Here is a 109,198-nt window from a genome sequence, read left to right on the forward strand (position 1 = left end):
CGGCACCAAACACAACCAAACCGTCATGTCATCGCTCCGAAGCAACTTTTCAAGCTTACCCGCACTGTCTCCGTATTTCCAAATCCGCCGGTTCCCACCGCCCCCGGGTCACGACCCATCCAGATGGATGGAGGGTGAACCCCGTTTGTGTGGTTGTCGGCCGACCAGATTCCTTCATCAGCGCGGATATAGACAGTAGCACCGGATCGCCCTGGATGTAAAACAGCTGTGGACCCCCCTCGGTGAGGAAGGTCCACAGCTGCTACGCCCGGCCGGACTCAGGAGCCGGCGGGCTTGAGGTACAGCACTCCCAGCGGCGGCACGCGGACGTCACCATAGGCGGGCTGCCCGTTGTGGGCGCCCTCCCGCGCGGTCACGTGCCCGTCGTTGCCCACACCCGAGCCGCCGAACTGCGCGGAGTCCGTGTTGAGGACCTCCGTCCACTCCCCCGCCCACGGCAGACCGACGCGGAACCCTTCGTGCGGGCCGCCTGCGAAGTTGGCGATGCAGACGAGCGGGTTGCCCTGGTGGTCCCACCGGATGAAGGAGAGGGTGTTGTGCTCGCCGTCGTTCTCGTCGATCCACTGGAAGCCGGCGGGCTCGTTGTCCCGTGCGTAGAGTGCAGGCGTCTCCCGGTAGATGGCGTTGAGCGATCGGACGAGTTCCTGCACACCCTTGTGGGACGGGGTGTCCGTCAGGTACCAGTCCAGGCTGTGCTGCTCGGCCCACTCCGCTTCCTGGGCGAACTCCGACCCCATGAAGATGAGCTGCTTGCCGGGGTGCGCCCACTGGAAGGCGAGGTAGGCCCGGACGTTGGCGAGCTGCTGCCACCGGTCACCCGGCATCTTACGCAGGAGCGATCCCTTGCCGTGGACCACCTCGTCGTGACTGATGGGCAGCATGAAGTTCTCGGTGTAGGCGTACACCATGGAGAACGTCGCCTTGCCGTGGTGGTGCACCCGGTTGATCGGGTCCTCGGAGATGTACTCGAGGGTGTCGTGCATCCAGCCCATGTTCCACTTGATGCCGAACCCGAGGCCGCCGCTGCTCGTGGGCCGGGTGACGCCGTCGAACGCCGTGGACTCCTCCGCGACCATGACGATGCCCGGCGCCCGCTTGTACGCCGTGGCGTTGACCTCCTGCAGGAACGAGATGGCCTCCAGGTTCTCCTGCCCGCCGAACTTGTTCGGCCGCCACTGGCCCTCTTCGCGGGAGTAGTTCAGGTAGAGCATCGAGGCGACGGCGTCGACGCGCAGTCCGTCGATGTGGAACTCCTCGAGCCAGTACAGGGCGTTCGCGACCAGGAAGTTGCGCACCTCCCGACGGCCGAAGTCGAAGATGAGGGTCCCCCAGTCCCGGTGCTCCCCGAGGAACGGGTCACCGTGCTCGTACAGCGTGCCGCCGTCGAAGTTGGCAAGGGCCCAGGCGTCCTTGGGGAAGTGGGCCGGGACCCAGTCCATGATGACGCCGATGCCGGCCTGGTGGAGGCGGTCCACCAGGTACTTGAAATCGTCGGGCGAACCGAAACGTGAGGTCGGCGCGAAGTACGACGTCACCTGGTACCCCCACGAGCCACCGAAGGGGTGCTCGGCGACGGGCATCAGCTCGACGTGCGTGAACCCCTGCCAGGACACGTACTCCGTGAGCTGCTCGGCGAGCTCCCGGTAGCTGAGGCCCTGGCGCCAGGAGCCGAGGTGCACCTCGTAGACGCTCATCGGGCCGTTGTGCGGGTCCCCGGCGGCGCGCGCGGCCATCCACTCGTCGTCGCCGAACGTGTAGCTCGACTCGACGACCTTCGACCCGGTCAGCGGCGGCACCTCGGTGCCGCGTGCCATGGGGTCCGCCTTCTCGCGCCACTGGCCGTCGCTGCCGAGGATCTTGAACTTGTAGCAGGTGTCCGCGCCGGCTCCCGGGATGAAGATCTCCCAGATTCCCGAGCTGCCGAGCGCACGCATCGCATTGACGCTGCCGTCCCAGCCGTTGAAGTCCCCCATGACCTGGACGGCGCGGGCGTTCGGTGCCCACACGGCGAAGGACACGCCCTCGATGTCGCCCAGGACCGACGAGTAGTGCCGGACGTGCGCGCCGAGGGCGGTCCACAGCGTCTCGTGCCGGCCCTCCCCGATCAGGTGCATGTCGATCTCGCCGAGCGTGGGCAGGAACCGGTACGGATCGTCCACGAGGACGGGATCCGCTTCGTAGGTCACCTCGAGCCGGTAATCGGGCACGTGGCCCGGGTTCTCCGCGGGCATGGCACCCACCCAGATGCCGTTGTGCTCGTGCGTCAGCTCCGTGCGTCCGGATGCCGTCACGACGACGACGGAGCGCGCGAGGCGGCGCAGCGTGCGGATGGTGACGGTGTCGTCGTCGGCCAGGTGCGCACCGAGGACGGCGTGCGGCTGGCGGTGGACGCCCTCCGAGACCTGCTGGAGCACGGACTGCTCGACGACCACCGGAACAGCGGCCGCCGTCGGGGCTTTCACGGGGGCGGCTGCTGGTGCATCGACCGCGGGCCTGCCCGGGGCGTTCGCACCCGAACCGTCGTTCTCGGCCGCGGCCGACACCTTCGCGGACGCCGTCGCGGCTGTGTCCGCGACCGCCTTGGCGGCCTTCTTCGCAACCTTCGCTGCCTTGCCCGCGATGGACTGCTCGCCGTTCTCGCCGGCGGATTTCTTCGGGGGGTTCATGTCTGCTGCTTTCGTTGCGTCGGCGGCGGGCTCAGCACCCAGTACACGGCGGACGTCCCGGACGGGCATCTCGACCCAGTCCGGCCTGTTGCGGATTTCGTAGACGACCTCGTAGAGGGCCTTGTCGAGCCAAAGAGCGCGGTAGAGGGCTCCCGAGGTGTCGACGGCGGAGCCGGACTCGTCGGAGTAGCCGGCGAGGAACGCGGCACGCGCTGCTGCGGACCACTGCTCGGTGACGTCGGCCTCGGGTGAGCCGGCAGGAGCCGGCCCGCGTGACGCCGCCGCGTACTCGAGGGAACGCACCATGCCCACGACGTCGCGGAGAGGGACGTCCGGGACGCTCCGCTCCTCGGTGGGCCGCAGGGGCTCGCCCTCGAAATCGATGATGAGCCAGGTGCCGTCCGGCGCCTGGAGGACCTGCCCGAGGTGCAGGTCGGCGTGGATGCGCTGCAACGGCGGGACGGCGTCGAGCTCCTCGACGCCACGCACGACGGCGTCGACCTCCGCCTGGAGGGGACCGACGGCGTCAGCCGCCTCCTCCCAGGCCCAGCGGATGCGGTGCGCGAGCGCCCGCCGGAACTCCTCCTGCTCCTCATCCGAGGCCTGCCTGCTACCGAAGGCGCCGTCGAGCTGCTGGTGGATCCGCGCGATCGCGCGGCCGAGCTCGCGGGACTCGTCGGAGAACTCGGTTCCCGAGGAGGCGGCGAGCGATGCGGTGCGCCACGCGTCGGTGCTGCCCTCGACGAAGTCGCGGAGGACGCTCACGTGTCCCGTGACGTGCCGGCCCGGCTCGCTGTGCGCCTGCTGCCAGGTCCCGGTGACCCACCCGTAGGTGTCGGGGGTGTCCGTGGAACCGCCCGCCGTGAGCCCGGCGCTGATCTGCACATCGGGGCTCTCGCCCGCCGCGAGGACGCGGAAGAACTTGACGATCATGGAGCCGGGCCCCGAGCCGTAGACCACGGAGGTGTTGGACTGCTCACCCTGCAGCACCTTCACGGGCTGCGATGCTCCGGGCCCCTGGCCCACGGGCTCCTTGATCAGGGTGCCGACCAGCCGTCCGTCGGCCGTAGAGCCGCCCTGCAGGATGAAGGACACCCACGCACGGACGAAATCGGGGTCGAACGTGGCGTCGTAGGCCCACCGGGAGCCGAGCTCGGGGTGATCGACCTTCCCGATGAGTCCCGCCGCGGCGTCGTCGAGTTCCTCGGTCCGATAGCTGATCGGGACACTCACGACATCCGTGCGCCGGCCGGACTCCACGGCGAGGAAGTGCACCTCGAAGCCGGCCAGGCCGGCCGGGTCCTCCAGCACCGTCCCGCCGACGACGGTGATGTCGACGGAGCGGCTCCTCGCCGGGAACCAGCGCTGGGCGGGAAGCCACTCGGAAAGGATCTCCGGGATGTAGGGAGTGTGGGACGTCATGACCGTGACCCCTCCGCGATGGCGATGACGGGCATCGCCTCGGTGTGCGGTGAGGCGGAGTTGGAGGTCGCGGAACGGACGCGCAGCCAGAAGAAGTCGTGGCTACCGAGCGTGAGTGTGATCTCGCCGTCGTCCGCGAACGCCGGGAAGATCGCGCCGCCGAACAGGTCGCGGAGCCCCCGTCCGGCGAACTCGGGCAGGCGCATCCGCGCCGCCACGGGGTGCTGCGACAGGTTGAAGATGCAGAGCACCGATTCCGCCTGCTCGCCCTCGGCGTTCGCGACGTCCACCTCGCGGAGGAAGGCCAACACGTTCTCGGACTCGACCGGGACATTGCGATAGCTGCCGAGGCCGAAGGCGGGGTGCGCCTTGCGGACGGCGAGCATCTGGCGGACCCAGTGCAGCAGCGAACTCGAGGTGGCCATCTGCGCCTCGACGTTCACGTGGTTGTAGTGGTAGACGAGCGACTGCACCACGGGGAGGTACAGCTTCCCGGGGTCCACCGGGGAGAACCCGGCATTGCGGTCCGGGTTCCACTGCATCGGGGTGCGCGACGCGTCGCGGTCCTCGAGCCAGATGTTGTCGCCCATGCCGATCTCGTCGCCGTAGTACAGGAACGGGCTGCCCGGGAGCGAGAGGAGCAGCGCGTGGATCAGCTCGACCTCCGCGCGGGAGTTGTCGAGAAGGGGCGAGAGCCTGCGACGGATACCCACGTTCGCCCGCATGCGCGGATCCGGTGCGTACCACCCGAGCATGGCCTCACGCTCCTCGTTGGTGACCATCTCGAGCGTCAGCTCGTCGTGGTTCCTGAGGAAGGTGCCCCACTGGGCGCCCGCGGGGATGTCGGGCGTGTCCTTCATGGTGTCGATGATGGGAGCGGCCTTCTGGTCCCGGAGGGCGTAGAACAGCCGCGGCATGATCGGGAAGTGGAAGGACATGTGGCACTCGGGGCCGTCCTCGTCACCGAAGTACTCGACGACCTCGTCCGGCATCTGGTTCGCCTCGGCGATGATGACACGGCCGGGATACTTCTCGTCGACCATGGCCCGGAGGCGCTTGAGGAACTCGTGCGTCTTCGGCAGGTTCTCGCAGTTGGTGCCCTCCTCCTCGAAGAGGTAGGGGATGGCGTCCGCGCGGAAGCCGTCGATGCCCTGGTCGAGCCAGAACTTCACGACGTCGAAGATGGCTTCCTGCACCTTGGGGTTCTCGAAGTTGAGGTCCGGCTGGTGGTCGAAGAACCGGTGCCAGAAGAACTGGCGCCGCACCGGGTCGAAGCTCCAGTTGGACTCCTCGGTGTCAACGAAGATGATGCGCGCGTCCTGGTACTTCTCGTCCGTGTCGCTCCAGACGTAGAAATCGCCGTAGGGGCCCTCGGGATCGCTGCGCGACTCCTGGAACCAGTGGTGCTGGTCCGAGGTGTGGTTCATGGGGAGATCGATGATGACGCGGACGCCGCGCGCGTGCGCCTCGGCCACGAGCCGCTTGAAGTCGCCGAGGGAACCGAACTCGTCCAGGACGTCGTAGTAGTCGGAGATGTCGTAGCCGCCGTCGCGCAGCGGGGACTTGAAGAACGGCGGCAGCCAGAGGCAGTCGACCCCCAGCCACTGCAGGTAGTCGAGCTTCTCGATCAGACCGGACAGATCGCCGGAGCCGTCCCCGTTCGCGTCGGCGAATCCACGGACCAGGGCCTCGTAGAACACCGCCTTGCGGTACCAGTGCGGGTCATGGGCCAGTCCCGGCGCGTTGAGCTGGAAGGGGTTGGGCACTAGTGCTGCCTCCTGATTGAAAGAACATGGGCGGGCTCGACGTGCGGGTCCAGCCTGACGTAGTTGTACTCGCCCCACCCGAAGGTCTGCCCCGTGATGAGGTCGTCCACCACGAACGTACCGTTCTCGTCGAAGTCCTCCGGCGCGAGCCCGAGCCGGGAGAGGTCGAGGGAGACCGTACTCTCCCGGGTACTGTGCGGGTCCACGTTCACGACCACGATGATCGTGTCCTTGCCCGCGGACGTCTCCTTGTGCTTGGCGAAAACCACCGTGTCGGGGTCCGTGCTGCCGTGGATGCTGAGGTTCTCGAGGTCCCCGAGTGCCGGGTGCGAGCGTCTGATGGTGTTCAGGCGCGCGATGAAGGGGGCGAGGGAGCGGCCCGCCGCCTCGGCCGCCGCGTAGTCACGGGGCCGGAACTGGAACTTCTCGTTGTCGATGTACTCCTCGGCTCCCGGCCGCGCGACGTGCTCGAAGAGTTCGTACCCCGAGTAGACACCCCACAGCGGGCTGGCCATGGACGCCAGGACCGCGCGGATCTTGAACGCCGCCGGCCCGCCGTACTGCAGGTACTCCGTGAGGATGTCCGGGGTGTTCACGAAGAAGTTCGGCCGGAAGTAGGACGGTGAGACCTTGCTGATCTCCGTGAAGTACTCCTCCAGCTCCGTCTTGGTGTTGCGCCAGGTGAAGTAGGAGTACGACTGCTGGAAGCCTGCACGGCCGAGAGCGTGCATCATCGGCGGACGGGTGAAGGCCTCGGCGAGGAAGATGACGTCGGGGTGCTGCGCGTTCACGCGGGCGATCAGCCACTCCCAGAACTGCACCGGCTTGGTGTGGGGGTTGTCGACGCGGAAGATCTTCACGCCGTGCCCCACCCACATCAGGGTGATCCGCAGGACCTCCTCGGCGAGACCCGTGGGGTCGTTGTCGAAGTTGATGGGGTAGATGTCCTGGTACTTCTTGGGCGGGTTCTCCGCGTACGCGATGGAACCGTCCACGCGCGTGGTGAACCACTCGGGGTGGCTCTGGACCCAGGGATGGTCGGGGGACGCCTGGAGGGCGAGGTCCAGCGCCACCTCGAGGCCGAGCTCGGCGGCCCGGGCGACGAACGCGTCGAAGTCCTCGAAGGTCCCGAGGTCGGGGTGGATGGCGTCGTGGCCTCCCTCAGCGGAACCGATGGCCCACGGTGAGCCGGGATCCGCGGGCCCGGCGACGAGCGTGTTGTTCGGGCCCTTGCGGTGTGCGCGGCCGATCGGGTGAATCGGAGGGAGATAGACGACGTCGAAGTTCATGGCCGCGACCGCATCGAGGCGCTTGGCCGCCTCACGGAAGTTCCCCGAGGTCCACTCGGCGGTGTCGGGGTTGTACGTCGCACCCTCCGAGCGCGGGAAGAACTCGTACCACGCGGCCTTTCCCGCGATCTCCCGCTCGACGTTGATGGGGAAGGGTTCGGACGACGTGACGAGCGTCCGAAGGGGCTGCCTGCCGATCGCCTCGTGGATCTCAACCGAGAGACCCGCGTCGAGGCGCGCCTCGACGCTCTGATCGGTGTCGGCCAGGGCCTTGGCCGTACGCCGGAAGAGCTGGGCGTCCGCCGGCGAGCGCTCCGCGGCGGCGCGGGTGAACAGCGCCGCACCCTCGGCCAGCATGAGGTCGACGTCGACGCCCGCTGCGATCTTGATCGTGGCGTCGTGCTCCCAGGTGCCGAAGACGTCCGACCACCCCTCGATGGTGAAGGTGTGGAGCCCCTCCGCCCGGGGGGTCAGCGTTCCGGCCCAGCGGTCGAGGCCGGAGCCGACCGGCGTCATGCGCACACGCTGCACCTCGACGCCCTGGGGGTCATGGAGGACCGCCGAGACGCCCAGCTGGTCGTGGCCCTCGCGGAACACGGTGGCTCCGATGGCGATATCCGCTCCGGGAATCCCCTTCGCGGGGAATGCACCACCCTCGACAACGGGACTGACCGCCGTGATGGGAATGCGTCCGAAGCGCAGGCCTTGCGGATAGGGGACGTGTCGGTTCTGATCACTAGTGGTCGTCACTTCTACGACGTTAGCGAGTAATGGTCCGAATTGCTAAGGGGGCTTCAGGTAACAGGAGGTCCATTCCGGCGTCATGCAAGCGTTTGCGTGGCGCGCTCTCCCCTCCCCGGAGCAAGTGCGCTAGCGTAACCGGGGTGAAGGCAATCCGTAGATTTACCGTCCGAACCGTCCTCCCCGAGAGCATTGCGCCGCTCGGAAAACTCGCGGGTAATCTGCGCTGGTCCTGGCACCTGCCGACCTCGCGCCTGTTCGAGGAGATCGATCCGGCAGCGTGGGAGGAGAGCGGGCACGACCCCATGTCCTTCCTCGGCTCCGTGACCCGCGAGAAGCTCCAGCAGCTCGCGGCGGACGAGAAGCTCGTGAAGCGCATCCAGGAGCTCGGCGCCGATCTCGATGCCTACCTGACGAAGCCGCGCTGGTACCAGGGCCTCGGCGAGGACGCACCCCGCTGCATCGCCTACTTCTCCCCCGAGTACGGCATCAGCGCCGTGCTCCCCCAGTACTCCGGCGGTCTCGGGATCCTCGCGGGCGATCACCTGAAGTCCGCCTCGGACCTCGGCGTGCCCCTCATCGGCGTCGGGCTCCTCTACCAGGCCGGCTACTTCAAGCAGTCCCTCTCCCGTGATGCGTGGCAGCAGGAGACCTACCCGGTCCTCGACCCGGACGGCCTGCCCCTCACGCTGCTGCGCGAGGAGGACGGGACAGCCGCGACGGTGGTACTGCCCCTGCCGAACGGCCGCCAGCTGTCCGCGCACATCTGGCGCGCCGACGTCGGCCGCGTGCCCCTCCTGCTCCTCGACTCCAACGTGGCCGAGAACGACGAGGCCGCACGCAACGTCACCGACCGCCTTTACGGCGGTGGCGGCGACCAGCGCCTGCAGCAGGAACTCCTCCTCGGGATGGGCGGGGTCAAGGCCCTGCGCATCTTCGAGCGCCTCACCGGTACGCCCACCCCGGAGGTGTTCCACACCAACGAGGGCCACGCCGGCTTCCTCGGGATCGAGCGCATCCGCGAGCTCATGGACCCGTCCAACGAGTCCCCCATGAGCTGGGAGGAAGCCCTCACCGCGGGTCGCGCCTCCACCGTGTTCACCACCCACACTCCGGTCCCTGCAGGTATCGACCGCTTCGACCGCTCGCAGATCGAGCACTTCTTCCACGCAGGGCTCGCGCCGTCGGTCCCCACCGACCGGGTGCTCGCCCTCGGCGCCGAGAACTACGACGACGGCGACCCCTCGAAGTTCAACATGGCCGTCATGGGTCTTCGCCTGGCGCAGCGCGCGAACGGCGTGGCCAAGCTGCACGGTGAGGTCTCGCGCGGCATGTTCTCCGGGCTCTGGCCGGGGTTCGACACACGCGAGGTACCCATCTCCTCGGTGACCAACGGCGTGCACGTGCCCAGCTGGGTCGATCCCGAGATCGCGGACTTCGCGCTGGAGAACTTCGGCGCCGACTCGATCCTCGATCCCCAGTGGAGCAAGGTGTACGACGTCCCGGACACGGACATCTGGGCCCTGCGCCGTCGGCTCCGCTCCAACCTCGTGGACGACGTGCGACGTCGCTTGCGCGCCTCGTGGAAGACGCGTGGTGCCGCCGACGCCGAGCTGACGTGGACGGACTCCGTGCTCGATCCCGACGTCCTCACGATCGGCTTCGCCCGGCGCGTGCCGACCTACAAGCGCCTCACGCTCATGCTGCGCAACCCCGAGCGCCTCAAGGCCCTCCTGCTGCACCCCGAGCACCCGATCCAGCTCGTGATCGCCGGGAAGTCGCACCCGGCCGACGAGCAGGGCAAGCGCATGATCCAGGACCTGGTCCGGTTCACCGACGACCCCGAGGTGCGTCACCGCATCGTCTTCCTCCCCAACTACGACATCGCGATGGCCCTGACGCTCTTCCCCGGCTGCGACGTCTGGCTGAACAACCCGCTGCGCCCCCTCGAGGCCTGTGGGACCTCCGGGATGAAGGCCGCCATCAACGGTGGCCTCAACCTCTCGGTCCTCGACGGCTGGTGGGACGAGATGTACGACGGCGACAACGGCTGGGCGATCCCGACCGCGAACAATGGCGCCTCCGCCGACGAGCGGGACGACATCGAGGCCTCCGCGCTGTACGACCTCCTCGAGACGCAGGTGGGCCCGCGCTTCTACTCCCTGGTCCCGGCCGATGGAGCCGGGGCGGCCGGCCCGTCCGAACCGTCGCGCGACGGCGTTCCCCACCAGTGGATCGCGATGATCAAGCACACGATGGCCACCCTCGGCCCCGCGGTGTCCGCCGAGCGGATGCTGCAGGACTACGTGGAGAAGCTGTACCGGCCCGCCTGGCGCGCCGGTCAGGAAGCCGCGGCCGACCACTTCTCCTCGGCGAAGAGGACCGCGGCCTGGCGCTCGAGGGTGCAGGGCAGCTGGCCCGCCGTGCAGGTGGAGCACGTCGACTCCACCGGCGTCTCGGAGGACCCGCAGATCGGGGACTCGCTCACCGTGAACGCGTACGTGGCACTCGGTGGCCTGAACCCCGACGACGTGTCGGTGGAGGTCGTCTACGGACGGGCACATGACAGTGACGAGCTCAGTGAGGTGACCGCCGAGGACCTCTCCATGGCGGAGAACCTCGGTAGCGGCCGCTACCTGTTCACCGGAGGTATCCGGATCGACCACTCAGGGTCCTTCGGATACACCGTGCGGGTGCTGCCGAAGCACGTGACACTCGCCACGAAGGCCGAACTGGGACTGGTCGTCAACGCCTGATCCGCCTCGCCCCTACGATGAAGCCCGGGACCACGGTCCCGGGCTTCGTCGTGTGACGGCGTGTGTGGACGCGACGTCGGAGGCCGCTGCGCGGTCAGCAGCTGTAGGTACGGAGCGAGACCGCCTGCACGGTGTCGGGTTCACCGGACCGGCGCCGTACCGGTTCCGAGGCGTCAGCAGGGTCATCGGTTTCGGCGGTGTCAGCGCCATCAGCGGTATCGCTGATGGCTGCGGAGTCGAAGGTGAGCCTGAAGGAACGGGGGCGTGCGCCCTCGACACCCTGCCCTAACAGGACCCATGCGGAGGGCAGGTGGATCCGGACGTCCTCGAGGGAGCCGTTCATCACCACCAGACCGTTGATGGAGCCGTCCCTGGAGCCGAGCAGGAGCTGCACGGTCCGGGTGGCGGGGTTGTTCCACTCCTCCGCCGTCATGGGCAGGCCGGCCGCGTTGAACCACAGGAGGGTCGACTGGTCCACGCGGGACGGGAACGTGGCCGGTTGCGCACCGAGGAAGTCGCGCCGGATGGACAGGAGTGTGCGCGTGGCCTCCAGCATGCGCAGCGCGGCGCCGTCCCGGGGCCAGTGCACCCAGGCGAGCTCGTTGTCCTGGCAGTAGGCGTTGTTGTTGCCCCGCTGCGTGCGTCCGAACTCGTCGCCGGCGGTCAGCATCGGCACGCCGAGCGAGATCAGCAGCGACGCCATGATGTTGCGGGAACTCCGCTCCCGCGCAAGGAGCACCTCCGGATCCTTCGAAGGGCCCTCCACGCCGTGGTTGTAGCTCCTGTTGTCCCCGTGGCCGTCCCGGTTGTGCTCTCCGTTGGCCTCGTTGTGCTTGTCCTCGTAGGCCACGAGGTCCGCGAGCGTGAAGCCGTCGTGCGCCGTGACGAGGTTGACGGAGGCGAGGGGGCTGCGGCCCGAGGCGCCGAAGGTGTCCGCCGATCCGGCCAGGCAACCCGCGAGGCGGGCAGGGGACGACGCCGCGCCGCCCGCAGCGAGCGACTTCACGTCGCCCAGCCAGAAATCGCGCACCGTGTCGCGGAAACCGTCGTTCCAATCCGCCCAGCCCACCGGGAAGCGCCCCGTCTGCCAGCCCTCCGGGCCGATGTCCCATGGCTCCGCGATCAACTTGGTGCCGCTCAGCGCCTTCGACGCTCCCGCGGCCACGAGGAAGGGGTGCCTGGGTGTGAAGCGGTTGTTCTCGTCGCGCGAGAGCGTGACCGCGAGGTCGAAACGGAAACCGTCCACGCCGCATTCCTCGACCCAGTACCGGAGCGAGTCCAGAGCCATCCCGACCACGCGGGACTTCGAGAAGTCGAGGCTGTTACCGCAGCCGGTGGTGTCCACGTACCGGCCGTCGTCGTCGTGCCGGTAGTAGTCCGTGTCACCGAGGCCGCGCCAGCACAGCGCGGGGCGGCCCTGCTCGCCCTCCCCCGTGTGGTTGTACACGACGTCGAGGATGACCTCGAGACCGGCCTCGTGCAGCGTGCGGACCATCGACTTGAACTCGTCGAGCACCGCTGCGGGGCCCGCCGCCCTCGCCGCCGCCGTCGCGTAGTCCGTGTGTGCGGAGAAGAAGCCGAGCGTGTTGTAGCCCCAGTAGTTCGTGAGGCCGAGCGGTCCGAGGTGCGGTTCGTCGATGTGGAAGTGGACGGGGAGGAGCTCCACGGCCGTGACACCGAGGTCGCGGAGGTACCCCGTCATGGCGGGGTGCGCCAGGCCGGCGTAGGTCCCGCGGAGTTCCTCGGGGATGTCCGGGTGCAGCTTCGTGAGGCCCTTGACGTGCGCCTCGTAGATGACGGTGTCGCGCCACGGGGTCCGTGGGTGTGCGGACCCTCCCCAGTCGAAGGTGTGCTCGAGGAACACCGAGTAGTAGACGGTCGTCGTGCCGTCCGCAGCATCGGCAGCATCGATCGTCTCGATGGCCCGCGCGTACGGATCCAGGAGGAGCTGCGCGGAGCCGGCGGCACCCGGCAGGCCCTTGCCCGTGGGCCAGAACGCATAGAGCGCCCCCGGCGCCACGGGGCCGACGACGCCGTGGTGCACGCCGCCGTCGAGCCCCACGAGGGTGTCGGAGGTCCAGGAACCGTCCTCACGCCGCCAGTGCACGTCCATGGACGCGATGCCGGGAGCCCATACCGCGGCGTTGGCGTGGCTGTCCACGCCCCAGGCGTTCCTGATGGCGTGGAGCCCCAGGGGGAACTCGCGGGAGGCGTGGGGCAGCGAGTGGACGAACTGCGTCATGGTGCCGGTCAGGCCGATCGCTGACGGGAGATCTCGTAGAGCGAGATACCCACCGCCATGGACGCATTGAGCGACTCCATGGCGGAGTCGATGGGGATGGAGACGATCTGGTCGCAGTTCTCCCGCACCAGCCGGGACAGGCCCTTGCCCTCGGAACCGACGACGAGGCAGATGGGGTCCCGTCCGAGGGTGAGCTCGGGCAGCGAGACGTCGCCGTCGCCGTCGAGCCCGAGGACGAAGATGCCCTTCTCCTTCATCGACTTCAACGCCGAGTTCAGGTTGCCCACCCGGGCGACCGGCACGCGCACGGCCGCACCCGCGCTGGTCTTCCAGGCCGACGCCGTGACGCCGACGGACCGGCGCTCCGGCACGATCACACCATGGCTGCTGAACGCGGACGCCGATCGGATGATGGCCCCGAGGTTGCGGGGGTCGGTGATGCCGTCGAGGGCGACGAACAGCGGGGCGTTACCGATGTGGCCCCGGCGGTACCGCTCGATCGTCGCGTCCACGAGGTCGATGGCATCCGCGTACTCGTAGGGAGGGATCTGCAGCATGAGGCCCTGGTGCACCGCGCCGTCGGTCATGCGGTCGAGCTCCTGCTTGCCCGTCTCCATGACGGGGATGCCGCGCTCGGCGGCCATCTTCAGCGACTCCCGCACGCGGTCGTCCATCTCGATGCGGATGGCGACGTGCAGGGCCTTCGCGGGGATCCCGGCGCGCAGCGCCTCGACCACGGAGTTGCGGCCGGTGACGACCTCCTCGGCCGCCTTCCCCTTCGTGCGGCCGGTGCCGGCACCCTTGCCGCCCGCGCGCTTGGCGGCGGAGCGCTCGGCGAGCTCCTTGCTCTTGTACGCCTTGTGGTACGGGCGATCCTCGGCCTTGGGCGTGGGGCCCCGACCTTCGAGCGACTGCCGGCCGTGTCCGCCCGTGCCGATCGAGGGGCCCTTCTTCGTCTTGCGAACCGCGCCTGGGCGACCGTGAGTGGCCATGGAGAAACACCTTTGAATAGGGGAAGAGTAGCCCCCAGTTTACGCGGCGCCCGTCACCCTCCGGAATGGGTGTCCGAGAGGGACCACCGGACGCCGTCCGCGGCGTCCTCCAGTGTGATGCCCGCCGCGGCGAGCGAGTCCCTGATCGCGTCGGCCCGGGACCAGTCGCGGGCCGCGCGCGCTGCACTCCGCTCGGCGATCCGGTCGGCGATCAGCACGTCCAGCGCGTGCGTCAGGCCGGTCTCCGCCGCCCCGCCGTCGGCCGAGCCGGCGTCGTCGAGTCCGAGGACGCCCGTCATGGCGACGACGGCCGCGAGGCACTCGCGCACCGCGTCGTCGTCCTGCGCCGTCAGGGCGGTGTTGCCGGTCCGCACCGTGGTGTGGAGGACGGCGAGCGCCTGCGGCACGTTGAGGTCGTCGTCCATCGCCTCGGCGAAGGGTCCGGGCAGATCCGCGGTGAGCACGGGTCCGCGCACCGGTGCTCCGACGCGGGCGGACGCTTTCGCGATGAAGCCGTCGATCCGCGCCACGGCGGACCCGGCTTCCTGCAGGGACGTCTCGCGGTAGTCGAGGACCGAGCGGTAGTGGGCCTGGCCGAGGTAGTAGCGGACCACGCGCGGGCCGGCGGCGGCGATCATCTCCTCGGGGCTCACGGTGTTGCCGAGGGACTTCGACATCTTCTCCCCGCGGTAGGTCACCATCCCGTTGTGCATCCAGAAGCGTGCGAACGCGTGGCCCGCGGCCTGCGACTGCGCCATCTCGTTCTCGTGGTGCGGGAAGCGCAGATCGAGTCCGCCACCGTGGATGTCGAACTCCGTACCCAGGTACTTCGTGACCATGCTCGAGCACTCGAGGTGCCACCCGGGACGCCCCGCACCCCAGGGGCTGGCCCACGAGGCGGTCGCGGGGTCCGTCTCCTTCGATCCCTTCCACAGGGCGAAGTCCCGGGGATCCTTCTTGCCGCGGGGGTCGGCATCCGGCGCCGCCTGCATGTCGTCGATGTCCTGGCGCGTCAGGCTGCCGTAGGACGGCCAGGAGCGGACGTCGAAGTAGACGTCCCCGGACGCGTCGGGGGCGGGGTAGGCGTGGCCGCGGTCGATCAGCAGCTGGATCAGGGCGTGCATCTCCGGGATGTGCCCGGTGGCCCGCGGCTCATACGTGGGTCGCCGGACCCCGAGCGCCGCGTAGGCGCGGTGGAACGCCTGCTCGAACCGGTAGGCCAGGGCCCACCACTCCTCCTCGGGCACCACTCCGGGTACCTGCTCCGCGCCGGCGCGGAAGGACTCCTCGGACTTCGCGAGGATCTTGTCGTCGATGTCCGTGACGTTCCGGACCACGGTCACGCGGAGTCCGCTCGCCTCGAGCCAGCGGGTCAGCTGGTCGAAGGCGATGGCCGAGCGGACGTGGCCCACGTGCGGCATGCCCTGCACCGTGGCCCCGCAGTAGTAGAGGCTCACCCGACCCGGCTGGAGGGGTTCGAAGGCGCGCACCTCGGCGCGGGCGGTGTCATGGAATCGCAGGCTCACCGGTCCAGATTACCCGGCGGTCGAGGGCCCGCCCGGAGCATCACCGGGGTGCACGCGGACGACGACGGCGGTGGCGACGGCCGCGACACCCTCGCCCCTGCCGGTCAGCCCCAGTCCGTCGGTGGTGGTCGCCGAGATGCTCACGGGCGCGCGGGCGGCGTCGGACAGCACAGCCTCCGCCTCGGCCCTGCGGGGCCCGAACGTGGGCCGGTTGCCGATGAGCTGGACCGCGACGTTCCCGATCTCGAAGCCCGCCGCCCGGACGATGGCTGCTGCCGCCGCCAGGAGCGTGTGCCCGGACGCTCCGGCGTACTCGGGGCGGTCGGTGCCGAAGTGGGTTCCGAGGTCACCGACGCCGGCCGCGGAGAACAGGGCGTCCGCCGCCGCGTGCGCCACCACGTCGCCGTCGGAGTGCCCGGACAGCCCGCGCTCCCCCTCCCACAGCAGACCTCCGAGCCACAGCGGCGAGGGGTCCCCCTCCCCGGCGTAGGCGTGCACGTCCGTGCCGATACCGATGCGCGGGAGAGGTGTCCGGTCCGGCATGGGTGCTCCTCGTGATGGTGCGGGTCGGGTGGCACCGGCGAGCACTGCTTCGGCGACGGTGAGATCGAGCGGGGTGGTGACCTTGAAGGCGAGCGGGTGGCCGTCGACGACGCGCACCGTGGCGCCGACCGCCTCCATGAGCATGGCGTCGTCGGTGACGCCGGCGTGGTCCGAGGCCGGGTGGGCGTGGGCCGCCCGCAGCGCGGCGACGTCGAACCCCTGCGGGGTCTGGACCGCGCGCAGGCCCGCGCGCTCGGGTGTGCTCGTGACGACGTCGCCCGTCACGACCTTCACGGTGTCCACCACAGGGAGGACGGGCACGACGGCGTCCGCTCCCTCGCGGACGGCATCGGCGACGCGGCGGAACACCTCCGCGGGGGTGAGCGCGCGAGCGGCGTCGTGCACGAGGACGACTGCCGTGCGCTCGGGGAGGACGTCGAGGCCCGCACGCACGGAGTCGCTCCGGGTGGCTCCGCCCGGTACGGCGACCACCCCGCCGTGCAGACGCGCCGCACGTTCGACGACCGCGGTCAGGAGGGCGTCCCCGGGAGGGATCACCACCACGACGGCGGACGCCACACCGGCGTCGAGGACGGCGCTCAGCGCGTGGTCGAGCAGGGTGCGCCCGGCGCACAGGACCCGCGCCTTCGGGATGCCGTGCCCCAGCCGTTGTCCCGAACCGGCGGCGACGATGACGACGCCTACGTCTGCGGGCGGGTCGTCGCGGTTCTCGGGCATTCCGTCACCCTATGACAGGCACACGAAAAAGAGGGACCCGAAAGTCCCTCTCCCCGTGCTGCCTGCTACCCCCGCGTGCACGAGGTCCGTTCGCCTAGGAGGCGAGGACCTCGTCGAGGACGGTTGCGGCCTTCTCCTCGTCGGTCTTCTCGGCGAGCGCGAGCTCCGAGATCAGGATCTGCCGCGCCTTGGCGAGCATTCTCTTCTCCCCTGCCGACAGACCGCGGTCGTGGTCGCGGCGCCAGAGATCCCGGACCACTTCCGCGACCTTGATGACGTCGCCCGAGGCGAGCTTCTCCAGGTTCGCCTTGTAACGACGTGACCAGTTGGTCGGCTCCTCGGTGAACTCGGCCCGGAGGACGTCGAACACGTGCTCGAGGCCTTCCTTGCCGACGACGTCCCGGACCCCTACGAGATCGACGTTCTCTGCTGGTACCTCTATTGTCAGATCGCCCTGAGCCACCTTGAGCTTGAGATACATCTTCTCTTCGCCCTTGACGGTGCGCATCTTGATCTCTTCGATCTTCGCGGCACCGTGGTGCGGGTAAACAACTGTTTCGCCAACCTCAAAAACCATGTGGACATTCCCCTTTCCCGCCGGTCAGTTTATCACGGGAACGACACGCCGATGCCGCGTTCTCGCAGGTCAGACGGCCTGAACAGCTCCAATTGACTATCCTTCGCCCCTTGACGGGAAGCCCTCGAGGTGATCCGGGTCTCCTCCTCGGACGAGGAACGGCACCACCTTCGGGCGGGGTTGCCGATAGTCTGGTGGCTAGGTCCACCCCGGATTCCGCATCAGTCCCGCCTGTAGAACCCCAGGAGTTTGCGCTGTGAAGAACGCACCCAAGAACCGAGTGCAGCCGGCCGTCGCTGCCGGCGCCGTCGTGATGATGCTGGGTGTCTCCGGCTGCAGTTTCACGGCCGAGCAGTTCACGGCGAACCCGTACGCGCCGTCGGACGGGATCGTGAAGGACCTGGGGCCCGTGCTGCTGCGCAACATCCTCGTGGTGGGCCGCGACGACGAGACCGCCGGGCGCCTGGTCGGGACGGTGTTCAACACGAGCGACGAACCCGTGGACCTGACCATCACGGCCGGTGGAGCAGCCACCGACATCACCATCGAGGGCCAGGGCCAGTACCGGTTCGAGGACGAGACGAGCGATGACGCGACACTCGAGGGCCTCGACGACAGCCCGGGCTCCCTGATCGACGTGGACTTCGAGACCGAGGGTGAACAGGCCGTCTTCCAGGTGCCCGTGCTCGACGGCACCCTCGAGGAGTACCGCGAGTACGTCCCCGGCGGCTACACCCCGCGACCGAGCGAACCCGCCGCGACCGAGGAAGCGGAGGGCGAGGGCGAGTAGTCCTCCCCCTCACCTCCGCCTCAACGACCGGACCTCAGGGCTCGTACTTGTAGCCGAGACCCCGGACCGTGATCAGGTACCGGGGGTTCGAGGGATCCGGCTCGACCTTCCCGCGCAGGCGCTTCACGTGGACGTCGAGCGTCTTGGTGTCACCCACGTAGTCCGAGCCCCAGACGCGGTCGATCAGCTGGCCGCGCGTCAGCACCCTGCCGGAGTTCCTCAGCAGCATCTCGAGGAGTTCGAACTCCTTGAGAGGCAGGGCGACCTGCTCGCCGTCGACGCTCACCACGTGACGTTCGATGTCCATGCGCACGGGCCCGGCCTGGATGGTGTTCGAGATGAGCTCCTCGGGCTCCCCCTGGCGTCGCAGCACCGCGCGCACGCGGGCCACGAGCTCCCGCGAGGAGTACGGCTTCGTGACGTAGTCGTCGGCGCCGAGTTCCAGGCCCACCACCTTGTCGATCTCGGCGTCCTTCGCCGTCAGCATGATCACGGGGACGCTCGAGCGCTGCCGCAGTTGCCGGCACACCTCGGTGCCGGAGAGCCCGGGCAGCTGGAGGTCCAGCAGCACCAGGTCCGCCCCGGAGCGGTCGAACTCGGTGATGGCATCGAGGCCGTTGTCCACGACGGACACCTCGAACCCTTCCTTGCCGAGGAGATAGGACAGCGGGTCGCTGAAGGACTCCTCGTCCTCGACGATCAGAATGCGGCTCAAGCCTTGACTCCCTGTTCCTGGGCAGCACTGCTGCCCTTCCTGTGTGATTTCTTGTCGGCCGCACCGTGCTTGGCGGCCTCCGAACCGTCCGCGGCGTCGTCCTCGGGGTTCCGTTCCATCTCGGGCAGGCGCACGGTGAAGGTGCTGCCCTGGCCGGCCTGGGACCACACTGTCACCTCTCCGCCGTGATTCGCGACGACGTGTTTGACGATGCTGAGCCCGAGGCCCGTACCCCCGGTCTGCCTGGAGCGTGCCGCGTCGATGCGGTAGAAGCGCTCGAAGATGCGTTCCTGCTCCTCCGGCGTGATCCCCGCGCCCTGATCCGTGACCGACACCTGGACGAGCCCGTCCCGGGAGCGTACGCCCACCCCCACGCGCGTGCCCTCCGGCGAGTAGCGGATCGCGTTGTCGATCAGGTTCCGGAACGCCGTCATCAGCAGGTCGCGGTCGCCGTACACGGGCGTGGAGACCGAGCCACCGACCACGATGTCGATCTGCTTGCTCTCCGCCGGGAGCTTGTTGCGGTCCACCGCCTCGGCGATCACGGCGTTGACGTCCACCGGCCTGCCGCGGCGGACCACGTCCGCGCCCTGCAGCCGTGAGAGCTCGATGATGTCCTGGACCAGTGCCGAGAGGCGGCCCGACTCCTTGTGCATGCGCTGCGCGAACCGCCGGACGGCCACCTCGTCCTCCGCGGCGTCGTCGATGGCCTCGGCGAGGAGGGAGATGGCGCCGACCGGCGTCTTCAGTTCGTGGGAGACGTTCGCCACGAAGTCGTTCCGGATCTCCTCGCTGCGCGTGATCTCCGTGCGGTCGTCGGCCAGGATCAGGATGTACTCGGCACCGAGGGCGGCCACGCGCACCTGGACCACGATGGTGCCCTGCCCGAGCGGGCCCCTGGGGAGTTCGAGCTGCTCCTGCCCGATCACGCCGTCGCGGCGCACGCGGGCTGTGAGCTCGAGCAGCTCCGCGTGGACGACGGTGTGACCGCGCACCAGGCCGAACGCGTAGGCCGCGGGGCTCGCGCGGACCACGCCGTCGATGGCGTCCACGATGACGTAGGCACGGCCGATGATCGAGAGGACCTCGGCGGCGCCCTCGGGCAGCGTCGGCTCGTCCTCGTAGAGGAGCCGGAGGCGCTGGGCCTCGCTCGCCCGGAATGCCGCCATGCCGCTCACGCCGAGGGCCAGGCCTACGAGACCGGCCACGAGCGTCAGGATGAGGGGGTCCACGGGCACAAGCTTATGCGCACGGATTTCGGCGCTCTCCCAGCCCGTTGGCGCGGCTCCGGGCGTTCAACTAACGTTCACACAAACCGTGACAACAGTTCACAGCCGGCTGAAAGGCTCGACGGTAGAACCATGACAGCGGTTGGATCACGAACCTCCAGGGAAGGACGCCTACGTGCGTAAGGTTTTTCAGGCGGAGCTGCACCAGATCGGTGAGGAGCTCATCGAGATCTCGCACCTGGTGTCCGATGCCATCAAGAAGGCCAACAGCGCCTTCCAGAGCGCCGACACCGAACTGGCACAGGACGTGATCGCCGCGGATGCGCGCATCGACTTCCTCCAGAACGACCTCGACGAGCGGGCGATCGACATCCTCGCGCTCCAGGGCCCGGTCGCCTCCGACCTCCGCATGATCGTGGGGGCGCTGCGGATGAGTGCCTCGCTCGAGCGGATGGGTGACCTGGCGCGGCATGTTGCCCAGCTCGCGCGGCTGCGTTTCCCGGCGAACGTGGTCCCCGAGAGCATCCGTGCGACGTTCGACGAGCTCGCCGAACTCGACGTGCAGATCGCGGCGAAGGTCACGGAGCTCCTCGAGACCCGCAACCTCGACCTCACCAACGAGATCAGCGCCGCCAACGCCCGGGTCAACGAACTCCACGCCGGCGTCTTCAAGGCCATCGCGTCCGAGCAGTGGTCGGAGAGCGCCCCGACCACGGTCGACGTCACGCTCGCCAGCCGCTACTACGAGCGCTTCGCAGACCACGGCGTCTCCGTGGCCCGCAAGGTCACCTACCTCGTGACCGGTGAGTGGCAGCCGAGTGCTCCGCTGAGCTGACCCTCACCCCTCCTACAGCACGCACACACGACGACGGCGGCCCCACCGGGACCGCCGTCGTTCTGTCTGCCGCTCGGGCAGTGTCCGAGCAGTGTTCGGGCAAAGTTCGGGCGGTGTGCGCGCTAGTGCTTGCCCTGGTTCGCGACGGCCTCGATCGCGGCCGCGGCCGCGTCGGCGTCGAGGTAGGTGCCACCCGCCTTCACGGGCTTCAGGTCCTCGTCCAGCTCGTAGACGAGCGGGATGCCCGTGGGGATGTTGAGCGACGCGATGTCCTTGTCGCTGATGCCGTCGAGGTGCTTCACCAGGGCGCGCAGCGAGTTGCCGTGGGCCGCGATGAGGACCGTCTTCCCCGCGCGGATGTCCACCGTGATGTCGGACTCCCAGTAGGGCAGGAGACGCTCGAGGACGTCCTTCAGGCACTCGGTGCGCGGGAGGTCGTCACCGAGGTCCGCGTACCGGGGATCGTGGGCCTGCGAGTACTCGCTGGAGTCGTCGAGGGGCGGCGGCGGGGTGTCGTAGGAGCGGCGCCACTCCATGAACTGCTCCTCGCCGAACTCCGCGAGGGTCTGGGCCTTGTCCTTGCCCTGCAGGGCACCGTAGTGGCGTTCGTTGAGGCGCCAGTTCCGCTTGACGTCGATCCACGTGCGGTCCGCGGCCTCGAGCGCCAGGTTCGCCGTGATGATGGCGCGCTTCTGGCGCGAGGTGTACACGATGTCGGGCAGGATTCCGGCCTCCGTGAGCAGGCGGCCGCCGCGGCTGGCCTCCTCGCGGCCCTTGGGGGTGAGATCGACGTCCACCCATCCGGTGAAGAGGTTCTTCTCGTTCCATTCGCTCTGGCCATGGCGCAGCAGGATCAGTGTGTAGGTCATGAATCCAGTCTGCCGCACGTGGCCTAGCCTTGGGAGCGTGCCTCAGCGACCGCGCCCGCCGAAACCGCTCGGGACGATCACGCGGGGCACCACGAACCCCAACCGGTTGCGCCGGGCCGACCGGTGGCTGGCCGGCCCCCAGCGTTTCCGCATCCGCCGCGCCGCCGACCCCCTCGTCGTCGACCTCGGGTACGGTGCGGCGCCCGTCACCGCCGTCGAACTGTTCACGCGCCTGCGGACGGTGCGCAGCGACGTCGAGGTGGTAGGGGTCGAGATCGACCCGGCGCGCGTGATCGCAGCACACCCCCTGGCCCGGCCCGGGCTCAGCTTCCGGCAGGGCGGGTTCGAACTGCCGCTCGACGGCCGGCGGCCGGTGGTGGTGCGGGCCTTCAACGTGCTACGGCAGTACGGGGAGCACGAGTACGCGGCGTACTGGGACGAGGTGCGCGGGCGCCTCGCTCCCGGCGGCATCCTCGTGGACGGGACCTGCGACGAGATAGGCCGGCGCGCGTCCTGGGCCACCGTGGACGGTGGCGGGCCGGTCAGCCTCACCCTCTCGATGCGCTTCGGCGCCTTCTCCGTACCGTCCGACGTCGCCGAGCGGTTACCGAAGGCGCTGATCCACCGGAACGTCGAGGGCGAGCGCGTCCATGCCTACCTGAGAGCGCTGGACCGCGCGTGGCTCGATGCCGCACCGCTCGCGTCCTACGGGACCAGGCAGCGGTTCGTCGCGACCTGTGCTGCGCTGCGCTCCGGCGGCTGGCCGCTCCTGGACGGTTCAGCGCGCTGGCGCCTCGGCGAGGTCACGGTGGCGTGGGACGCCGTCGCGCCCGGATGAGACGGTGGGACCGTCCGCGCCGTGCGGGCGGGACGGTCGGTGAGGTGGACGGCTACCAGGGACCGTAGGGGCCGTAGTTGCCGCCGCGGCCGGAGGTCTGGCTCACGGCGGGCTTGACGTCGGCGAGGTACACGCACGCGGCGATGATGGCCACGAGCTGGAAGAGGTTGAACCCGCCGCGGCCTCCGAGCGCCGAGAGCAGCCCCACGACGACGGCGCCGCCGGTGAGGGCGAGCCAGAACCCCTTGGTGCGCTTGAAGGCGGCCTCGAACGCCGTACCCGGGCGCCGGATGCAGTCGGAGAACGCCCAGATCTCGATCCCGAGGGCCACGAAGCCGAGGGCGAGATACAGATACCGCTGAATGTCCAGAACGAGGTCCACACCTTCAGCTTAGCGGCCCCGTCGGGTCTGCTGCGGCGGGCTGTGGAGTGGACCGCACCGGTGCTGCGCGGTCACATGCCGGCGTCGGGCGCCCGTCCTGCCACGCGCAGCGCGTGATCGAGGTCCGCCCACAGATCCTCCGGGTTCTCGATGCCCACCGAGAGCCGCACGAGCGCCTCCGGCACGGTCTTCGGTTCGGCGGGCTGACGGCGTCGACGCTCGATGAGGGACTCCACCCCGCCGAGCGAGGTGGCCGGCAGCCACAGGCGGACCGCCTCGACGAGGGCTTCGGCGGTCGCGACGTCGTCGAGCTCGATGCTGATGATCCCGCCGAAGCCGTTGAACTGGGCCGCTGCGCGCTCGTGACCGGGATCCGAGGTGAGGCCCGGGTACCGGACACGTCGGACGGCGGGGTGGTCGACGAGGCGGTGCGCGAGCTGCGCCGCGGTGGACTGGCTGCGCTCGATCCGCAGCGCCAGCGTCCGCAGGCCACGCAGGGCCAGCCAGACCTCGAACGGCCCAGCGATGGCCCCGTGCAGCGTCCGGTGCGCGAGGAGCCGATCCCGGAGTGCGGTCTTGGACGTGACGAGGGCACCCAGGACGACGTCGGAGTGCCCGGCGAGCCACTTCGTGACGGAGTGCAGGACGACGTCGACGCCCGACTCCAGCGGCCGGTGCACGATCGGCGTGTTGAACGTGTTGTCGGCGACGACGACGGCGCCGAGGGCGTGAGCGGCGTCCGTGAGCACGGACAGTTCGGCCACCTCGAGCATCGGGTTGGTGGGGCTCTCGAGCCACAGCATGACCTGACCGGCGTCGAAGCGTGTACCGAGTGCGTCGAGCTCGGCGAGTACCGCAGCGGTGTCCGCGATGTCCACCGGGCGGAGCTCGAACCGGCCCTGTGCGGCGAGGTCGGCGGCGAGGCTCAGGGAGCCGGCGTAGGCGTGCCGCGGCATGACCACCGCTCCGCCGGTCGGGACGAGGGACAGCGCGGCGGCGGCGGCACCGAGTCCGGAGGAGAACACCAGCGCGGGGAGGCGGGCGCCCTCGAGCGCGCCGAGCGCCTCCTCGAAGGGTTCCCAGGTGGGGTTCGAACCGCGCGCGTAGATGCGATCACCCTCGCCGGGGTCCCGGGTCTCGTGGTAGGTGGAGGAGAGGACGATCGGCGCGTTGACCGGGGCGTCGTGCTCGCGCGGCGGGCGGCCCGCGGCGACCACGAGCGTGTCGGGTGCGAGGTCGGTGGGGATGTCGGCGTGACTGCGGTGCGGCTCGGACATGGCTCCCAGCCTAGTCGGGGCCGTCCGATCGGCGGGCGGGGTGTGGGGACGGCCGGGATCCGTCCGTGCCACTCGGTACGCTTGGCGCGTGACCTCTCCCCTGCCGCACGGGCTGCCCGGCCTCTTCATCGCGTTCGAGGGTGGCGACGGCGCCGGCAAATCGACGCAGGCCGGTCTGCTGCGCGAGGCCCTCGAAGCGCGTGGCCGCACCGTCGTGCGGACCCGGGAGCCCGGCGGCACCCCGGTCGGCGAGCAGCTCCGACGGCTCGTCCTCGAGCACGGCAACGGCGAGATCCCCGCGCGGACGGAAGCCCTCATCTTCGCGGCCTCCCGGGCTGCACTCGTCGAGCAGGTGATCCTGCCCGCGCTGCGGCGGGGCGACGTCGTGGTGTGCGACCGCTACATCGACTCCTCCGTGGCCTACCAGGGCACCGGGCGGCACCTGGGCGCCGACGCCGTCCGCGGCGTCAACCTGTGGGCGGCTGACGGGCTGCTCCCCGACCTCACCGTCCTGCTCGACGTCGATCCGGCGGAGGGCCGCAACCGGCGGACCGCAGGGTCAGCAGCGGAGGACCGGCTGGAGTCCGAGCCCGACACCTTCCACGCGAGCATCCGCTCGGCGTTCCTCGACCTGGCCCGCGCCGAACCGGAGCGCTACCTCGTGCTCGGGGCCGCCGAGGAACCGGAGCACCTGCACAGCACCATCCTCGACACCACTCTCCGTGCTCTCGCGGACGTGCCCACCGGGACGTCGGCGTGAGCGTCGACACGAGCCGCGCCACGGGCACCGGCGTCGACAGGAAGCCGGGTACCGGCGCGGACCGGCGCCCGGCCACCGGCGTATGGGCGGACCTCCGGGGCCAGGAGCAGGTGGTGGAGCAACTGCGCCGCGCCGCGCAGTCGGGCGCGCCCACGCATGCCTGGCTCTTCACCGGCCCGCCGGGATCGGGACGCTCGAACGCCGCCCGGGCCTTCGCGGCAGCCCTCCTGTGCGACCGGGAGGCGCTGAGCGAGCGCGGCTGCGGGACGTGCAAGGCGTGCCGCACGGTGCTGTCCGGCGCCCACGCGGACCTGACGAACGTCACCACCGAGAAGGTGACGATCAGCATCGACGAAGCGCGCGAACTCGTGCGGAAGGCCCAGGACAAGCCGTCGACGGGCCGCTGGCGCATCATCATCGTCGAGGACGCCGACCGCATGCAGGAACGCAGCACCAACGTGCTGCTGAAGGCCATCGAGGAGCCGCCGCCGCGGACCATCTGGCTGCTCTGCGCGCCCAGCCCCGGGGACGTCCTCGTCACCATCCGCTCGCGCTGCCGCTCGGTCGGTCTGCGCCTGCCCCCGGTGGCGGACGTCGCCGATCTGCTCGTCACGCGGGACGGCATCGATCCGGCCACCGCGGAGGCCGCAGCGCGTGCCGCGCAGAGCCACATCGGCGTGGCGAAGAGGCTCGCGATCGACGCCGGCGCGCGGGAGCGCCGGAACCAGATCGTCCGGTTGCCGCTGACGCTCCGCTCCGTCTCCGGCGCCATGCGGGCCGCCGCGGACCTCGTGAAACTCGCCGAGGCGGAGGCGCAGAGCTCCTTCGAGCAACGTGACGCCGAGGAGCGGACGGCCCTGCTGGCCACCCTCGGCGCCCCCGAGACCGGTACGCTGCCGCCGTCGATGCGCGCGCAGATCAGACGGCTCGAGGAGGACCAGACGCGGCGGGCGAAGCGCTCGAAGAACGACTACTTCGACCGGGCGCTCACCGACCTCATCTCCTTCTACCGGGACGTCCTCATGCTGCAGGTCTCCAGCGGGCGGTCCCTCGTCAACGAGCCGCTGCGCCCCGACCTCGAGGAGTTCGCCCGCCGGGAGAGCCCGGAGGACACTCTGCTGCGGATCGAGGCGATCAATGAGGTGCGTACCCGCCTCGTGAGCACCAACGTCTCGCCCCTCCTGGCGATCGAGGCCATGGCCGTGACCCTCCTGTCCCGGAAGGACCTCGAGCGATGAGCAGATCCACACGAATTCCCGTCACCGCCGCCCGCACCCGCCGGCTGCGCACGCTCACCGCCGCCCTCGCCGTCCTCCTCGGGGTCTCGGGGTGCACGGTGCTCCCCTCCGGACAGGGCGGCGGCGATGACTCCGTGGAGATCGAGACGGCCGACCCGGCGGCGATCGGGGACGTGCCCGAGGACCTCCGCGACTTCTACGCCCAGGAGGTGCGATGGGAGGACTGCGAGGGTTCGTTCCGATGCGCGACCATCACCGTGCCGCTCGATTACGCCGATCCCGGCCGTGCCGGCATCGACATCGCGGCGATCCGGTCGGAGGCGGGCGGTGAGGCGCAGGGCACCGTCCTCGTGAACCCCGGCGGACCGGGCGGCTCCGGCGTCGCCATCGTGCGCGACTCCCTGGACTACGTGACGAGTGAGCGGCTCCGCGAGAACTACGACGTCCTCGGTTTCGACCCCCGTGGCGTCAACCGCTCCAGCGCCGTGACCTGCTACACCGCGGAGGAGCAGGACGAGGCGCGGCAGAAGTCCTACCCCGTGGACGCACCGGACGACGAGCTCCTCGCGCTCCTCCGGGAGGACGCCCAGCGCTTCGCGGACCTGTGCGCCGAACGGACCGGGGAGCTGCTCGGATTCGTGGACACGGTGTCCGCGGCCCGCGACATGGACATCCTCCGGGCGCTCGTCAGCGACGAGAAGCTGAACTTCCTCGGGTTCTCCTACGGCACCCAGCTCGGCGCCACCTACGCGGAGCTGTTCCCCGAGCGGGTGGGGCGGCTCGTGCTCGACGGGGCGATCGACCCCTCGCTCGGCAACGACGAGATCACCCTCGGGCAGGCGACCGGCTTCGAGGCCGCCCTGCGCGCCTACGTCACGGACTGCCAGCAGGGCGACGACTGCCCCTACGCGGGATCCGTGGACGACGGCGTGCGCCAGATCCAGGACCTGTTCGACTCGGTGGAGCGCAACCCCATGACCGCACAGGACGGGCGGCGGGTCCCGGTGTCCACCTTCGTGCAGGGATTCATCCTGCCGCTCTACGACGACGCCAACTGGCCCACCCTCACGCAGTCCGTCACGGCAGCGCTCAACGGGGACCCCTCGAGCATGCTGTACCTGGCAGATCTCTCCGCCGAGCGACAGGCGGACGGCACCTACGCCTCGAACTCGACGGCAGCGTTTCTGGCCGTGAACTGCCTCGACTATCCGATGTCGGACGACCCCGCGCAGATGAAGGCGGACGAGCAGGACCTCGAGGCGGCCTCACCCACCTTCGGCCGCTTCCTCGCCTACGGCGGTGTGACCTGCGCCCCGTGGCGCTACCCGCCGGTCCTGACGCCCGCTCCGGTGAGCGCCGAGGGGGCTGACCCGATCGTCGTCATCGGCACGACCGGCGACCCGGCGACGCCCTACGCATGGTCCACCGCGCTCGCCGAGCAGCTCGACTCCGGGGTGCATGTGACGTGGGAGGGCGAAGGGCACACAGCCTACGGACGCTCCGACGACTGCATCCTCGACCTGGTGGACGACTACTTCGTCGACGGGACCGTGCCGGAGGACGGCGCGCGCTGCTAGATCAGCCCAGCTGAATGACGTCGTCGGCCGGGTCGATGGAGCGGGGCGGCTCGGCCGGCGATGTCCCGGGGCTGCGCGACCCGGTCAGCAGCCACTCCGGCAGGTGACACATGGAGGGGAGGACGGCGTCGGCGCCGGCGAGTCGCAGTTCCGCCTCCGAGTGCGCGCCCGTCAGCACTCCGACGACGGCGCCCGCCCCGGCGCGCTGGCCGGCGAGGACGTCCGACGTCGTGTCCCCCGCGACGAGGACCGTGCGCACGTCCTCGATGTCCAGGGCGAGGACCGCCGTCAGGATGATGTCCGGGTACGGACGCCCGCGACCCGCGTCGGAGGGGCAGAGGCTCAGATCGGCCAGGCCCATCCAGCCGAGGGACTCGAGGATCATGTTCTGCGTGTGGCGGCCGAAGCCCGTGGCCAGGCAGATCTTGAGGCCGGACTCGCGGAGGGCGAGGATCGCTTCCTCGGCCCCCTCGATCGGCTGCACGCCGTGCCGCGCCAGCAGGTTGTCGTACGCGGCCTCGAAGGACCGGTTCGCCGCGACAGCCGTGGCCGGATCGTCGAACAGGTGACGGAAGACGAGTTCCTTCGACGTGCCCATGGTCTGCCGGGCGTAGAACGTCATCTCGTCGAAGGTCCCGGTTCCCTCGAGCACTCCATGGGACGCGAGGGACCGCGCGAACGCTTCCTCCTGCAGGGGCCCCTCGTCCACCGTGGTTCCCGCCATGTCGATGACGGCGAGCGAGAATCTCTGGTCCTGTGTCATGCGGCGTCCCCTTTGCCGGCCGAGACCCCTCCGGCTCCGGAGATGGGCAACTCTAGGCTCCCCTACCGGGCTGTCGGGGTGGTGACGGACGGACGGCAGGAGGATGAACGGGGTACGAACGTGCGGCCACGCCGGCAGTTTTGACCCCGGCGACGAACCTCCTATAAAGTTGTCGCTTGTGGATCGGACCGGGGCCACGCCCCCGCCGCGAAGCATTGCCTCCTTAGCTCAGTCGGTAGAGCGTCTCACTCGTAATGAGAAGGTCGCCAGTTCGACTCTGGCAGGAGGCTCTTCAGAAGCCCCGGACGGTCGCCCGCCGGGGCTTTTCCGTGTGCTCGACCTGACCGACGCAGCAGCGTCGACACAGCAGCGACGGCGGGCGCCGAAGCACCCGCCGTCGCGCGGACCGTTCTCGTGGGGGCATGGATGCCGGGGTGGGTCAGCTCAGTGCGGGTCCCGACTCGGAGGAGCCGGTCAGCTCGCCGAGGAATGCGTGGCACCGGGCGGCACGCTCGGAATCCTGGGCCATGACCTGCTCGAAGAAGTCCGCGATGTCGTCGCGCCCGGCGTTGCGGGCGTCTCGGACGTACTGGCCGTAGTCGTGCCCGGCCTTCAGGGAGTGGTACTGCAGTGAGATCAGGTCGAACGAGACGTCGTCGAATCCGGTTTCGCCAGTGGCCATGAGGCACCTCCATGTGGGGGTGAACAGGTGCAGTCAGGCTAGGAGGCGCCCTTCCGGCGCAGCAATGGGGATTCACGCCGTCCGATGTCTCGCGCACCCGCACGGCATTTGGTACCCCCGCGGCGTCCGCATCGGCCCGGGACACGAAGAAGCCACCCGGCATGCCGGGTGGCTTCTTCATCCGCTACGTGGTGCGGGAGGTATCAGGCGAAGTCGGACGTGGCGGGGTCGGCGCCGATGCGGCCGGCCGAGCCCTTGTCGAGGCCGTTGATGGCCTCGATGTCCGCGTCCTCCAGCGTGACGTCGAGAGCTCCCCAGTTCTCGACGATGCGCGATGCCGTGACCGACTTCGGGATGACGACGCTGCCGAGCGCGATGTGCCACGCGAGGACCACCTGGGCGGGAGTGGCGTTGCGCTTCGTCGCGATGTCCTGCAGCACGGGATCCTCGAGCAGTCCCTTGCCTGATCCGAGCGGTGACCAGGCCTCGTGGAGGATGCCCTTCTCGGCCTCGAAGGCGCGCAGTTCAGCCTGGTTGAGGTACGGGTGGCTCTCCACCTGGTTGATGACGGGTACCACGCCGGTGGCGTCGATGATCTCGGTGAGGGCCTCGATGGTGAAGTTCGAGACACCGATGCTCTTCACGCGTCCCTGCTTCTGCAGTTCGACGAAAGCCTTCCAGGTGTCCAGGTACTTGCCCTGCTTGGGCTGCAGCCAGTGGATCAGGTAGAGGTCGAGGGTCTCGAGGCCGAGGCGCTCCATGGAGGCGTCGAAGGCGGCGAGCGTGCTCTCGTAGCCCTGGTCCGCGTTCCACAGCTTGGTGGTGATGAACATGTCCTCGGGGCTGAGGCCCGAGGACGCGATCGCGCGGCCCACACCGGCTTCGTTCCCGTAGATCTTCGCGGTGTCGATGTGTCGGTAGCCGGCCTCGAAGGCCTTGCCCACGACGTCCTCCGCGACGTTGTCCTCGACCTGCCAGACGCCGTAGCCGAGCTGCGGGATGGTGTGACCGTCGTTGAACGTAAGGTGTGGTGATGTAGTCATACTGGCGGGAACCACGGTCTCCCGTCATTTATTTCTGTGTCCTCCTACAACTATCAGCCGACGCAGTATCGCGTCACGAGCTGGGCGGAGCAGGCGCCCCGAGCGGAGGTGAGCGGTGGACCACCCCGAGCGCGACGAGCGGGAGGCGCTCCACGATGCCGTCCACCTCTACGTCCTGCGGCGATCGCTCAGCACCAGGCTGGCCGGAGCGACGGCCCGACATGCTCTCGCGTCGGGGGAACTATCGCTCGAGGCGCTGCTGCGCTTCGCCCGCGCCGAGCTGGACCGCTACCTCCCGCCCAGCCACGTGCCGCGGCTCCGGAACGCTCCCGACGTCGAGGCGGCGCTCGCCGGGCTACGGGCGGACGAGCGGGAACTGCTGCTCCTGCATCACTGGGACGGGTTGGACCCCACAGCGGCGGGCCGCCTCGCGGGTGTTGACCCGGAGCGGTTCGACGACGTCGAGGCCGCCTTCGGCGCAGCGCTCGCTCCCCGAACCCCCGCCGCGGCGGACCCGGGCGCTGCGTCCGGGGAGAACTTCCCCGAGCAACGGTCGAGGATTGCTATCCAGGCGCTCCGTGCCGCCGACCCCGCACGGCATGTCCCTGACGAGTCGGTCCGGGTGAGCCGCCGGGTCACCGGCGGAGCCGACGACGCCGGGCGCAGGCACCGAGCAGCGGCGGCCCCGGTCGACTCCACCGAGCACGTCCGCTCCACCGAACAGCCCGAGCCCACCGCGCCCATCCGGCCCGAGCCTGCGCCGACTGTCCCGCCCGGTCAGCCCGGTCAGCTCAATCAGCTCGGTCAGCTGGCCGAGCCCGCCGAGCCCGTTCCGCCGGCCGAGCCCGTTCCGCCGGCCGAGCCGGTTGCGCTCGTCGAACCCCAGCCGCTCGATCCCGTTCCGTCGGTTCAGGTCACCGCAGACGCCGGGCAGGGTACGCGACGGAGCACGAAGGTGCGCGCCGTCGTCGGTGGGGCGTGCCTGGTCGCCATCACCGTGGCGCTCGCCGTAGCACTGGTCCCGCCTCCTGCCCCCGAACCCGGCGAGGAGTCCGCGCGCCTCTTCGAGCAGGCCGACGTCGTGGCGGTGGTCGACGCGCTCGATACCGAGTCCATGCTCGTGGACGACGAGGTGCGGATCCTCCAGACCGTCTCCGTGATGCAGTTCCTGAAGGGCGGGGCCGACACCGCGGACGATGTCGTGACCATCGACGTGACCGGCCGCAGCACGTCCGGCAGGCCCTACAGCCGCAACCTCTTCCCGCCGTACCAGCTCGTGTTCCTCGACCGGCGCGACGACGGCGGCCTGGCGCCCCTCGACGGCGACAGCGCGGTCCTCACGTTGGTCGACCTGAGGACGCCCGCGGCGACGACGACCGCGGGTGCTCCGGCCGCCCTGCCGGACGGCGTGCGGGACGCGATCGACGCCCTGCCCGACGAGCAGCTCCGGGTGGAGACGAGCGACTCCCCTCCCGGCGCGCTGGACCCGGACGAGATCGTCGGGATCAGGCCGGCGGAGGGGCGCGACGAGCAGAACCTGCCCGGCAATCTGCTCGGATCCTTCCGGCTCAGCCGTGACGGCGACAGCGTGTGTTCGTGGTTCGAGTTCAACGACCGCTCCGTGCTGCTCCGCTGGCCCAGCGGATTCTCGGCCTACGATCGTGAACAGACCATGTTCTACGCCGACGGGGACCCCCAGGCGGACGGCCGTGTCCTCACGATCCTCAACGAGCGCGGCTACCCCTACGTGGACGAGAACCGCACCTCACCCTTCATCCGCGGCATACCCACGGGCGAGTACGGCACGTGCGCGGGGCAGGAGCTGGAGATGTGGGAGATCGCCATCACCCCCGGCAACACCCTCCTGAACTACTGACGCCCCGGCATGGCCCGCTCGGCCTCGTCGACGTCGTCCGTCACCAGCTGCGCGCGGCGCCGTACGTTCTCCAGCCCCGAGGACGCCACGCCCCAACGTTCGCCGTCGAGCCGTGTCATCGCGGCGGCCTCCGCCGTCGTCGCCAGGGTGTTCCCCGCACGGGAAAGTGCGCGGTGCACCTGCAGGAGGGCGCCGGGGATGTCGAGCCCCGAGCTCGGCGCGATCGCCTGGGCCTCGACGCAGAGTCCCCGGACACGCGGCAGCATGGCGCCGAGCTCGTCGGCGATCCCCACGAGCTCGTTGTAGAGGGCGTCGTCGTCGATGCCCTCGAGGATCTGGTGATACCGGTCCAGGCTGCGACGGAAGCGGTCGTGTGCCCGCCGCCAGACGCCCGTGCCCAGTTCGGCGTCGTCCTTCCGTCCCTGCCGCGCAGCCGCGAAGAATGCCACCGGCGCCGTTACAGGTACTGACCGGGCCCGTGGCTGTCCGCCGGGGACGCCGGCGCGGGCCGCTGCCCCGCAGTCCGCGTGGGCTCTCCGTCCTCACCCACCACGACGCCGGGGGCGATCACCGTGCCGGGCGGCAGTTGGCGGAGCTGGAGCCGGGCGGCCAGCTGCTGGTTGGCCATCTGCTGCGCGGCGAGGGCCGCCTGGATACCGTGGAAGAGCCCCTCGAGCCAGCCCACGAGTTGCGCCTGCGCCACGCGGAGCTCGGCGTCGGTCGGGATGGAATCGTCGTCGAACGGGAGGTTGATGCGGTGCAACTCCTCGACGAGTTCGGGCGCCAGTCCGTCCTCCAGCTCCTTGACGGACCGCTCGTGGATGGCGGCGAGCCGCGTGCGTCCGGCGTCGTCGAGCGGTGCCGTGCGCACCTCCTCCAGCAGTTGCTTGAGCATGGTGCCGATCCGCATGACCTTGGCCGGTTCGTCGACCAGCTCGGAGAGGGACGTGGATCGGCCGTCCGTCTGATCGTCGGGGGCCGGGGATCCTCCGGCTGCGCTCTCCTGCGGGAGGAGGGCGGCGTCGGGCACGGACGCTTCGCCCGCGGGCGTGAGGGGACTGGCGGGCTGCTGTTCAGTCATGACGCTATGCTCCCACAACGGATCCTCGCGGGTCAGGTCAGATCCAGCCCTGCTCCCACGCTCTGGCTGCCGCCTCGTGGCGTGAGGGGGCGCCGAGTTTCGCCATCGCCGACGAGACGTAGTTGCGGACGGTCCCGGGCGCGAGGTGGAGCTCCCGCGCGATGGTCTGCAGGCTCGCACCCTGGCGTCCGTGCCGGAGGACGTCCAGCTCCCGTGCCGTCAGCGGACAGGACTCCCCGCTGAGGGCACTGGCGGCGATGTCCGGATCGACGTACCTGCGACCGGCTGCGACGTCGCGGATCACATCGGCGAGTTTCTCCGCCGGCGTGGATTTCGGTACGAAGCCGGACACCCGGCTCGCGAGCGCCCGCCGGAGCACGCCGGGACGCGCGTGCCGGGTGACGATGACCACCCGCGTGGGCACCGAGCGGAGGATCTCCTCGGCAGCGTAGATGCCGTCGGTCGGCGGCATCTCCAGGTCGAGGACACAGACGTCCGGCCGGTGCTCCCGGGCGAGGCGGACGGCATCGATCCCGTTGTCCGCGCTGGCCACCACCTCGAGGTCCGGCTCCAGGCCCAGGAGCGCCTCGAGGGCACCACGGATGAGGTGCTCGTCATCAGCGAGGACCAGGCGGATCATTCCGGACCTCCCTGGCCGCCCCGCACGGGCTCCTGTACCTGCGGGGTGTCACCGCCGCGGGCCACGGAGACCGGTTGGTCGCTGCCCGCGCCCGCCAGGTCCGGAACCGACGCCGCCAGCGTGAAATGCCCGCCCTCGCGGACCGCATGGACGGACCCTCCGACCTCCCCGAACCGATGCCTCAGGCCGTCGATGCCCGAGCCCCCGGAGCGCGCCGCGACGCCCGTCACGCCGTCGTTCCTGACTGTCAGCTCGAACCGGCCGCCGGAGCGCACGAGGGCGAACTCCGCCGACGTCGCCTCGCTGTGGCGGAGGATGTTGGTGGTCGACTCGCGGATGACGAGGCCGAAGAGCGCCCGCTCCGCCGGCGGGAGGCCCTCGGCGTCGACGGCCACGACGCAGCGGACGCCCGCGGCACCGAGCACCTCGGCGGCGTTGGCCGCCTCGGACGCGAGCGACACGGTCCGGTAGCCGTGGACGAGCGCACGCGTGTCCTCGAGGGCCGTCCGCGCCAGACGCTGGGCCTCCGCGATCTGCTCGGCGGCCGCGGCGGGATCACTGGCGAGCAGCCGCCCGGCGAGCTCCGTCTTCAGGGCGATCACCTGCAGATGGTGCCCCTGGATGTCATGCAGGTCGGCGGCGAAGCGGAGACGTTCCTTCGCCACGGCGAGCTCACCCGACGCCCGGCGGCTGTCATCCAGGCGCACCACGATGTCCCACCACCAGATGCCTGCGACGAACAGCACGGGTGTGGCGAGCGCGTAGATCACCAGCGAGGTGACGCCGCCCGATTCCCAGAACGCCCCAGCGGGTGTCCGGCCCAGGAGCGCGCCGAGGAACCCGTGGAGAACCAACGCGGCGAGCCCCGCCGCGAGAACCCGCAGCCTCAGCGCCCGGTGCACGACGACGGCGAGCGCGTTCGCCGCGAACCACAGGGGTACCGCTCCGACCCACAGCGTGTGCGCCTGCAGGAGACCGAGCAGGTACAGCGCCGCGGCGGGACCAAGGAGCCAGAGGGTGTAGACCCTCGGGGGAAGGCCCGCGCCCAGACCCGGCCGGAAGAACCAGCAGTACCGGACCAGAGCGCCGACGGCCACGAGGCACAGCACGAGGATCACGAGGTCGAGCACCTGCAGGCCGTCGTCGTCGCCGGCGATCATGAAGAGGGTCGTCGGGAACGCGAGCACGACGCTGTAGAAGACGATGGACGACACCGTGTAGCGCCAGGTCGCACGGACTCCGCGGCCGGTGTCCGTGCTCACGGTCGGGCCGCCGACCGGCAGGCCGCGAGCGCCGTCGTCCGCTGGTGTGGACCGGGACCGAGCTTTGAGGAGCGCCATGCGATTCATCGTAGGACCATGACATCTGTCACGGTCCGGGTGTGCGAAGCCGCAGAGGGGGTGATGACGCGAGGCCACTGACGCGCGCGGTCGCCGCTGGCGAAGGATGGAGGACATGAACAGGACCACCGGCCCCGAGACCCCGACCACCCGCCCCTCGCCCTCGCCTTCCGTCCCCGCGCATCACGTCCCGGCCGACACCATCGCCGTCTCCGCACAGGGCCTGCGCAGCTCCTACGGCTCCTACGAAGCCGTCAAGGGGATCGACCTCTCCATCCGCAACGGAGAGTTCTTCGCCCTGCTCGGCACCAACGGTGCGGGCAAGACCACCACCATGGAGACCCTCGAGGGGCACCGCCCCGCCACCTCGGGTTCCGTCAGCGTGCTGGGCGGCGATCCCCACCGCGACAGGGCCAGGATCCGGCCCCGACTCGGCATCATGCTGCAGGAGGCGGGCTTCGCCGACGACCTCACGGTCGCCGAGACCTGCTCGCTGTGGCTCCGGCTGTCCTCGGCCGACCCGGGCGGCCGCAGCCGTGAGCAGGTCATCGCCGAGGGACTCGACGTCCTTGACCTGGCGGAGAAGGCGGGTACCCGCGTGAAGATGCTCTCGGGCGGTCAGCGCCGACGCCTCGACCTCCTCCTGGCCACCGCGAACGACCCCGACGTGCTCTTCCTCGACGAGCCCACCACGGGCCTCGACCCGGAGTCCCGTGAGCGCACGTGGGAGCTCGTCCGCCGGCTGAACGGCGCCGGTACCACCGTGGTCCTCACCACCCACTACCTCGAGGAGGCCGAGACCTACGCGGATCGCCTCGCGATCATGCACGCCGGACGCATCGCCGTGGAGGGCACGCTCGGAGACGTGCTCCGCCGCGAACCCTCGACCATCTCCTTCGAGGTGGATGCCGACGCAGACGTCCTCGCTCTCACCGCGGCCGGCCTCGCCCCGGGCTTCACGCCCACGCCGTCCACCACGCAGGTGACCCTGACCTCACAGGACCTCCAGCGGGATCTCTGGACCGTGCTCCGCTGGGCCGACGAACACCGCGTGCGGCTCGACCGGCTCTCGGCCAGCGAGGCTTCGCTCGCCGCCGTCTTCCGTCGCGTGAGCCAGGGCGAGAGCGCCTGACCGGCGACCACCCCTCGCGCACACCCGACCCGCACACCTCGACACTCACCCCGGAGGCACCGATGACCGCTCTGCTCGACCACACCACACCGTCCCACCCCGCCACGCGCCCGCCCTCCGCGGCCGGCCGCATCCTCTCGATCGCCGCGATGGAACTGCGGATCATCTTCCGCAACAAGACCGTCCTCATGGGCGCGCTCCTCATGCCCATCGCCATGGCGGTCTACATGTTCTACGTAGGAGCCGACCAGGTGACGGACCCCTCCGGCGCCGCCGTCATGGCCGGGCTGACGCTCATGGTGGTCGCACTGCTCGGGGTGTACCTCACTGCCACCACGACGCTCGCCACTCGCCGCCAGGAACTGTTCCTGAAGCGCCTGAGGAGCGGCGAGTCCTCCGACACCGTGATCTGGCTCGGCATGCTGCTGCCGATCGTGGCCCTGGTGGCCGCGCAGCTCGCGATCATCGCCGTCGGTCTCGGCCTGGCCGGGATCGACGCCCCGGCCCAGCCCCTCATGGTCCTCGGGGCGGCCCTCGGCTTCCTCGCACTGTGCGCCACCGTGGGCATGCTGACGAGCGTCTACACGCCGTCGGCAGCCGCGGCGCAGATCACCACCCTGCCGTTCTTCGCCCTGGTCTTCGGCAGCTTCTTCTGGACGGCGTTCGACGACGGATTCGAGCGCATCTCCCGCCTCACCCCGGGCGGCGCACTGCAGAACCTGCTGATGGCCGGCTGGGGTGCCGAGCCGATGAGTTTCTCGGTGGCCGGCGCCGCCGTGGTCCTCCTGGCCTGGACGGCGATCGCCTACCAGCTCGCCGCGAAGCGCTTCCGGTGGGAGAAGCGCTGAGACGTCCCCGGACGCGGAAGGACCCGGCACCCCATCGGGTGCCGGGTCCTTCGCCGTCCGGATCGCCTAGCAGCAGCGCCCTTCGGGGTTGGCGTCCTGGCGGTCCGTCTTGTCCCTCCAGAACTCACGCTCCGTCATGGGCTTCCCGCCGGCGTGGGTCCGCACGTGGTGGTCGAGGTAGGCCTGGTAGGCGTTCTCCCCCATCACACCCCTGAACAGCCACGCGAGCTCACGCGCCCGCTCCAGCACGCTCATCAGTGACCCGACCTGACGGGTCGCTTGTCGGGATCGACGGCGGCCCAGCGAGCTTCCAGCTCCTTCTCGGCCGGCGTGGCCGTCAGGCCCGCCGGGGCGAAGATGCGCGAGGGCACGGCGGCGTCCTCCGTCTCGACACCCCCGCCGGTGCGGTACGCCTTGATGGTGGCGAGGATCGCGGTGGCGATGACGATGATGGAGAGCACCACGAACACGATGGACAGCGTCCCCTGGATGAAGGTGTTACGGACCACCGCTTCCATGGCCGCCACTGTCCTCGCCGAGCCGAAGCTCTCCTCACCGGCTGCGAGGGCATCCCGGAACGCGTTGTGCTGCGCCCAGTAGCCGATGGCCGGTGTGGGCGAGAAGATCTTCTGGAACGACGCCGTGATGGTCACCACCGACGCGAAGGCCAGTGGCAGTGCCGGGATCCACAGGAACTTGAACATGCCGCGCTTGGCGCAGATGGCCATGCAGACGGCGAGCGCGATGGCCGCCAGCAGCTGGTTCGCGATACCGAACAGCGGGAACAGGGTGTTGATGCCGCCGAGCGGATCGGTGACACCCATGATGAGGATCGCCCCCCATCCGGCCACCATGACGGCCGTACAGATCCACGCGCCGGTGCGCCAGGAGGTGTCGCGGAAGCGGGGCACGACGTTCCCGATGCTGTCTTGCAGCATGAAGCGCGCCACGCGCGTGCCGGCGTCGACCGCGGTGAGGATGAACAGCGCCTCGAACATGATGGCGAAGTGGTACCAGAAGGCCATCATGCCGGCGCCGCCGAAGACGCCCTGCATGATCTGGGCGATACCGACGGCGAGCGTCGGGGCGCCGCCCGTGCGGGAGACGATCGACTCCTCGCCGACGTTCGTGGCCATGGTGCTGAGCGCTTCCTGCGTCAGGTTGACGCCCGTGAGGCCGAGGCCGTTCACGAACGTCACCGCACCCTCGATGGTGCCGCCCGTCGCCGCTCCCGAGGAGTTCATGGCGAAGTAGATGCCGCGGTCGATCGAGAGGGCCGCGACGAGCGCCATGATCGCCACGAAGGACTCCATGAGCATGCCGCCGTAGCCGATGAAGCGCGTCTGGCGCTCCTTCTCGATCATCTTCGGGGTGGTACCGGAGGCGATCAGCGCGTGGAACCCCGAGAGGGCGCCGCAGGCGATGGTGACGAAGAGGAACGGGAACAGGGTCCCCGCGACGACGGGGCCCGCGCCGGTGCTCGCGTACTCCGTGACGGCGGGGACGCTGATCTCGGGGCGGGTGATGACGATCGCGACGGCGAGCATCACGATGGTGCCGATCTTCATGAAGGTGGAGAGGTAGTCACGCGGGGCCAGCAGCAGCCAGACGGGCAGGACGGCGGCGATGAAGCCGTAGATGATGATGCCCCAGGCGATCGTCACGCGGTCGAGCGTGAACAGCTCGGCGCCCCAGGCGGTCTCGGAGATCCAGCCGCCGCCGATGATGGCGAGGAGCAGGAGCACGAAGCCGATCAGCGACACCTCGGTGACCTTGCCGGGGCGGAGGTACCGCAGGTACACGCCCATGAAGAGGGCGATCGGGATGGTCATCGAGACGGAGAAGACGCCCCACGGGCTCTCACCGAGGGCGTTGACCACCACGAGGGCGAGGATCGCCACGATGATGATCATGATGGTGAGCGTCGCCACGAGGGCGGCGGTGCCGCCGATGACGCCGAGTTCCTCGCGTGCCATCTGGCCCAGGGAGCGGCCGCCGCGGCGCATGGAGAAGAACATGACGAGGTAGTCCTGGACGGCGCCGGCGAAGATCACGCCGATGATGATCCAGAGGGTGCCGGGCAGGTAGCCCATCTGCGCCGCGAGGACCGGACCCACGAGCGGACCCGCGCCGGCGATCGCCGCGAAGTGGTGGCCGAAGAGCACCCGGCGGTCGGTGGCGGCGTAGTCCTTGCCGTCCGCCTTGTACTCCGCGGGCGTGGCACGCCTGTCGTCCGGCTTGGTGAGGTTCCGCTCGATGAACTTGGAGTAGAACCGGTAGGCGATGAGGTAGGTGCACACTGCCGCGAACACGAACCAGATCGCGTTGACGGTCTCGCCCCGCACGATCGCGAGGATGGTCCAGGACACGCCACCGAGGAGGGCGATTCCCACCCAGAGGGCGATCTTCGCCGGAGTCCACCGGCGGTCTTCTGCTTCTGCCAGCTGCGGGTCGACGGCGACCGGCGGCAGGTCGGGATCCGTCACCAGCACGTCGGCGTGCCGGTGGGACCCGTTCTGCTTCTTACTCATGATGCTCCTCGGGTGGGAGAGTGTGATGCACACGAAGGTAGCAACCTAGTGAGGCGTACGTCACATGACAAGCCTCCCAACCCGGGGGATGCGCCGAACGCGCGCGAGGGTGCGGCGAGCGGCCGGCTCTTGTCGACCGGTGTTCGGTCGGCGGGCGCGGGTGCCGTCCCTCATGCGCCCGTCAGGCGACGGTCAGACGTGGATCAGGACGCTCAGGTGTCCGTCGTCGCGCCTGAGCCGTCGCGCGTGTCCGCGGGAGGCTCGTCGTCGTTCGCGTTCATGCCCTCGCTGATGCTCGCGTGCGTCCTGGTGCGGCCGTCGGCCGGCTCGTCGGCGTCGTCCGTGGGGCCGTTGTCGACGCCGTCGGGCACCTGGTCCCCGAGGTTCTCGGCGAAGCTGTCGGCGGCCTTGGCCAGGCCGCCCTCGTTCCCGTCGTCGTCCTGCATGCCCGTCATGGCGGCGCTCCTTCCGATCGGCTGTCCGACCAGCCTTCCACAGCCCGACAATGAGAGGAAGCCTGCTGATGACCAGCGCACGGCGACCTACGTGGTCAGCAGGACCTTGCCCACGTGCTGCCCGGAGTCGAAGTACGCATGCGCCTCCGCCGCGCTGTCGAGCGGGAAGGTGCGGTCGACGAACGGCCTCACGCGACCTGCTGACACGAGCGGCCACACGTGGTCCTGCACCGCGGCCATGATCCGCGCCTTCTCCTCCACGGGGCGCGACCTCAGCGTGGTGCCCGCGACGCTGGCGCGCTTGCCCATGAGCAGGCCGAGATCGAGCTCCGCCCTGGCACCCCGCTGCAGTCCGATGACCACGAGGCGCCCGCCGGACGCGAGGGACGCGACATTGCGTGCGAGGTACTCGGCGCCCACGACGTCCAGGATCACGTCGACCCCGCGCCCTCCGGTCGCCGTCATCACCTCGTCCACGAAGTCCTGCTGCCGGTAGTCGATGAGCGAGCCGACGCCCAGGGACCGTGCGACGTCCAGCTTCGCCGCCGACCCCGCGGTCACCAGCGGTACGGCGCCGAGGGCGAGCGCCACCTGGACGGCCATCAGCCCGATCCCGCCGGACGCCCCGTGGATCAGCACGCTGTCCCCACCGGTGAGGCCCGCCTGCAGCACCAGGTTCGACCACACCGTCGCGGCGGTCTCCGGGAGTGCGGCGGCCTCGACCAGATCGACGCCGTCCGGCGCCGGCACCACCTGACCGGCCGGCACGGCCACCCGCTCCGCGTAGCCTCCGCCGGCGAGCAGCGCGACGACGGGCTGACCGACGGCGAACTGCGACGGACCCGGATCCGCGACGTGTCCCGACACCTCGAGCCCGGGGATCTCCGACGCGCCCTCCGGCGGTGGGTAGAACCCGCGCCGCTGCTGTACGTCCGCCCTGTTCAGCCCCGCGGCCACGACGTCGATGAGGACCTCGCCCGCTCCGGGACGGGGATCGGGCACCTCCTGCGGCACCAGGACCTCAGGCCCGCCGCTCCCCTGGATGAGCACAGCTCGCACGTCGCTTCTCCCTCCGCAGCCTTCGCCGCTGATCGACCAGCACGATGTTTGGGCGCCACCGGCCTCTCGTGAAACACTAGCGGCGGAAGGTTGTCCGAGCGGCCGAAGGAGCTGGTCTTGAAAACCAGTGGGCGGTCACCCCGTCTCAAGGGTTCGAATCCCTTACCTTCCGCACATCGAGGAGGCTCCGCATCGCGGAGCCTCCTCCTTTTTTCGGCCCCGGACCCGAGCGGCGCGGCGCCGTGGGCGCCGTGGTGCCCCCGTCGTCGTGCGGTACTGTCCCGAGGAGCACCGGCCCTCCCACCGCTCGGGGCCGAGAACGGGGACACCATGACCAGGCGACACCAGCGGAACGCCGTGACCCGGCGCGCGACGGCGGCTTCGGCCTGCGCCGCCCTCGCTCTGCTCACGGGCTGCAGCCTCCTGCCCTCCCAGGGGCCCGAACGCGACGCCGACGGCGCCGTCACCGCTGAGGAGGAGACGGACGCCTTCTCCGTGAAGGTGGGCGACTGCATCGATGATCCGGGCACCTCCGACGTCACCGACATCACGGTGCTCCCCTGCGACGAACCGCACGTCTTCGAGGCGATCGCCAGAACCGAGATGCCCGACGGCGACTACCCCGGCGAGGCCGCCGCCTCCACGGCGGCCACCGAGTTCTGCAGTGCCGAGTTCCGGAGCTTCGTCGGGATGGACTTCGAATCCTCCGTGCTCGAACTGCTCTACTTCTACCCGGTCGAGGAGAGCTGGAACAGCGCCGACGACCGCGAGATCCTGTGCTTCGTCGCGGAGGAGGACGAGGCGCCGTCCACCGGCACGCTCGAGGGCGCCAACCGCTGACCGTACGCCCTTCCCACCCGTCGGCGGCTCCCGTGTTCTGGTAACCCTCCGTTCACGGGAGTCTGGTTTGCTTCTCCCGGGGATCGCACTGTCACCTGCGTCACATAAGGTGCACAGTGCCACCACGCCCTCCCATCGACGGGTCGGCGGGTACCACTCGCGGCCGCACAGTGGCCACAGTCAAGGAGAACACCACGAATGAGTAATTCGTCCTGGAAGGGAGCGCTCGGTGCGGCGCTGTCGGTAGGGCTGATCGCCTCACCGATCTTCGCACTACCCGCCACGGCGGTGGAGACCCCACCGGCCACGACGTCCGTCACGGGAGACGACGTCATCATCAACGAGGCCTACGTCACCGGCGGCACCGTGGGCACGCCGCTCCGCAACAAGTACGTGGAGCTGTACAACCCGTCCGACGCCCCGGTCAGCCTCGACGGCTGGTCGCTGCAGTACCGGTCGGCGACCGGGACCGCCGCACCGAACAGCGTCTCCGCGCTCAGTGGCACCATCCCTGCGAAGGGATACTTCCTGGTGCAGGGCGGCAGCAACGCCGCCAACGGGGCGCCCCTGCCCACCGCGGACGTCGTCGCCGGAGCCTTCAACCCGGGCGCAGGCGGAGGCGTGATCGTCCTGTCCGACCAGGCAGCGAATGTGGGAGTCCTTCCCGTCGGCAGCGCCGCGGACGCTCCCGGCGTCGTCGACCTGCTCGGTTACGGCAACGCCACGACGTTCGAGGGCGCCGCCGCAACCGCTCCGGGCGGCGGCAGCGTCCTCTCGGCAGCCCGTACGGGCTTCGCCGACACCGACGTCAACGCAGCCGACTTCACCCTCCAGGCGACCTCGCCCACGAACAGCGCGGGCGGCACGACGCCGACCCCGACCCCTCCTCCCACCCCCACGCCGCCCCCGACACCCGGGGCCGTCACGCCGATCCGGGACATCCAGGGCACGGCGGCCACCACGCCGCTGGCCGGGCAGACCGTCACCACGCGCGGCAAGGTCACCGCGGCCTACCCCACCGGCGGATTCCAGGGCTTCTACATCCAGACCCCCGGCACGTCCGCCACGGCGGGCCAGACGGCGTCCGACGCCATCTTCGTCTTCTCGGCATCGACCGTGGCGTCCGTCGCCATCGGTGACCACGTCGAGGTGACCGGGACCGCAGGGGAGTTCTTCGGTCTCACCCAGCTCACCGTCCCGGCGGGCGGAACCGTCGAGCTCACCGAGCCGGCGGAGGAGGTCAAGGCCTCCGAGATCCCGCTGCCCGCGACCGACGCCGCCCGTGAGGGTGTGGAGGGCATGCTCTTCCAGCCCGCGGACTCCTTCACCGTCTCGGACAACTACACGCTCAACCAGTACGGCGAGGTCACCCTGGCTGCCGGCACCGAACGCCTGCTCCAGCCGACCGACGTCGCGCGTCCCGGCACCGCGGAGTACGCGGCGGTCGTCGCCGACAACGCAGCACGCGGCGTCCGGCTCGACGACGGCGCCTCGACGAACTTCTTCACCGGGGCGAACCGCAACAAGGTGCTGCCCTACCTCACGCCGACGCAGCCCGTGCGGGTCGGCTACTCCGCCGACTTCGTCTCGCCGGTGGTCCTCGACTACCGCAACAGCGCCTGGAAGTTCCAGCCGCTCTCCGAGCTGAACGGCTCCGCCCCCGACGGCGTGCAGCCCGTGCAGTTCGCCGGCGAGCGCCCAGCGGCGCCGGACGAGGTGGGCGGCAGCGTGAAGCTCGCCTCCTTCAACGTGCTGAACTACTTCGCGACCACGGGCGAGGACCTGACGGGTTGCACCTACTTCACGGACCGCGCGGGCACGCCCATCACGGTCAACGGCGGGTGCGGCGCCCGCGGGGCAGCCACGCGTGAGAGCTTCGAGCGCCAGGAGGCCAAGATCGTGGCCGCCATCAACGCGCTCGATGCCGATGTCGTCACCCTCATGGAGATCGAGAACTCGGCGAAGTTCGACAAGGACCGCGACGCCGCGCTCGCCGTCCTCGTGGAGGCACTCAACGAGAAGGCCCCCGGCACCTGGGACTACGTCCGCTCCCCCGCGGCCGTTCCCGCCATCGAGGACGAGGACTTCATCCGCACGGCCCTGATCTACAAGAAGGCCGTCGCGGAGCCGGTCGGCGAATCCGTCATCCTCAACGACGACGTGGCGTTCTCGAACGCACGCAAGCCGCTGGCGCAGGCCTTCAAGCCCGTCGGAGGCACGGAGGGCGAGACCTTCGTGGCGATCGTCAACCACTTCAAGTCGAAGGGCTCCGGTCCGAGCTCGGGGCCGAACGTCGACTCCGGCGACGGCCAGGGCGCGTGGAACGCAGCCCGCGTGACCCAGGCAGAGGCGCTCGTCGCCTTCGCGGAGACGCAGAAGGAGGCGACCGGCACGGACAAGGTGTTCCTCACCGGTGACTTCAACTCGTACACGCAGGAGGACCCCATGCAGGTCCTCTACGAGGCCGGGTACGTGAACCAGGGCGTCAAGGACGAGAGCTACTCGTACGTGTTCTCGGGCCTCAGCGGCTCGCTCGACCACATCCTCGCGTCACCCTCGGCGGACGCCACGGTGACCGGGGTGGACACCTGGAACATCAACTCCGTGGAGTCGGTGGCCCTGGAATACAGCCGCTTCAACAACAACGTCACCGACTACTACGCGGCCGACCCCTACCGGGCGAGCGACCACGATCCGGTGATCGTGGGGCTCGACCTCGTGCCGGCGGACACCACCGCGGAGGTCAACCTCCTCAACATCAACGACTTCCACGGCCGCATCGACGCCAACACGGTGAAGTTCGCCGGCACGGTGGAGCAGTTGCGCGCGGAGGGCGGCGAGGGCAGGACGGCTCTGCTGTCCGCCGGTGACAACATCGGCGCCTCGCTCTTCGCCTCCTCGCTGCAGGACGACGAGCCGACGCTCGACGTCCTCAATGCCCTGGAGCTGCGCGCCTCGGCCGTGGGCAACCACGAGTTCGACAAGGGCTTCGCCGACCTCGCCGGCCGCGTGAGCGAGTCGGCGGACTTCCCCTACCTCGGAGCGAACGTCTACGAGAAGGGCACCTCGGAGCCCGCACTCGAGGAGTACTCCATCATCACGGTCGACGGCATCGACGTCGCCGTGATCGGGGTCGTCACCCAGGAGACGGCATCGCTCGTCAGCCCCGGCGGTATCGCGAACGTCGACTTCGGCGATCCCGTCGCGGCCGTCAACCGCGTCGCCGAGGAGATCGCGGACCAGGATCTCGCCGACGTCATCGTCGCCGAGTACCACGAGGGCGCCGGTGACGGCGTCGTCGAGGGTGCGACCATCGAGCAGGAGATCGCGGCCGGCGGAGCGTTCGCGCGGATCGTCACCGAGACCACTCCGTTGGTCGACGCCATCTTCACCGGGCACACGCACAAGCAGTACGCGTGGGACGCTCCCATCCCGGGAGCGGCCGGAGAGACCAGGCCGATCCTCCAGACCGGGTCCTACGGCGAGTTCATCGGGCAGATCGTCCTGACCGTGGACACCACCACGGGCGACGTCGAGTCCTACACGGCACGGAACGTCGCGCGGACCACCGTCGCCGATGCCACCCTCGTGAGCACCTACCCGCGTGTCGCGGCGGTCAAGACCATCGTCGACGCCGCACTGGCGCAGGCGGCCGTCATCGGCAACCAGCCGGTCGGCTCGGTCACCCAGGACATCACCACCGCCTTCACCGGCACCGCTCGCGACGACCGCACGAGCGAGTCCACCCTCGGCAACCTCGTGGCCGACTCGCTCCGCACGAGCCTGGCCCCGGCCGAGCGCGGCGGCGCGCAGATCGGCGTCGTCAACCCGGGAGGGCTCCGCAACGAGCTCTACTTCGCTCCGGACGGAACCATCACCTTCGCCGAGGCGAATGCGGTGCTGCCGTTCGTGAACGATCTGTGGACCACCACCCTGACCGGTGCCGAGTTCAGGACCATGCTCGAGCAGCAGTGGCAGCCGGACGGCAGCTCGCGGGCCTTCCTGGCTCTCGGCCTGTCGGACAACGTGAGCTTCACCTACGACCCCACGCTCGCCCGGGGCTCGAGGATCACGTCCGTCACCATCGACGGAGCGGCGCTCGACCCGGCGAAGGACTACCGGATCGGTACGTTCAGCTTCCTGGCCCAGGGCGGCGACAACTTCACGGTCTTCCGTGAAGGTGCCGACACCCGTGAGTCGGGCCTGGTGGACCGTGACGCGTGGATCGACTACATCCGCGCCAACAGCCCGCTCTCGCCGTCGTTCGATCGACGCGGCGTGCAGGTCCAGGGCGCCCCGAGCACCGTGAAGGCGGGTACGGCTGTCTCCTTCACCGTGTCCAAGCTCGATCTCACCTCGCTCGGCAGCCCGGCCAACAGCACGCTCGCCGCGAGCTTCGTCGCAGCGGACGGGACGGCAACCCCGCTCGGGACGTTCCCCGTGACGGCCGGAGCGGTGACGGTCGACGTCACACTTCCGGCTGCCGCGACGGGATCGGGCTCGCTCGTCCTGGTCGCCCAGCCGACCATGACCACAATCACACTCCCCGTAACCGTCGAGGCGCCGGTCGTCTTCCCCGACATCCAGGGCAACGAGCACGAGGACGCCATCAAGTGGCTCGCCGACCAGGGGCTCGCCAAGGGCTTCCCTGACGGTACCTACAGGCCGCTCAGCTCGATCAACCGCGACGCCATGGCGGCCTTCCTGTACAGGCTGGCAGGCGAACCCGAATGGACGGCACCATCCGTGTCACCCTTCTCCGACATCACGCCGGCGACGGAGTTCTACAAGGAAATCACCTGGCTCGCCGAGAACGGGATCACGACCGGCTTCGCGGACGGCACTTTCCGTCCGGTCGAACCGGTCAATCGCGACGCGATGGCTGCCTTCATGAACCGATTCGCCGGTGATTACTGCTCGGTGAGCGACGCCTCGGAGTACACCGCACCAGCGGCTGCACCCTTCGCCGACGTGCCGGTCCAGCTGCAGTTCGCTCGCGAGATCGCCTGGATGAAGGAGTCCGGCATCAGCCGGGGTTGGCCGGACGGCACCTACCGCCCTGTGACACCTGTGGCGCGCGACGCCATGGCGGCCTTCATCCAGCGTCTGGACGCCTACCAGGAGTCCAACGGCGGGTGCAATCCCTGAGTGAGGAGCACCCCGTGAGTCAGGGGTAATCCGCGAGGGACGAAGGGCTGGACCGGAGACGGTCCAGCCCTTCGTCATTGCGCGTGCTCCCCGCCACCCACGTGCCGCGTTCGCCCCTCGACGAGTTCAGCCACGTCAGCCGGGCGCCGCCTGGCTCGACCGGGCTCGACCCTCAGCGGAGCGGACGCGTACCGAGAGGAGCGTCGTCGTCGGGAGCATCACGTCGGGCCGACAGCCAGATGGCGTCGGCGATCCGATCGGCGTCGAGCAGGGTGCGTCCGCCGGCTTCCAGATCCGCGCCCGACTCGGCCGCGATCGCCGTACCCCACTGCACCGAGGAGAGCTGGAGGCCGATCACGAAGAGGGACTCGAGCGCGTGTCCGGAACCGTCGATCGCGCGATAGGGCGGTGGAGTCACGTCCAGACCTGCCGAGACTTCCGGGGCTCCTCCCTCGGACACCGTCATCCTCGGGCGCACGAGACCCCGCTCCACGAGCGATGCGAGGAGAGGGGATCGTGTGGTCGCGACGCGGTTGGCCGGCATCATCGCCTCGACGAGGTACTGGGCTGTGAAGGAATCATCCTTCACCCAGGGGGACGATGCCCGGAACAGCGCGTCGTCGGCATCGAAGCCGAAGGTGGGGTTCGGCCCGACGAAGCGCACCACTCCCGCCCGTACCAGGGCCGCCAGCTGGGCGATCCGCAGCGGAGGGGGGCCACTGGCCAGACCCTCGACGAGCGGCTCGAACCATCCGCGCAGCTCGGAGTTCCACGACGCGTCGGAGATGCCGCCGTCCGACACGACCTGCTTGACCACGGACCGGCCCGCATTCAGCGCCCCGATAGCCATCTTCAGCGGGTCCTCCTCCCCGCGGGCCGAGCCTGCGGCGTCCGCCTCGAGGTAGCCCAGCACGGCCGAGGTGAAGTCCTCTCCGTTAGCGAAATGCCTCCCGGCAAAAGGCTGCGCCAGGGCCTCGACGTCGAGGCGATGCGCGTCGGGCACGTGGCGGCCGACGACGTCGGACACCTCGTCCTCCCAGGCGATGGACCGCTCCGACAGAGCGGCATCGAGTTCCGCGAGGAAACGGTCGGGTGCCCCGATGGGCATCTCGTCTTCCCTGGCACCTGCGCTGTCGCTTCGGCACAGCGTCGAGTAGTACGCCCAGAGAACGTCGCGATGCAGCAGCGGCCACAGGTCGTGGTCGAAGCCGAGTTGGATGCCGCTCCTGCGGAGACCGAGGACGGCCGCAGGCGTGCAGAACCGGAGCCGCACGCTGCGTGGGACATAGGTATCGATGTCAGCCTTGGCGCGGTACGGGACCCCGCGACGCGACGCCGCGACGAGCCGCGGCTCCTTCCCCGACGGGCTGTACTCGAGCCGCCCGTCCTCACGCTGCGTGAACGCACCGCCGCGCCCCTCCGTGAGCTGGATCATCGCGTCGAAGAAGTTGAGCCCGAGACCCCGGATCAGCACGGTCTTGCCGGCCGGCACCCGGCGCCAGTCGACGTCGGCGGGTACCGCCGGCGGCCAGTACTGCAGTCCGTGCCGCGCCGCGGCGTCCTGCAGTCTTCCCTGCTCCGGCGTGAGTGCCGCGGGGAGGTGCCCCAGCGCCAGCACGACGTCGTCGACCTCGAGGCCGCTGCCGTCGTCGAGACTGATCCGCCACCGGCGGGAACCGAGCGCGTAGAGGTCGACGGCCTCGTGCCGATGGTGCACCACGCGGGTGCCCACGGGCGCCGTCCGCACTGCCTCCGCGAAGACCCACGCGAGGTAGCGCCCGTACAGCGCCCTGCTCGGGAAACCGCTCGAGGTGAGGCGTGCACACTCCTCGAGGTCGTCGTCGGGCGCACTGATGAGGCCGTTCACCACGCGTAGGCGCCACTCGTCGAACGCGACGCCGACGGGCGAGGGTGCCACCCGCTGCCCGGCTCTGCCGACCGGAACCACCGTGGGGTAGAGGCAGGGCGTGTTCATGAGGAAGAGGCGCGACTGCCCGGTGCGCCAGACGTGACCGGGGCCGGGTTCGTACGGGTCGATCACGTGGATCGTCAGGGGCGGCGCCGCGTCCCCGAGCTCGAGGGCCCGGGCGATCAGGCGTTCCACCACGGAGGTGCCGCGGGGTCCTGCGCCGATGATGGCCACGCGCTGCGGCTCCTGGGTTCCCACGGACCAAGAGTATCCAACGCCTGTCGGCGTTCCCTCACCTGGGCGGCTCACCGCTCGAGGCCGGCCGGTGACCCGCCGCCCGTACCCGGACGCCTGCATAGGATGGGCGCATGACGGACACGACGGACACCCCGACGACGACGGACGACCCCTTCCTGTGGCTCGAGGACATCTACGGGGACAGGCAGCTCGACTGGGTGCGCCGGGAGAACGCGCTGACGGAGAACGTGCTGGTGACGCCCGAGTTCGAGGCCGGTGAGCAGCGCATCCTCGACGTGCTGGACTCCACGGACCGCATTCCCATGGTGGGCAAGCACGGGAACCACTACTACAACTTCTGGCGCGACGCCGAGCACCGGCAGGGCGTCTGGCGCCGCACCTCCTGGGACAGCTACCGCTCCGACGATCCCGACTGGGAACTGCTGCTCGACCTCGACGCCCTGAGCGCCGAGGAGCACACGGAGTGGGTCTGGGCCGGCGCGCTCTTCCTCCGGCCGGCCGAGGGTGCACCCCACGAACGCGTCCTCGTGGTCCTCTCTCCGGACGGCGGCGATGCGCACCGGTATCGCGAGTTCGACCTCGGGACACTCGCGTTCGTGGAGGGCGGGTTCGACCTCCCGACGGCGAAGAGCCGCGTCAGTTGGGCCGGACGGGACACCCTCTTCGTGGCGACCGACGTGGGGCCGGGGTCCATGACCTCGAGCTCGTACCCGCGCACCGTGCGGACGCTCCACAGGGGCGGGAACCTGACCGACGCCGAGCAGTGCTTCGAGGTCGACGAGAACCACATGGTGGCGCTGGTGATGCACGATCCGACGCCCGGGTTCGAGCGGGACATCGCCGTCGACACGATCGATTTCTACACGCGCCGCACCTACGTGCGGCGGGACGACGACTGGCGCCTCATCGAGGTGCCCGAGGACGCGAGCGTGTCCCTGCACCGTGAATGGCTCGTGATCCGCCCGCGGACGGACTGGACGGTCGGCGGCTCGACCCACGTGGCCGGCTCCCTGCTCGTGGTCCGGTTCGAGGAGTTCCTCATCGGTGGGTCGCCGCTCGTGGCGGTGTTCACCCCCGACGAGGCGACCTCGCTGCAGTCCTGGAGCTGGACCCGCGACTTCCTCCTGCTGAACCTGCTCCACGACGTCTCCTCGGAGATCCGCATCCTCGACCCGGCCCGCGACTGGCACGCCGCGACGCTCGACGCCTGCCCGCCCCTCCACTCGGTCGACGCCTACGCGGTGGACGACGAGAACGAGGTGGACGGCAACGACTACTGGCTCGTCGCCACGGGGTTCCTGACGCCCTCCACCCTCTACCGCGGCACGATCGGCGGGACGCACGGCACCGTGAAGTCCTCGCCGTCGTTCTTCGACGAGTCCCGCTTCAGCGTGGAGCAGCACTTCGCCGTCTCCCTGGACGGCACGCGTGTGCCCTACTTCCAGGTCGCGTCCACCGAACTCACGCTCGACGGCGGCAACCCCACGCTGCTCTCCGGTTACGGCGGCTTCGAACACGCGATGACACCCGCCTACAGCGGCGTGATCGGGCGGGGCTGGCTGGAACGCAGCACCGACGACGAACGGCACGGCGTATACGTGCTCGCGAACATCCGAGGGGGCGGTGAGTACGGCCCGCGCTGGCATCACGCCGCGCTCCACGCGAACCGGCATCGCGCGTACGAGGACTTCGCGGCCATCGCCGAGGACCTCGTACGGCGGGGCGTCACCTCACCGGCGTTGCTCGGCTGCACCGGGCGCAGCAACGGAGGCCTGCTGGTGGGCAACATGCTGACCACCTACCCCCACCTCTTCGGGGCGATCTCCTGCGGGGTGCCCCTGCTCGACATGCGGCGCTACACGAAGCTCTCCGCCGGGTTCTCGTGGATCGCGGAGTACGGCGACCCGGACAGGCCGGAGGAATGGGAGTACGTGCGGACGTTCTCGCCGTACCACCTCCTGCGGGACGGCGTCACCTATCCGAGAACCCTCATCTGGACGGCCACCAGTGACGACCGCGTGGGTCCGGTCCAGGCCCGCAAGATGGCCGCGCTGATGAAGGAGCGGGGGATCGACGACGTCTGGTTCCACGAGGCGCTCGAGGGCGGCCACGCGGGGGCAGCCGACAACCGCCAGGCTGCCCGGATGCATGCGATGAGCTTCGAGTTCCTGTGGCGTGCGCTCACCGGATCCCTGTGATCGACGGCGGCGCGAAGCACCGATCGTGGCGCCTCGCAGGGCCTCACAGCGTTTTGCTCTTGCCGTCATTCACCGGGTAGCCTTGCACAGCTAGCGATAGCCGATGGAGACGTGCCAGAGCGGCCGAATGGGCTTCACTGCTAATGAAGTGTGGGCCTAAAGCCTACCGGGGGTTCAAATCCCCCCGTCTCCGCATCGAGGGGCCCCAGGAATGGGGCCCCTTTTCGTTGCCGTTCGCCCCAGACGAAGGACCTTCTCCCCCGAGCGCCCCCTCGCGGAGGTCAGGCCTTCAACGCGAGGGCGAACGGCAGCACTCCGGAGGCCCCCGCCACCCGCAGCGCGCGCCCGGCCTCGGTGATGGTCCAGCGGCTGTCGGCGAAGTCGTCCACGAGCAGCACCGGCCCGGGATTGGCCGCGAACCAGGCCGCTCCCTCCTCCGGGACACCGAAGTGGTCCCACACCTGGGCGAGGCGGAACGCGCTGTTGCCGCCGGGCTGACCCTGCGGGTAGCCGTTCGGCGTGGTCAGTCGGCCGAGATAGGGGATGCGCCCGACGTCGGCGAGCGCCTGCGCGAGGGACGTGATCAGTTCCGGGCGTCGACGCGAGGGCACACTCACCACGGCCACCGGGCGCTCGTCCCAGCCCCACTGCGCCAGTACGCGCACCACCGCTTCGATGGCGGCGGGATCCAGCGGAGCATCGGGCGTGGCGTCGGACATCAGCTCCCGCAATCTGTTGCCCCATCCGAGGTCCGTCAGACGTGCGAGCGCGCGCCCGGGAAGGCTCACCTCGCCGGGCTTCAGCTTCCCCTTGAGCGCCACTCCGAGCTTGTCCATGCCCGACGGCCACTGGCCACGCGGCTCGAGCTCGACGCCGACGCGGCTCAGGGCCTGGTTGGCGGAGTCCGAGGCCTCGTGGGCCACGTCGTCGGAGTACCAGGGCCCGGCGCAGTTGTCACAGCGTCCGCAGGGCGTCGCCGCAGGATCGTCCAGGGAGCGGGAGAGGAATTCCATGCGGCAGGAGGTCGTGTTCTCGTAGTCGAGCATGGACTTCTGCTCGACTACCCGCGCCTCGCTGATGCGGCGGTAGCGATCGGCGTCGTAGGTCCAGGGCGTACCGGTGCTCTCCCAGCCGCCCGTCACCTTGCGGACCGCACCGTCGACGTCGAGCACCTTCAGCAGCAACTCGAGGGGCGACCGCTTGAGGTTCACGCGTGTCTCCAACGCGGGCGTCGAGAGGACCACTCCCGGCTCCAGGGCCTCGAGCACGCGGAGCGCGGCGTCCTCGGAGGGCATGGAGGCGGTGGCGAAGTACTCCCAGATGTCGCGATCCTCGGCGCCGGGCAGCAGCAGCACGTCCGCATTCGGCGTCCCGCGGCCCGCGCGGCCCACCTGCTGGTAGTACGCGACCGGCGAGGACGGTGCGCCGAGGTGCACCACGAAGCCGAGATCGGGCTTGTCGAAGCCCATGCCGAGGGCGCTCGTGGCGACGAGCGCCTTCACCTCGTTGTTCTTCAGCGCCGTCTCCGCCGCCTCGCGATCCGCCGGATCAGTGCGTCCGGTGTAGGCCCGGACCGCGTGCCCGTTCTCCCGCAGCAGCCGCGCGGTATCCTCGGCGGCGGAGACGGTCAGGGCGTAGATGATGCCGCTCCCCGGCAGATCCGTGAGGTGCGTGAGCAGCCAGGCGAGGCGCGACCGCGGACTCGGCAGCCGGAGGACGCCGAGCCGCAGCGACTTCCGCGCCAGCTCCCCGCGCAGGGTGAAGACGTCCGTGCCGCCCGCCCCGAGCTGCTCCTCGACGTCCTTCACCACGCGTGAGTTGGCGGTCGCCGTGGTCGCCAGGACCGGGACGCCCTGGGGCAGGCCCATGATCAGTTCCCGGAGGCGCCGGTAGTCGGGGCGGAAGTCGTGTCCCCAGTCCGAGATGCAGTGCGCCTCGTCGATGACGAGCAGGCCGGTGCGCCGCATGAGCTCCGGGAGGTACAGCTCCCGGAAGGACGGGTTGTTCAGGCGTTCCGGCGAGACGAGCAGCACGTCCACCTCGTCGGCCTGGAGCTTCGCGATGATGTCCTGCCACTCGGTCTGGTTGGCCGAGTTGATGGCTTCCGCCCGGACGCCCGCGCGCGCGGCTGCCGCCACCTGGTCCCGCATGAGGGCCAGCAGCGGCGAGACGATCAGGGTGGGCCCGGCGCCGCGAGCCCTGAGCAGGAGGCTCGCGACGAAGTACACCGCGGACTTACCCCACCCGGTGCGCTGCACGACGAGCGCCCGCCGGCCACCCTCGACGAGGGCCTCGATGGCTTCGAACTGACCGTCGTGGAACCGGGCGTCCTTCGACCCCACCAGCGTGTGGAGGATCTCGGCGGCCTGCTCGTTGAGTGTGGTGGTGGGTGACATGCCTCCAGTCTCCCAGCCCCCTCCCCCAGTCGGCCGGGTTGGGGGAGGCTATGTGGGAAACGGGTGCCGGAAGGCCAGCCGATACACTTCCAGACGTGAATACACCCTTCGATCTCTCAGCATCCTTCAAGGCCTATGACGTGCGCGGCATCGTCGGCGAGACCATCACCGTGGACTCGGTGCGCGCTGTCGGGGCGGCCTTCGTGGACTCCCTGGGGCTCGCGGGCGAGACCATCCTGGTCGGCGGCGACATGCGTCCGTCGTCGCCGGAGTTCTCGAAGTCCTTCTCCGAGGGAGCCACCCTCCGCGGGGCCAACGTCCTGTTCCTCGACCTCATCTCCACCGACGAGCTGTACTACGCGAGCGGCACGCTGGACGCGGCCGGCGTGACGTTCACCGCCAGCCACAACCCCGCCCAGTACAACGGGATGAAGATGACCCGTCCCGGCGCCGTCCCGGTCTCGTCCGAGACCGGACTCAAGGACGTGCAGGAGCGTGCGGAGCGCTACCTCGACGACGGCACCATCCCGGCCGTGGACGTCCAGGGCACCACCAGCGTGCGCGACGTCCTCGAGGAGTACGCGCGCTTCCTCCGCGCACAGGTGGACCTCTCGGGGACCCGCCCCCTGAAGGTCGTGGTCGACGCCGGCAACGGCATGGCGGGCCTCACCACTCCCGCGGTGCTCGGCGACAAGCTGCTGCCCGCCCTGCCGTTCGACATCGTGCCCCTCTACTTCGAGCTCGACGGCTCCTTCCCCAACCATCCCGCCAACCCGCTGGAGCCGGAGAACCTGCTCGACCTGCAGGCCGCCGTCGTCGAGCACGGCGCTGACATCGGGATCGCGTTCGACGGTGACGCCGACCGCTGCTTCATCATCGACGAGCGCGGCGAGCCGGTCTCGCCGAGCGCCATCACGGCGATGGTGGCGCGCCGCGAGATCGCCCGCGCGCAGGCCGCTGGTGAGGCCGAGCCCGTGATCATCCACAACCTGATCACCTCACGCGCGGTGCCGGAACTGATCAGGAACGACGGCGGCCGCCCGGTCCGCACGCGCGTAGGACACTCCTTCATCAAGGCCGTGATGGCCGAGGAGGGCGCGGTGTTCGGCGGGGAGCACTCGGCGCACTACTACTTCCGCGACTTCTGGAACGCGGACACCGGCATGCTCGCGGCCATGCACGTCCTCGCGGCGCTCGGCGAGCAGGACGGCCCGCTGTCGGAGCTCGGCCGTGAGTACGAGCCCTACTTCTCCTCGGGCGAGGTCAACTCGAAGGTCGTGGACCTGCAGGCGTCGATCGCCCGGGCCCGCACCGAGTTCGAGCAGGACGGCGTGGTGGTGGACGACCTCGACGGTCTCACCTTCACCCCCGCGCACGGGAACTGGTGGTTCAACCTCCGCCCCTCGAACACCGAGCCGTACCTCCGGCTGAATGCGGAGGCCGTGGACCCTCAGACACTCGAAGACCTCGTGCAGCGCGTCCTCGCCGTCATCCGCGACTGACGGACCGCACCGGCACGCCCAGCACCGCGGCACGACGGCGGCGCGGCGACGGTACTCCCCCAGACGAAAGGCCCCTTCCTCATGGAAGGGGCCTTTCGTGTGCGGCATGTCAGGCGTTGCTGAAGCGCACCTTCAACTCGTCGAGCTGGCCCCGGAGCTCCTCGGGTAGGGAATCCCCGAAGCGCCCGTACCACTGCTCGATCCCTTCGAGCTCCTCGGCCCACTCGACGGCGTCGACGTGCACGGCGGCCTCGACCTCCGCCGGCGTCATGTCGAGGCCGCTGAGGTCCAGGGCGTCCCCCGTGGGGACGTAACCGATGGGCGTCTCGACGGCGTCGGCCGTTCCCTCGAGGCGCTCGATGACCCATTTCAGGACGCGCGAGTTGTCCCCGAAGCCGGGCCAGGCGAAACCGCCGGTCGCCGTGCGGCGGAACCAGTTGACCAGGAAGATCTGCGGCAGGCGCGCCTGGTCGGCCCCGGCGCTGAGGGTGAGCCAGTGACGTAGGTAGTCACCGGCGTCGTACCCGATGAACGGCAGCATGGCCATGGGGTCGCGGCGCACGCGACCCACCTCGCCCGCCGCGGCCGCGGTGGTCTCGGAGGACAACGTGGACCCCATGAAGATGCCGTTGGCCCAGGTGCGTGACTGCGTGACCAGGGGAACGGTCGTCTTCCGACGCCCGCCGAACAGGATGGCGGAGAGTTCCACGCCGTCGGGCCGGTTGAACTCCTCGGCGAGCATGTCGATCTGGTCGATCGGCGTGCAGAAGCGTGCGTTCGGGTGCGCGGCCGTATGGTCCATGTCCGGTGTCCAGTCCCGGCCCTGCCAGTCGGTGAGGTGCGCGGGCACCTCCTCGGTCATGCCCTCCCACCACACCCCGCCGTCGTCGGTGAGTGCGACGTTCGTGAAGACGGAGTTGCCCTTGGCGATGGCGCGCATGGCATTCGGGTTGGTGTGCCAGCCCGTTCCGGGCGCGACGCCGAAGAGGCCGGCCTCCGGATTGACGGCACGGAGCTCGCCCTCCTTGCCGAAGCGCATCCAGGTGATGTCGTCGCCCAGGGTCTCGACCTTCCAGCCGTCGATCGTGGGGTCGAGGAGCGCGAGGTTGGTCTTGCCGCAGGCCGAGGGGAAGGCCGCGGAGAGGTAGTAGGTCTTGTCCTGGGGCGAGGTGAGCTTGAGGATCAGCATGTGCTCAGCCAGCCAGCCCTCGTCGCGCGCCATGACGGAGGCGATCCGCAGCGCGTAGCACTTCTTGCCCAGCAGGGCGTTGCCGCCGTAGCCGGAGCCGTAGGACCAGATGGACCGCTCCTCGGGGAAGTGCACGATCCACTTCTCCTCGTTGCAGGGCCAGGGGACGTCCGCCTCGCCGTCCGCGAGCGGTGCCCCGAGCGAGTGCAGCGCCGGCACGAAGGGGGCGTCCAGCTCGGTCATGCGGTCGAGGACGGCCGTGCCGATGGTCGCCATGATCCGCATCGACGTCACCACGTAGGCGCTGTCCGTGATCTCCACGCCGAACTTCGGGTCCTCGGCGTCGAGGTGGCCCATGACGAACGGGATGACGTACATGGTGCGTCCGCGCATGGCACCCGAGAAGAGGCCCGTGAGCTTGGTCTTCATCTCCGCCGGGTCCATCCAGTTGTTGGTGAAGCCGGCCTCGCGCTCGTCCTGCGAGCAGATGAAGGTCTGCTCCTCGACCCGCGCGACGTCCTTCGGGTCGGAGAACGCCGCGAAGGAGTTCGGGAACGTCTCGGGATTCAGCCGGACGAAGGTCCCCGCCTCGACCAGTTCGTCACACAGCCTGGCGTTCTCGGTCGCCGAACCATCCACCCAGACGACGGCGGCGGGCTGTGTCAGCTCCTGCACTTCGTGTACCCAGGCCAGCAGTGCGGCGTGCGTCGTCGGCGCGGCACCAGGGCCGGCGGACCCCGGAACGGCGTTCGAACGCTGGCTGTCGGACTGGTCAAGCCGGTGCACGGCATCGCCCATTGGTCTTCCCTTCGTCGGGTGCTCGGTGTGCTCCGATGCTAGGGCTGGCGTGTTTCAGGCAAGGGGCCGGAGCCGAGACATGGGTGGGTACAGTGGGACGTCGGCCCGCCATCGCAGGGATGTCGAGCGCTTACGTTCAAGGTTGGAGTGATGAAGGTCACGTAGACCGGTCTAGTTCTCATGGAGCGCAGTACTGATTAGGCGTCATCCGGATTCCACGCTAAAGTTGTCTACGGCCAATCAGCCACCCTGCAGCACCGATTCCTCGTGGATCACACACCTGCACTCGCGTGCGTAGCTCAACGGATAGAGCATCTGACTACGGATCAGAAGGTTGGGGGTTCGAATCCCTTCGCGCGCACTCCTGAATAGACACATGAACAAACGAAGAGGCCCCGACTCCGGTCGGGGCCTCTTCGCTTGTCCCGGAGCCCCCCCGGGTGCAAGGCTCGCCTCATGAGCGAACCGAAGATCGTGGACGTCGTGGTGATCGGAGCCGGCGCAGTCGGCGAGAACGTGGCGGGGCGCGTGGTCCAGAAGGGCCTGAGCGCGGTCCTGGTCGAATCCGACCTCGTGGGCGGCGAATGCTCCTACTGGGCCTGCATGCCCTCGAAGGCCCTCCTCCGCCCGGGCACCGTCCTCAACGCCGCCCGCTCGGTCGCCGGCGCCCGCGAGGCCGTCACCGGCACGCTCGACGCGTCGCAGGTGCTCGACAGGCGCACCTCCTTCACCTCGGACTGGGACGACTCCTCGCAGGAGGAGTGGGTCGCCTCGGCCGGGATCACCCTCGAGCGCGGCTGGGCCACGGTGACGGGTGAGCGCGAGGTGACCATCACGCACGACGACGAGTCCACGACCGTCTACCGCGCGTCCCATGCGGTGGTCCTGGCGACGGGCTCCACCCCGACCGTCCCGCCGATCGACGGCCTGACCGACCTCGACCACTGGACCACGCGTGAAGCGACCTCGGCGAAGTCCGTTCCCGCGAGCCTCGCCGTGCTCGGCGGAGGTGTGGCCGGCGTGGAACTCGCACAGGCCTACGCCCGGCTGGGTTCGGAGGTCACCGTCATCGCCCGCAGTGGCATCCTCGGCGGCTACCCGAAGGAAGCCTCCGACCTCGTGCTCGGCGCGCTCCGCGGGGAGGGCATCACCCTCCTGACCGACACCGCCACGCACCGCGTCCGCAAGGAGTCCGACATGTTCGTCCTCGACGTGGGCGACGGCTTGACGGTCACCGCCGAGAAGCTGCTCGTCTCCACCGGCCGGCACCCGCACACCACCGGCCTCGGACTCGAGGACCTCGGGCTCGATCCGAAGAAGCTCGCCCCCGACGACACCGGGCGGGTGCCCGACCTCGGCGGCTGGCTGTACCTCGTGGGCGACGCCGGCGGCCGCGTGCAACTGACCCACCAGGGCAAGTACGAGGCGCGGATGACGGGCGACGCGATCGCCGCTCGCGCCCACGGACTCCTCGGCGACGACGCCGCTCCCTGGAGCCCCTACACGGCGACGGCCGACCACGCAGCGGTGCCGCAGGTGGTCTTCACCGACCCGGAGATCGCGATGGTGGGCCGCACGCTCGAGCAGGCGCACAAGGACGGCGTGAACGCGTCCGAGACCTCGCTCGCCATCGCCGTCGCCGGGTCCGCCCTGCACTCGGACGACTACGAGGGCTGGGCCCAGATGGTCGTGGACGAGGACCGGAAGGTGATCATCGGCGTCACGTTCGCCGGACCCGAGGTCTCGGAGATGCTGCATGCCGCGACCATAGCCGTCGTGGGCGAGGTGCCGCTGGACCGCCTGTGGCACGCGGTCCCCGCCTACCCCACCGTCAGCGAGATCTGGCTGAGGCTGCTCGAGAAGTACGGGATGTGACTCAGCGCAGGGTGGAGGCCCGCCGGACCACGAAGTCGGTGACGTCGGCGTCCCGTCCGTCGAGCTCCGCCCAGTCGCCGTCGAACGTCATGACCGTGAGGCCCGACGTCGGGTAGTCCGTGGCGAGGTCCATGACCGCGCGCTCGCTGGACCGGACGGAGGCGAGACGCATGGCCAGTTCCTGGACGCCCGGGTTGTGGGCGATCACGAGGAGACTCGTGACGGTGGGCGGCACGTGGTTGATGAGGCTCAGAATCTCGGCGGGCCGGGCGGCGTAGAGCTCGTCCTCGAGTTTCGGTGTGGGCGCCTTGTCCCCGAGCTCCTTGCAGACCCAGGTGCAGGTCTGCCTCGTGCGCAGAGCCGTGGACACCAGGATGAAGTCCGGGACGGAATCGTGCTCGAGCATCCACCGCCCCACGAGGGGGGCATCAGCATGGCCGCGGGAGCTGAGCGAGCGCTCGTGGTCCGGCACGCCGTCCTGGAACTCGGCCTTCGCATGGCGCAGCAGCATGAGCGTCTTGAGGTGAGCGGAGGGCATCCCCGAAGTATAGGTCTGCAGTGTGCCGGAGCGCCGTCCCGGCCGGACCCGACGCCGCGCGGGCCACACCGAGCGCGAGATCGAGCGCTAGATCGAGTACTCGGGAGCTGCCCAGACGACGACCTCGGGGTGGTCGTAGAACCTGTACCCCTGCCCGCGCACGGTCCGGACGGTGTTGGCGAGCCGGCCGAGCTTGGAGCGCAGGCGCCGGATGTGCACGTCGATGGTTCGCTCGTTCGGCACCTCCTCCGCGTTCCGCCAGAGTCCGCTGAGCAGTTCCTCGCGGCCCACCGTGCGGGTGGCGTTCTCCACGAGGTAATTGAGGAGTTCGAACTCCTTGAAGGTCAGGTTCAGGCTCTCGCCGTCCAGGTGCACCTCACGGCGCGAGAGATCGATCAGCACACCCGTGGGACGCGGCGGCTGCGCCTGCGGAGCTGCCGCGGCGTCCGAGCGCGTGCGCCGGGCGACGGTGGGATCACCGAGCGCTGCCCGGACGACGTCGATGTCGGAGCCCGGCGCGTCCGCGGGCGCGAGGGCCACGGCCGCGTGGCTCTCCGCCGTCGGCACGAGGGAGCGCACGTAGGAGCGCACGTCCTGTGCGAGCTTGGCGAACGTCGTGCCGGCAGCGGCCGCCGTCGCCTCGTCGAGGGCGACGTAGAGAACGAAGCCGCGCGCCGTGGTGTCACCCGTGACGGCCTGGGGACCCGGGACGCCGTTCGGCGTGACCACCGGCACGGGCGGGGTCAGCGCGGCATCCGCGCCCTGGACCGACTGCAGCCGGGCGGCCGCAGCCGAGGGGAAGCGCTGGTGCGCGGGGCGGCTCGCAGCGGAACGGAGCGAGATATGGACGTAGCCCGGATTTACTGACATGAGATCAACCTCGAGAAGTGTGCCGTCATCACGGCTCGAATGCGGGGTGTGCCCGGTCGGGATGAAGAGAGATGCCCGCCGTTGGGCTTGAGGTGCGTTGTACCGGTTGGGGTATAGCCGCTACGCGTGCATTCGATAGCAGCAGCAGCCACGAACGGACACGAGGTCCGAGGTGGGAGCCGCCACTGCAGATGCGAGTGAGTTGATGGTCACGGAGGAATTATTGCACGTAACAATCGTTCGGTCGAAGTAACAAAAGCCGGGCCTCCTGTATAGCCGCTGGTCAGCAGGTCGAGGGAGCGCGGGAGGGCGGCGCCGACCGGCCTCCGCGGGGTTCCCGCCCTGCCGATCCCGCGCCGCCCTCCCGCACCGCGGTGGTCGTCCGGATGCGCCGTCCGCTACTGGGTGCTAACGCGGTCCTCGTGCTTCCGCCGGGCGCGGGCGCAGACGAACAGGATGGAACCGACGGCGATGTAGGCGAGCCCGCCCAGCCACACGACGAAGCTCTGCTGCGCGAGCAGGGCGATGCTGGCGATCGTCGCGAGGATCGGCACGATCCGCGGCACGGAGAAGTGTGAATGCTCCACCGTGTCCTTCTTGAGGACCAGAACGCTGAAGTTGGCGGAGATGAACACGAGCAGCAGCAGGAGCACCGTGGTCTCGGCGAGCGTGCCGACGTCCCCGATGAAGGAGAGCCCGATGGTGAGCGCGGCGACGACGATGATGGACACGTACGGGGTGCGGCGGGTGGGGAGCACCCGGGCGAACGCCTGCGGGAGCAGACCCGCCTCCGCGAGGCCGTAACCCACACGGCTGGCCATGATCATGAACAGCAGGGCGCCGTTGGCGATCGCGACGAGCGCGATCAGGCTGAAGATCCACGGGGGCAGCCCCACGCCGCTGGCGTTGACGACATCCAGCAGCGGGCCGGAGGAGGTGGCGAGATCCGCCGGCGGCAGCACGATCACGGCGCCGACCGCGATGAGGATGTACACGACGGCAGCTGTGCCGATGGCCCCGAAGAGGGCACGCGGGTACGCCTTCGACGGGTTCTTGACCTCCTCGGCCATGTTGGCCGCGGCCTCGAATCCGAGGAACGAGAAGAAGGCGATCACGGAGGCGGCGAAGGCCCCCTGGAGCGCGGGGACCTCGGGGGCGAACTCGAGAAGTCGCGACGGCTCCCCGTTGCCACTGGTGAAGACGACGGCGGCCACCGCGATCACGATCACGAGGCCCGTCACCTCGATGACGGAGGCCACGAGGTTGGCCCCGAGCGATTCCTTCACCCCACGGAGGTTGATCAGCGTCAGCAGGATGATGAAGACGGCCGCCGCCGGGGCGGCGGGGACGTCGATGAGGGCCGCGAGGTAGTCCCCCGCGAAGGCGTTGGCGAGAGCGGCCGCCGTCGTGATGCCCGAGGCCATCATGAGGAACCCGACCAGGAAGGAGAGGTAGGGGACCTTGAAGGCCCGCTCGGCGTACCGGGCCGCCCCGCCTGCGTGCGGGTACTTGGTGATGAGCTCGCAGTAGGTTCCCGCGGTGAGGAGCGCGACGACGAGCGCGATCAGCAGCGGCAGCCAGATCACGCCACCGACGTCGGCCGCCATGGTGCCCACCAGCGTGTAGATGCCCGCTCCGAGGGTGTCGCCCACGATGAAGGCGAACAGCAGGGGCGCGCCGACCGCCCGCTTCAGGCCACTGTTCGTGGCGGAGGCTTGAGTACCCGTGTCGTTGGTCATCGCACCATTTGAGCCGTGATCGGAACGTGATGCAAGAAACCGGGGACCGGAAGTGCTTCGTTGTCCTGCGGGTGGGCCCGTGGGGGACGCGCCACCCCGGCTTCCGCGCGGCAGCGGCGGTATTAGCCGACGACGCCGTACAGGCGGTCCCCGGCATCGCCCAGGCCCGGCACGATGTAGGACTTCTCGTTGAGCTTCTCGTCGATGGATGCCAGCACGATGGTGACATTGCGGCCGTCGAGTTCCTCCTGCAGGGTGGCCAAACCCTCGGGCGCGGCCAGCAGGCAGATGCAGGTGATGTCCGCCGCCCCGCGGGCGAAGAGGAACTTGATGGCTTCGCGCAGGGTGCCGCCGGTGGCCAGCATCGGGTCGAGCACGAAGACCTGGCGGCCCGTGAGGTCGTCCGGCAGCCGCTCGGCGTAGGTGATCGCCTCGAGGGTCTCCTCGTTGCGGGCCATACCGAGGAAACCGACCTCGGCGGTGGGTACCAGACGGGTCATGCCCTCGAGCATGCCGAGGCCGGCCCGGAGGATGGGGACCACGAGCGGGGTGGGCTTCACGAGGCCCACCCCCTCGGTGGACGTCACCGGGGTCTCGATCGAGACGGTCTCCACCCGGACATCCCGGGTGGCCTCGTAGGCGAGGAGGGTGACGAGCTCCTCGGTGAGGAGGCGGAACACCGGCGAGGACGTGTTCTTGTCCCTCAGAACCGTGAGTTTGTGGGCTACCAGGGGGTGATCGACGACCAGTACACGCATGGGCCAAAAGTACCATTGGACCCATGACCGCCTCCCTCCCCTCCGTGGATCCCGAGCACTGGACGTGGATGGGCGCAGCACTCGACGCGGCCGCGCGCACGGCCACGAGCGCGGACGTGCCGATCGGCGCCGTCGTCGTCGGGCCCGGTGGTTCCGTGCTCGGGACGGGGTGGAACCGGCGCGAGGAACTGGGGGACCCGACCGCGCACGCGGAGGTCGTGGCGATCAGGGCCGCCGCCGCCCGGACCGGTGCGTGGCGGCTCGAGGGGTGCACCCTCGTGGTCACGCTCGAACCGTGCGCCATGTGTGCGGGGGCCTCCGTGCTCGCGCGCATCCCGCGCGTGGTGTTCGGGGCGTGGGACGCGAAGGCCGGGGCGTCCGGTTCCGTGTTCGACGTGCTGCGCGAACCCCGGCTCAACCACTGGACCGAAGTGTTCCCGGGCGTCCGCGAGGACGAATGCGCGGCGCTCCTCAAGGGGTTCTTCGCGGCGCAGCGGTCCGGTTCCGCACTCGCGTGATGGTGCGTAGGCTGAGGGAATCCGCAGCAGCCCCGATCAAGGAGTAGACGTGGCAGACCAGCAGGACGGCTTGAAGGAAGTCCAGGACATCCTGGGGAAGACCGACATCGCGATCCTCACCACGGTGAGCCTCGAGGGCACGCTGGTCAGCAGGCCGCTGGCCCTGCACGGCAAGGACTTCGACGGCGACCTCTGGTTCTTCACCGAGGACCCCTCCCCCAAGGCCGACGAGATCCGCGCAAACCCCCAGGTGAACGTCTCGGCCAGCACGGGCAAGGGCTACGTGTCCATCGCCGGCACGGCCACGCTGACCAAGGACCAGGCGAAGATCGACGAGCTGTGGGGGCCGAGCGTGTCCGCATGGTTCGAGAACGGCCGTGACGACCCCGCCGTCGCCCTCATCCACGTGGACGCCGACACCGCCGAGTACTGGTCCATGGACGCGCCCCGCGTGGTCTCCGCGGTCAAGATGGTCAAGGGCCTCGTGACGGGTACGAAGCCGAGTTCGGGCAAGAACGAGGTCATCGACCTCCCCTGACGGGAGCCCGTTTTGGGACTCGGGCGCCGCAGCCGGTAAAGTAACGGCGTTGGTGACGTGTCCGAGCGGCCGAAGGTGCAACACTCGAAATGTTGTTTGGTGTAAAAGCCAACGTGGGTTCAAATCCCACCGTCACCGCCAGCGAGAGCCCCCGGGAGACCGGGGGCTCTCTGCATTCCCGGGGACTTCGTGGTGCATCTGTGGTGCATACTCCGAAGGTGCACGGGCACGCCGGGCTGTCCGTCACTCGTCCCTCTCGCCCTCGGAGTTGACGACGGAATACCTCTGGGCCGCACCGCACTCCGTACGGGATCGGCTGCTCAAGCTTTGACGACCGGGAGATCCGCCCACGTGGTCGTGTAGTGGGGCGAGAGCATGTCGCGCTTCATCGTCCAGTCCGAGCCTGCTTTGAGGCCTCCGTGCCCCAGACCGATGGCTGAGCGCCCGAATCTCTGGCCGATCTCGTGGAGGAGCGGACCTGTGTCCTTGCCGCCGGAGCTGCTTGACCCCGACCCGGAGTCGCTGCCCCATCCCGGCTCGACGTTCAGGAGCGTGTCCTGGGTGCCGACTGGCTGGAGGTCGGTGATGATGACGCCGGCGCGGTTGTAGGAGACGCCTTCTTCGATGAGTGGCAGGAGTGTGTGCGCGGCCCGGGTGAGTTCGAGCGGGTCCGAGGTGTGCGCCGGTAAGGGGATGCAGATGCTGGGCGAGCTCCTGGTGCCGGTGCTGAACGGCGAGGTGCCCGCGAATGCGGTGAGCACTCGTCCCTGGAGCTCCTTGCGCGCCAGACGCGACGCAGCGCCCTGGGCGTAGACGCTCAACGCCTGCCGCATGGCATCCAGGGTGTCGACCGGATGCGCGAAGGACCGGGAGAACATGACCTGCTCGTTGCCGGTGGAGGCATTCGAGGTGATGCACGGCGTGCCCTGCAGCTCCAGCACGGTGCGCATCAGCACGACCGAGAACTTCTTCCGGATCAGGACCGGATCGGCTGCGCTCAGGTCCCACGCCGAGTCGATTCCCAGCGCGTTGAGGCGTGCGGCGTTCCTGGTTCCGACACCCCAGATGTCGGTGACTTTCAGCCTGCGCAGGAGCGCTTCACGCTGATCTGCTGGTACGAGCTGCCAGTGGCAGACGCCATCGAACCGGGTGTTGCCCTTCGCCCACCGGTTGGCGAGCTTCGCGAGGGTCTTGGTGGGTGCGATGCCCACGCACACGGGAAGCCCGGTATTGCGTTGCACGGTCGCCTTGATGGTCCTGCCGGTGGTGTATTGCCCCTGGTGATCGCCGCCGAGGGTCAGGAACGCCTCGTCGATGCTGTAGATCTCGAGGGTGGTGGTGTGCCGGCCGAGGAGCTCCATGACGCGGGCACTCATGTCCCCGTACAGCTCGTAATTGCTGGACCTGGCCTGCACCCCCGACGCCTTGGCCTGCTCGACGATCTGGAACCACGGTGCACCCATCGGGATGCCCAGGGCCTTCGCCTCGGCGCTGCGCGTGATCACGCACCCGTCATTGTTGGACAGCACGACCAAGGGCTTCCCCTCCAGGGACGGGTCGAAGGCCCGCTCGGAGGAGACGTAGAAGTTGTTGACGTCGACCAGGGCCACGCTCGAGCTCGTGGGAGCAGGACGGCGGACTGGTGATTCCGGCTCAGACATGGTGCAGGCACCTGGTCGCCACTCCCCAGATGACCAGGCTCTCCGGATCCGGCACAGGGATGACCGGGTAGGCGTCGCCGGCCGCGATCAGTGTGACGGCGCTCGGGAGGTCTGAACCGGGAGCAGGGCTCGTGACGCGTAACCGCCGGATGATGAGTTCGCCGTCGAGGACAGCGATGACCACGGATCCGTCCTTGGGCTGCAGGGCCCGGTCGACGATCAGCTCGTCGCCATCGGAGATGCCTGCGCCGTCCATCGCGTGACCTGCGACCCGCACGATGTAGGTGCTGGTGACGTCGGGGATGAGATGTCGGTTCAGGTCGATCCGGTTCTCGAACCAGTCCTGGGCGGGAGATGCGAACCCCGACGGCATGAGTTCCGTGCGAGCAGCAGCCGGAGCCGGCCGGCCTATCGCTGTGCCTGATGCGCCGAACTCGTCCATGTGTCCGCGCACCTTCCTGCCGTGCCCCGGCTCACCGCGGCGTCTGGTCCGTTCTGGAAGCTGATTCCAGCCCAGCACCTGATCGTAGACCGCGGCGCTGACACGCCGAGGTGAAGGCGTGCCCGACCTCCCCATGCCACGCTTGTTCCGTGGATCTTGAGGTGACATCGACCGTGACCATTCCGGCGAGCGAGTTGCAGTGGAAGTTCTCGAGGTCCTCCGGGCCCGGCGGGCAGCACGTCAACACGTCGGACAGCCGGGTGCAGCTCACCTGGGTGGCATCGGAGTCGTCGGCGCTGAGCGATGAGGAACGCGCGCGGATCCTCCACCAACTCTCCCGGAGCCGTGTCCCGGGATCGATCACGGTGACGGTGTCGGAGCAGCGGTCCCAGCTGCGCAACCGCGAGATCGCCCTGGACGTCCTCCGCAGGATCGTGACCGCCGCACTCGGCCCTCCGCCGGCGAAGCGCCGCTCGACACGTCCCACACGCGGATCGGAACGGCGTCGTCTCGCGAACAAGCAGCAGCGGTCCGCCACCAAGCAGCAACGCCGGCGGCCCACCGCCGAGTGACGGGTGCGCTCGACCCCGCTCCCACCGAAGGACAGACATCGCCGCGGAGGTCCAGCAGGTCCACCACGACCCTCTTTTCGATGATCTCGGCGGGGACAGGGGTGGCTCGGCCCGGTGCTGAGTGCTGGAATAATCCGCCTTCGTAGAACGCTCTTGACCCCACGCTTAGAACATGCTAGGCACCGACGGGGTTCTGTGGATCCATCGTCGGAAGACGAAGGAGAAGGACATGGCCACTCCGTACGAGGGCATACAGGAATGGGTGCAGCAGCTCCCCGAGATCGTGCAGCCGGTGGGAGTCGCCGTCGCCGGCATGATCCCCTACATCGAAGGTGAGGGCGCTGCCGGCATCGGAATCATCCTGGGGGTCGATCCGATCATGGCGGCGCTCGCCGCGATGATCGGCAACTTCCTGAGCGTGCTCGCCGTCGTCACCATCAGTTCCACCGTCCGCCAGAAGGTGGTGGCCGGGCGGTCCGGCGGGCTCGGATCGACGGCCTCCGCGTCCGCCGCGCCATCCGCCCGGCGACTGAAGGGGCAGCGACGCCTGCAGGGGTGGCTCTCCCGATTCGGCGTGCCAGGTGCGAGTCTGCTCGCCCCCCTCGCTCTTCCCACGCAGCTCACCGCCGCGTTCCTCGCCGCGTCCGGCGTCAGGCGGGAGCGGGTGTTGCTCTGGCAGGCCATCGCCATCGTCGTCTGGACCGCAGGTGTAGCAGTGCTCGCCACGGGCCTCGTCGGAATCCTCGGCCGCTAGGAGCGCCCATCAGCCGCCCTGGTGCGCCTCTTGAAGGCGCTGGGCGTGAGCGGCCGCTCCTGACCACCCCGGCGCCCCTCCCGCGGGAGGGGCGCCGCCGCGGTCAGTCCTCGTCGCCCGCTGCGGCGGCCTTCTCGGCGGCCTTCTCGGCGTCCTTCTCGGCGCGGAGGGCCTGCGTCTCCTGCTGCTCCTCGGCTTTCTCCTGGCGGATGACCACCGCGAAGAGCTTCTCCATCTCCTTGGCGACCCCGGCAGCGGACGCGGGGTTCTGGCCCGTCACGAGCCGTTCGTCCACCACGACCATCTCCTCGAAGGTCCCGGCGGAGACGTGGGTGGCGCCCTGCTTCTCGAGCTCGTCCGCGAGGAAGAACGGGATCGCCGTGTCCTTGCCGGCGGCTACTTCCTCGTCATTGGTGAAGGCGGCGACCTTCTTGCCCTCCACGAGTCGGAAGCCGTTCTCGAGCTCCACGTGCAGCAGGCCTGCCGGTCCGTGACACACCGCTCCGACGAGCCCGCCGGCGTCGTACACACTGGCGACGAGCTTCTGCAGGCCGACGCTGTCCGGGAAGTCCCACATGGTGCCGTGCCCGCCCACGAGGTAGACGGCGTCGTACTGGCCGGGATCGACGACGTCGACGCGGGCCGTGTTGTACAGACCTGCGCGCGTGGTCTCGTCCTCGGTGAAGGCGACCTGGATGGGATCGGAGGTGTCCACCTCGTCGCGCGGGGGCTGCCCGCCCTGGATGGACGCGAAGTCGACGAAGTGCCCGGAATCCTTGAAGACCTTCCAGGGATGTGCGGCCTCGGCCACGTTGTAGCCGGTCTTCTCGTCGGTATCGCCGATCGTGGAAACGCTGGTCAGTACCATGAGGATTTTCTTCATGGGGGCTCCTTTCGTCCACCGATCACCCTACGCCCGCGCCCCTGCGCCCTGACCGGCGAGGCACGCGTCCACGACGGCAGTTGCTCCGGCATCACTCGTCCGGTCCGGCAGGCGCTCGTGCGGACCGGTGAGGAGTGGAGTCCCGGCGCGCGTCGGCTGCGCGATAGCGTTGGCGCATGGCCATCCGGGTACTCGCTGTGGGGCGCAAGCACGAGTCGTGGGTGTCCGAGGGCATCGACCGCTACGCGAAGCGCCTCAAGAAGCCGTTCGACCTGTCCTGGCAACTGATCCCACACTCGGCACGCCAGGACGACGCCGCCCGGGCCGAGGAGTCGGACCGGCTCCTGGCGAAGCTCGGCAGCGACCACGTGGTGCTGCTGGACGAGCGCGGCCAGGCGATCGATTCGCCGTCGCTCTCCCGGAGACTGCTCGCGCCGCTGGAGGCATCACGCCCCGTCACCGTGATCATCGGCGGCGCCTACGGTGTGGACCGCCGCATCCACGAGCGCGCCGACTTCGTGTGGTCGCTCTCGCCGCTGGTGTTCCCGCACCAGCTCGTGCGCCTCATCCTCGTGGAGCAGGTGTACCGGGCGCAGGAGATCGCGGGCGGTCGCTCGTACCACCACGAGTGATCCACGGGCAAGGGTGTCCGGTGGTCGATCAGGGGACTCCGGACGTCGGCGTGGCCGGGTTCAGTTGAAGACGTACCGCCGGAACCGCATTCCTCCGAGGGTGACGAGCACAGCCGCATACAGCGCGAGGGTCGCGAGGGCCGCCACCTGCGGCAGAGGATCCCCGCCGGTCGCGAGCGTGAGGAGCGTCCCGCCGGCAGCCGCATCCCCGACGGCGCCGGGCAGGAACCGCGCAGCCGTCGTCTCCGCAAGGACGATCCTCGCCACGGGCTCGACGAACTGGGTGAAGACGACGACGCCGATGATTGCGACGAGCTGGTTCCTGACCAGGGCACCGACACCGACACCGATCGCCCCCCACAGGGCGAAACAGGCGACCCCACCCGCTAGCCGCGACACCACCTCCGGCGAGGAGAGATGCAGCTCGTACCCCGACATGGCGAGGACCGATGCACCCCCGAGCACTCCTGCGCCGAGCGCCGCGACGCCGTAGACGGCACTGACGACGACGGCGACGGTCACCTTCGAGATGTAGATGCGAGGGCGCCGAGGCTCCCCCATGACACTGAGCGCGAGTGTCCCGTGCTGAAGATCCGCGGTGACCGTCAAGACGCCCAGCACGAACGGGATCACATACGCGAGGCCGACCACGAGGTTGTAGACCACACCCGCTGCCTCCGGCGTTCCGAGCGGCAACTGCGCGGAGGCCGTGGCCGACACCGCGAGCGTCAGGAGGGAGGACCCTCCGGCCGCCAGAAGGACCAGCGTGACCGCGAGCAGCCACCACGTCTTGGTCGTCGTGATCTTGGTGGCCTCGGCCCGCACTTGGATCATCGTCATCAGCCGGCACTCACTTCCATCAGTTCGGTCGTCCGCATGAAGGCCGCCTCGAGGGTGGGCGGTCCCGCAACCACATCTCCCGTCGGCAGGTCGGGGTGACCGGCCAGGAGGGCCTCGACCGCCGCCTGGTCCCCGGCGACCCAGAGTTGCTGCGTGGGCAGTTCCGTCGTCTCGAAGGTGGATCGCAGGAAGGCCGCGACCCTCGTCAGCACCGCCTGGTCCCGGCAGCTCAGCACCGTGACGTTCGCAGGAAGCAGCCCCTGCCGGTCGCCGGCGAAGCGGAGTCGTCCGCGGTCCAGCAGCACGACATCGTCGACCGTCCGCTCCATCTCGGCCAGCAGGTGACTCGATACGAGCACGGCCTTGCCCTCCGCGGCCATGCCACGGAGGAACTGCCGGAGCCAGCTGATCCCTGCCGGGTCGAGGCCGTTGGCCGGCTCGTCGAGGATCAGCAGGTCGGGGTCTCCGAGCAGTGCGGTGGCGAGCGCCAGTCGCTGCTTCATACCGAGCGAGTACCCGCGGACGGAGCGATCGGCGGCGTCGCCGATGCCGAGCATGGTGAGGAGTTCATCGATCCGCCCGGCCCGGGCCCGTGCTGCATGCGCGAACACCTTCAGATGGTCACGCCCGGTCCTTCCCGGACTGAACGCGCCGTTGTCGAGCGCGGCTCCCACACGGGTGCTCGGGGCGTCCAGTTCGTGATACTTCCCGCCGAACACCCGGACGGAGCCGGAGGTGGGCGGTACGACGGACAGGATCATCCGCAGGGTCGTCGTCTTCCCGGCGCCGTTCGGCCCGAGAAAACCCAGGATGCGCCCCCTCTGCACCGAGAAGCTCACGTCCGTCACCGCTTCGACCGCACCGTAACGCTTCGTCAGTCCCTCGACCTGGAGCACCGTATCAGTGTCCGTGTGAACCATTCCCCTGCCTTTCGTTCGATCGTTCGCGTCTCTCCGGTGCCCGAGATCCCGGAGGTCACGCCCTGACGTCCACCTGCGAGATCACCAGGTCCCGGTACGTACCCTCCTGTCCCATCAGGTCGTCATGCCGCCCCTTCTGCACGATCCTGCCGTGCTCGAGGACGAGGATCAGATCCGCAGCGATGATCGTGGACAACCGGTGGGCGATGACGATCTGCGTGCACTCCATCCTTCGGAGGGTGTCGTTGATCCTGGACTCGGTGATGGTGTCCAGGGAGCTCGTTGCCTCGTCGAGGACCAGGATGCGTGGCTGCCGCGCGATCGCCCGGGCGAGCGCAAGCCTCTGGCGTTGTCCGCCGGAGAGGCTGCCGCCCATCTCCCGCACCTGAGTGTTGTAGCCGAGGGGCATGGCAGCGACGTCCTCGGCCAGCTGGGCCCGTTCGGCAGCTCGACGAACGAGGTCCATGTCAGGCACTTCGCTCCCGAAGTCGATGTTCTCGGCGATCGTCCGGTTACTCAGTCGGATGTCCTGTGGGACGTACGCCAGACGCCGGTACAGGGATTCGGCCGAGAGGGCAGAGAGCGGGTGCCCTCCGATCCTCACCGAACCGTTCGCGACCGGGTAGAGGCCGAGCAGCAGCTTGCCGAGTGTGCTCTTACCGGAACCGGTGCTCCCGACGATCGCGATACGCGCCCCCGGACGGGCCGTGAAGGAGATGTCGGTGAGCGCCGGAGCACGCCCTCCCGGGTAGGTGAACGTGACATCCGCGACCTCGAGTGACCCCTCGAGGTCCAGGTCCTCGTCACCGAAGACCTGCTCCCGGTCCGGCTGATGAAGGATGTCCGCGAGGCGCTCGACGTGCGCGCTCGCCTGCACGAACTGGGTGAAAGCGGAGGACAGCGACACGACGGAGGCGAGCGCTGTGGCGGTCAGCGCCTGCGTGGCGACGACGGTACCCAGGTCCAGGCGCCCCTCGGACACCAGCGCCAGCCCGACGAGCAGTACCGTGAACGGCCCGAAGATCTGGAACGCCGAAGTGGCACTCGAGACGGCGCCCTGCACGACGATCCGCTGCTTCGTGTGGTGGATCACGCGCTCGTAGTGCTTGCGCCAGTCCTCGAAGAACCCACCCGTGACACCGGACACCTTCAGGATCTCGATCGAGTTCAGCGCCTCGAGCTGCATGGTCGACGCCGTCGATGTCTCCGCGATCTCCTGCTCGGTGATCCGGTGGATTGGCCGGTGGCTGAGCAGCGAGACCAGCACCATCAGGGCGACGACGCTCAGGGTCGCCAGTCCCAGGGGAACCGAACGAGCGAAGATGTAGATGAAGACGACGATCAGGCTTCCGACGTCGAGGATCACGGAGGTCAGCTGACCGGAGATCATGTCGCGGATCATCGTGATGCTCGACATCCGGAACATCAATTCACCCTGCGACCGGTTGGCGAAGTACGAGAACGGCAGGCTGAGCAACTTCCGGAAGGTCATCGACATCATCGCGAGGCCGAGGTGTCCGATGATGGCCGCGAGCAGGCGTGACCTCACCAGCGAGATGAGGAAGAAGCCCGCAGCCGAACCGGCGATCGCGGCAGCGAAGAGCGCAGCCGGCGTGGCCCGGAAGAAGTCGTCGAAGCCGTTGATCGCCGATTGTGTGGCGATCGGTACACCGAGGACCACGGCGTACAGCAGCAACGACAGCGCGAAGGTCCATATCAGTGGCCGGCGATTCTCCTGTGCCGTCCGCAGGAAATCTCTCCACACTCGGCGTGCGTACCCTCTGCGGCCGGTAGTCGGGCCCCGGAACGGCATGCAGCACGATGTGCGAGAAGTGCTGGTCGAACTCGTCGAGCGTGATCGAGCGGCGACCGATCGCCGGGTCGACGAGGGTGACCCGGTCATCGGTCATCGCCTCGACGACCACGAGGTGCCGGTCGTCCCAGTAGGCGATCAGGGGCCCGGAGAGCTTTCGGATGGAGCCCGTTCCTGCCCGGTACATCCGCACCTCGAGGCCGTAGGAGCGCAGGAGGCGCGCGACGTCGTTCAGTCCGAGCCCGTCCCGGCCGGTCTCGTAGTCGCGGCGGAGTGTACTCACCTGGTTCGTGGATCCATGCGCTCCCAGCACCATGGCCGCGCAGCACAGGCCGCACTCGGACTGGAGGAACTGGCGCACCACCTTCACCTGGCTCATGGCGCGCCTCCGACCAGGAGCGCGGGAAGGGACGCCTCACCGCGTGCCGCCGCGGACGCCAGCAACCACCCGGAGGTGCCGAGCATGAACGAGGTCAACTCAGGGGCTCGGCCGAGACCCGAACGCCAGAGGCCTGCCTCGACGCGTTGCTCGCCGGCATCCCGGAGCGCTAGGGCCATGTCGAGGAGGTCCTCGTCACCGAGTTGGCGTCCGAGTGCCAGAAGACCCGTGATGCGGCCGGCCGCACCGTGGCAGAGGCTGATGTCGGTACCGGAATCATCCGCGACGTCCGCGAGCACCGCGATCTCCCGATCGAACCTGTCGCGCACTCGCTGCTTGTCGCCGGCGGCGATCATCACCTGGCTGAGCACGGGCAGGATACCCGCGTATCCCCGGCACCAGGACGTCCTCCCGGATCGGTCCTGCAGGTCGTCCGCCGCGTCGTCGAAGCTGCGAACGGCCGAGCCGAGTGTCTCGTCGATGCGGTCGTCGCCGCCGAGGAGCACGGACACGGCGGACAGTGCCGCGAGGCGACCGGCCGTGCCGTGGGCCAACCCCGGTCGGCCCCAGTCCGAGAGGCTCGGGGCGTGCCTGTCGAGATAGGCGTGCGCCGCGTGCCGGGCGGCGTCAGGGTCGAATCCCACGTGACCGTACAGGGACAGCGCCACGGGATAGGCACCCATACCGCCCACGTAGTCGAGCCCGTCCGGGTCGGTCCGTCCCAGCAGCTCCACGGGCTGTGCCGGGAGCGGAGTGGGCCGGCCGAAGGTCCCGCCGAGATGAGCGAGTTCGTTCAGCGTGACGTGGTCGGCGAGCGCACCGACGAAGGGCGAGAGATGGAGGGGGTCGGGCTCGTTCGGCACCTCGTGGAGGTGTGCGCCCCGAGCAGCTGCCCCGACCGTCGCGCGGTCCTGGCCCGTACCGAGCGCCGCCGCTGCGAGGAGCTCACCCCCGCCCTCGAACAGTCCGAGGCCGATCGGCGCCAACCTCAAGCCGTCGCCCAACGTGAGAAGGCTCAGCCAGGTGCAGCTGCTTCCGTCTGCGGAGCGGCTGATCGATGCGTCAGGGGGCAGCACCCGGCGGATCATGGGTGAGCGGGTCGCGGGATCGAGGGGGTATGACCAGACATCGTCCGTCGAGCTCGAGACCGAGAGCCGTATCTCCCGCTCGTCGGATGCGAGGGTGCGGGCGAGGAAGCCTTCGAGATGTGACGTCAGGTCATGGCGGGCCCCGGCTGATACGTCGACCGCCACCTTCGCCGTGCCGTCGGCGCGTACGGCGAACAGGCCCGGTTCCGCGGCGTCGATGGCGAAATAGGGTACGTCGAGATCGGCGAGAGCCGTCGTCTCGTCGCTGAGCACCGCACCTGCCGTGCCCGGCTCCGCGTTCCTCAGCGAACGCGGCACCGGAAGCTTCGCGAACAGGGCCCGGCGGTGCTCACCCGAGGCGAGGTAGGTGGGATGGGTGCTCGCGTCCAGAACCCTCGAGTAGATGTACGTCGGCCGGACGACGACCCGGACGCGCGGCGGCACCTCCTCGGCGAGGATCCGGACGACCGCCGATCGGCGCTCCGCGATCCGGCGCCTGGCCGCCGCATAGCCACTGACCAGGGACCCGATCCGGAGCCGAGGATCGAGCACCGTCCCGTTCAGGGTCGGCGCATTGGGGCCGACCTCGACGGTCGCCGGTCCCGTCTCGAAACCGATGGTGTCCGTCCCTTCCCCGGTGACTCGGGTGGCCGTCAGCCGTGACTCCTCACCCGCCCGGAGGGTGCCGAGTCCGGAGATGTCGAGATCGATACCGGCCCCGAGGAACCGCATGGGTAGCAGCATGGTGTGCAGGGGCCCGCGGTCGAGGTGGTGAGACAATCGCTCGGCCGCGCTCGCATCGGTCGACTGCACGCGCGAAGGGCTCGTGATCGTCTCCACGTCGAGGATCACCGGCCCACCCCGGGTCGCGATGATGTTCTCGTAGTGCAGGTCGGTGGCCCCCAGCATGGTGGCGAGCGCGGTGACTGCTCCGAAACGCCGGTAGTAAGCGTCGGCGTCGGTGTCGGTGACGAGATCCTCGTGCACCACCACCTCCTGCCACGAGTGGGAGTCCCCGCCGTCGATCGTGAGGGGCAGCAACGGTCCGAAGAGTTCGTTGTCGTCGTCGAGCTCCGCGCGGAGCTTCTCGACGAAGCGCGATTGCGCGGTGTCCCTCGGTTTGTGGACGGCCGACCCCGTGGCCCAGTCGACGAAGGTGACGGTAGTTCCGCCTGCGTGGCGGTCACCGAGTCCCGTGCGCAGAGCCGTGATGGGACCCCGCAGTCCGAGGAGCGGGCGCAGTCGGGGCAGATCGCGGACGGCGTCGTCGAGCACGCGGACGGCGTGGGCGGTCACACGGTCCCTCAGCAGGGCGAGCAGGCGTCCGAGCTCGGGGAAGCGCTCGAGGATCGCGGCACGTCCCTGCTCCGTCCCGCAGTAGCGGGCGAAGGCCGCGTAGTCGGGGTTCTCGCCCCCGCGCTCGAGGTGAAGGGTGATCAGAGCACGGATCGCCACGCCGTCGAGCTCCCGCGCGAGACATGTGGCGAAGGCCGTGAGAACCGCTGCGCGGTCGACAACGCCCGGGGAAAAGGTTCCGATGGTCCGGGCGAGGCGAGTGCATCCCCACTCGACATCCACGGCGTGGAAGGCGCCGAAACGTCCGGAGAGGTTCTCCACGGCGCTGCGCACCGCGCCGTCGATCTCGTCCTGGCTCCTTCGTTCCTCCCGGTGAGGACGTGTCCCCTCCGTGGTCTCCCGTGTCGCGACGGCCATGCGCCCACTCCTCACCGTTCCTGGCCCTCATCCACTGCTTCGGGTCCGTTGTTCGATCACTCGGTGCCGATGCCGGGTGCGCCGCAGGACGCGACGCACCCGGGTCGAGGTCAGCAGCGGGTCGTGCACGCACCGGACGGACAGAAGCCCGGAAGGGCGGCGCTCGCCGCGATGGCGCCGCCGGCGATGGCGCACGGCACGGTCGTGGTGCCTGCGACGCCGACCTCCTGGGAGTCGTCGGCAAGGAGCAGCAGTTCGTCCTCGGGCACGTACCCGGTGCGTCGATCGGTGGCGATGGGCGATGTCATGTCGTTTCCTGCTTTCTCTCGTTGCTTCCTGCCGACGGGCGCCGGCAGGCCTACCCGAGCCTCAGAACGCTCGGGAAGCGGTGTGGGGAGATCCCGCGGAGGAGGGACCACGCCGTGCCGGCGCTGCCGACCATGAGTGAGGTGGTGAACGAGTACTTGCTGCTCCGGTCAGCGGGACCGTCGAGGACTGCTGCCACGAGGGCCTCATGGAGAGCCCTTGTCACGGGTTCGGTGCGTCGCCGGTCCACGCCGCGTGACGCCGCCTCGAGGAGCACGTCGAAGGTGCCCGCGTCCCCGTGGCACAACGTGGGGTTGTTGCCGAGTCCGCGATCGAGGGTCAGCTCGACGAGACGCTCCAGGCGACCCTCAGCCACGGTCCCGGGTGCCAGGGCGTCCACCTCCGCGTAAGCGAGCAGGAGTCCCGGTGCACCATGACACCAGGCGTAGGATCGCCGACCGTCGGCGTCGTCCACCGTGCGGGGCCAGTCGTCCTCGCTCGCCGACCTCGCGCGGTCGAGCACCTGGAACACCTCCAGACCGAGGGAGGTCGCCCTTCCGTCCTCCAGGAGGGTTCCCGCGCGCAGCAGGATCGGCGCGATCCCTGCCAACCCGTGCGCGTAGCCGGTGTACGCGGTCGAGAGGTCGAGGCGTTGTACGGCGGCCATCGCGTGCCGCACGAGGTGCCCGAGGGCTGCGTCACACGCCTGACGATCGCGTTCGGACGCCAGCCTCCGGACAGTGAGGCCCGCCGCGAGGGCGCCGACGGACCCGACCGTGATGTCGGCGAGATCATCCGGCTCGGATCCTCCTGCGTGGACCAGCGCGCCGAGGAGCGCAGGGAGGTCGATCGCGTCCAGCGATCCCTGGAGGGCAGCTGCCCGGACGATCGCGTAGACCGTGCCTCCCATACCGGTGAATCCGCCCGCGGAAATGAGCTGCGCGTCGATCCTCCCCTCTGTCAGCTGCCTCGCGATGGGCCCGAGGACCCGGTCCGCTGCCGCGCCGTAGCCCGGCTCGCCCAGAAGTGCACCGGCACCGGCAAGGACGAGGCCGATACCGGCACTGCCGCCGTAGAGGTCGTATCCCAGCGTTCCCGGTTGCCACTGCGCATGGTCCGACGTCGTCACGACCGGGCCGATCCACGTCGCCGGGTGACGCGGGTCCTCACCGTCGACGATGGCGTCGACCAGGGGATCGAGCAGCATTCTCAGTGCCTGCGCAGTGGCATCATCGACGACGGTGCCACCCCGGGCAGGTTCGCCGGTACGGCCGGAGATCGCACCGAGGGAGATCCCCGTCCGGTCCCCCTCCGCGTCGAGCTTGTTGACGAAGGCGTAGTCGATCAGTTCGCGCTGTCGCGCCACCGCCGCGGGATCGAGCGCGGCCAACCGATCCAGGACCGCGTCGAGCCCGGAGGCGACGAAGAAGTCGGGATACTCCGACCAGCGCGCATCCGCACCGGGGTCCCTGCTGAAGATCGAAGTGGAGTCGGTGAGGTAGGTGAAGTACGGAACGTCCCCGGCCCACAGCTGGCGGACCTCACCGTCCGCGAGGGACACAGCGGTGACCCCCTCCCGCAGACACACACGATTGAGGACCGCTGCGCGGACCTCGGGGTCGGTGAGCACCGAAGGGTGCGTCGCCATGCGCAGGAGTTGTGAGTAGAAGAGGGTCGGGGAGGGCACGAAGCGCTGGACACATCGCCCGAAGACCTCCCGGATCACCACCTGCGCCCTCTCGCGCCGATCGATGAGGCCCAGCAGAACTCGGGAGAACCCCTCTCCGATCCGGTCGCGCTGCTCCACCGGAGTCACCTCCTCGCCTCCGACCGGCCTCGGCGCCGTCCGCCCACCGAGGGAGGCGAACGCGAGGGAGGTGTGCATGTCATCCCGGCCCTCGTTCACCACGACGAGGGACTTGATGGGCGCCGTTTGACCGTCCTGGTATCCCATGGCGCCGATGTCGATCGAGCCCTCGCGCATCGGGACGGTGATGAGGGTCGGCAGTATCCCGATGCCCAGGACGGAATCCAGGACCGCGCGCCGCGCACTCGTGGAGGCCGCCCCGTCGTCGTAGGACGGACGGGTGCGCGGCTGCGGGGTCAGGAGTGTCTCGGTGTCGACCACGACCGGGCCGTGCTCGGTCGCGAGGACGTTCTCGAAGTGGATGTCCGTGGCGCGCAGGACATGCAGCAGGGCCGTCACCTGGCCCACCTGATCGAAGTAGGAGGACCGGGGACGCACGTCGGCCTCGGCAGTATCGGAACTCCCGACGTGTTCGACGTAGCCGTAGCCGTCCCGCGGCAGGACCCTCAGCACCGGCAGGCACGTGAGACCCTCGCTGTTCGTCCACTCGATCAGAGCGTTGAAGGCGACGTCGCTGCCGACGTCCCGCGGCTTGACCACCAGACGGGCGCCGTCGTCGAAGGTGACGATGGCGACGCTCCTGCCGTCCGCGTGGCTGTCCCCCTCCCCCACCCTCACCCTGTTCACCCGGGTCCCACTGACGACGTCGTCGAACGTGCGAGCGAGATCCGGGAGGTCCTGGCACAGGTTGCTGACGATCTCGCGGATGTTCCGTACGGCCCTGCGAGCACGCTCGCGCGCGAGGAGGTACGCCGGACCGTACGCGGTCGTCATGTGGGTCCGCCCGTCGTCGGAGACCAGCCAGGCGTGGAAGTGTGAGAAACGGGCCTCGGGGCTGTCGCCGACGAGGTGCCCGTCACGCCGGCGTTCCTCCAGCACGTCCAGGACCGTGCGCAGCAGATGGTTCGACACGACCGTCGTTGCGGCGTCGAGTGCGTCATCGCGGACGCCGCGCCCGCCGACGGGTCCCTGGACGGTGTCCAGCACACGCAGATCGTTCGCGGTCCAGGCCGCGGCGAGAGCCGCGAAGTAGGACGAGAAGCGGGGGTGCGGCTCGGCCTCGCCGATCGGGTCGAGCACGGACTCGGGCGCTACGCGCCGGTCCTCGGACACGTGCTCGGCGAGGAACGCGGCAACCCTTTCGCAGACGGCTCGACGACGGTCGTCATCGGCGAGCTCCGGGATGTACCGATCGATCGTCCGAGCCAAGGAGGCGGACGGCTCGCCGGCCAGAAGACCGTTCAGTGGTGGTGTCATTGCATCTCCCCGGCGTTCGGACCGCGGGAGGGCGCCGGCGCTCGAGCCGACGCCCTCCGGCCGGATCTAGTTGCAGTTGCTCTGACACTCGACGGTGGCCGTGCAGAGGTTGCCGTCGTTTCCGAGGGCCCAACTGGCGCCGTAGCAGCCGATGCTCGTCACCGTCGTCGTCCAGCCCTGGCCGGCGCTCAGGTCTGCGGCCGCCTGCTCGTCGATCTCGTCGAGGACGTCGACGTTGTGTTCGGTCATGAGGGACATGATTCAGACTTCCTTTCGAAATGTCGTCCGACATATCGACAGCACGTGGAACTGCGGTGTCTGCAGAATGTCGGGGGGAGTGTCCGGGTTCTTCCCGGACATTTCCAGAAAACAATCAATGACGTGCGGATGTCAATAAAAGTGCGAGAGGCATTTTCTCAGCTGAATTCGGGCGCAAAAATGTGGCCCCTCTGACACAGTTCTGGGGGGAGGTCACGATGAAGGCAGACCTGAGCATCGGAAAAGGCGCGTGAACTGCGGAATCGGTCAATCGACCGACAACGAATACTTCAGCAGCCGCCCGCGAGGAGGACGCGCACCGCTGGAGCCGGGTGAATCAGCCCGAGGTGTTTGCCCTCCGGCGCTTCAGCGTCACGTATTCGAAGGCGAGAAATGCGCCGATCACCAACGGCACCCACTGGGCGGAAGCAATACCCGGCGAGAGAAGGGGTGCCACCACGAGGGCGAGGATGAAACAGAATATGGTCGCGCCGAGCAGGAGATATTCGCTCGCCGTGCGCTTCGTCGAACTAGCCATGATTGCTCCTTGGTCTAGGTTTTCGATAGCCGCTTGCTCCGCAGAATCTGGTTGCACACGTGCTCCTGCGTCGACCGGTCAGTCCGTCGCCGTGCCGATGGCAGGTATGCGGCGCTCCGAGCCGCTCGTCAGCCTCTGCAACTCCTATGCTAAGGCAACCTTTTAGAGCCCACAATCCCCCTCCGGGAAGTTTTGTATGAATCGGTGACGGCTTCCCCGACGTCCGCCGCGGAGTCTTCTCCCACGTCCTCATAGCTGGTTCGCGCAGACCTGGGTCAGGCGTTGGACTGCCTGCGCAGGCATCGGCCGATTCCGATGGCCGAACACGGCACGCCGTCCGGTAACGCGGATCCCGGAGGAGCGCCGGACGTAGGGTGAGGCCATGACACGTGTCCCGGGAAGTAAGCGTTGGATGGTCGCCGCCACTGCAGCAGGTATGGCTCTGGCCGTCGCCGGCTGCACACCGTCGGAGCCCGACGACGGACCGACCGCGACGGCGCAGCCGTCCTCCTCCGCGAGCGCAACGCCGTCGAGCTCACCGTCGGGGTCTGCGTCCGCGTCTGCGGCGCCGAGTCCGTCGTCGAGCCCCACCACACCTGCGCCGTCGACGTCCCCCACTCCTTCTCCGACCGTGACGACGCCGGAGGCCGGCGGCCCCTGCGCGGCCGCGCAGCTGACGGGCGCTGTCGAGGAGCAGCTCGGCGGTGGCGGCGCCGGGAGTGTGGTTCGCACGCTCGTCCTGACGAACGCATCCGATCAGGAGTGCACGGTGCAGGGCTACCCGGGCGTCTCGTTCGTCGATGCCGCCGGGACTCAGCTGGGTGCTCCGGCTGACCGTGCGGGCTCAACCGCGCCGCTGGTCACCCTGGCGCCCGGTGCCTCGGCCACCGCCGACCTGCGCCAGACCAACGCCGAGAACTACGGCCCGGACTGCGGGCTGACGCCGGCCGCCGGGCTGCGCGTGTACCCGCCCGAGGCCACGGACTCGCTGATCCTGCCCCAGACCGTCTCGGCCTGCACCGGCGCCTCGATCGTGCTCATGACCGTGGGAACGCTGCAGCCCGCGTAGACGCCGTGACCGGCGCGAGGGCGCGGAGCCGCCACGCGGCGACGATGATCAGGCCCGCCGTGGCGAGGGCGAGCACGAGGGTCAGCCAGTGCTGGGCGACGGCGATGGCTGCGACGCCGAAGAGCGCGGCGCCCGTTCCGGCCGTCACCATGACCCGACCGCGCTCGAACCAGCCGTAGACCGCGAGGCCGAGACCGAGGACCACCCAGGCGCCGAGCCCGCGGAAGGGCTCGACGGCCCCTCCGAGCAGCGCCCCGAGTTCGACGACGACGGCCAGGACCAGGTAGGCGCCCGAGCCTGCGTGCATCGCGGGCGGGTGGCGGACGAGCCACGGCGCCGTGATCACGATGAGCACCAGCGTGCTCACCACGAAGTAGACGGCGGTGCGGGCGGTGTCGCCGTCGAACACGAGCGCCGCGGCCGCACCGCCGAGGAAGAGTGCGCCGATACAGGCCGCGGGCACCCAGTTGTTGGAGACGTGACCGCGCCCCCGCCCGAGCTCCGCCCGACCCTCCGACTCCGTCCGGACCGACATGTCCGCTCCTCCACCGGCCGCACCCTGCGGTCCTGTCCGCAACCTACTCCCCCTTCGCCCCCGCTCCCCCGCCAGCGCGTAGGTGCGCCGCCCGCCCGCTGTGAGTCCGCCGTGCACCTGCCGTCGGTGCGCCGCCATCGCGCCGTGGGTCCGCACGCCGGCCGGGCGGGAGTGTCAGCGGCCTGGGGCATGATGAACGGGTGACGACGCCGGTGCTGACGAGGTTCACCCCCGCAACCCATGAGTGGTTCGCGGGGGCCTTCGCGGAGCCCACTCCGGCCCAGGAGGGTGCATGGTCGGCGATCTCCGCGGGCTCGAACGCGCTCGTCGTCGCACCCACCGGATCCGGCAAGACCCTCGCGGCCTTCCTCTGGGCGCTCGACCGCCTGATCGCCTCCGGGGAGGGCAGCGGGGACATCGAGCCCGAGCTCGCCACGCGCGCCCCGGCGAAGGGCCGCAAGGCCGCACCGAAGCCGAAGCGGAGCACGCGGGTGCTGTACATCTCCCCGCTGAAGGCCCTCGGCGTCGACGTCGAGCGGAACCTCCGGGCACCGCTGATCGGCATCACGCAGACCGCGAAGCGCCTGGGCCTGCCCGCGCCGAGCATCACGGTGGGCGTCCGGTCCGGTGACACCCCGCAGGCCGAGCGCCGCGCCATGCTCACGCGGCCACCGGACATCCTGATCACCACGCCCGAATCCCTCTTCCTCATGCTCACCTCGAAGGCCCGCGAGACGCTGATGGAGGTGGACACCGTCATCATCGACGAGGTCCACGCCGTCGCCGGCACCAAGCGGGGCGCCCACCTCGCGGTGTCCCTGGCCCGGCTGGACGCCCTGCTGGAGAAGCCCGTGCAGCGCATCGGCCTGTCCGCCACGGTGGAGCCGAAGGAGACCGTGGCGCGCTTCCTCTCCGGGAACGCGCCGGTGGAGATCGTGGCGCCGCCGTCGAAGAAGCAGTGGGACCTCACGGTCACGGTGCCTGTGGAGGACATGACGGAGCTGGGCGGAACGGCGGGGAACGACGACGACGGCGAGGCCCAGCCGCAGGCGAGCATCTGGCCGCACGTCGAGGAGAAGATCGTCGACCTCATCGGCCAGAACCGCTCGACCATCGTGTTCGCCAACTCGCGGCGCCTCGCCGAGCGGCTGACCGCCCGGCTCAACGAGATCCACGCCGAGCGGCTCGAACGAGACGCCGTATGGGCCGCGGGAGGCGACCCCGCAGCCCTCGAGCGCACCAGCGCGCCGCCGTCGTTCGCTCATACCACGCAGACTCCCGCGCAGACGATGGCGCAGGCGGGGCAGACCACCGGTGCAGAGGCACTCCTCGCGCGTGCGCACCACGGATCGGTGTCGAAGGACCAGCGCGCGCTCATCGAGGACGATCTCAAGTCCGGGCGGCTGCGGTGCGTCGTCGCGACCAGCTCCCTGGAACTCGGCATCGACATGGGCGCCGTGGACCTCGTGGTGCAGGTCGAATCGCCGCACTCGGTGGCCAGCGGACTGCAGCGCGTGGGCCGCGCCGGCCACCAGGTCGGTGAGGTCTCCCAGGGTGTGCTGTTCCCCAAGCACCGGGGCGATCTCGTGAACACGACGGTCACGGTGGAGCGCATGCTGGCCGGTCAGATCGAACCCCTCTACATCCCCACGAACCCGCTGGACATCCTCGCGCAGCAGACCGTCGCAGCAGCCGCGCTCGGCACCATCGACGTGGAGGAGTGGTTCGACGTCGTCCGCACCTCAGCGCCCTTCGCCACCTTGCCGCGCTCGGCCTTCGATGCGACCCTCGACCTCCTGGCCGGCCGCTACCCGTCGGACGAGTTCGCCGAATTGCGCCCCCGCATCATCTGGGACCGCGTGGAGGGCACCATCACGGGCAGGCCCGGCGCCCAGCGCCTCGCCGTCACGTCCGGCGGCACCATCCCGGACCGCGGATTGTTCGGGGTCTTCCTCGTCGGGTCCGAGGGCGAGGGCGCACGGGCAGGCGGCCGCCGCGTGGGTGAGCTCGACGAGGAGATGGTCTACGAGTCACGCGTGGGGGACATCTTCGCGCTCGGGGCCACGAGCTGGCGCATCGAGGAGATCACCCACGACCGCGTGCTCGTCTCCCCCGCGTTCGGCCAGCCGGGCAAGCTCCCGTTCTGGAAGGGGGACTCCCTCGGCAGGCCCGTGGAACTGGGCCGCGCACTCGGCGCCTTCAACCGCGAGATGTCCGGCAGCACCCTCGAGAAGGCGCAGGAGCGGTGCGCGCGGATCGGCCTCGACGCGTGGGCCGCCGGCAACCTCATCACCTACCTGACGGAACAGCGCGAGGCCACGGAGGTGGTCCCGAATGACAGGACGCTCGTGGTGGAGCGCTTCCACGACGAGCTCGGCGACTGGCGCGTGGTGCTCCACAGCCCCTTCGGGATGCCGGTGCACGCGCCGTGGGCGCTCGCGGTGGGCGCGCGGCTCGAGCAGCGCTACGGCATGGACGGCTCCGCCATGGCGTCGGACGACGGCATCGTCCTCCGTGTACCGCTGATGGACGACGAGCCGCCGGGCGCCGATCTGTTCCTCTTCGACGCCGAGGAGCTCGATGGGATCGTCACCACGGAGGTGGGCGGCTCGGCTCTCTTCGCGTCGCGCTTCCGCGAGTGCGCGGCCCGGGCGCTCCTGCTGCCGCGGCAGAACCCGAGCAAGCGCACGCCCCTGTGGCAGCAGCGGCAGCGCTCGGCGCAGCTGCTCGACGTCGCGAAGAAGTACCCCACCTTCCCGATCGTCCTCGAGACCGTCCGGGAGTGCCTGCAGGACGTCTACGACCTCACGGCCCTGAAGGAGCTCGCGGCGTCCCTCGAACGGCGCGAACTGCGCATCGTCGAGGTGACCACGCAGCAGCCCTCGCCCTTCGCGCGCTCCATGCTGTTCGGCTACGTGGCCTCCTTCCTCTACGAGGGCGACTCCCCACTGGCAGAACGGCGTGCCGCCGCGCTCTCGCTCGATCCGACACTGCTCAACGAACTACTCGGCCGGGCCGAGCTCCGTGAACTGCTCGACGCACGGGTCATCGCCGAGACGGAGCTCGAGCTGCAGCGGCTCAAACCCGACCGGCTGGCACGCGGACTGGAGGGTGTCGCGGACCTGCTGCGGCTGCTCGGACCGCTGACCGTGGAGGAGATCGCCGAGCGGCTCGAGGCACCGCCCGAGGAGAAGGGCGCGGCCGACACCGACGGCGGCGCTGAAACGGCCGATTCGCAGAGCGGCGCCCCCGTCCCGGCCGCCCGTGCGACGGTCAGCGGGCTCACCGCCACGACCGGGAACCCGGGGCGCGATCACGCCGCACAGGCGATCGCGGACCGCAGCGGTGACACCGGGCGAGCCGGTATCGACGAGGACAGCGACGACGGCGCGGACGAGGACGGCGATCTGCGGCCCGGGTCACAGGCCCCGGACGACGACGGCCCCACCGACGACGAGCTGATCGCGGAGGACGCCGCAGCCGCTCCCGCACCCGATCGGCGTCGCGCCTCCCCCGCCACCGTCCGCGCGCACGTCGCCGCCCTGGTCAAGACCAACCGCGCACTCACGGTGTCCATCGCCGGTATCGAGCGCATCTCCGCGGTCGAGGATGCCGCGCGGCTCCGCGACGCCCTCGGCGTCCCGCTGCCCATGGGCATCCCGCTCGCATTCATCGAGCCCGTGGCCGATCCGCTCGGGGACCTCGTGGGCCGCTACGCCCGCACGCACGGGCCTTTCACCGCGGCGGAGGCGGCCTCCCACCTCGGCCTCGGCGTCGCCGTCGTCACCGGTTCGCTGCAGCGCCTCGCCGGCGCGGGCCGCACGATCGAAGGCGAGTTCCGCCCTGCCGAATCCGTGCCCGTCCTCGACATCTCGGCCGCCTCCGGAGCTGCCCCGGGCACCATCACGGTGCACGCCCCGGCCTCCAGCGAGTGGTGCGACGTCGAGGTGCTCCGACGGCTCCGGCGTCGTTCCCTCGCCGCCCTGCGGCAGGAGGTCGAGCCCGTGGACCCGGCCGCCTACGGTCGGTTCCTCCCCGTCTGGCAGCACATCGGCTCGAACCTGCGCGGGCTCGACGGCGTGGTCACGGTCATCGACCAGCTCTCCGGCGTGCCGATCCCCGCTTCTGCGTGGGAACCGCTGATCCTCGCGCAACGCGTCGCCAACTACACCCCCGCCATGCTCGACGAGCTGACCGCGACGGGCGAGGTGCTGTGGTCCGGTGCCGGTTCGCTCGCGGGGAACGACGGCTGGATCGCCCTGCACCTGGCCGAGAACGCGTCCCTGACCCTGCGTCCGGACCCCGCATTCGAGCCCACGGCTCTCCACACCGCACTGCTGGAGCTGCTGGCGCCCGGCGGCGGGTACTTCCTGCGCCAGCTCACCAACCTGCTCGACGTGCAGGAGGTCACCTCCGACGCCGCCGTGGTCACGGCCCTCTGGGACCTCGTGTGGGCCGGCCGCATCAGCAACGACACGTTCACGCCGGTGCGCTCGCTCCTCTCCCACGGCAAGACCGCCCACAAGCAGCGGCCGGTCCCCGCGCGGGCGCGCACCTCGCGCACCGGTCGTCTGGGACGCGCACCGGGGAAGTCGCTCACGGGCGCGTCGATGCGCCTGGCGTCGGGCGGGGACGACACCGGCGCGTACCAGAGGCCCACGCCTCCCCTGGCGGCGGGGCGCTGGAACATGCTGCCGCAGGTGGAGCAGGAGACCACGCTCCACGCCCACGCGCAGGCGGAACTCCTCCTGGACCGCTACGGCGTGGTGACCCGCGGGGCCGTTGCCACCGAGGGCATACCGGGCGGCTTCGGCCTGATGTACAAGGTGCTCGCCCGGCTCGAGGAGATGGGCCGCTGCCGGCGCGGCTACTTCATCGAACACCTCGGCGCCGCGCAGTTCGCCGTCCCCGCCACCGTGGACCGCCTGCGCTCCTTCAGCGCGGACACGCAGCTACCCACGTCGCAGGAGATCCTCGGCGGGGAGGCGGCTCCCCTGAAGGCCGTCGCGCTCGCCGCGACGGACCCGGCCAACCCGTACGGTGCCGCTCTCGCCTGGCCCCACGCCGACGGCGGGCATCGGGCCGGCCGGAAAGCTGGAGCCCTCGTGGTCCTCGTCGATGGCGAACTGGCCCTGTACGTGGAGCGCGGCGGGAAGACGCTGCTGACGTTCGCCGAGGACACCGGTGTGCTCCGTGCCGCCGCCCTCGCGCTCGTGACGGTGATCCGCCGCGGGGCCGCGGACAAGATGGCCCTCGAGAAGGTCAACGGCGGGGAGATCCTCGACACCGAGGTGGGCAGGGCCCTGGCCGATGCGGGCTTCTACACGACGCCCAGGGGGCTGAGGATCCGTGCCTGAGGGTGACACCGTCTGGCGCGCGGCCCGCGAGTTGCACAAGGCCCTCGCCGGCAAGGTCCTCACGCGCTGCGACATCAGGGTGCCGCGCTTCGCGACGGTCGACTTCACGGGCGACACCGTGCAGGAGGCCGTGGCGCGCGGCAAGCACCTGCTCATCCGGGGCGGCGGCGACGACGGCTGGGACATCCACTCGCACCTCAAGATGGAAGGCCTCTGGCATGTCTACCGCCACGGGGAGAAGTGGCGCCGCCCCGCGTTCAAGGCCCGCTGCATCCTCGAGACCGCGGATGCCGTCGTCGTCGGGTTCGAACTGGGCCTGCTCCGGGTCATCTCGCGGGCCGAGGAGGAGGACGCCGTGGGGTTCCTCGGGCCCGACCTGCTGGGGCCGGACTGGGATCCCGACGAGGCGCTGAGGAGGCTCCTCGAGCAGCCCGAGCGGCCCATCGGGCTGGCCCTGCTGGATCAGCGGAACCTCGCCGGGATCGGCAACGTCTACCGGTGCGAGCTGTGCTTCCTCGCCGGGGTGCACCCGCTCACGCCCACGGGCGAGGTACCCAACCTGCCCCGCATGGTGGAACTGTCCAAGAAGCTGCTCGAGGCCAACAAGGAGCGCAGCACGAGGGCCACCACGGGCCAGCTCCGCGGCAACACCCTGTGGGTGTACGGGCGGTCGCGCCGGGGATGCCTGCGCTGCGGGACGCCCGTGGCGCTCGAGCAGCTCGGCGACCGCGACACCGAACTCCGTGAGCTGTACTACTGCCCGCACTGCCAGCCCAGGGTGGAAGCCCCCGCGGCGAGCGCGGACGGGGATGCTCGCCCGAGTGGAAGCCCGGGACGTGCCGCACTACCCTGACGTGATGGACCCGGACCGGAGAGCTGCCGACGCATGGCGATGAAGTCCCCGCTCCCCGTGCGGGACGGCGTCAACGCGACCCGCCTCCGCCTGCCCGAGGAGGGGCCGTGGGCCACGGCCCTGGACTACATCCTCGACCGCTTCGACCACGTGGACCCCGAAGGCATCGGCGAGCGCTTCGACCGCGGCGAGGTGGTGGCCCTCGGCGGGGACGTGCTGACGCGCAGCACCCCGCTCGGGAAGCACACGTTCGTCTGGTACTACCGCGAGCTGCCCGTCGAGGAGCGGCTCCCCGTGGAACTCTCGATCCTGCACCGCGACGACCACCTGCTCGTCGTCGACAAGCCGCACTTCCTGCCCACCACCCCCGGCGGCATGTACGTGGCGGAGTCGGCGCTCGTGCGTTTACGGGTGCAGCTCGGCATCCCGGACCTGATCCCGATGCACCGCCTCGACCGCATGACCGCCGGCATCCTCATGTTCTCGATCGACCCCGCGACCCGCGGCGCCTATCAGTTGCTCTTCGAGAACCGCCGCATCAGCAAGGAGTACCGTGCGGTGGCGCCCGTGCGCCCGGAGTTGCACCTCGACGCCGAGCCCCTCGACGTGCGCAGCCGCATCGTGAAGTCCCGGACCTACCTGCTCGCGCAGGAGGTCGAGGGGCCGGCGAACACGCACACCACCATCTCTCTCCTCGAGGAGCGGAACGGTCTCGGCCTCTACCGGCTGCAGCCGCACACGGGGAAGACGCACCAGCTGAGACTCCACATGGCGTCGCAGGGCCTCGGGATCGTCAACGATCCGTTCTACCCCGTCCTCCACCCGCAGGCCCCGGATGACTACACGCGGCCCCTGCAGCTCCTGGCCCACAGCATCGCCTTCACGGATCCGGTGGACGGCTCGGAGCGCAATTTCACCTCGGGCCTGTCGCTGTCCTCGTACCCTGACCACCTCCGTGCTCCTGGCGGCTCCTACCCCTGAGGCCTCCGTGCCCGTGACGTCCGGCCGTCCACACGGGCCGCGCGGACGGTAAGTTGGCAGGGTGGACCTGCCCGGCACGGACATCCCAGCACCCCTCTACCTCCTCTTCATGTTCGGCGTCGTGGTGCTGGACGCCGCGCTGCCGATCCTGCCCTCGGAACTCCTGGTCATCGGCGCGGGCACGGCGTCCGCGCACGGCACCCTCTTCCTCCCCCTCGCGATCGTCATCACGTTCGCCGGTAGCCTCACCGGCGACCTCGTGCTCTTCCTCCTCTTCCGGCGGCGCCTGACCCACGTGCTGGACCGCTTCCGCTGGGGCCGCGCCGTCCACCGCAACCTGCGGAAGGCCATCGACAAGGCAGGGAGTTCCCCCACGTACGCCGCCGTCGTCGCCGTACGGTTCCTGCCGGGCGGGCGCACGGCGAGCGTGGCCGTGGCCGGGATCGCGGAGTTGCCCTTCCGGCCGTTCGCCCTCGCGGCGGCCGCGGGAGGTGCGCTCTGGACGGCGTGGCTCCTGGGCCTCGGGTACGTGGCCGGCGCCTCCACGGGCCTCCCGGCAGGGGTCAGCGCCCTGCTCGGAACGGCTGTCGGTACGCTGGTGGGAGCCATCACGGCGGCAGTCATCGCCGTGAGAAAACACCGGAAGGCCCGAAAAGCCCATGAGCACTCCGAAGAACCCGGCACCGAGGCTCCCTGACATACCGGCCGTTCCACCCTCCGTCGCCCAGCCGGCCACGGACACCGCGAGCGTCCTGGAGCGCCTCAAGGCCGCGCAGCCGCGCGTCGCACAACCCTCCGGGGACGATGACGGCCGGGCCGCCGATCACGTGAACGCGCCATCAGCCGACACGGCGCCGGCACCGCGGAGTTCGGGCTCTGCACCCTCGACCGAGGCGTCGACGACGACCTCCCGGCGCGACGCCCGCGTGGACCGCGAGCGCCCGGCCGCGGGTGCGACGTCCGGCAGGCGCCTCGGAGCTGCGCCCTCCGGGGACGACACCTCGGCAGACACGGCAGGGCAGCGTCAGGCGGCGGCCGATGCCGCCGAGCGGCTCCGACTCGCGAGCGAGAAGGCGAAGCAGGCCGGCGAGAAGGCGAAGATCGCGGCAGGCAGGGCGAAGGTCGCCGCCGGCTCCACGGGACGGGCGATCGGGCGTGGCAGCAGCGCCACCGTGCGGCACATCGGTTCCTGGAACCCCGACGTCGTGCGCCAATCCGTGGTGACGCTGTGCGCGGTCGCGTGCATCCTGGGCTCGGCGGCGGGCGTCGGGGCGTTCGGCGGGCCGTCCATCCGGGACGCCGCGGGAGGCCTCTTCGCGCCGGACGCCACGTTGCTGGCGCCGTCGTCCTCGGCCTTCTCCATCTGGAGCGTGATCTACGTGGGCCTGATCGCGTACACGGTGTTCCAGTGGTTCCCCGCCCAGCGCGTGTCCGCGCGGCAGCGGCGCCTGGGCTGGACGGTCGCGGCGTCGATGCTCCTGAACCTCGCGTGGATCCTGAGCGCGCAGAGCAACCAGCTGATCCTGAGTCTCGTGGTGATCATGCTGCTCTTCTTCACCCTGCTGGTGGCGGTGCACACCATGAACGAGCACCACACCCAGACGCGCCTCGAGGGCGCTCTCGTGGACACGCCGATCGGGCTGTACCTCGGCTGGGTGCTCGTGGCGGCGTCGGCCAACGCAGCGGCGTTCCTGACGGCGACGGGCGTGGACTTCTTCGAGCTGGGCGGCGTCACGTGGGCGACCATCGGGATCGTGGCCGTGCTCATGACGGCGGCGGTCATCTGCTCCACCGATCGCGGGCGGCTCTCCGTGGCCGCGGCGACGTCCTGGGGCCTGCTGTGGATAGCCGTCGAGCGGGTGCTGGGCCAGCCCTTCGCGCCCATGGTCGCGTTCGCCGCGGCCGTGGCCATCTTCCTGCTCCTCATCACGGCGGGCTCGCGCCGCCACCGTGTGGACCACGCCTACCGCCGCTGGGTGCGGGCACAGGAGGACGCCCGCCGTGAACCGCTGGACCTGGTCGGCGACGACTACGAGGACTCCCGCTTCTAGCGGGACAAGCACGGAAGGCCCCGACCCGTCTGGGTCGGGGCCTTCCGGCGTCCTGGGCAGGACGGGCGGGTCGCGTCAGCCCTGGTCGCCGACGGTCAGGGCGATCTTGCCGCGCACGTGGCCTTCCATACTGCTGCGGAAGGCGTCGGCGGCGCGCTCGAGGGGGAAGGTCTCGGCGAGAACGGGCTTCACCGCGCCGGCTTCCACGAGCTCGGTGAGGGCGAGGAGGTCCTCCGGGTTCGGCCGCACGAACACGTACCGGCCGCCCTTCTCCTTCACCTCGGCATCGGCGATGGAGGCGATGCGCGCGCTGTCCTTGAGCTGCTCGAGCGAGGCCACCCAGTCCTCGCCGCCCACGAAGTCGACCACGGCGTCGAGCCCCTCGGCCGCCACCTCGGTGAGACGGTCCGCGAGCCCCTCGCCGTAGGTCACCGGCTCCGCGCCCAGCGAGCGCAGGAACTCGTGGTTCTTCTCCGACGCCGTGGCGAGCACGCGCGCGCCCCACGCCTTCGCGATCTGGATGGCGTAGGTGCCTACGCCGCCCGCACCGTTGTGGATGAGCACGGTGTCTCCCTCGCCCGCACCGACCGCGCGGAGCGACTGGTACGCGGTGAGCCCGACCAACGGCATGGTGGCCGCCTCGGCCCACGAGACGTTGCGGGGCTTCCGAGCGAGGGTGCGGACGGGAGCGGCGACCTTCTCGGCGAACGTTCCGAGGCCCACGGTGTCCATGCGGACGTACCCGATCACCTCGTCACCGACCTCGAACTCGGTGACGGACGGGCCCGGCTGCAGCACCACGCCGGCCACGTCCCAGCCCGGGATCACCGGGAAGTGCGTCGGGAGGGCGGCGTCGAGGTAGCCCGCGGTGATCTTCCAGTCCACGGGATTCACGGACGAGGCGCGGACCTCCACCAGCACGGAATCGGGGCCCACCTTCGGGTCCGGCTGCTCGCCGTAGGTCAGGACGTCGGGGTCACCGTACTGCTCGTAGAACACTGCCTTCATGGGGGTACTCCTCCTCGAGGGTGGTCCGGCGCCTGCCGGGTCGCTTCCTCCTGGCGGCAACCGCTCCCCGTGGGCCGCTATTCCGACCGGCCCGCTATGCCTGCCGGTAGGAGCTCTCGGTAGTCCCCGGGGTCCGTCGCGGAGCTGCCAGCCGGTACCCCAGGCCGCGTACGGTCTCAATCGTCGCCTCACCCAGTTTCCGCCTCAGGTACTGGACGTACACGCTCACGATGTTCGAGTCCGGATCGATGTCGTTCTCCCAGACCCTGTCGAGGATCTGGTCGCGGGTGAGCACCGCCCCCGGGTTCCGCATGAAGAGTTCGAGCAGCGTGTATTCACGGTTGGAGAGATCGACGGCGCCCTCCGCGGTGAAGGCCTGCCGGGACTGCGGGTCGAGGCGGATGCCGTTGTGCTCCAGCTGGACGTCGGCCTCGGCGGCCCGCCGGTCACGCAATCTCAGGTTGATGCGCGCGAGGAGTTCGGCGAACGCGAAGGGCTTGGTGAGATAATCGGCGGCGCCCGATTCGAGACCGGTCACGGTGTCCTGCAGGGACGTGCGGGCGGTGAGGATGATGACCGGCAGGGACACGCCTGCCGTCCGGAGGAGGCTCAGCACGCCGAACCCGTCGACCAGGGGCAGGCCGACGTCGAGGATCATCAGATCATGACGGCCCTCGGATGCGAGGTGGAAAGCAGCGAAACCGTCGGTGACCACGTCGCAGGCGAACCCTGCGCGGACGAGTCCCTCGACCATGAACTCGTGCATCCGCTCCTCGTCCTCGGCGATGATGATGCGCTTGCTCACAGCGCCGCTCCTTCCCCGACCGACGACGGCGAGTCAGCGGTGAGCCCCACCCTCGACCGCGGGAGCTCCAGGATGAAGGTCGCCCCGCGCCCGGGGGGACTGACGACCCGCGCGCCGCCGCCGTGCCCCTTCGCGATGGCGGTCACGATCGACAGGCCGAGACCTGAGCCACCGTGCGAACGCCCGGCGCGAGCCCGGGCGAAGCGTTCGAAGATCCTGTCGGCGTCCGCGGGGTCCACACCCTTCCCCGTGTCCCGCACCCAGAGCTGAACAGGCCCGGTATCGGTCACCGAGACGCCGAACCCGATCTCGTCGCCGTCCTGGGTGAACTTCACGGCGTTCTCGGCCAACTGCAGCAGCGCCTGGGTGAGCCGTTGCTTGTCGGCCCGCAGCATCACGTCGACCCGACTGTCCACCAGCCACCGACGGCGCCCGAGAGGGCGTGCCTTGTCGGCGATCTCGTCGATGAAGCGATCCGCCTCGAACGTCGACTCCGCCATGAAGTCCGGACGAGCAGCGGCGGCGAGGAGGGTGATGTCGTCGACGAGGCGCCGCATGCGGTCCAGTTCGTCGACGAGCATGTCCACGGTCTGTCGGGCCCGGGCAGGATCATCGAGCTCCAGCAGCTCCGGGTGCCCGCGCAGGATGGCGATCGGGGTGCGCAATTCATGGCTCGCGTCATCGAGGAAGCGACGCTGCGAGGCGAACGCGTTGTCGAGCCTGTCGACCATCCCGTTGAAGGTCTCGGCGAGCATCGAGATGTCGTCACTGCCACGGACCGGGAGCCTCTGGGAGAAGTCCGCGTCGCTGACGTTCGTGATCGCGTCGCGGAGCAGGCGCACCGGCCTGAGCAGCCGGCCTGAGAGCCACCAGAGGACCGCCGCGAGCAGGAGGAGCCCCAGCAGCGCCACGCCCGAGTAGGTGATCGCGGCCGCCACGGCTTCCTCCCGCTGCGCACCGATGTCGTTGATGATCAGGTACGTGCCACTCTGCTCCAGCCCCGCGATCTCGAACGGGACGGCGGCGTAGTGCACCTCCGACCCGTCGATCACCGCGGATCCCTCGCGGACGCCCTCGCCGGCGGAGACGCCGGACAGCTCGGCGAGGAATGCAGCGCTCGGCGGAGGATCGATCGTGGCTCCCGACACGGTGGCGAGGTCCGGACCCACCAGGCCGACGAAGGTCTCGAAGCGGCCGCCCACGTTGCCGCGTTCTGCCGCCTCGAACAACTCGACGAGCGTCGGGAAGTCGCGTGATGTCCACGGGGTACCCCTCGAGACCAGGAAGCTCGAGAACTCCTCCACCTCCTGATCGATGGCATTGCCCACGCGGACGTCGACGCGCTCGAGCTGGAGTGAGTAGGCGGTGATCGACGCAGCGAGGATCCCGAGCGCGGCAAGGCCGGTCACCCATCCGATGATGCGGGCACGCACGGATGTGATGGCTCGCGGTGAACCGGTAGTGCGTTCCGTCATTCGACCTCCGGGGCGGGGTGGGCGCAGCGACACGGCCCGTATGTCGCGGTTCTCACGATGGGGCCCATCCTTTAAGGCTAGTGCTCATGCACCGCTGCCGTCGGCACGGTCATGCGGACAGTCGACCGACCAACCCGAGACCGTCGCGGCGTCAGCCGGAAGTGCCGAACCGTCGGGTCGGCCGGGTGCGATGAGCACCACACCGGGGTACTCCTCGATGAGGCTCCGGAGGATCTCCAGGCCTTCGTCGTCGAGCTCGGCATCGATGCGGTTGAGCACGAGCAGGGGTGGGTCGCCGAGCGCGGCACGGGCGAGGATCAATCGTGCGCGTTCCGAGACGGTGAGCGGCTCGCCGCCGCGCCTGAGCTGCGTGCGGCCGCCGCGCGGGAGCGCCTCGACCGACTGCGCAAGGCCCACCCTGCTGAGCGCCCGGTACCCGTCCTCGGTCTCTGCCTCCGGGTGGCGGTACCGGACCGAGCGTTCGATCGTGCCCCGTTCCAGGTACGAGCCGGACGCCGCGTAGCCGATGAGCCGCCGGCGCTCCTCGGGAGGCACCGCGGTCACGTCCTGACCGTCGACGAAGGCGAGGACGCGAGGGTCCGACCTCAGCCCGACGATCGCCCGGAGCACGTCGTCCGCCCGTGCGGGATCGCCCGTGGTCAGCGCGACCACGTCGCCGGGAGCGGCCAGGAGGGTGGGCGGGGCGCACTGGGAACAGGCGGGTGGGGCGACGAGGGACACCACGCCGTCGCCGGCGACCAGGGAACTGGCGATACGGGCCGCTCCGACCTCGGAGGTCCGTTCCTCCGGCTCCTCCGGCCTGTTGAAACTGGCCTTCCGGAGCGCAGGGACCAGGATCCGGCGTGCGGCCTTAAAGTTCTGCCGATACTCGACCACGCGGCCGAACTCGCTGACGGGAGCGGACATGAGCCCCACGATGGTCAGGGCGCCCGCGATCGTGGCCGTGTCGATGCCCTGCCAGAGCCCTGCGATGCCCACCGCCGCCACGGTGAGGGCTGCCGCGGCTGCGGCTGCCCCGCGGATGTAGCCGGCGATCCGCGACCTGTGGATGGACGCGTCGACCACCTGCTGACCGGCCTTGCCGATGCGTCGGAGTTCGCGCTTCTCGCCGCCGCCCGCCCGGATGACCGGAGCCGCTGCCACGGTGTCGGCGAGGAGGGACGCAAGGCGACCCCGCTTGCGCCGCACCACCTTCGCCCGGTCGAGCGCGGCACGGGAGAGGACGATCATCGCGGCCGCGAGGACGATGAGGGGCGCGACGGCGGCGAGTGCCAGCATAGGGCTGAGAAGGCCCAGTCCCACCGCGGCACCCAGGATCAGGGGAACGCCGACGGCGAGGGGTGCGATACCGAGCGCGATCCAGTTGCGGACACTCGTCAGGTCATTGGTTGCGCGGGCGATGGTGATGCCTGCCGCCGGGGCCTGCTCGTGTGTCAGCGCTGCGTCCACGAGCCCCACCCGGATTTCCTGGATATAGCTCTGCCCCAGACGTTCGGCAAGGACACGCTCGAAGGAGCGCAGCACGCCGATACCCACGGCCGCGGTCAGCAGCCCGGTACCCGCCAGGAGCGACGCCGTGAGGTCGGCTCCCGTGCCGAGCAGCATCGTCATGAACAGCGCGGTCACCCCGGCCAGTGCCGCCAGCAGGAGTCCCGTGCCGATGAGCAGTGCCATCACGCGGACTCGATCCCCGGCGAGGAGCTTCGGCATGTCGGCCGCCGCGCGAGGGTTGTCCTCGGCCGCCCTCATGACGCGAGGGTCGGCACGTCCTGCGCCGATGGGACGATGCTGAGCGCGACCTCGGGCGTGCACAGGTCGAAGGTGCTGATCACCGGGACGTCGAGTACGGCCGATGCCTCCTCTTTGGCGAGCGGGGACGCAGTGAGCAGACCGGACACGGCAGCAACCTGCACACCGCTCTCCCGAAGCACCTGGACCCCGGCCGTCGCGCCGAGCGCATCCGCCGCCGAGAACACCACCTGGTCCACGACCCCCTGGAAGACCGGATCGGCGAGGAGCCGTGCGGTCTCGCCCTGGTAGACGCCGTCGGCGATCTCGACGACCACGACGTCGGTGCCCTCGGTGCTCAGGCGCCCGATCAGGCTCGTGAGCAGCTCACGGACCTCCGCGTACTCGAGGCGGAACGTGGTGGGGTGGCCGAAGTCGGTGAAGTCGAGCACCTGACGCGCACCGGCGTCGGTGAAGAGGCGGGGATCGTTGCCCGAGCCCGTCCCGGTGGCCTTGCCCGCCGAGACGCGCAGGCCGGCGTTCGTCAGACCGTTCACCAGGCAGCCGAGCGTGGTCGACTTCCCCGAGTTCATCGAGGTCCCGAGGACCGCGACGACGGCGGGGCGGCTCAGGTCCGCCCTCACCGGTTGCACGGGAGCGGACGGGGCGAGGTCCTTCAGGTTGACGACGCCCTCCGTCGTGGCGAGGAGTCCGATCGGCTGGATGGTCGTAGCCTCCTTCATCCCGGCGTGCTGCTCGAGGACGCGACCGGCCACGCCGCCACCGGCAACGAGCTGGCACTCCTCGAGATCGGCGGGGACCTCGGCGAGGAACTGGTCCGGCGCGTAGCGGTTGCCGTAGGCCACGAGGATCTCGTCACCGACGAACATCACCTGGCGCCGTGACACGGGGCTCTCGAGCTTCAGGTGGGACCCGAGCTTCACCACACGGGCGAGGACGATGTCGCCCGGTCGCGGGGCGGCCTGCATCAGCAGGTAGCCGCTGGCATCCTTCTCCAGCGATGCGGCGAGGAAGCGGGTGGTGTAGGCCTTCTTGGCCAGCTGCAGGCGCTCGGCGTCGACCGGAACCATGCCGAGGGCCGGCGACGGCGTGCTGACGAGGGTGGCGGCGAGTGCGGTTCCTTCGATGATGATGCTCATGACGTTCAATCCAATCGGTGGGGTTCCTTCGGGATGTCTCCAGTGAAGAGCACCAATCGAAGAGCAACATGAGTCCGCCATGAGAGAGCTCTTATGGGACGTTCACCTGGCCTTCATGTGCGTCCGCGACGGTGGACCGCGGCCGCCACCGCGGTGGTGCCGCTCCCACTGTGTCGCTCGCGTGCGTAGGCGACCCGGCTGACTACTGTGGCTCAAGGGTCCGACGGGCGGTCCACGCGCCTGGCCGTCCGATGACTCTCCCCACCACGACCTTCGAGGTGTGACGTGCATCACCTTCCTGATAACCCGGGCACCGCCGGAGCGGGGTCCGACGGACTGCGGCGGCGCGTCCTGATCGTGGCGACGGGGCGCGACCGGGGCGCGCTCGCCGCTGCACGGGCTTTCCAGCGAGAGGGCTGGTATGTCGGTGTGGGCACGCCCGAGGGCGGCGGCGCTCTCGGCTCGTCCAACGCCTGCGCCATCTCCTACACCGTGCCCCGTCCACGCACCGACGGCCTCGCCTTCGTGGAGGGTGTGCGGCGCGCCGCCACCTCCGGCCGGTTCGACGTCGTCCTCGGCGGTGGAGACGACTGGATGGCGGCCCTGGCCGCGTACCGGTCCCAGATCCCGGTCCCGGTGGCGCATCCGGAGTTCGAGGTCGTCGAGACGGTGCTCGACAAGGTCCGCCTCGCGCAGTACGCACAGAAGGCGGGCCTGGGCTCGCCCCACACGGAGCTCGCCACCGATGCTGCCCTCGCCGCATGGAACGGCCCTCTGGTGATCAAGTGCAAGGAACACTGGGCGACCAATCAGACCCACCCTGTCCGCATCGAGGCCAAGTTGTTCGCGACGGCCGAGGCCGCTCGTCCGCAGGTGGAGCGGATCCGGGCCGCCGGCGCGCAGCCCATCCTGCAGCAGCCCATCATCGGCACGCTGGGCGCGCTGATCGGCGTGTTCCACGAAGGACGCCTCCTCGGGAGGACCCAGCAGGTCTCGACCCGCCTGTGGCCCACTCCCAACGGCGCCTCGGCCCGGGCCGTCACGGTCCCGCTCGACGACGCGCTCGTCGCGAAGGCCGAAGCCCTGCTGGGCGACCTCGGCTGGCGCGGCCTGGTCGAACTCCAGTTCCTCACCGGTGACGGCGGCGTGCCGCACCTCATCGATTTCAACGGACGCTTCTTCGGCTCCCTCGCCCTCGCCGAGTCGGCTCGGCCGGGGCTCGTGCGGGCGTGGACCGATCTGGTGCTGGGCGGCGGGACCGAGCCCCTACCGGACGCGCGTCCGGGCGAGCGTTACTCGTGGCTCACGGGCGACCTCCGCCGCGCGCGGATCGAGCGGCGCGGTGGCCTCCTACGCGACTCGATCGACACGTTGCGGTGGTCCGCGGGAGCACACCACAGCATCTGGGATCCACGCGATCTCGGCCTGTCGGTGAGCCTGGCCCTCGGGCGGTTCCGGCGCCGGTGACAGGTTGCTGCGGCAAGGGAGTCACCACGCGTCCTGGGGCCTGGGACCCCGGAACGGGAGCCGAGGCCGATCGGACCATGAGAGGTGCTCTCATGTCCTCGTGGCACCTCGCGCCGATCAGGCGAACGCCGAGATGCCCGTGAGGGCCCGGCCGACGATCAGGCTGTTGATCTCGTAGGAGCCCTCGTAGGTGTAGACGGCCTCGGCGTCGGCGAAGATCTTCGCCATGCCGTAGTCCGTGACGATACCGTTGCCGCCCAGGATCCCGCGCCCGAGGGCCACGGTCTCGCGCATCCGGGCCGTGGTGAAGGACTTCGCGAAGGCGGCCTGCGGCATGTCCGACACCCCCTGTTCCTGAAGCTGGGCGACGCGCGCCATCACGCCGAGGCACGCGGTGGTGTTCCCCATCATGGTGACCAGCTGGTCCTGGACGAGTTGGAAACCGGCGATCGGCCGCCCGAACTGGTGGCGCTCCACCGCGTACTGCCGGGCGACGTCGAACGCGGCGAGTTGCTGCCCCACGGCCTGCCAGCCCACGAGGATGCGGGAGCCGAGCAGGAGCTGGCGCGTGTCGTTGAACGTCTCGATGCCGGCGAAGCGGTCCGCTTCGGGGATGCGCACGTCGGTCAACGTGATGTCGGCGTTCTGCACGGTGCGGAGCGCCGTCTTGTTCGCGATGGCGGTGCGGGTGACGCCGGCCAGTGTGGCGTCGAGGATGAAACCGCGCACCCCGCCCGTCTCGGCGTCCCGTGCCCAGAGCAGCATGTAGTCGCAGAACGTCCCGTTGCCGATCCACCGCTTGGCACCGTTGATCACCCAGGTGTCGCCGTCGCGCCTGGCCGTGGTGGCCATGCCACCGGCGACGTCGGAACCGTGCAGCGGTTCGGTGAGCGCGAAGGCGCCGGTGACCTTCAGGTCCATCGCGTCCTGCAGCAGGCGGTCCTTCTGGTTCTGGCTGCCGAACAGGTGCAGCGCCTCGACGAAGAGGTCGTGGTGGACCATGAAGAACGTGGCGATCGAGGTGTCCGCCCGCGTCAGCTCGGCGATCACGAGGCCGCTGAACAGGTGGCTGTACCCCTGCTGCACGGGCGTGCTGAGGCCCAGGGCGGCGAGCTTCGGCAGGATCTCGTGCGGGAACTCGGCGCGGTTCCACCATTCGACGGCGCGCGGCGTGACCTCCTTGGCAAGGAAGTCGCGGACGTCCTGGAGCTTCTCGCGCTCGTGCCCGGCGAGCAGGGTTTCGAAGCCGAGGAAATCGGCGGTGGGTAGCTGGCTCTCCATCGAGCCGTCCTTTCCGTTGAGACCGGGCGAACCTGGTGCGCCTACTTCGGCGCCATGCGGATGGCGCCGTCGAGGCGGATCGTCTCGCCGTTGAGCATCTGGTTCTCGACGATGTGCGCCACGAGTGCGGCGTACTCCACGGGCTTGCCGAGGCGGGAGGGGTGCGGCACCTGGGCGCCGAGGGAGTCCTGTGCCTCCTGTGGCAGACCCGCCATCATGGGGGTCTCGAAGATGCCGGGCGCGATGGTCACCACGCGGATGAGGGAGCGGGCGAGCTCGCGGGCGATCGGCAGCGTCATGGCTGCCACGCCGCCCTTCGACGCCGCGTACGCGGGCTGGCCGATCTGCCCGTCGAAGGCCGCCACGGACGCGGTGTTGATGATGACCCCGCGCTCGTCCGAGCCGCCGAGACCCGTGACGGTCGGGGTGGTGGCCATGGCTTCCGCGGCGAGCCGGATGACGTTGAACGTGCCGATGAGGTTCACGGTGATCACCCGCGAGAACTGCTCGAGCGGCAGGACGCCCTCGCGTCCCAGGACCTTGCCGGGCGTCGCGATGCCGGCGCAGTTGACCACGATGCGCAGCGGGCCGAGCTCCGCGGCGGCATCGACGGCGCGCTGCACCTGCTCCGCGTCGGCGACGTCCGCGGCCACGAAACGCACGCGTCCACCGGAGGGGTCGAGCTCCTTCGCGACGTCCGCTCCCGCAGAGCCCGGGAGGTCCACCAGGAGCACCGAGGCGCCGCCGTCGACCAGCCTGCGGGCGGTGGCGAGCCCGAGGCCCGACGCCCCGCCCGTCACGAGCGCAACCGCTCCCCCGATGTCCATGCCTGTTCCCTCCGCGGTGCTGAGCGTCATTGGTCCGTCCCCGCGGCCAGCGTACTGTGACGTGGCCCACTGCGCACCCGGCACCGCTCGCGCTGCGCACCCTGACCAGTACTGACCCACCGCACTGGGCTGCACGGCCTGACTAGGGTGGTCACATGCCCATTCCCGACGACGCCGCAGACGTGGCCGCTGCGAGCGTCCGGCAGGCGTTCCTCCGGCGGAGCCTCGCCGTTCCCCGGACGCGGCTCGGTGCCGTCGAGGTACCGGCGCCGGCCGCAGGCGGGCACTGGCACTACTGGTGGCAGGCCCATCTGCTCGACTGCCTGATCGACGCCGGTCTCCGCGATCCGGCGTCGGGTGCGCTCACCGAGGCCCGACGGCTGGCCCGCGGCATCTGGCTCCGCAACGGCGCCCGCTGGCGGAACGCCTATTACGACGACATGGCCTGGCTCGCGCTCGCGCTGCAGCGGCTCGACGGCACGGCGACGACGCCAGCAGTGACGCGCGGCGGGACGTGGGCCGCCGCGGAGGACGGACGACGGCGGGATCGACGCCGCGTGCGCGTGCTCGGCGCGGCCCTCCGCTCGGCCGACACAAGTGACCTCGGCGGTGGCGTGTGGTGGAATACCACGCGGGACTACAAGAACACGCCCAGCACGGCACCGGCCGCCCTGTTCTTCGCGCGGGCCGGGGAGACCGACCGCGCGCAGGGCCTGCTCGACTGGCTGCACGCGAGACTGTTCGACGCTTCCACGGGCCTCTACCTCGACGGCATCCGGGCCGACGGGTCCGTGGAACGCACGGTGCACACCTACAACCAGGGCACGGTGCTCGGCGCACTCGTGACCGTCGGCGGGCCGACGAACCTCGCGCGCGCGGCGCGGCTCATCGCGGCCGTCGAGCAGCACCTCGCCGACCGCCCCCTCGCCGATCACGGCGGACCTGGACCCCTGCCGCTCGCGTCCGCCGGGGACGCGGGCCTCTTCACCGGGATCCTCGTGCGTTACCTCTCGCTGGCTGCAGGGCATCCTGACCTCGCGCCCGACGTCGCCGCCACGGCTCGCCGGCTCGTCACAGCGACCGCCGAGCACGTGTGGAACGGCCGGCGCCCCGGGGAGGCCGGGAACCTGGTGTTCCCACCTTCCGGTGACGGCCCCACGACGCTGTCCTCGCAAGTTCAGGCCTGGACCGTCCTGGAAGCCGAAAGGGCGTGCCGGCATCGGTGACCCGGTACTGACACGCCCTGACACGACGTCGGCGGCCTCGCGGCTACTCGTCCGCTGCCTGCCGCCTGCGCTTCGTCAGCACGAGCGCCAGACTGCCGATGACCAGCAGGCCGATGGCCGACGCCACGATCCCGGTGAGCTGCACACCCGTGAAGGCGAGGCCCGGGATCGGGTGCTTCACCGGCGGGACGTCCACCACGGGGTTGACCGTGACGTCACCGTCCGTCACCGGCGGAGCGACCGGCGGATCGACCGGCGGATCGACCGGCGGATCGACCGGCGGATCGACCGGCGGATCGACCGGCGGGTCAACCACTCCGACGGCGGTCGCCGAGTTCCGGAGCACCCCGTTGCCGGTGTCGCCCGAGACCGTCACACCGTAGGTGATCACGGCCTCCTCACCGATGGCGAGTGGACCGATCCAGCGCAACTGCCCGCCGGTGACGGTCACCTCGCCGCTGGTGGCTGAGGTACCCGGCTTCAGCACGGCGTCGTCCAGCACATCCGTCAGATCGTCCTCGACGATCGCCTCGGCGAGGTCCACGTTGCCGTCGTTCCTCACCGTGACGGTGTAGTCGACGTCCTGGCCGTCCGACACGTCCCCGTCGTCGCCCGCGGAGACCGACTTGTCGATGTCCACCGACGGCCGAACCGGCGCCGGCGCGGTGGTGACGGTGTCCGGAGCCGATCCGATCCGCGCACCGTCCAGGAGCCCGAAGGCCCGAGCGGTGTTGCTGATCGAACCGGCGGCGACGTCCTCGTCCGTGACCACGTACGGATCGGCCTCGAACTCTCCGGTGTCGCCAGGCCCGATGTCGACGGTCTCGTCGAGACCGGTGACGCGCTCGTCCTCCACCCGGACGTCCCCGATGAGGACGGGCCCGGTGTTGGTGACCTCGAACGAGTACGCGATGGTCTCGCCGGCGTCGGCGAAGCCGTTCCCGTTGCCGTCGTTGAGCTCGGCGATCTTCTCGAGCACCAGCGGACCGTCACCTGCGGGCACCACCTCTGTCGAGGGCGCCGAGAGCACCGGCGGTGCCGGATCGCCGTTCGGCAGCGCCGGTGCGGTTCCGCCCACCGTCGCCGTGTTGGACACGAATCCTGCCGCGATGTCCTCCGCCGTCACGGTGTACGGATCGGCCTCGAGCGTGCGCGCCTCGCCCGGAGCCAGCGTGAGCTCACCGGCGTCGGGCAACGTGACCTGCGGGTCGTTGACGGTGACCCCGCTGATGACCACGTTTCCGGCGTTCCGGACCGCGAACGAGTAGGTGATGGTCTCGCCCTCGTTCGCGATGTCGTCGTCGCCGGACAGCTCGCCGGTCTTCTCGACCATCAGCTGTGCGTCGCGCTCCACCGTCACGGTGCTCGTGGTGTCCGGTGCACTCTGCACGGCCTCGGCCGGCACTCCCGGCACGGCGGTCGTGACGCCGGTCGCGGTCGCCGAGTTGTTCGCGGCTCCTGCGGCGATGTCCTCCGCCGTCACCGTGTACGGCTCGGCCGTGAAGCGGACCGTCTCACCGCGCAGGATCGTCGCGGACGCGGGAGTGAGCCCCGAGACCTTCGGATCCTGGACGGCGACGTCGGTCAGGGTGACGTTGCCGGTGTTCGTGACGTCGAACGAGTACCGGATGGTCTCGCCCGGATCGGCCACGCCGTTCTCGTCGGCGTCGTCGACACCGGGTTCGAACACGGCGATCTTGTCCACCACGAGGCCCGGCACCGCGTCACCGACGACGACGACGATGCGCGCCTGCGCCCGGGTGCCGTTCATGTCGGCCACCGAGTAGGTGATCGCCGTGGTGGTCCCGTCGAAGCCGTCCGCCGGCGTGAAGGTGACCGCCCCGGTGAATGCGTTCACCGAGTAGGAGCCCTCGCCGGGCACGAGCAGGCCCCGGCCGTCGGCGCTGACCACGGCACCCTCGACACCCTCGGGCGCCAGGAGCACCACGCTCGTGGGAACCAGGAGGGCGTCGGGGCTGCCCGGCTGATCGTTGGACAGCACGTCGATCAGCACCGCCGTCTCCGGCTCGGTGACCGCGGAATCGTCCTGTGCGAGCGGTGACACGGCGGCCACCGTCACGGTGAAGGACGCGCTCGCCGTGGCGCCGTCGACGTCGCTGACCGTGTAGGTCACCGGCGCCGCGGTGCCGCTGAAGGCACCCGTGGGGGTGAAGGTGATGGCACCGTTCTCCGGGTCCACGCGGTAGGTGCCCTGGCCGGGTACCTGCAGCGTCTTCCCGTCCTCGGACAGCTCGGCTCCCTCCACACCCTCCGGCGTGGTGAGGGCCACCGTGGTCGGATCGAGCGGAGTGGTGTCGTTGCCCGCGGAGTCGTTGCCGAGCACGTCCACGGTGACCGGGACGCCCTGCTGGGTGGTCACGGCATCGTCCCCGGCCAGCGGCGTGGCCGCGACCACGCTGATGTCGATGGTCGAGGAGGCCGTGCGGCCGTCCGTGTCGGCGACGACGTAGCGCACGGTCCCCACCGGTCCGGCGAATCCGGGTGCCGGGGTGAAGGTGATCTCACCCGTCGCCGTGTCCACCGTGAAGGTGCCACCCTCGACGGTGAGTTCCGCGACGGGCTCGCCGTCCGCATCGAGCAGGCGCACGGAGGTCGGATCGACCGGCGTGCCCCCCTCGATACCGGGCAGGTCGTTGGCGGCCGGCGCGAGCGTCACCGGGGTGTTCTGGTCGGTGCGAGCAGCGTCCGCCACCACGCGCGGGCCCACGCCCTCGACGTCGACGACGACGGCGGCCGAGGCCTCCTCGCCGTTCTCGTCGAGGACCACGTAGGTCACGGGCGAGGTGGCCCCCACGAAGAGGGCTTCCGGCTGGAAGGTGATGACGCCGTCGGGGCCGACGGTCCAGGTGCCCTGGCCGGCGACCACGAGGGTGCGGCGGTCCTCGGACAGCTGGGCGCCCGCGAGCGGCCGCAGCGTGACGGATCCGGGGACGAGCGGTGTCTGCCCGTCCACCGGGACGTCGTTCCCGAGGACCTCGACCGGCACGGACGCGCCCTGGGTGGTCGTGGCGGCGTCGTCGTTCGCCGTGGGTGCCGTGGCCCCCACCGCGACGTCGATGGTCGCCTCGCCGCGCTCGCCGTTCGCATCCGCGATCGAGTAGGTCACGGTCGCGGCCGAACCGATGAAGCCGGTGGTCGGCCTGAAGGTGACGATGCCCGTGGTGATGTCCACCGCGTAGGTGCCACCGGTCACGGTGAGCGTGGTGACGAGTTCGCCGTCACCGTCCACGAACCGGAGGGTGGTGCGGTCGGGGGCGCTGCCGCCCTCGATCCCCGGGAGGTCGTTCGCGGCGGGATCGAGTGTCACCGGCGTGTTCTGGGCCGTGCCGACGGCGTCCGCGCGGACGCGGGGCCCGACGGCGGTCACCTGGACCGAGATGTCCGCGGACACGCTCTGCCCGTCCATGTCCTGCACGGTGTACGTGACCGTGGTGGCCGTGCCGGCGAAGCCGGGCTCCGGCCGGAAGGTCACCAGGCCGGTGTCGGGATCAACGGTCCACGTGCCCTCGCCCGGGACGTCGAGCTGGCGGCCGTCGGCCGAGAGCTCCCCGCCGTCCACGGCACCCAGCACCACGGTGGTCGGGTCGAACGGCGTCTCGTCGTTGCCCGCCAGATCGTTGCTGAGGACGTCGACGGAGACCGCGCTGCCCTGGACGGTCGACGCGGAGTCGTTGTTGGCCACGGGGTTGACGAGCAGCACCGTGAGGCTGATGCCGGCCGTACCACGCGAGCCGTTCCCGTCCGTGACCACGTAGGTCACTTGCGGGACCGATCCCGTGAAGCCCTGGGCCGGTACGAAGGTGATGCTGCCGGTGGCGGGATCCACGGTGAACGTGCCTGCCGCGAGGACGAGCTCTGTCACCTCGACGCCCGCGGCGTCGAGCAGGCGCACCGAGGCGGGATCGAGCGGCGTGCCGCCGTCCACCCCGGGGCGGTCGTTCGCCGCAGGGGCGAAGGTGACCTGCTGGTTCTGGCCGGTGCGGACGACGTCGTCGACCGCGCGCGGTGCCACGGGTGTGACCTCGACCTGGATCGAGGCGCTGGCGGTGGTGCCGTCCACGTCCGTAACCGTGTAGGTCACGCTCGTGGCCTGGCCCGTGAAGGCCGGCTCGGCATCGAAGACGACGACACCCGACTCCGCGTCGACCGTGTAGGTGCCCTGGCCGGGGACCACGAGAGTGCGGCCGTCGGCGGAGAGCTGGCCGCCCTCCACTGCGGTGAGCACCACGGAGCCCGGTACCAGCGGTGTCGCGGCATTGCCGGCGGTGTCGTTCCCGAGGACGGTGATCCGCGCGGACCCGCCCTGCGCCACCTCGACGGGATCGTTGCCCGCCGTGGGTGACACGGCGTCGACGTTCACGTCGATGGTGGAGCGAGAGGACTGCCCGTTGCCGTCGGTGATGACGTACTCGACCTGCGGCACCGGTCCGGCGAAGCCCCGGGTGGGTTCGAAGCGCACGGTTCCGGTCGCGGTGTCCACGGTGAACACGCCGCCGGTGACGGCGAGGGTGTCCACGGCGTTGCCGTCGGCCGGGTCCACGAGCCTCACGGAGGAGGCCAGCGGCGTGCTGCCGCCGGTCACTCCCGGGAGGTCGTTCGCAGCCGGCGTGATCGTGACGCCCACGTTCTGCTGGGTGGTCACGGCGTCGGCGGCGGCGCGGGGCGCCACCGGGGTGACGGTCACGGAGAGCGTCGAGGAGACCTCCGTGCCGTTGATGTCGCGCACGGTGTAGGTCACGGTGGCCGTGGTCCCCGTGAAGGCGGGTACCGGGGTGAACAGGACGGTGCCGGAGGCCGGATCCACCCTGAACGTGCCCTGGCCCGGGACCTGCAGCGTCCTGCGGTCCTCGGAGAGGTCCGCGCCGCTGCCGGCCGGGACGTCGAGCGTGACGGTGGTGGCGTCGAAGGGAGATGCCTCGTTGCCGGGGAGGTCGTTGGCGAGGACCGGCACCGGGACGGCCTCGGCCTGCCGGGTGGTCCTGCTGTCCGCGTTCGCCACTGGAGTGACGGCCACGACGTCGAGGGAGATCGACCCGACCGAGCGCTGCCCGATGCCGTCGCGGATGCTGTAGCGCACCTCCGGCACGCTGCCGGCGAAGCCGACGGCGGGGGTGAAGGTCACGCGTCCGGTATCGGTCTCGACCGTGAACCGGCCGGCTGCCAGCACCAGCTCGGTGACCTCGGCACCTGCAGCGTCGAGGAGCCGGACGCTGGCGGGCACCGGGACGCTACCGCCCTGGACGCCCGCGCGGTCGTTCTCGGCCGGGGCGAAGGTGACAGCCGTGTTCTGCTCGGTCGTCACGGCGTCGGCCACGGCCACGGGAGCCACGGCGGTGACGGTGACCGTGATGGTCGCCGTCGCCGGCTGTCCGTCGGTGTCCTGCACGGTGTAGGTCACAGGGGTGGCCACCCCCGTGAAGGAGGCGATCGGCGTGAAGGTGACCGTACTCCCCTGCACGCGCCAGGTGCCCTGGTTCGGGACGGCGAGCGTCCGGCCGTCCTCGGAGAGGGTTCCGCCGTCCACCGTGCCGAGCACCACGCTCTCGGGGACGAGCGGGGTCCGCGCGTTGCCGGGTACGTCGTTGGCGAGGACGTCGATGCTCGAGTTCTCGCCCTGCAGGACGGTCCCGGAATCGTCGCCCGCGGTGGGCGTGACGGCGGTGACCAGGACGTCGATGGTGGTGACGCCCACCTGGCCGTTGCCGTCCGTGATCTGGTAGCGCACCTCGGGTACGGCGCCGGAGAAGCCGGCGGCCGGTGTGAAGGTGACGTCACCGTTGGTGGTGTTGACGCGGAAGGTGCCGACGCCGTCCAGGGACAGCAGGGTCACGGGCGCGGTGCCGTTGAGCAGACGGACCGAGGCCACATTCACGGGGCTCCCGCCGGTCACACCGGGGAGGTCGTCGGCGCCGGGCTGGAACGTGACCGGGGTGTTCTGCTGCGTCACCGCGGCGTCCGCGACCATGCGCGGGCCCACCGGGGTCACCGTCACGCGGATCTCCGCCGTGACGGTGAAGCTGTCGGCGTCCCGGACCTCGTACTCGACGGCGGTGGTCTCCCCCACGAAGGAGGCTGCGGGCGTGAACGTCACGACACCACTCGCGTTGATCCGGAAGACACCCTGGTTGGCGACGGTGAGCGTCTTCCCGTTGTCGGAGACCACCCCTCCGCCCGCGCCCGTGAAGATCACGGAGGTGCGGTCCAGCGGGGTGTTGTCGTTACCGGGGCGGTCGTTCGCGACGACGTCGATCACGGCCGCCTGCGCCTGTCGCGTGGTCGCCAGGTCGGGGTTCGCCACCGGGGTGACCGCCGTGACGAGGACGTCGATGGTGCTGATGCCCACCTGGCCGTTGCCGTCCAGTACGCGGTAGCGCACCTCGGGCACGGGTCCGGCGAAACCGGCTGCCGGTGTGAAGGTGACATCACCGTTCGCCGTGTTCACGCGGAACACGCCCTCGTCGAGGGTGAGCACCGTGACCGGGGCGTTGTTCTCGCCGAGCAGGCGGAGCGAGCCGAGGTTGACGGCGCTGCCGCCGTCCACGCCGGGGCGGTCGTCCTCGCCGGGCTGGAACGTGACCGGGGTGTTCTGCTGCGTGACCGCGGCGTCCGCGACCATGCGCGGGCCCACCGGCGTGACCGTCACACGGATGGTGGCCGTGGTGGTCTGACGATCGGAGTCGGCCACCCGGTACTGCACCGGCGAGGCGGCATTCACGAAGCCCGCCTGGGGCGTGAACACCAGGACGCCGTCGGCATCCACGGTGTAGACGCCCTGGTTCGGGACGGTGAGGGTCTTCCCGTTGTCCGAGACCGTTCCTCCGCCCACGCCCGTGAAGACCACGGTGGTGGGATCGAGCGGCGTCGCCTCGTTGCCGGGGACGTCGTTCGCGAGCAGGTTCGCCGTCACCGGGACCGCCTGACGCGTGGTCAGGAGGTCGTCGCCCGCGACGGGTGTCACGGACCCCACGGTGATGCTGATGGTGCTGGTGCCGATCTGTCCGTTGCCGTCCTCCACCTGGTAGAAGACCGTCGGCACCGAGCCGCTGAAGCCGGGCTCTGGAGTGAAGGTGACCGCGCCGGTGGACCGGTCCACCGTG

80 protein-coding genes, 5 tRNA genes and 1 pseudogene are annotated in these 109,198 nt (G+C 69.9%); 33 read left to right on the plus strand and 53 right to left on the minus strand.

Annotated elements, in window-relative coordinates; all coding sequences use genetic code 11:
- Positions 1-278: 278 nt before the first annotated feature.
- From glgB to AC4D12_RS15375, 3 genes are read right to left on the minus strand one after another with little or no spacing between them, the layout of a single operon-like run.
- Positions 279-4,109: a 1,4-alpha-glucan branching protein GlgB gene (glgB, locus tag AC4D12_RS15365; RefSeq protein ID WP_490950831.1), complete on the minus strand. Its 3,831-nt coding sequence runs from the start codon at positions 4,107-4,109 to the stop codon at positions 279-281.
- Entirely contained in the window at positions 4,106-5,875 is a 1,770-nt protein-coding gene (gene treS, locus AC4D12_RS15370; RefSeq protein WP_490950832.1) for a maltose alpha-D-glucosyltransferase, read from the minus strand. The genes glgB and treS overlap by 4 nt, the downstream gene beginning before the upstream one ends.
- Positions 5,875-7,914, minus strand: a complete 2,040-nt coding sequence (locus AC4D12_RS15375; RefSeq protein ID WP_490950833.1) for an alpha-1,4-glucan--maltose-1-phosphate maltosyltransferase — start codon at positions 7,912-7,914, stop codon at positions 5,875-5,877. The genes treS and AC4D12_RS15375 overlap by 1 nt, the downstream gene beginning before the upstream one ends.
- A gap of 134 nt (positions 7,915-8,048) precedes the next feature.
- Here AC4D12_RS15375 and glgP point away from each other — a divergent pair, with 134 nt between their 5' ends.
- Positions 8,049-10,661, plus strand: a complete 2,613-nt coding sequence (gene glgP / locus AC4D12_RS15380) for an alpha-glucan family phosphorylase (protein WP_490950834.1) — start codon at positions 8,049-8,051, stop codon at positions 10,659-10,661.
- A gap of 94 nt (positions 10,662-10,755) precedes the next feature.
- Here the strand turns inward: glgP and glgX are convergent, their stop codons facing one another.
- The 5 genes from glgX to AC4D12_RS15405 form a co-directional block, all read right to left on the minus strand.
- Positions 10,756-12,903: a glycogen debranching protein GlgX gene (glgX, locus tag AC4D12_RS15385; RefSeq protein ID WP_490950835.1), complete on the minus strand. Its 2,148-nt coding sequence runs from the start codon at positions 12,901-12,903 to the stop codon at positions 10,756-10,758.
- Positions 12,904-12,911: 8 nt separating this feature from the next.
- Positions 12,912-13,895 (minus strand): 23S rRNA (guanosine(2251)-2'-O)-methyltransferase RlmB, encoded by a 984-nt coding sequence (gene rlmB, locus AC4D12_RS15390; protein WP_490950836.1) that lies wholly within the window; start codon positions 13,893-13,895, stop codon positions 12,912-12,914.
- A gap of 53 nt (positions 13,896-13,948) precedes the next feature.
- On the minus strand, positions 13,949-15,421 hold the full coding sequence (cysS, locus tag AC4D12_RS15395) for a cysteine--tRNA ligase (protein ID WP_490950837.1): 1,473 nt from the start codon (positions 15,419-15,421) through the stop codon (positions 13,949-13,951).
- Positions 15,422-15,430: 9 nt separating this feature from the next.
- Complete coding sequence (ispD, locus tag AC4D12_RS15400) at positions 15,431-16,702, minus strand: 2-C-methyl-D-erythritol 4-phosphate cytidylyltransferase (RefSeq protein WP_490950838.1); 1,272 nt, start codon at positions 16,700-16,702, stop codon at positions 15,431-15,433.
- 94 nt (positions 16,703-16,796) lie between these two features.
- Positions 16,797-17,279, minus strand: coding sequence for a CarD family transcriptional regulator (locus tag AC4D12_RS15405; RefSeq protein WP_026545321.1), 483 nt, complete (start codon positions 17,277-17,279; stop codon positions 16,797-16,799).
- Between the two features lie 256 nt (positions 17,280-17,535).
- Here AC4D12_RS15405 and AC4D12_RS15410 point away from each other — a divergent pair, with 256 nt between their 5' ends.
- Positions 17,536-18,069 carry a hypothetical protein gene (locus AC4D12_RS15410; RefSeq protein ID WP_490950839.1) on the plus strand — a complete coding sequence of 178 codons (534 nt, stop codon included), beginning with the start codon at positions 17,536-17,538 and terminating at the stop codon, positions 18,067-18,069.
- A 34-nt stretch (positions 18,070-18,103) separates the two neighbouring features.
- Here AC4D12_RS15410 and AC4D12_RS15415 read toward each other — a convergent pair whose 3' ends face one another.
- A complete protein-coding gene (locus tag AC4D12_RS15415; protein WP_105032630.1) occupies positions 18,104-18,784 on the minus strand; it encodes a response regulator transcription factor in 681 nt (226 codons plus the stop codon).
- The gene (locus AC4D12_RS15420; protein WP_490950840.1) at positions 18,781-20,016 is read right to left on the minus strand and encodes a sensor histidine kinase; all 1,236 of its coding nucleotides are present in this window, start codon (positions 20,014-20,016) and stop codon (positions 18,781-18,783) included. Before AC4D12_RS15420 ends, AC4D12_RS15415 begins: the two co-directional genes overlap by 4 nt.
- Positions 20,017-20,188: 172 nt before the next feature.
- On the opposite strand from AC4D12_RS15420, the gene phoU reads away from it, so the two are divergent.
- Positions 20,189-20,848 (plus strand): phosphate signaling complex protein PhoU, encoded by a 660-nt coding sequence (gene phoU / locus AC4D12_RS15425; protein ID WP_490950841.1) that lies wholly within the window; start codon positions 20,189-20,191, stop codon positions 20,846-20,848.
- A 122-nt stretch (positions 20,849-20,970) separates the two neighbouring features.
- Here phoU and AC4D12_RS15430 read toward each other — a convergent pair whose 3' ends face one another.
- A complete protein-coding gene (locus tag AC4D12_RS15430; protein WP_490950842.1) occupies positions 20,971-21,717 on the minus strand; it encodes a phosphoglyceromutase in 747 nt (248 codons plus the stop codon).
- A gap of 37 nt (positions 21,718-21,754) precedes the next feature.
- Between AC4D12_RS15430 and AC4D12_RS15435 the strand changes: the two genes are divergently transcribed.
- Positions 21,755-22,555, plus strand: a complete 801-nt coding sequence (locus AC4D12_RS15435) for a class I SAM-dependent methyltransferase (protein WP_490950843.1) — start codon at positions 21,755-21,757, stop codon at positions 22,553-22,555.
- A gap of 52 nt (positions 22,556-22,607) precedes the next feature.
- Here AC4D12_RS15435 and AC4D12_RS15440 read toward each other — a convergent pair whose 3' ends face one another.
- Both AC4D12_RS15440 and AC4D12_RS15445 read right to left on the minus strand, forming a co-directional pair.
- Positions 22,608-22,937 carry a DUF2516 family protein gene (locus tag AC4D12_RS15440; protein ID WP_490950844.1) on the minus strand — a complete coding sequence of 110 codons (330 nt, stop codon included), beginning with the start codon at positions 22,935-22,937 and terminating at the stop codon, positions 22,608-22,610.
- Positions 22,938-23,008: 71 nt separating this feature from the next.
- Entirely contained in the window at positions 23,009-24,214 is a 1,206-nt protein-coding gene (locus tag AC4D12_RS15445) for a trans-sulfuration enzyme family protein (RefSeq protein WP_490950845.1), read from the minus strand.
- An 88-nt stretch (positions 24,215-24,302) separates the two neighbouring features.
- Here AC4D12_RS15445 and tmk point away from each other — a divergent pair, with 88 nt between their 5' ends.
- The 3 genes from tmk to AC4D12_RS15460 all read left to right on the plus strand — a co-directional run bounded on the left by tmk (position 24,303) and on the right by AC4D12_RS15460 (position 27,789).
- Positions 24,303-24,974 carry a dTMP kinase gene (gene tmk / locus AC4D12_RS15450; RefSeq protein WP_490950846.1) on the plus strand — a complete coding sequence of 224 codons (672 nt, stop codon included), beginning with the start codon at positions 24,303-24,305 and terminating at the stop codon, positions 24,972-24,974.
- A 110-nt stretch (positions 24,975-25,084) separates the two neighbouring features.
- The gene (locus tag AC4D12_RS15455; protein WP_490950905.1) at positions 25,085-26,212 is read left to right on the plus strand and encodes a DNA polymerase III subunit delta'; all 1,128 of its coding nucleotides are present in this window, start codon (positions 25,085-25,087) and stop codon (positions 26,210-26,212) included.
- Complete coding sequence (locus tag AC4D12_RS15460) at positions 26,209-27,789, plus strand: alpha/beta hydrolase (RefSeq protein WP_490950847.1); 1,581 nt, start codon at positions 26,209-26,211, stop codon at positions 27,787-27,789. The genes AC4D12_RS15455 and AC4D12_RS15460 overlap by 4 nt, the downstream gene beginning before the upstream one ends.
- Position 27,790: 1 nt before the next feature.
- Here the strand turns inward: AC4D12_RS15460 and AC4D12_RS15465 are convergent, their stop codons facing one another.
- Complete coding sequence (locus AC4D12_RS15465) at positions 27,791-28,552, minus strand: HAD family hydrolase (protein ID WP_490950848.1); 762 nt, start codon at positions 28,550-28,552, stop codon at positions 27,791-27,793.
- Positions 28,553-28,769: 217 nt separating this feature from the next.
- Here AC4D12_RS15465 and AC4D12_RS15470 point away from each other — a divergent pair.
- Positions 28,770-28,842: transfer RNA gene (locus AC4D12_RS15470), tRNA-Thr, on the plus strand.
- A gap of 149 nt (positions 28,843-28,991) precedes the next feature.
- Here AC4D12_RS15470 and AC4D12_RS15475 read toward each other — a convergent pair.
- Together AC4D12_RS15475 and AC4D12_RS15480 are read right to left on the minus strand one after the other, a co-directional pair.
- Positions 28,992-29,234: an acyl carrier protein gene (locus AC4D12_RS15475; RefSeq protein ID WP_490950849.1), complete on the minus strand. Its 243-nt coding sequence runs from the start codon at positions 29,232-29,234 to the stop codon at positions 28,992-28,994.
- Positions 29,235-29,437: 203 nt separating this feature from the next.
- Entirely contained in the window at positions 29,438-30,277 is an 840-nt protein-coding gene (locus AC4D12_RS15480; protein ID WP_490950850.1) for an aldo/keto reductase, read from the minus strand.
- Positions 30,278-30,392: 115 nt separating this feature from the next.
- On the opposite strand from AC4D12_RS15480, the gene AC4D12_RS15485 reads away from it, so the two are divergent.
- Positions 30,393-32,153 (plus strand): hypothetical protein, encoded by a 1,761-nt coding sequence (locus AC4D12_RS15485; protein ID WP_490950851.1) that lies wholly within the window; start codon positions 30,393-30,395, stop codon positions 32,151-32,153.
- Here the strand turns inward: AC4D12_RS15485 and AC4D12_RS15490 are convergent.
- Genes AC4D12_RS15490 through AC4D12_RS15505 form a run of 4 tightly spaced genes read right to left on the minus strand, consistent with a single transcriptional unit; the run spans position 32,147 to position 35,214 of the window.
- Positions 32,147-32,602, minus strand: coding sequence for a hypothetical protein (locus AC4D12_RS15490; RefSeq protein ID WP_490950852.1), 456 nt, complete (start codon positions 32,600-32,602; stop codon positions 32,147-32,149). The two genes, AC4D12_RS15485 and AC4D12_RS15490, sit on opposite strands and share 7 nt — an antisense overlap.
- Positions 32,603-32,610: 8 nt before the next feature.
- A complete protein-coding gene (locus AC4D12_RS15495) occupies positions 32,611-33,234 on the minus strand; it encodes a bacterial proteasome activator family protein (protein WP_490950853.1) in 624 nt (207 codons plus the stop codon).
- 37 nt (positions 33,235-33,271) lie between these two features.
- The gene (locus AC4D12_RS15500; RefSeq protein WP_490950854.1) at positions 33,272-33,874 is read right to left on the minus strand and encodes a response regulator transcription factor; all 603 of its coding nucleotides are present in this window, start codon (positions 33,872-33,874) and stop codon (positions 33,272-33,274) included.
- Positions 33,871-35,214, minus strand: coding sequence for a sensor histidine kinase (locus AC4D12_RS15505; RefSeq protein WP_490950855.1), 1,344 nt, complete (start codon positions 35,212-35,214; stop codon positions 33,871-33,873). The genes AC4D12_RS15500 and AC4D12_RS15505 overlap by 4 nt, the downstream gene beginning before the upstream one ends.
- Positions 35,215-35,329: 115 nt before the next feature.
- Here AC4D12_RS15505 and AC4D12_RS15510 point away from each other — a divergent pair, with 115 nt between their 5' ends.
- Positions 35,330-36,346 carry an ABC transporter ATP-binding protein gene (locus AC4D12_RS15510; protein WP_490950856.1) on the plus strand — a complete coding sequence of 339 codons (1,017 nt, stop codon included), beginning with the start codon at positions 35,330-35,332 and terminating at the stop codon, positions 36,344-36,346.
- Positions 36,347-36,408: 62 nt separating this feature from the next.
- A complete protein-coding gene (locus AC4D12_RS15515) occupies positions 36,409-37,194 on the plus strand; it encodes an ABC transporter permease (RefSeq protein ID WP_490950857.1) in 786 nt (261 codons plus the stop codon).
- Between the two features lie 66 nt (positions 37,195-37,260).
- Here AC4D12_RS15515 and AC4D12_RS15520 read toward each other — a convergent pair whose 3' ends face one another.
- The 4 genes from AC4D12_RS15520 to AC4D12_RS15535 form a co-directional block, all read right to left on the minus strand.
- Positions 37,261-37,449, minus strand: a complete 189-nt coding sequence (locus tag AC4D12_RS15520) for a YbdD/YjiX family protein (protein ID WP_490950858.1) — start codon at positions 37,447-37,449, stop codon at positions 37,261-37,263.
- Positions 37,449-39,725, minus strand: coding sequence for a carbon starvation CstA family protein (locus tag AC4D12_RS15525; RefSeq protein ID WP_490950859.1), 2,277 nt, complete (start codon positions 39,723-39,725; stop codon positions 37,449-37,451). Before AC4D12_RS15525 ends, AC4D12_RS15520 begins: the two co-directional genes overlap by 1 nt.
- Before the next feature lie 212 nt (positions 39,726-39,937).
- Complete coding sequence (locus AC4D12_RS15530) at positions 39,938-40,180, minus strand: hypothetical protein (protein WP_490950860.1); 243 nt, start codon at positions 40,178-40,180, stop codon at positions 39,938-39,940.
- 87 nt (positions 40,181-40,267) lie between these two features.
- Positions 40,268-41,239 carry an NAD(P)H-quinone oxidoreductase gene (locus AC4D12_RS15535; protein WP_490950861.1) on the minus strand — a complete coding sequence of 324 codons (972 nt, stop codon included), beginning with the start codon at positions 41,237-41,239 and terminating at the stop codon, positions 40,268-40,270.
- 84 nt (positions 41,240-41,323) lie between these two features.
- Here AC4D12_RS15535 and AC4D12_RS15540 point away from each other — a divergent pair.
- From AC4D12_RS15540 to AC4D12_RS15550, 3 genes are all read left to right on the plus strand, one after another.
- Positions 41,324-41,411: transfer RNA gene (locus AC4D12_RS15540), tRNA-Ser, on the plus strand.
- Between the two features lie 158 nt (positions 41,412-41,569).
- Positions 41,570-42,079, plus strand: coding sequence for a septum formation family protein (locus tag AC4D12_RS15545; RefSeq protein ID WP_490950862.1), 510 nt, complete (start codon positions 41,570-41,572; stop codon positions 42,077-42,079).
- A 198-nt stretch (positions 42,080-42,277) separates the two neighbouring features.
- Positions 42,278-47,227, plus strand: a complete 4,950-nt coding sequence (locus AC4D12_RS15550) for an ExeM/NucH family extracellular endonuclease (protein WP_490950863.1) — start codon at positions 42,278-42,280, stop codon at positions 47,225-47,227.
- 172 nt (positions 47,228-47,399) lie between these two features.
- Here AC4D12_RS15550 and AC4D12_RS15555 read toward each other — a convergent pair whose 3' ends face one another.
- The gene (locus tag AC4D12_RS15555) at positions 47,400-49,394 is read right to left on the minus strand and encodes an FAD/NAD(P)-binding protein (protein ID WP_490950864.1); all 1,995 of its coding nucleotides are present in this window, start codon (positions 49,392-49,394) and stop codon (positions 47,400-47,402) included.
- 110 nt (positions 49,395-49,504) lie between these two features.
- On the opposite strand from AC4D12_RS15555, the gene AC4D12_RS15560 reads away from it, so the two are divergent.
- Together AC4D12_RS15560 and AC4D12_RS15565 are read left to right on the plus strand one after the other, a co-directional pair.
- On the plus strand, positions 49,505-51,592 hold the full coding sequence (locus AC4D12_RS15560) for a prolyl oligopeptidase family serine peptidase (protein WP_490950865.1): 2,088 nt from the start codon (positions 49,505-49,507) through the stop codon (positions 51,590-51,592).
- A gap of 105 nt (positions 51,593-51,697) precedes the next feature.
- Positions 51,698-51,785, plus strand: a tRNA-Ser gene (locus tag AC4D12_RS15565).
- A gap of 88 nt (positions 51,786-51,873) precedes the next feature.
- Here AC4D12_RS15565 and AC4D12_RS15570 read toward each other — a convergent pair.
- The gene (locus AC4D12_RS15570; protein WP_490950866.1) at positions 51,874-53,988 is read right to left on the minus strand and encodes a RecQ family ATP-dependent DNA helicase; all 2,115 of its coding nucleotides are present in this window, start codon (positions 53,986-53,988) and stop codon (positions 51,874-51,876) included.
- 50 nt (positions 53,989-54,038) lie between these two features.
- On the opposite strand from AC4D12_RS15570, the gene AC4D12_RS15575 reads away from it, so the two are divergent.
- Positions 54,039-55,490 (plus strand): phosphomannomutase/phosphoglucomutase, encoded by a 1,452-nt coding sequence (locus tag AC4D12_RS15575; protein ID WP_490950867.1) that lies wholly within the window; start codon positions 54,039-54,041, stop codon positions 55,488-55,490.
- 109 nt (positions 55,491-55,599) lie between these two features.
- Here AC4D12_RS15575 and AC4D12_RS15580 read toward each other — a convergent pair whose 3' ends face one another.
- The gene (locus AC4D12_RS15580) at positions 55,600-57,477 is read right to left on the minus strand and encodes a phosphoenolpyruvate carboxykinase (GTP) (protein ID WP_490950868.1); all 1,878 of its coding nucleotides are present in this window, start codon (positions 57,475-57,477) and stop codon (positions 55,600-55,602) included.
- 288 nt (positions 57,478-57,765) lie between these two features.
- Here AC4D12_RS15580 and AC4D12_RS15585 point away from each other — a divergent pair.
- Both AC4D12_RS15585 and AC4D12_RS15590 read left to right on the plus strand, forming a co-directional pair.
- A tRNA-Arg gene (locus AC4D12_RS15585) sits at positions 57,766-57,838 on the plus strand.
- Positions 57,839-57,933: 95 nt separating this feature from the next.
- Positions 57,934-59,352: a dihydrolipoyl dehydrogenase family protein gene (locus AC4D12_RS15590; RefSeq protein ID WP_490950869.1), complete on the plus strand. Its 1,419-nt coding sequence runs from the start codon at positions 57,934-57,936 to the stop codon at positions 59,350-59,352.
- 1 nt (position 59,353) lies between these two features.
- On the opposite strand, the gene AC4D12_RS15595 is transcribed toward AC4D12_RS15590, so the two are convergent.
- The 4 genes from AC4D12_RS15595 to upp form a co-directional block, all read right to left on the minus strand.
- Positions 59,354-59,890: a SixA phosphatase family protein gene (locus tag AC4D12_RS15595; RefSeq protein WP_490950870.1), complete on the minus strand. Its 537-nt coding sequence runs from the start codon at positions 59,888-59,890 to the stop codon at positions 59,354-59,356.
- Positions 59,891-59,977: 87 nt separating this feature from the next.
- Positions 59,978-60,760, minus strand: a complete 783-nt coding sequence (locus AC4D12_RS15600) for a winged helix-turn-helix domain-containing protein (protein WP_490950871.1) — start codon at positions 60,758-60,760, stop codon at positions 59,978-59,980.
- 398 nt (positions 60,761-61,158) lie between these two features.
- On the minus strand, positions 61,159-62,499 hold the full coding sequence (locus AC4D12_RS15605; RefSeq protein ID WP_490950872.1) for an APC family permease: 1,341 nt from the start codon (positions 62,497-62,499) through the stop codon (positions 61,159-61,161).
- A gap of 122 nt (positions 62,500-62,621) precedes the next feature.
- Positions 62,622-63,257 carry a uracil phosphoribosyltransferase gene (upp, locus tag AC4D12_RS15610; protein ID WP_490950873.1) on the minus strand — a complete coding sequence of 212 codons (636 nt, stop codon included), beginning with the start codon at positions 63,255-63,257 and terminating at the stop codon, positions 62,622-62,624.
- Between the two features lie 23 nt (positions 63,258-63,280).
- Here upp and tadA point away from each other — a divergent pair, with 23 nt between their 5' ends.
- The 3 genes from tadA to AC4D12_RS15625 all read left to right on the plus strand — a co-directional run bounded on the left by tadA (position 63,281) and on the right by AC4D12_RS15625 (position 64,454).
- Positions 63,281-63,775 carry a tRNA adenosine(34) deaminase TadA gene (tadA, locus tag AC4D12_RS15615; protein ID WP_490950874.1) on the plus strand — a complete coding sequence of 165 codons (495 nt, stop codon included), beginning with the start codon at positions 63,281-63,283 and terminating at the stop codon, positions 63,773-63,775.
- A gap of 49 nt (positions 63,776-63,824) precedes the next feature.
- Entirely contained in the window at positions 63,825-64,313 is a 489-nt protein-coding gene (locus tag AC4D12_RS15620) for a pyridoxamine 5'-phosphate oxidase family protein (protein WP_490950875.1), read from the plus strand.
- A gap of 51 nt (positions 64,314-64,364) precedes the next feature.
- A tRNA-Ser gene (locus AC4D12_RS15625) sits at positions 64,365-64,454 on the plus strand.
- A 179-nt stretch (positions 64,455-64,633) separates the two neighbouring features.
- On the opposite strand, the gene AC4D12_RS15630 is transcribed toward AC4D12_RS15625, so the two are convergent.
- The gene (locus AC4D12_RS15630; RefSeq protein ID WP_490950876.1) at positions 64,634-65,974 is read right to left on the minus strand and encodes a Y-family DNA polymerase; all 1,341 of its coding nucleotides are present in this window, start codon (positions 65,972-65,974) and stop codon (positions 64,634-64,636) included.
- Positions 65,967-66,347: a LexA family protein gene (locus AC4D12_RS15635; RefSeq protein WP_490950906.1), complete on the minus strand. Its 381-nt coding sequence runs from the start codon at positions 66,345-66,347 to the stop codon at positions 65,967-65,969. Before AC4D12_RS15635 ends, AC4D12_RS15630 begins: the two co-directional genes overlap by 8 nt.
- 218 nt (positions 66,348-66,565) lie before the next feature.
- Between AC4D12_RS15635 and arfB the strand changes: the two genes are divergently transcribed.
- Together arfB and AC4D12_RS15645 are read left to right on the plus strand one after the other, a co-directional pair.
- Positions 66,566-66,988: an alternative ribosome rescue aminoacyl-tRNA hydrolase ArfB gene (gene arfB, locus AC4D12_RS15640; RefSeq protein WP_490950877.1), complete on the plus strand. Its 423-nt coding sequence runs from the start codon at positions 66,566-66,568 to the stop codon at positions 66,986-66,988.
- A 229-nt stretch (positions 66,989-67,217) separates the two neighbouring features.
- Positions 67,218-67,742 (plus strand): small multidrug efflux protein, encoded by a 525-nt coding sequence (locus AC4D12_RS15645; protein WP_490950878.1) that lies wholly within the window; start codon positions 67,218-67,220, stop codon positions 67,740-67,742.
- A 103-nt stretch (positions 67,743-67,845) separates the two neighbouring features.
- On the opposite strand, the gene AC4D12_RS15650 is transcribed toward AC4D12_RS15645, so the two are convergent.
- Positions 67,846-68,625: a type 1 glutamine amidotransferase domain-containing protein gene (locus AC4D12_RS15650; protein ID WP_490950879.1), complete on the minus strand. Its 780-nt coding sequence runs from the start codon at positions 68,623-68,625 to the stop codon at positions 67,846-67,848.
- A 176-nt stretch (positions 68,626-68,801) separates the two neighbouring features.
- On the opposite strand from AC4D12_RS15650, the gene AC4D12_RS15655 reads away from it, so the two are divergent.
- Positions 68,802-69,257, plus strand: coding sequence for a 23S rRNA (pseudouridine(1915)-N(3))-methyltransferase RlmH (locus tag AC4D12_RS15655; protein ID WP_490950880.1), 456 nt, complete (start codon positions 68,802-68,804; stop codon positions 69,255-69,257).
- 60 nt (positions 69,258-69,317) lie between these two features.
- Here the strand turns inward: AC4D12_RS15655 and AC4D12_RS15660 are convergent, their stop codons facing one another.
- The 10 genes and pseudogenes from AC4D12_RS15660 to AC4D12_RS15705 form a co-directional block, all read right to left on the minus strand.
- Positions 69,318-70,097 carry a hypothetical protein gene (locus tag AC4D12_RS15660; RefSeq protein ID WP_490950881.1) on the minus strand — a complete coding sequence of 260 codons (780 nt, stop codon included), beginning with the start codon at positions 70,095-70,097 and terminating at the stop codon, positions 69,318-69,320.
- Entirely contained in the window at positions 70,097-71,017 is a 921-nt protein-coding gene (locus AC4D12_RS15665) for an ABC transporter ATP-binding protein (protein ID WP_490950882.1), read from the minus strand. The genes AC4D12_RS15660 and AC4D12_RS15665 overlap by 1 nt, the downstream gene beginning before the upstream one ends.
- Positions 71,018-71,072: 55 nt before the next feature.
- Entirely contained in the window at positions 71,073-72,782 is a 1,710-nt protein-coding gene (locus tag AC4D12_RS15670; RefSeq protein ID WP_490950883.1) for a peptidase domain-containing ABC transporter, read from the minus strand.
- Between the two features lie 49 nt (positions 72,783-72,831).
- Positions 72,832-73,209, minus strand: a pseudogene (locus tag AC4D12_RS15675) (cysteine peptidase family C39 domain-containing protein); the annotation flags it as partial.
- Positions 73,206-76,010 carry a DUF4135 domain-containing protein gene (locus tag AC4D12_RS15680; RefSeq protein ID WP_490950884.1) on the minus strand — a complete coding sequence of 935 codons (2,805 nt, stop codon included), beginning with the start codon at positions 76,008-76,010 and terminating at the stop codon, positions 73,206-73,208. The gene AC4D12_RS15680 and the pseudogene AC4D12_RS15675, both read right to left, overlap by 4 nt.
- A 110-nt stretch (positions 76,011-76,120) precedes the next feature.
- Entirely contained in the window at positions 76,121-76,318 is a 198-nt protein-coding gene (locus AC4D12_RS15685; protein ID WP_490950885.1) for a class II lanthipeptide, LchA2/BrtA2 family, read from the minus strand.
- A 50-nt stretch (positions 76,319-76,368) separates the two neighbouring features.
- Positions 76,369-79,440 carry a type 2 lanthipeptide synthetase LanM family protein gene (locus AC4D12_RS15690; RefSeq protein WP_490950886.1) on the minus strand — a complete coding sequence of 1,024 codons (3,072 nt, stop codon included), beginning with the start codon at positions 79,438-79,440 and terminating at the stop codon, positions 76,369-76,371.
- A 66-nt stretch (positions 79,441-79,506) separates the two neighbouring features.
- Positions 79,507-79,698, minus strand: a complete 192-nt coding sequence (locus AC4D12_RS15695) for a lichenicidin alpha family lanthipeptide (protein WP_490950887.1) — start codon at positions 79,696-79,698, stop codon at positions 79,507-79,509.
- Positions 79,699-80,035: 337 nt separating this feature from the next.
- On the minus strand, positions 80,036-80,236 hold the full coding sequence (locus tag AC4D12_RS15700; protein WP_490950888.1) for a hypothetical protein: 201 nt from the start codon (positions 80,234-80,236) through the stop codon (positions 80,036-80,038).
- Positions 80,237-80,485: 249 nt separating this feature from the next.
- A complete protein-coding gene (locus AC4D12_RS15705) occupies positions 80,486-80,854 on the minus strand; it encodes a hypothetical protein (protein WP_490950889.1) in 369 nt (122 codons plus the stop codon).
- A 13-nt stretch (positions 80,855-80,867) separates the two neighbouring features.
- Here AC4D12_RS15705 and AC4D12_RS15710 point away from each other — a divergent pair, with 13 nt between their 5' ends.
- On the plus strand, positions 80,868-81,305 hold the full coding sequence (locus AC4D12_RS15710) for a DUF4232 domain-containing protein (protein WP_490950890.1): 438 nt from the start codon (positions 80,868-80,870) through the stop codon (positions 81,303-81,305).
- On the opposite strand, the gene AC4D12_RS15715 is transcribed toward AC4D12_RS15710, so the two are convergent.
- Complete coding sequence (locus AC4D12_RS15715) at positions 81,274-81,840, minus strand: hypothetical protein (RefSeq protein WP_490950891.1); 567 nt, start codon at positions 81,838-81,840, stop codon at positions 81,274-81,276. The genes AC4D12_RS15710 and AC4D12_RS15715 overlap by 32 nt on opposite strands.
- Before the next feature lie 200 nt (positions 81,841-82,040).
- Here AC4D12_RS15715 and AC4D12_RS15720 point away from each other — a divergent pair, with 200 nt between their 5' ends.
- The 5 genes from AC4D12_RS15720 to AC4D12_RS15740 all read left to right on the plus strand — a co-directional run bounded on the left by AC4D12_RS15720 (position 82,041) and on the right by AC4D12_RS15740 (position 91,082).
- A complete protein-coding gene (locus AC4D12_RS15720; RefSeq protein ID WP_490950892.1) occupies positions 82,041-87,197 on the plus strand; it encodes an Lhr family helicase in 5,157 nt (1,718 codons plus the stop codon).
- Positions 87,190-88,050: a DNA-formamidopyrimidine glycosylase family protein gene (locus AC4D12_RS15725; RefSeq protein WP_490950893.1), complete on the plus strand. Its 861-nt coding sequence runs from the start codon at positions 87,190-87,192 to the stop codon at positions 88,048-88,050. Before AC4D12_RS15720 ends, AC4D12_RS15725 begins: the two co-directional genes overlap by 8 nt.
- Positions 88,051-88,089: 39 nt before the next feature.
- Positions 88,090-89,031: an RluA family pseudouridine synthase gene (locus AC4D12_RS15730; protein ID WP_490950907.1), complete on the plus strand. Its 942-nt coding sequence runs from the start codon at positions 88,090-88,092 to the stop codon at positions 89,029-89,031.
- Positions 89,032-89,092: 61 nt separating this feature from the next.
- The gene (locus AC4D12_RS15735) at positions 89,093-89,728 is read left to right on the plus strand and encodes a DedA family protein (protein WP_490950894.1); all 636 of its coding nucleotides are present in this window, start codon (positions 89,093-89,095) and stop codon (positions 89,726-89,728) included.
- Positions 89,691-91,082, plus strand: a complete 1,392-nt coding sequence (locus tag AC4D12_RS15740; RefSeq protein WP_490950895.1) for a TspO/MBR family protein — start codon at positions 89,691-89,693, stop codon at positions 91,080-91,082. Before AC4D12_RS15735 ends, AC4D12_RS15740 begins: the two co-directional genes overlap by 38 nt.
- A gap of 75 nt (positions 91,083-91,157) precedes the next feature.
- Here the strand turns inward: AC4D12_RS15740 and AC4D12_RS15745 are convergent, their stop codons facing one another.
- From AC4D12_RS15745 to AC4D12_RS15765, 5 genes are all read right to left on the minus strand, one after another.
- Positions 91,158-92,090, minus strand: a complete 933-nt coding sequence (locus AC4D12_RS15745) for an NADP-dependent oxidoreductase (RefSeq protein WP_490950896.1) — start codon at positions 92,088-92,090, stop codon at positions 91,158-91,160.
- 94 nt (positions 92,091-92,184) lie between these two features.
- Complete coding sequence (locus tag AC4D12_RS15750; RefSeq protein WP_490950897.1) at positions 92,185-92,895, minus strand: response regulator transcription factor; 711 nt, start codon at positions 92,893-92,895, stop codon at positions 92,185-92,187.
- On the minus strand, positions 92,892-94,370 hold the full coding sequence (locus AC4D12_RS15755; protein WP_490950898.1) for a sensor histidine kinase: 1,479 nt from the start codon (positions 94,368-94,370) through the stop codon (positions 92,892-92,894). Before AC4D12_RS15755 ends, AC4D12_RS15750 begins: the two co-directional genes overlap by 4 nt.
- 84 nt (positions 94,371-94,454) lie before the next feature.
- A complete protein-coding gene (locus AC4D12_RS15760; RefSeq protein WP_490950899.1) occupies positions 94,455-96,140 on the minus strand; it encodes an ABC transporter transmembrane domain-containing protein in 1,686 nt (561 codons plus the stop codon).
- A complete protein-coding gene (locus AC4D12_RS15765) occupies positions 96,137-97,279 on the minus strand; it encodes a P-loop NTPase family protein (RefSeq protein WP_490950900.1) in 1,143 nt (380 codons plus the stop codon). The genes AC4D12_RS15760 and AC4D12_RS15765 overlap by 4 nt, the downstream gene beginning before the upstream one ends.
- A 285-nt stretch (positions 97,280-97,564) precedes the next feature.
- On the opposite strand from AC4D12_RS15765, the gene AC4D12_RS15770 reads away from it, so the two are divergent.
- Positions 97,565-98,746, plus strand: coding sequence for an ATP-grasp domain-containing protein (locus AC4D12_RS15770; RefSeq protein WP_490950901.1), 1,182 nt, complete (start codon positions 97,565-97,567; stop codon positions 98,744-98,746).
- A 117-nt stretch (positions 98,747-98,863) separates the two neighbouring features.
- Here AC4D12_RS15770 and AC4D12_RS15775 read toward each other — a convergent pair whose 3' ends face one another.
- Both AC4D12_RS15775 and AC4D12_RS15780 read right to left on the minus strand, forming a co-directional pair.
- A complete protein-coding gene (locus AC4D12_RS15775; RefSeq protein WP_490950902.1) occupies positions 98,864-100,027 on the minus strand; it encodes an acyl-CoA dehydrogenase family protein in 1,164 nt (387 codons plus the stop codon).
- A 41-nt stretch (positions 100,028-100,068) separates the two neighbouring features.
- A complete protein-coding gene (locus AC4D12_RS15780; protein WP_490950908.1) occupies positions 100,069-100,854 on the minus strand; it encodes a 3-hydroxyacyl-CoA dehydrogenase in 786 nt (261 codons plus the stop codon).
- Between the two features lie 155 nt (positions 100,855-101,009).
- Here AC4D12_RS15780 and AC4D12_RS15785 point away from each other — a divergent pair, with 155 nt between their 5' ends.
- Complete coding sequence (locus AC4D12_RS15785; RefSeq protein WP_490950903.1) at positions 101,010-102,080, plus strand: glycoside hydrolase family 76 protein; 1,071 nt, start codon at positions 101,010-101,012, stop codon at positions 102,078-102,080.
- A 43-nt stretch (positions 102,081-102,123) separates the two neighbouring features.
- Here AC4D12_RS15785 and AC4D12_RS15790 read toward each other — a convergent pair whose 3' ends face one another.
- Positions 102,124-109,137 carry an Ig-like domain-containing protein gene (locus tag AC4D12_RS15790; protein ID WP_490950904.1) on the minus strand — a complete coding sequence of 2,338 codons (7,014 nt, stop codon included), beginning with the start codon at positions 109,135-109,137 and terminating at the stop codon, positions 102,124-102,126.
- Between the last annotated feature and the right edge of the window lie 61 nt (positions 109,138-109,198).

The organism is Arthrobacter sp. TJ-266 (genome assembly GCF_058269115.1).

Coding starts and splice junctions, on each gene's coding strand:
- AC4D12_RS15780 (WP_490950908.1), bottom strand. CDS start 100,854: ATGGACATCGGGGGAGCGGTTGCGCTCGTGACGGGCGGGGCGTCGGGC.
- AC4D12_RS15405 (WP_026545321.1), bottom strand. CDS start 17,279: ATGGTTTTTGAGGTTGGCGAAACAGTTGTTTACCCGCACCACGGTGCC.
- AC4D12_RS15650 (WP_490950879.1), bottom strand. CDS start 68,625: ATGAAGAAAATCCTCATGGTACTGACCAGCGTTTCCACGATCGGCGAT.
- AC4D12_RS15630 (WP_490950876.1), bottom strand. CDS start 65,974: ATGTCTGAGCCGGAATCACCAGTCCGCCGTCCTGCTCCCACGAGCTCG.
- AC4D12_RS15460 (WP_490950847.1), top strand. CDS start 26,209: ATGAGCAGATCCACACGAATTCCCGTCACCGCCGCCCGCACCCGCCGG.
- glgX (WP_490950835.1), bottom strand. CDS start 12,903: ATGACGCAGTTCGTCCACTCGCTGCCCCACGCCTCCCGCGAGTTCCCC.
- AC4D12_RS15570 (WP_490950866.1), bottom strand. CDS start 53,988: ATGTCACCCACCACCACACTCAACGAGCAGGCCGCCGAGATCCTCCAC.
- AC4D12_RS15550 (WP_490950863.1), top strand. CDS start 42,278: ATGAGTAATTCGTCCTGGAAGGGAGCGCTCGGTGCGGCGCTGTCGGTA.
- AC4D12_RS15665 (WP_490950882.1), bottom strand. CDS start 71,017: ATGGTTCACACGGACACTGATACGGTGCTCCAGGTCGAGGGACTGACG.
- tadA (WP_490950874.1), top strand. CDS start 63,281: ATGACCGCCTCCCTCCCCTCCGTGGATCCCGAGCACTGGACGTGGATG.
- AC4D12_RS15600 (WP_490950871.1), bottom strand. CDS start 60,760: ATGTCAGTAAATCCGGGCTACGTCCATATCTCGCTCCGTTCCGCTGCG.
- AC4D12_RS15690 (WP_490950886.1), bottom strand. CDS start 79,440: ATGACACCACCACTGAACGGTCTTCTGGCCGGCGAGCCGTCCGCCTCC.
- AC4D12_RS15430 (WP_490950842.1), bottom strand. CDS start 21,717: ATGACCTACACACTGATCCTGCTGCGCCATGGCCAGAGCGAATGGAAC.
- AC4D12_RS15685 (WP_490950885.1), bottom strand. CDS start 76,318: ATGACATCGCCCATCGCCACCGATCGACGCACCGGGTACGTGCCCGAG.
- glgB (WP_490950831.1), bottom strand. CDS start 4,109: ATGACGTCCCACACTCCCTACATCCCGGAGATCCTTTCCGAGTGGCTT.
- AC4D12_RS15645 (WP_490950878.1), top strand. CDS start 67,218: ATGGCCACTCCGTACGAGGGCATACAGGAATGGGTGCAGCAGCTCCCC.
- AC4D12_RS15695 (WP_490950887.1), bottom strand. CDS start 79,698: ATGTCCCTCATGACCGAACACAACGTCGACGTCCTCGACGAGATCGAC.
- AC4D12_RS15480 (WP_490950850.1), bottom strand. CDS start 30,277: ATGACTACATCACCACACCTTACGTTCAACGACGGTCACACCATCCCG.
- upp (WP_490950873.1), bottom strand. CDS start 63,257: ATGCGTGTACTGGTCGTCGATCACCCCCTGGTAGCCCACAAACTCACG.
- AC4D12_RS15530 (WP_490950860.1), bottom strand. CDS start 40,180: ATGACGGGCATGCAGGACGACGACGGGAACGAGGGCGGCCTGGCCAAG.
- AC4D12_RS15730 (WP_490950907.1), top strand. CDS start 88,090: ATGAAGTCCCCGCTCCCCGTGCGGGACGGCGTCAACGCGACCCGCCTC.
- AC4D12_RS15740 (WP_490950895.1), top strand. CDS start 89,691: ATGAGCACTCCGAAGAACCCGGCACCGAGGCTCCCTGACATACCGGCC.
- AC4D12_RS15635 (WP_490950906.1), bottom strand. CDS start 66,347: ATGCCGTCGGGGTTCGCATCTCCCGCCCAGGACTGGTTCGAGAACCGG.
- AC4D12_RS15445 (WP_490950845.1), bottom strand. CDS start 24,214: ATGTCCGAGCCGCACCGCAGTCACGCCGACATCCCCACCGACCTCGCA.
- AC4D12_RS15700 (WP_490950888.1), bottom strand. CDS start 80,236: ATGGCTAGTTCGACGAAGCGCACGGCGAGCGAATATCTCCTGCTCGGC.
- AC4D12_RS15525 (WP_490950859.1), bottom strand. CDS start 39,725: ATGAGTAAGAAGCAGAACGGGTCCCACCGGCACGCCGACGTGCTGGTG.
- AC4D12_RS15765 (WP_490950900.1), bottom strand. CDS start 97,279: ATGAGCATCATCATCGAAGGAACCGCACTCGCCGCCACCCTCGTCAGC.
- AC4D12_RS15605 (WP_490950872.1), bottom strand. CDS start 62,499: ATGACCAACGACACGGGTACTCAAGCCTCCGCCACGAACAGTGGCCTG.
- AC4D12_RS15755 (WP_490950898.1), bottom strand. CDS start 94,370: ATGACGGAACGCACTACCGGTTCACCGCGAGCCATCACATCCGTGCGT.
- AC4D12_RS15660 (WP_490950881.1), bottom strand. CDS start 70,097: ATGACGATGATCCAAGTGCGGGCCGAGGCCACCAAGATCACGACGACC.
- ispD (WP_490950838.1), bottom strand. CDS start 16,702: ATGCCCGAGAACCGCGACGACCCGCCCGCAGACGTAGGCGTCGTCATC.
- AC4D12_RS15545 (WP_490950862.1), top strand. CDS start 41,570: ATGACCAGGCGACACCAGCGGAACGCCGTGACCCGGCGCGCGACGGCG.
- AC4D12_RS15760 (WP_490950899.1), bottom strand. CDS start 96,140: ATGAGGGCGGCCGAGGACAACCCTCGCGCGGCGGCCGACATGCCGAAG.
- AC4D12_RS15655 (WP_490950880.1), top strand. CDS start 68,802: ATGGCCATCCGGGTACTCGCTGTGGGGCGCAAGCACGAGTCGTGGGTG.
- AC4D12_RS15745 (WP_490950896.1), bottom strand. CDS start 92,090: ATGAAGGCAGTGTTCTACGAGCAGTACGGTGACCCCGACGTCCTGACC.
- AC4D12_RS15515 (WP_490950857.1), top strand. CDS start 36,409: ATGACCGCTCTGCTCGACCACACCACACCGTCCCACCCCGCCACGCGC.
- AC4D12_RS15495 (WP_490950853.1), bottom strand. CDS start 33,234: ATGACTGAACAGCAGCCCGCCAGTCCCCTCACGCCCGCGGGCGAAGCG.
- AC4D12_RS15715 (WP_490950891.1), bottom strand. CDS start 81,840: ATGTCGGTCCGGACGGAGTCGGAGGGTCGGGCGGAGCTCGGGCGGGGG.
- AC4D12_RS15595 (WP_490950870.1), bottom strand. CDS start 59,890: ATGCCCTCCGCTCACCTCAAGACGCTCATGCTGCTGCGCCATGCGAAG.
- AC4D12_RS15560 (WP_490950865.1), top strand. CDS start 49,505: ATGACGGACACGACGGACACCCCGACGACGACGGACGACCCCTTCCTG.
- AC4D12_RS15505 (WP_490950855.1), bottom strand. CDS start 35,214: ATGGCGCTCCTCAAAGCTCGGTCCCGGTCCACACCAGCGGACGACGGC.
- rlmB (WP_490950836.1), bottom strand. CDS start 13,895: ATGGCCACTCACGGTCGCCCAGGCGCGGTTCGCAAGACGAAGAAGGGC.
- AC4D12_RS15785 (WP_490950903.1), top strand. CDS start 101,010: ATGCCCATTCCCGACGACGCCGCAGACGTGGCCGCTGCGAGCGTCCGG.
- AC4D12_RS15500 (WP_490950854.1), bottom strand. CDS start 33,874: ATGATCCGCCTGGTCCTCGCTGATGACGAGCACCTCATCCGTGGTGCC.
- AC4D12_RS15775 (WP_490950902.1), bottom strand. CDS start 100,027: ATGGAGAGCCAGCTACCCACCGCCGATTTCCTCGGCTTCGAAACCCTG.
- AC4D12_RS15580 (WP_490950868.1), bottom strand. CDS start 57,477: ATGGGCGATGCCGTGCACCGGCTTGACCAGTCCGACAGCCAGCGTTCG.
- AC4D12_RS15520 (WP_490950858.1), bottom strand. CDS start 37,449: ATGAGCGTGCTGGAGCGGGCGCGTGAGCTCGCGTGGCTGTTCAGGGGT.
- AC4D12_RS15590 (WP_490950869.1), top strand. CDS start 57,934: ATGAGCGAACCGAAGATCGTGGACGTCGTGGTGATCGGAGCCGGCGCA.
- AC4D12_RS15475 (WP_490950849.1), bottom strand. CDS start 29,234: ATGGCCACTGGCGAAACCGGATTCGACGACGTCTCGTTCGACCTGATC.
- AC4D12_RS15510 (WP_490950856.1), top strand. CDS start 35,330: ATGAACAGGACCACCGGCCCCGAGACCCCGACCACCCGCCCCTCGCCC.
- AC4D12_RS15465 (WP_490950848.1), bottom strand. CDS start 28,552: ATGACACAGGACCAGAGATTCTCGCTCGCCGTCATCGACATGGCGGGA.
- AC4D12_RS15680 (WP_490950884.1), bottom strand. CDS start 76,010: ATGGCCGTCGCGACACGGGAGACCACGGAGGGGACACGTCCTCACCGG.
- AC4D12_RS15575 (WP_490950867.1), top strand. CDS start 54,039: ATGTGGGAAACGGGTGCCGGAAGGCCAGCCGATACACTTCCAGACGTG.